Raw genomic sequence first — 115,343 nt, 5'->3', positions numbered from 1 at the left:
GAGCTAACTCTTCATTAACTCGAATTTTTAGTCCTGATTGTTGAGCACTTGGTGTTGATAGCAGGAATGATTCTCCATCAATAACAACAGAATTATCTTCCCCTAACACTAATCTAATCTGGTTTAATGTTCCAGAGGGAATTTCATAATCGTCAGCCAGAAGGACATTAACACCTCCTGTTAAATCTAATAAATCATAAACTCCTGTATTAATAGCTTCAAGACTTTGCCAGTTATCATCTTCTGAATCATTGTTAATCTTTACTCGCACGTCTATAATTTCAACATAAACATGTTCATAATCGCCTGGTTCATCAACAAGTTTAACCGTTAATTTTGATGTTCCTTGACTATTTGAAGATGCATCGTCATCATTACAATTATATAAACTAAATGAACAAATAATGAGTAAAAAAAAAGATTTCAATTTTAGGGAATTCATAACAGTATTTTTTGAGTTCGTATAAACTATATACGTTCAAATTTCACTTTAAGATGTCTTGTCTAATTAATTAAAACAACTCGAAACGTCTTAAAAGCGTACTCATTCTAGGGTTAAGATTGACAGTGCCTTCCGAAGAAAATTCGACAGAACGATCGATATCAAACTCAATTAAAAAATCATATAACACATTAGTTTTCAAATGTTTTCCAACAATATTTGTTGAAGCATTTTCGTGTTCAGGAGCAATTTCAAGTACATACTCGACACCATTCTTAACAACAGCATTTCTATCTCCTAAAACCAATTTGATATTGTAAACAAACCCAGCAGGTACTTCTTCAAAATCAACTAAAGTGACTACTTCATCGTCTGTTATATTTGCCAAATCATGAATTCCTGTATTAATCGTATTTAGACTCACCCATGCATTTGGGTTCGAATCCTCTTCCAAAACCTTAATTTGAACGTCAAGTATTTCAATATTCGCGCTATTCAATAGACTCTGAGTACCCTGAAGTTTTACACTAATTAAGCTGCTGTTATCAAAGGTTTCTGTTTCTATTTCTTTAGAACAGCTACTCACTATGAATAGAAAAAACACACTGTAGATTATTGTTTTGGAACGACTTAAAAATTTCATGACTTAGGTAGGTTAATTAATACTTAGCAAGTATACTTTCTTCATCTAGATTTGACTATTTTTATACGTGAATTGCAAAAAAATCCATATAAACAGAAAAAAAAGTGAAATATTCTCGATTAATAGCAGGTTGTATGACCTGGGGAGTTTGGGGAAAACAGCTTCTCAAAAAGGATATGATTAAACTTATGCATCAGTGCATAGAAGAAGATATTACAACGTTTGATCATGCAGACATTTATGGTGGCTATACTACGGAATCTGATTTTGGTAATGCATTTTCTGAAAGTGGCATTTCACGAGATACTATTCAATTAATTAGTAAGTGTGGTATTCAATACTTAAGCGACAATAGATCGAATACTGTGAAGCATTATGACTATAGTAAATCCTATATTATCTGGTCTGTTGAAACGTCTTTAAAACATTTAAAAACAGACTATCTAGATGTATTATTATTACATAGACCAAGTCCGTTAATGCATCCAGATGATATAGCTGAAGCCGTGTTAGAACTAAAACAAAGAGGTTTGATAAAAACATTTGGGCTCTCAAACTTTACGTCTTCTCAAATGGAACTTTTGTCAAAATCTGTTGACGTTTCGGTAAATCAAATTGAGTTTTCACTAACACATCATAACGCCATGCATAATGGATTATTGGACTACATGATGACCAATGAAATAACACCAATGGCTTGGTCGCCTTTAGGCAGTGTTTTTAGAGAAGACAACGAACAAACAAGACGCATTCATAGACAACTGGGTGATTTATTAGATAAATACAAAGCTACCGAAGATCAGTTGCTCTTAGCTTGGATTTTAAAACATCCCTCTCAAATTCATCCCGTAATTGGCACAACAAATACAAAACGAATTTCAGACGCAGCCAAAGCCGCAGCTATTGAACTCGAACTCGAAGATTGGTTTAAAATATTAGTAGCTTGTCAAGGTCATAAAGTCCCATAAATAATTAAAAACAGTAATGAATAAAATAGCATTAATCACTGGAGCGACCAGTGGAATTGGAAGAGCTACGGCACATGAATTCGCAAAAAACGGTATTCATTTAATTTTATGCGGAAGAAGACAAGAACGTCTCGATACTATTGAAAAAGCCCTAAGCAAACAAACCAAAGTTCATACACTCAATTTTGATGTAAGGGATAAAAATGCCACGTTTAAAGCTATTGACTCTCTTCCCGAAAACTTCAAAACGATAGATATTTTAATAAATAATGCTGGAAATGCTCATGGCCTAGACCCTATTCAAACTGGGAATCTTGAAGATTGGGACGCCATGATGGATATTAACGTAAAAGGGTTGCTCTATGTAAGTAAAGCCATTATTCCTCAAATGACAGAACGACAAAACGGACACATCATTAATATTGGATCTTCGGCTGGGAAAGAAGTTTATCCTAAGGGTAATGTTTATTGCGCAAGTAAACATGCCGTTTTGGCGATTACTGAAGGGATGCGAATTGATTTAAATCCCTTCGGAATAAAAGTAACGGCTATTAACCCTGGACTCGTAGAAACCGAATTTTCAAAAGTTCGTTTCAAAGGCGATCCCATTGCAGATCAAGCGTATAAAGGCTATAAAGCACTTCAGGCTGAAGATATAGCAGAAGTCATTCAATTTGCGGTATCGAGGCCTGCACATGTTAACATCGCAGACGTGCTCATGTTTTGTACAGCACAAGCCAATAATACTATTGTAAAAAAGCAACTATGATACTCTGGTTAAAAGATGCTTGGTTTCAATTAGCTTCAATACATACCGAGGATCAATTGCTAATTTCTAAGTGTTGGATGGACATTGAAAAGCAGTACACTTCAACAAAAAGACACTATCACAATTTAGATCACATCTACCACATGCTCAAGCAGGCAGAACATCTTAAACATGATATTGTAGATTATGACGCGTTCCTATTTGCCATTTGGTATCATGATATTATTTATAACGCCACAAAAAAGAACAATGAAATAAAAAGCGCAAAATTCGCTGAAAAGCGCCTAAAATTGTTCAAAATCGAAGAAAAAGACATCAAAAATGTATATTTTTTAATAAAATCAACACAAAATCACGATATTGTATTGCAAGAAAATAGTGACAATGCGTATCTTTTAGATATTGATTTATCTATCTTAGGAACATCTTGGGAACAGTATCAATTATATACTAAATACATAAGAATGGAATACGCTGTTTATCCTGATTTTCTATATAATAAGGGTCGAAAGAAAGCAATGACTCAATTCCTAAATCGTAAATCGATTTATTTTACCACATTATATCAAAACAAATTTGAAGAACAAGCACGACAAAATATTGAAAAAGAAATTAGATTATTGCAATCGTAAACTATATCATAATTTCTTTTTGATTCTTATGGTTTTAGCTTTATGTGTCTCATGTACATCTGGCGCTCAAACTATAGATGACCCTAGATTTATAAGCCATGTCGTTGATTTAAAAACCCAAACTTTAAAATTGTATTGGAAAGATTCTACCAATACCAATTATGGCAGCATTGAAAAGTTAAAAAAACACCTAAAAACCAATAGTAAAACACTGCGTTTTGCTATGAATGGAGGCATGTACCTTAAAGATAGTTCTCCTCAAGGTTTGTATATTGAAAAAGGAATAGTTAAAACAGCAATCGATACTACAAAAGAGACCTATGGCAATTTTTATTTACAACCCAACGGTATCTTTTGCATTACAAAGGACAATAAAGGCGTCGTTGTTGAAACCTCAGCTTTCAAATCTACTTCTAATATAAGATATGCAACCCAGTCAGGACCAATGTTAGTTATAAATGGAGCATTGCATTCAAAATTTGTTAAAGGTTCGAATAATTTACATATTAGAAACGGTGTTGGTATTTTGCCTAACGGAAACTTACTGTTTGCTATGTCTAAAGATCTTATCAACCTCTATGACTTTGCTGATTTTTTTAAAAGTGTAGGATGTAAAAATGCCTTATACCTTGATGGTTTTGTGTCTAGAACATATCTTCCAGAAAAAAACTGGGAACAATTAGATGGTAATTTTGGAGTTATAATTGCTGAGATTAAAGAATGATTAATAAACGACTGCTTATTAAAAACCTGTTGGCTCATAATGATGAGAACAGTTTTTATGATAAAAAACGTAAAGTCGATATTACGCATAAAGAAGGGAAAGCTAAGTTTTTAAAACACATTTGCGCGCTATCAAACAGTAATCCCAAAAACAACTCCTACATTGTTATTGGTGTTGAAGACGAGGATAACAATATTATTGGTGTTAATTTTTTTGATGATAGTAAAATTCAAAACCTGATTAATGCCTACCTTTCAAATCCGCCTATTGTACAATATGAAAATATTCCTTTTCCACACCTTCCTGATGATAAAGTGGTTGGTTTAGTCACTATTAGGCCAATTGATGACCTCACATCTCTACGTAAAAACATCTGGAAATACTATGGAGGCACCGTATTTTTTAGAGATGGGAGCATGAGTATGCCCAAGGTTTTCGACATCGAAATTAAAGATGTTAATTCTAAAATTGTTGAGGCCATAGAATCCCATGCACAAAATAATATTGAATACACCTTAGATGGTGTTTTTGATTTTATGAATAAGCGCAAAGATTACAATCCGCAATACAAAGTCTTTAAAGAGTACTTTGTTTTATGTTGGTCTGGACAAAAAAAAATTGTCAAAGATGAAGAGTTTTATTCACGTGTAGATATAGAATTAATTAATGAGCAGGTTAGACTGTTTTTTTCCACATTAGACGAAGTATCTATTTCATATGATAACAATACATTCAAAATTATAGAGTATGTGAGTTTAGGTCTTCACAATCAAAATAAATATTATCAATTAGAAGAAACCATTATTCATTTTGAAGACAACGCAAATTATACCATTGAAACTACGTTATTATTTAAACCTCCGCAGTTTGAAAAAAAACAACTCCATCATATCAATAATTCTAACAACGCCGTTTTAGAAAAATTGAAGAAAGGATTAGCTTTAAATAAAAATGAAGAGTTAGACCTAAAAAACCTTCCTGCCACATATCTTATTTGTTATTTAAATGATTTTCCAGATGCCATAAACAAGCTCAATGAAGCAAAACCATATTTAAAAAAACATAGTAAATACGCATATAACGCTTATCAAGAAGCCATTAGGATTTTAAGAAAGGTTAAATATAGTTAGCACTAATTTAGGGTATTAAACTACTGCTAACTATACTCTAAATATTAATTCGGCTTATCTTTTTTATAAGGACAAACAACAGCATGAGCTATAATATAGATTCCGCCTTCTACGTCATCAATTTTATAACTATCATCCGATGCTCCACCGGGAATGTCATTGCTATAAGGGTATTGTCCAGGAGCAACGGTGTACTGGCCATTTCGCTTTCTTGGATATTTTTCATCTCCTATATACAGATGAGTTTCATAAAAACCGTAGCCTTCATTAGCTACAAAGTCGACTAAAACATAATCGCTTTCATAAACAACATTTAAGGTCCCGATAACTTCTCCGTTATTTAAATTACAGCCACCAGCTCCTTGATAGATGAGATACGATTCGTAGTGATCTGCATATATAGGGCCAATAGACCAGCCCCAACGATTAGAGTCAAGCTCATCATCATCTATAAAGCAAATAGCTTCGTCATCTTTCCCATACGCAAAGGCGGTTTCGCAACCTTTTACAGGTTCCCGATTAAGGTCATTTTCGATTGTTACATCTTCCGTTTCACAAGAATAAAGTGAAACAAATAAGGTCAAAATAATTAACTTAAAAACTGTTTTCATAATTGAATTGGTATTGATTAATAGCACCCATAAGTTAATCAATATTTTAACATATCTGTATTTAATACACTGAAAATCTTATGTTTATACATATTTTTAAGCTGTTTTCTTACAATTTATATGAAAACCCTTACTTGTTTACATACTATTGAACTGTTCTATTATAAATTTAGAAACGTCGTTAATCTAAGAAATTATCAAAAAAATACCATTCATACAGTTTTTTTAACCACTCATAGTTTTTTTTCAAAACCAGCATTGATTTTTACGATTTTAGCCTTGCTATTAATCAATTACATATAACCTTATTTCAATGTTGACATGTCAATAACGAAATAAGGTTTTTGTTTTTTCATAGAATATAATGGCTCATTTTCTTCTTAAAAAAGTCAAATTCCTTTTTTTAAAATCTCATATTTACCATTCATACAGTTTTTTTGACCACTTATAGTTTTTTTTAGAAATCAACTTTAATTTTTACGATTTTTGCCTTGCTATTAATCAATTACATATAACCTTGTTTCAATGTCGACGTGTCGAATGTGAAACAGGGTTTTTGTTTTTTTAAGACTAAATGAAGTTTAATTTTGGGAAGGTCTTATTTAAAATGGTATGATCTTCGGCCGCTAACCATGTATTCAAAATAGTGGCATAAATTGATCTAAAGTCTATTGTATATTTCAAATCGCCATTACTATCCAAATCTCTTAAACTTGCTAAGTCATTATAGAATCCGGCAGTTTTTAATTGATCTCCTATAACAAAAACATTACTCGCCGCTCCATGGTCTGTTCCATTGGCTGCATTCTGTTTAACACGCCTTCCAAATTCTGAAAAAGTAACTATAAGTGTATCCTTAAATGTCCCTTGTTGCTTTAAATCTTTAATAAATGCTTCGATTCCTTCAGCATATACTTTTAATAATCTCGACTGACTATTAAGCTGTCCTGCGTGTGTATCAAACCCACCAAGAGATGCATAGAACACTTTTGTTTCGATGCCCGATTTTATTAACCTCGATGTCGTTCGTAATTGCTTGGCAAATTCATTATTAGGGTAATCTTGACTAGTTTCGGAGCCCTTATGCTTTTCAAAAATATATTTGGCTGAAGACTCTGCGGCAATCATAGTTTTATATAGATAGCCTAAATTATGTTCGCTTAAATGCTCATCTTCATAGTATTTAAGTACGTTTTTAAAATAAGGATCTTGAGAGGTTCTATATAAAATCTGAGGGTTTTTAGCCGCAATGCCATTAATTTGTTGCCCCTTTAAAGCAAGCGACAGACTATCATCTATTTCAATAGCGTTATAAGGTTTAGTTCCGAAATGATCTAAATAACGACCAATCCAACCCGTTTGTAAATATTGATTTGAATCACTCGCTGTTTGCCAAATATCTGTTGCTCTAAAATGGGAGCGGTTTGGGTTGGGATAGCCTACATTATTAATAATGGTTAAATGACCATCATCAAATAATTTTTTTAGAGGAAGTAGACTTTTATGAAACCCCAACTCGTCACTGGCTTTCAAAACATCATTTTTTGAAATTGAAATACTAGGCCTATTTCGATAGTAGATATCATTATTAAACGGAATGATTGTGTTTAAACCATCATTACCTCCCGACAGCTGAATCATTACTAAACGTTTATATCCTAAACTACTAGGCGCAATATTCTCAAATGCTTTTACAAAATTGGGCACGAAAAATAAGCTACTCGCTAAGGTTGACTGTTTTAAAAAATGTCTTCTATCCATAACTAACACATTTGATATTCGGGTAATGACATTAATTGGACGCACAATTCCATATGCGAGGATTTATTTAAGGTCTCTAAATAATTTTCTGTGCCTTTATTCAGTTTAGAAGCCATTAAAAATGTCTTTAATTCCTGCGATGAATATCCCGAAAATTGTTCCTCGAAATTGTTCCAATCAACGCTAACATTAGCAAATCTACTTGGTCTTTTTCTATAATTATAGATGTCAAATGAATCTTCAAACTCACCTTTTTCTTTAATAGATATATGCGCGTTTGCCAGTAAGATTGATGGTAGTTTTAAACGCAACATCAAGGTATTACTATCAATCCAGTTTTTACCACCTTTCCAGCCAGCAACATTTGGAGGGTTTAAAAGTATTTGTCCTAAAAGCTTTTGAATTTTTAACTGATCTTTTTCGTCATTAAACTTAATTGGCACTGTTTTGCCTATTCCTATTAAAAGTTCAATCGGAGATTTTATTTTTACACCAATATTTTCTTCAGAATAAAACCAATCAGACATAAAGAGATGTCGCATGAGGTTTTCAATATTATAATCTTTAAAAAAAACCGTTGCTAATTCTTCTAGCCTTTCAGTATTTATGGTTTCATTTACAAAATACTTATAGATACTTTGACAGATAAAACGAGCACACTGTTTTTGTTGTAAAATAATATCTATAATGTCGTCACCACTAAATCGTCCAGTATTCCGAAAAAAAGTCTTAATACCATAATCATGCTGACGCTTTCTAAGTACAAATTGTCCCTTAACTGTATGATTATAACCTGTAAATGCACGAGCGCTTTCTTTAATATCTCTTTCGGTGTAATGCCCTTCTCCAAGCATAAATAATTCCATCAATTCTCTTGCAAAATTTTCATTTGGTTTTAACTTTCTATTTTGTTTATTATTCAAATACTTAAGCATGGCAGCTTCCTTTGAAATGGCTTTTACAAAGTCTCCGAAATTACCTAAAGCATGGGCTCTAAGTGTATTGTTAAAGGTCTTTACAAATAGGATGTTATTGTCGCGGCACACAAAATGATTAGCCCAAAACAACGTCATTTTTTCCCTTAAGATTTGATTTGAAGTCTCGAGACGATTTAGCCAAAGCCTATTATAAGTTTTGAGTTTTTTAGTACTTATCTGTCTTATTAATTTTCGTTTAGCAGCATCTTTAGCTAGCGCCGGAGTTAAAAGCTCCTCAAAATCTGAGGTATCAATATCCAACATCGTCGTAATCTCCGATGCCTTGAAAAGCCCGTCAATAATGGTGTCCCGATTATCTTGAGTCTTTAAAGCGTACTGTTTTGGAGTTAATCCAAAACCAGCTCTCCAATATAAATGTTGAATATCCTGCTGTGTCATATGCAATAAGACTAAAAAACTAATGTTCGGTTTAATAGAAGTGTAAAAAAATGACACAAAAAAACCGTTTCATAAGTAAAACGGTTTTTAAATAATCTTTATTTTAGGTTGCTATATTTACTTGCCTCCATCTAATTCATCTTGCCATTTTAAAAGCTCGCTCCATAGACCTTCATAAGCCATTCTTGCTTGTTCTGGCCAAGTTCCAGGCTTATGAATAGCAAAACGTTCCCCGCCACTATCTAAGACACGTTGACATTTATCAACGCTACACTCTGATAAGCTCTTCCAAGTTTTAACATCATGGTTATGAAATAATTCCTGAATTTTAGGGCCTATTCCTTCAACAATCGTTAAATCATTTTCTTTAACTGTTTTCCCAAAGACAGCTTTAGCCGCTCCTGCGTCAAATGCAATAGCAGTAGCTCCTGCTGTGAATGAAGATACAATATTTGACTTGCTTGCTTCGCAAGCCTCTAAATCTGCTTCAAGTTTTGCAATTCTGTCATTGCAATTATCATGATTATTAGTACCTCCAAGAAGTCTCCCTAGTAAGTAGCCTAACAGTGCGCAAATAGCACCTACAAGTAATGGAATTAATATACACCAGTTCATAATTTTATATGTTTTTAAGTTTGTTAATTTAGTTTATGGTAATTACTGTACGTCTATTTTTAGTACGTCCTTCATCAGTGTTATTATCTGCTATAGGCTCCGTTTGCCCTTTAGATGTAGCATCGATATGGCTGCCTAGAATACCATTTCTAATGAGATAGCTTTTGGCAAAATCGGCACGCTGTTGCCCCAAAATGACATTAGTGCCCGCGTCTCCCGTATTATCCGTATGTCCAACAACTTGTACTTTAACACCAAGCTTGTCAACACATCTAGAAATATCTGCAAATTTTTGACGTTGCTCAGCGCTAAGACTAATTTGGGCCTGTCCTGTTTCAAAATAAAGTACTAATGGGCTTTTTCTTATGGCTTCACATGCAGCTTCTAAAGCTTCATCAATTATGCCTTCTTCCAACGTAACCATGCCAAACTTTAATGGTCCAAATAGCGTATTTGAATGATCTGGGTTAATACCATCATTAAGTATTCCTTGAGTATTTATTTGTTTAGACAAAACACCTTGAGTCACCAAATAATTCTTAACAGCATTTGCACGCGCTAAACCTAAATTAGGAAAAGCCGAATTATTAGTTTCATCACTTCTATAATATCCAACGATATTAACAGTTTTTAATGGATTAGTTATAAGATAGTCCTTAAGTTTTAGAACACCACCTGCAACATTTGGTGCAATTGGATCCAAAATTGAGAAGCTCGATGTTTTAAAGTTGAAATTATCATTCATTTCAATATTGAAATCGCCATCAGCATCATAAATTGTAAATGCATTTTTAGTAGTAGGCATTACTTTTTGCTGTTCTATTTCGATAGTTTCATCAGTAGTTGTTTCTGTCGTTTCTCCTCCCAAGGAACAGTGACAATCGTTACATAAATAACAATACAATAATGTACCAATGATAATCGTAAATAAAATACCAAGAAGATAAGTAGTCTTTTTACTCATGTGGTTAGTGTTTTAGTTAAGAATTATTGAGATGTAAAAAAAATTAACATCTTTTATCCTATATATGAAACACAAATCTTAAAAAAGTCACATTATCAAGCCATTACCTTGTGTTTTAAGCAAAAAAAAACCGCATCGAATGATGCGGCCTTTTTAGTATTAAAAATTTTATTTATAAATCAAACTTGATCCCTTGAGCTAAAGGTAACTCGGTCGTATAGTTAATCGTATTTGTTTGACGTCTCATGTAAATTTTCCAAGCATCAGAACCAGATTCTCGTCCTCCTCCAGTTTCTTTCTCACCACCAAAAGCACCGCCAATTTCAGCTCCAGAAGTACCAATATTTACATTTGCAATACCGCAATCAGAACCTTGAACAGATAAGAAACGTTCTGCTTCGCGTAAATTATTAGTCATTATTGCAGATGATAATCCTTGAGCAACTTCATTTTGAATATCGATTGCATTTTCTACATCACCAGAGTATTTTAATAAATATAATACAGGTGCAAATGTTTCATGTTGAACAATCTCATAGTGAGGTTGTGCTTCAGCGATTGCAGGTTTCACATAGCAGCCACTTTCATAACCTTCTCCTTCTAAAACACCGCCTTCAACAACAACGTTTCCACCTTCTTCAACAACCTTTTCTAAAGCATGCTGGTACATTTTTACTGCATCCTTGTCTATTAATGGCCCAACGTGATTATTTTCATCTAAAGGGTTACCAATTCGTAATTGTTTGTAAGCGTCTACAACGGCATCTTTAACCTTATCATAAATACTCTCATGAATAATTAAACGACGTGTTGATGTACAACGTTGACCACAAGTTCCAACAGCACCAAATACGGCTCCAATAACAGTCATTTTAACATCAGCGTCTGGTGTTACGATAATTGCATTATTTCCACCTAATTCTAGTAAAGACTTTCCTAATCGTGAAGCAACTTCTTGAGCTACAATTTTACCCATTCTTGTTGATCCAGTTGCAGAAACCAATGGAACTCGTTTGTCTTTAGTCATCATTTCTCCAACGCGATAATCACCATTAATCAGGCAAGAAATCCCTTCAGGCAAATTATTTTCTGCAAAAACTTCAGCTGCAATGTTTTGACAAGCCACACCGCAAACAGGTGCTTTTTCAGAAGGCTTCCATATACATACATCACCGCAAATCCATGCTAAAGCAGTATTCCAAGACCACACAGCCACAGGAAAATTAAAAGCTGAAATAATTCCAACAACACCTAAAGGATGATATTGTTCATACATTCTATGTCCTGGACGTTCAGAGTGCATTGTTAAACCATGAAGTTGACGTGATAATCCCACGGCAAAATCGCAGATATCAATCATTTCTTGAACTTCTCCAAGACCTTCCTGATATGATTTACCCATTTCGTAAGACACTAATTTACCAAGCGCTTCTTTCTTCTCTCTTAATTTCTCACCAAACTGACGTACAATTTCACCACGTTGTGGAGCAGGCATTGTTCTCCAAGTTTTAAAAGCTGTAGTAGCAGCAGTCATTGCTTTTTCATAATCGTCTTTCGTAGATGATTTCACTTTAGCAATTAACTGTCCGTCAACAGGTGAGTACGATTCAATAATTTCTCCATTAGAAAAATTATTAGAGCCTGTAGATGTTCCTTCATTAACGTCATGAACACCTAATTGTTCTAAGGCCTCTTTTATACCAAAATCGGTAGCAGTAGCTTCCATATATGTTTATATTTTAAGAATTATTAAATTTTGACGCGAAGTTACTAATAAAAAGTCATTTTTACTTGATGTAATTTGGTGAATGATGTAACTTTAATGCTCTTATATATAACACATAACCATGAAACATTCTATTGTATTATTTTTAGCACTCTTCATTTTTTTTGGCTGCGGTGAAAAAACCCAAAAAGTGGCCTCAGAACCTGAAACTGCACCAACAGATTCTTCCTATGATGCTAAAAACGAGAAACCAGAATTTGCCATTATTATACATGGAGGTGCAGGAACCATCTTGAAAAAAAACATGACTCCTGAGCGTGAAGCTGCTTATAAAGCAAAATTAGAAGAGGCAATTAAGGTAGGATACGACATATTAAAAAATGGAGGAACGAGCCTTGACGCAGTTCAAAAGACTATTAATGTCATGGAAGATTCTCCGTTATTCAATGCAGGAAAAGGTGCCGTATATACAAACGCTGAAACTAATGAGTTGGATGCATCCATCATGGATGGAAAGACATTAAATGCCGGAGCATCTGCAGGAACAACAACGGTTAGAAATCCGATTGATTTAGCACGAATTATTATGGACAAATCTCCACATGTAATGATGGCTGGACAGGGTGCCGAAACTTATGCTAAAGAGCAAGGTCTAACCATAGTAGAGCCTAGTTATTTTTATACAGAAAGACGACTAAACGGGGTTAAACGGGCAAAGGAAAAGGAAAACATTGAGTTAGATCATAATGATAAAACCGCTTTCTACGATGCCGAAATTCAAAATTATAAATTCGGAACTGTTGGCTGTGCGGCTTTAGACAAAGATGGAAACTTAGCTGCTGGAACGTCTACAGGTGGTATGACCAACAAACGTTATGGACGCGTTGGAGATGCACCAATTATTGGAGCAGGAACCTATGCAAACAATAACTCGTGCGCCGTGTCTAGCACAGGTTGGGGCGAATATTTTATTCGTGCTATGGTTGCTCATGATATTTCTGCATTAATGCAATACAAAGGGTTGTCCTTAAAAGAGGCGGCTCAAGAAGTTATTCAAAACAAAGTACCTCAACTTGGAGGTGATGGTGGAATTGTTGCGGTTGATAAAGAGGGCAACATGGTTGCCGAATTTAATACAGCAGGTATGTACAGAGCGTCAATGAATGACAAAGGAGAATTAACTGTTGGAATTTACAAAGAATAGACATACGCATATTTGGTGCTATTTCTTTATAGAAACGAATTCTATTCAATTCGTAACGAATACTACTTTGTCTGTAACAAATAACTAAAACCACATCATTAAGCCCTCTTAATCATGTAATTTTATAGTATTCAACTGTCAAACCGGTAGTTGAAAATTATAGTCTAAACCAATAATAACATGTCCATCGCCATGAAACCAAAACATCTGTTCGCCTTAATTTTATGTCTCGCCATCGTTTTTTCATGTAAGAAAAAAGAGCCTTCTACTCAAGAAACTGATAACCTCTTTAAATTTAGAGATTATATAAGTTATACATCTTCTGGTTTGCAATCTGTAGTTAATCCTATAACCATCAATCTATCTAATGATGTTGCTGATTGGGACATCAACAAAGAAATTACAGATGATCTTATTGGAATATCTCCTCATGTTGAAGGTACTTTAAAAGCTGTAAACAAACACACAATGGTTTTTACGCCAGATGAGCATTTAGAACCCGCAACAGAATATACTGTGGTTGTTAAGTTAGATAAGATTTATAAAGACATGCCTAAAAATTATAAGGACTATACTTTTCAGTTTAAAACCATAACACCAAATTTCAATATAGCTACGAATGCACTACAGTCGTATAGTAAAAAATGGCAATATCTAGAAGCATCTATTAAATCGGCAGATATAATTTCGCTAGAGGATGCAAAAAAATTGGTGAAAGCCACTCAAAACGGAAAGCAACTTAAGCTACATTTTAACGAACTCGAAAAGGATGCTAAATATTTTGATTTTAGAATAGATAGTATAAACCGTTTTGTTGATGATTCTGAAATTCTAATACAATGGAATGGAAAGGTCATAAACGCAGAAAATGAAGGTGAGAATACGATTCAAATTCCTGGTATTAACAATTTCAAAATAGTAAATGTTGAAGCCTACAAATCTCCAGAACAATTCTTATATATTAATTTTTCAGACCCGATAAAAACCCAACAAAATTTTGACGGTTTGGTAACAATTCAGAATGTTAAAGATCCAAAGTTTGTTGTCGTTGGGAATGTCTTAAAAGTCTATCCAGACACGAAACTCATTGGAAACATTCAAGTTGATGTATTCCAAGGCATAAAGAATACAGATGGTTACAAACTTAAAAGTCCGTTTTCAGAAGCCATCTCATTCGAAGAAATAAAACCCCAAGTTCGTTTAGTAAGTAACGGAACCATTTTACCAAACTCTAAGGAGTTAAAGTTCAATTTCGAAGCCGTAAACTTAAGTGCTGTTGATATTAGAATCATCAAAATATTCGAGGATAATGTATTACAATTTCTTCAAGATAATGTTATGAGTAGCAACAACGACAATGAAATAAAACGTGTTGGTCGTCGTATTGCTAAGCAAACAATTCAACTACAATCTGCTGCCGAAAACTCTGGAAAATGGAAAGCCTATAGCATTGATCTTTCTAAATATTTTAAAGCAGACCCTGGTGCTATCTATAGAGTTGAACTTAGCTATTCTAGGAAATACTCACTCTATGATTGTGAAGCTAATCCTGATAGTGCGCTCAATGAAAATGACGAATATGACGATTATTATTACGAAGAAGACTACTATTATGATGAGTATGCCGATTCTAATACCGAAGACGACGAATTAAGAGAGCAAGAATATTGGGATAACCGAACGTATAGATACAGAAATCACACCTATAATTGGAGACAACGCAATAATCCTTGTCATGACGCCTATTATGGTGACGGTAAAATTATCGCACAAAACCTATTGGCTTCTAATCTTGGTGTTATTGTAAAGCAAGGTGCTGGCAACAACTATTACTTTGCTGTAACTAATATTTTAAATACTAATCCGGAGGCAAATGCAACCATAAAATTGTACAATTTTCAGCAACAAGAAATAGGCACAGTTTCAACAAATAGTGAAGGATTAGCATCATATGATGCCAATAAGTTTGCATCATTTGCTATTGTTTCTAAGGGAAATAACACAAGCTATTTAAGACTTACAGATGGTAACTCTTTATCATTAAGCAAATTTGATGTTTCGGGAAATAGATTACAACGTGGGCTCAAAGGTTATATCTACGGTGAGCGTGGTGTATGGCGCCCTGGAGATTCGTTATTCTTAACATTTATGTTAAATGACAAAGCCAACGAATTGCCTAAAGGCCACCCTGTAAAAATGGAGGTTACCGATCCCAATGGAAAACTCATCTACAAACATGTGACATCCGATAATGTCAATAATTTCTATAAGTTTATTGTTCCTACAGTTTCAGAAGGAAAAACAGGAAACTACAATGCTAAAGTGTCTGTGGGAGGCGCACAATTTTATAAAGCATTAAAGGTAGAAACAGTAAAGCCCAACCGACTCAAAATTAAAGTCGATTTCAAACAAGATATACTATCTAGTGAAGTACCTCTAGACGGAACATTAGATGTAAAATGGCTACATGGTGCTCCTGCAAAACATATAAAGGCCGAAATAAAAGCTAAGTTTAGCAGCTCTTATACTAGTTTTAAAAATTTTAAAGGTTATGTGTTTAGCGATCCTACACGCCAGTTTAGTACTGAAGAATTAAATGTTTTTGAAGGAAATTTAAGCGAAGAAGGAAAAGCAACGATCGACACTAACCTTGATATTGGAAAAAATGCGCCAGGTATGCTTAATGCACAATTTTTGGTAAGAGCATTTGAGAATGGTGGGGACTTTTCTCTAGACGCCTTTACAAAAACGTATTCTCCATACGAATCCTACGTTGGTTTAAAATCTCCAAAAGGAAATTATTATGGTTCTTATTTTACAGATACTAATCAAACTTTCGATTTAGCCGTTGTTGATAAAGACGGAAAACCTGTAAAACGCGAAAACCTCGAAATTAAAGTTTATAAAATTGAATGGCGTTGGTGGTGGAACTCATCATATGATAACCTATCTAATTATGTATCGAGTAGTTACCATAGACCTATATTAACAAAAAAGGCTTCAACGGGAGCCAATGGTAAAACATCATTTACTATTAAAATTCCTGAAAACGATAGAGGTCGTTACCTTATTAGAGTATATGATCCTGTAAGTGGTCATGCTACTGGACGTACGGCATATTTCTATAGAAATTGGTCTGGAATGTCTACAGGAAACAATAAAGAAGCAGCTAAAATGTTAGTGTTTGCCTCTGATAAAAATAAATATATCGTTGGTGAAACGGCAAAAATAAAATTCCCATCTGGGAACGAAGGTCGTGCCTTGATTAGTATAGAAAATGGTTCTGACGTGATTGAACACAAATGGGTAAAAACTAAAAAAGGAGAAACAACGGTTAATATACCTATTACTTCGGAAATGGCGCCAAACGTGTTTGTTAATATCTCTTTATTGCAACCGCATGCTATTACAAGTAATGACTTACCTATTAGGTTATATGGTGTTATTCCAATCTTAGTTGAAGATCCAAAAACCATTCTAGAACCAGAATTACGCATGGCAAGTGTTTTAAGACCAGAGCAAGAATTTGAGGTCTATGTTTCTGAAAAGAATAAAAAGGCCATGACCTATACTATTGCAATGGTTGAAGAAGGACTGCTCGATTTAACCCGATTTAAAACGCCTAATGCGTGGAACACTTTCTATTCTCGCGAAGCACTGGGTGTAAAAACATGGGATATTTTTGATGATGTTATTGGTGCATATTCTGGCAGTATCGATCAGGTATTTGCAATTGGTGGTGACGGAAGTGCAGCTAAGGGTAAAAATAAAAAAGCCAATCGCTTTAAACCTGTTGTTACCTATTTAGGACCTTTTAAGCTAGAAGCTGGTGGAAGACAATCTCACAAAATTAAAATGCCAAATTATGTTGGAGCCGTTCGAACTATGGTTGTAGCAGGAAATAATCAAACAGAAGCCTATGGAAGCACAGACAAATCTGTTGAAGTAAAAAAACCATTAATGGTGTTGGCAACCTTACCAAGAAAATTAAGTCCGGGAGAAAAAGTAACCCTTCCTGTGACCGTGTTTGCGATGGAACCTAAAGTAAAAAATGTCAATTTAAGTTTAAAATTAAGTGATGGTATTTCTGTGGTAGGTAATAATTCTCAAAAATTGTCTTTTGCAAAACCAGATGAGCAAATGGCTTATTTCCAATTAGACGTTAGCAAGGCAAAAGGTATCAATACTGTTGAAGTGATTGCAACAGGAAATGGTGAGAAGTCAACATATAAAGTAGAACTAGATGTTGTGAATCCAAATCCGATAACTTCAAAATTTGAAAATGCGCAATTAGAAGCAAATGCATCGCAAAGTCTAGATTTTTCAACCTTTGGAGTTCCTGGAACAAATTCGGCAACTGTTGAGTTTTCAACATTACCTCCAATGGATTTCTCAAAACGATTGGAATATCTCATTCAATATCCACATGGATGTGTTGAGCAAACGACGTCGAGTGTGTTTCCGCAGTTATACTTAAGTGATATTTTCGATCTTAAATACGAAAAGCGCCAGCAAATTCAATCAAATATAGAAAATGGCATAAAACGTTTAGGGAATTTCCAAAGACCCAATGGAGGCATGAGTTATTGGATTGGTGAAAATACGGCCAACGACTGGGGAACAAGTTACGCCGGACATTTTATGATTGAAGCCGAAAAGAAAGGCTTTGTATTACCTCTAACCTTTAAAAGCAACTGGTTACGTTACCAAAAAGAAGCCGCTAGAGACTGGAGACCAAGCTATAGACGTTATAATTCGGATTTGGCTCAGGCCTACCGATTATACACTTTGGCCTTAGCTGGAAGCCCAGACCTTGCCTCTATGAATAGATTACGAGAATTCACCGAAATTTCAAACGAGGCCAAATGGCGATTAGCAGCAGCGTATGCTCTAGCTGGTCAAAAGGAAGCAAGCGAACAACTATCGAAAACAGCTAACATCGATTTCAAACCGCCTAAATATAATTATTATACTTATGGTTCAGTAGATCGAAATAGAGCTATGGCTTTAGAAACCATGATTATTACTAAAAACCCTAAAGCTCGAGAAATTGCAGAATACATCGCTAAAGATTTATCAAGTACGCAATGGATGAGTACACAAACAACAGCTTACAGTTTATTAGCTATGGCAAAAATGGTAGAAGCCAATGGTGGAAAGCATATGAATTTCAGTTATACCTTTAATGGAAAGACAGAAACAATAGACACCAAAAGCACTATTGCGCAGCGCAAACTTGCCGTTAAAGACGGTTCTAACACATTAACTTTAAAGAATGCTATTAGCAACTTGGTTTATGTACGTGTTTTAAATTCAGGAAAACTTCCTTTAGGACAAGAATTGGCAGAGCAACGTGGTTTAAGTGTTTCTGTTATCTACCAAGATTTAAAAGGAAATCGTCTTAACGTATCCGAATTGCAGCAAGGGCAAGATATTGTGGCAAGAATTAGTGTGAGTAACCTAAAAAATGAGTCGCTACGAGATGTGGCACTTACTCAGATTTTCCCTTCGGGATGGGAGATTGTAAATACACGTTTTACAGATTATGGTGATACAACAACAAGTAATGCCAGATATACAGATATTAGAGATGATCGTGTGAATTTTTATTTCGACTTACCTCGAAAAGGAAAGCGCGGCACTAGAGTGTTTACCGTAATGCTCAATGCAGCTTACCTAGGCACCTACTATTTACCAGGTACGCAAGTGGAGGCTATGTATGATAATGATTTCTTTGTGAGAAATAAAGGACGTTGGATTGAAGTTAAAAAATAGAACAGATGAAAAAGTATAGTATATTTTTACTGATGTTACCGCTATGCTATGCTTGTGGCATCGATGATTCAAAAACTAAATCGTTATATGAACATCAGGAAATTGATAGTTTCAAAATTGAAAACGACACCATTTTTAGAAACCAAATTCCTGTGGCTATTAAAGTATCCTCGATACAACGGTTTGATAACAGCCAAGTATTGATTATAAAAAAGATTGATAACAATAAAACTGGTAAGTACCATGCAAAATAACAAACCATATTACGCAGTAATTTTCACCTCAACACAATCTGATACTACAGATGGTTATGAAGAAATGGCTAACCAAATGGAAGCTCTAGCGAAACAACAAGAGGGTTTTATAGGTATTGAAAGTGCCAGAGACACCATAGGAATTACTGTTAGTTATTGGGAAAGTCTTGAGGCTATTAAAAACTGGAAACAGCAAACTGATCATTTAGTGGCACAACAAAAAGGGCGTCAAGACTGGTACCGTTGGTATAGAGTGAGAATTTGTAAAGTAGAACGTGATTATGAATTTGTAAAATAAATGAAACTAGTAAACTACATAAAAAAGCGTAAAAAGAGATTTGTCGTATTAGCGATAGGCCTTATTATTTATGCTTTTTGTTTACCTAGTGACTTATTTATAGATCCTACAGCGACTGTAATTACAAGTAAAAATAATGAGCTTTTGGGTGCTCAAATTGCTAAAGATGGCCAATGGCGATTTCCGCATAACGATAGCATTCCTGAAAAATTTAAAACCTGCATAGTTCAGTTTGAAGATGAATATTTTTACAATCATCCTGGTTTTAATCCCATCTCCATTTTTAAAGCCTTAAAAGACAATATAAGCGCTGGTGAAGTAAAGCGTGGTGGTAGTACTTTGACGCAGCAAGTGATTCGTTTATCTCGAAAAGGGCAATCTAGAACCTATATCGAAAAAATTAAAGAAATCATTCTGGCTACACGATTAGAACTTCGAGATTCTAAAGACGATATTCTTGCCTACTATAGTAGTAATGCTCCTTTTGGTGGAAATGTTGTTGGTTTGGATGCTGCTGCTTGGCGTTATTTTAATAGAGATGCACACCAACTCTCGTGGGCTGAAAGCGCTACTTTAGCCGTTTTACCTAATGCGCCTAGTTTAATTTATCCCGGAAAAAACCAAAAACGTTTACTAGAAAAGCGCAACCGCCTGTTACTAAAACTTCTTGAAAATACAATTATAGACTCCTTAACCTACGAATTATCTATTGCCGAAGACTTACCCCAGAAACCCTATGCCTTACCTCAAATTGCACCTCATCTTTTACAGAAAATAGTGCAGTCAAATCGAGGGGAACGTATTAAAACAACCATTGACACCAAACTTCAGGAGCGCGTCAATCTTATCGTAAAAAATCAGTACAATCTTTTAAAGCAAAATGAAATTCATAATGCATCTGTTTTGGTATTAGATGTCCATACACGTGAGGTTTTAGCGTATGTTGGGAATACACCAACAGATAGAGCGCATCAAAAAGATGTAGATATTATTGATAAACCACGAAGTACAGGTAGTATTCTAAAACCATTTTTATATGCCGCCATGTTAGATGCTGGGGATTTATTACCAAATACTTTGGTCGCAGATGTGCCATCTCAATTTGGGAGCTATAACCCAACCAATTTCAACAAAGAATTTGATGGTGTCATCCCAGCAAGTCGGGCGTTATCACGATCACTAAATATTCCTGCCGTAAGAATGTTACAAAGTTTTGGACTAGATCGATTTCATCAATATTTAAAACAATTACACCTTAAAGATTTAAAATACAACGCCAATCATTATGGGCTGTCACTTATTTTAGGTGGTGCCGAAAGCAACTTATGGGATTTGTGTAAAAGCTATGCTTCCATGTCATCTACACTAAATCATTTTTCTGAAACCTCAAGCGAATACTACACTAATGAATTTGTAGAGCCAACGTTTATGACTTCGGAAACTGTAAACTTTGGAAAAAAGTCTACTGAAAAAACACTATTTGATGCTGCTTCCATTTACCTTACCTATGAAAGTTTAAAAAAAGTAAATCGCCCTGAAGGCGACGAAAGTTGGGAGTTTTTTGATGATTCTAAACAGATTGCCTGGAAAACAGGAACAAGTTTTGGATTTCGCGATGCTTGGGCTATTGGCACGACAAAAGATTATGTAGTTGGTGTTTGGGTTGGAAATGCAGATGGTGAAGGTCGTCCAGGCTTGGTAGGTGTTCAAACGGCGGCTCCAATTTTATTTGATGTTTTTGATATATTACCACATAGCGACTGGTTTGCCAAACCATATGACGAAATGCAAGAAGTGAGTATTTGCTCAAAAAGCGGACATCGCGCGTCTCCAATTTGTGACGATACAGAAGATCGTTATATTCAGGCAAGCGGATTAAAAACATCGCCTTGTCCATATCATATTTTAGCGCACGTCGATGCCACCGAGACCTATCAAGTGAATTCATCTTGCGAAAATTTAAAGGATATCAAACACAAGCCATGGTTTGTTTTATCACCTTTAAAAGCCTATTACTACAAAACCAAAAACCCGTTTTACAAACCACTTCCGAAATTGAGAATGGACTGTATGGGCGAGTTACAACTAAGCATGGATTTTATTTATCCGAAAGCCAAAAACTCTGTATTCCTCCCAAAAGATTTCGATGGCAATACCAATGATCTTGTCTTGAAGATTGCCCATTCAAAACCTGAAGCTACGGTATATTGGTATCTTGATGAGACCTATGTTGGCACTACTAAAGACATTCATGAAATCGCCATTATTCCAGAAAAAGGAAAGCACCTCATTACTGTGGTTGACGAATTTGGCAATGAGGCGAAACGACATATTTCTATTTCGGAGTAAGCTCGCCATATTAAGATCCTTTTTAGTATTTTACAGTACTAAAACAATAGCATGATTGGTATTCTTAGTTTTGTTGGTTTTACTGCTTTAGTAGCAATCATTTCTTATGTCGCTACCCGAAAAACAGACGAGTCGTCATCTGATGGTTATTTTCTAGGAGGTAGAAGCCTTACCGCAGGAGTTATTGCAGGTTCTTTATTATTGACCAATCTATCCACTGAGCAATTAGTGGGTTTAAATGGCTCGGCATATACAGAAGGGATTCTCGTTATGGTCTGGGAAACTTTAGCAGCTATTGCCATGGTAGTGACTGCCTTGTACTTATTGCCGCGCTACCTAAAAAGTGGATTGATTACTATTCCGCAGTTTTTGGCAAATCGCTTTGATGTGACTACAAAAACATTAACCTCTGCTCTGTTTTTAACGGGATATGTTGTTGTGCTTTTACCTACAATTCTCTATTCAGGGTCTTTAGCCATAAGTGGTATGTTTGATGTTTCAAATGTACTCGGTGTTTCAGAAAATGCGGCACTATGGATTTGCATTTGGGGTATTGGAATTATTGGTTCTATTTATGCCATTTTTGGCGGACTTAAAGCTGTCGCTGTTTCCGATGCGATAAACGCTATTGGTTTACTTATTGGCGGTATTTTAATTCCTGTTTTCGGACTGCTAATTATTGGAGAGGGAAGCGTAACGGATGGCATATCTACACTTCAAACTAATATCCCCGAGAAGTTTAATGCTATCGGAAGCTCAACATCATCTGTTCCTTTTGCCACTATTTTTACCGGAATGATGCTAGTACAGCTATTTTATTGGGGTACTAATCAGCAAATCATTCAACGTGCTTTGGGTGCAAAAAACCTTAAGGAAGGTCAAAAGGGCTTACTACTAGGATCTTTTATTAAAATACTTGGACCTCTAATTGTTGTGTTGCCAGGTATTATTGCTTTTTACATGCATCAAAACGAGATGTTATCTGTATCTGAGCCCGACCAGGCTTATGGTGCATTGGTTAAAAAAGTACTTCCTCCTGAACTCTTAGGATTCTTTGCCGCTGTACTATTTGGCGCCATTTTGAGTTCCTTTAATAGTGTTCTAAATAGTGCCGTAACGTTGTTTGGTGTAGATATTTACAAAGAACATATAAATACTTCAGCAGATGAAAAAACCACCGTAAAATATGGAAAACGCTTTGGAATTGCCCTTGCTATTGGAGCTATGCTCATTGCACCTTTTCTATCAGAATTAGATAGTATTTTTGACTATTTACAGCGTGTAAACGGGATATATAGCATTCCTATTCTAACCATTATTTTTGTTGGTTTTATGACTAAAAGAGTGCCTGCCATCGCTGCAAAAATTGGATTATTATCAGGTTCCATATTATACATTATTAGCGAATTTGTGATAAGACCAATGCGTGTAAATGCAGCCTTGGAGGAGGCCTCTTTTATGAAAATAACATCACCATCAGATTTGAACATTATAGAGACTAATGCCTACCCCCATTTTTTACATATCATGGCTATTTTATTCGTGCTCAATGTTATAATAATGTTACTTATTGGACGCATTAAACCAAGAAAGGTAGCTTATGAACAAGTATTTACTAACGCCGTCAATATTACACCATGGAAATATGCAAAAGTAGTTGGTGTCATTATTATCATTATTGTCATAGGTGTCTACCTATATTACTCTTAATTAATACTTTAAAGTGCAGAACCAGAATTAACACATCAAATTGTATTAAATTCTTACCTTTGCTTTTGTAATTTTTAAACTATAACCGATGTACGATATTGTTAAAATGCTCCATTCTTATTGGGCTTACCTAGTACTTATTATGCTAGTATTAGCTACATTTAATGCCTTAATCAAGTTTTTTGGGAATAAAGAATTTCAAGCGGTAGATTTCAGAATTTCTCTATTTGCGCTCATCGTTACCCATATTCAATTATTAATAGGGTTGTTATTATATTTCACATCACCTTTCGGATTAAAAAACATACAAAACAATGGTATGGGTGGATTGGATCCATTTTCTAGACTTTTAGCTGTTGAGCATCCGTTTGTTGGAATTTTAGCCGTTGTCCTCATTACAATGGGGTACTCAAAACATAAAAAGAAATTAACGTCGAAACCAAAGTTTAAAATGTTAGCCATTTTTTACACATTGGGACTTCTTCTAGTCTTATCTAGAATACCTTGGACAAATTGGTTTTAATGAATTATCATAAAAAGAAAAATGCGCTATTATAATTTAATAGCGCATTTTTTTATTGTGATAAGTTATGTTTAATCTTCTACTTGTTTAATAAGGTATACATATACTGGGAAGTGATCACTAAATCCACCTGTAAATCCACCATCAGCAAAGCTTCTAAAAGGATATCCTTTATAACGGCCTCTTTTATTAGCGAGATACAACTTGTTGTAGATCCCTGCTTTGTAAAATCTGTAAGATGAATAATCGTCTTTCTCAATAAGTGGTTTGGTGAACATTATTTGGTCAAATAAACTCCATGCATCTCTCCATGCTGTTGTTCCATAGCCTTTTTCAGTAAACATATTTTCAAAAGGATTGTAAATACCTTTTAATTCTACATCCTTTTTATCTGCTTTCGCCTTTAGTACACCTTTTACACTTTCATTTGTAGGATCGTCATTTAAATCTCCCATCGTAAATATTTTAGCATAAGGATCTTTAGACTGTATCGAATCAATGATACGTTTATTTAACTTGGCCGCTCCAACACGTTTTGATCTACTTCTTGCCTCTCCTCCACTTCGTGATGGCCAGTGATTCACAATCACGTGAATAGGATCTCCGTCTAGTTCACCACTCACCAAAAGTTGGTCTCTTGTAATGACACGCTTTCTACTTACATCATCATAAATTAACAATTCAAAAGAGTCATGACTTGTTGGTTTAAACAATGACTTTTGATATAATAATGCTACATCAATTCCCCTAACGTCAGGAGATTCGTAATGTATAATACCATAATCTTTAGACAACAATAAAGGATGATTAACAAGGTCAACTAATACTTGTCTATTTTCAATTTCGCAAACACCAATTAAGGCAGGTGTATTTCCAGTAACATCAGCTCCAATATCGGCAATAACTCTTGCCATATTGTTCACTTTCTTTTTATAAATTCCTTCTCGGTCTGCTTTGATTTCCATAATTGGACTTCTCTCGTCAAACTTTGTGGTGTCGTTGATAGTGTCAAATAAATTCTCTAAATTGTAGAATGCTACAGTGTGAATTTTAAATCGTTTTTCTTTTTTCCCATCTTGAGAAAAGCCATTAAATGTCATTAAAAAACAAATAATTGCTAAAGAAAAATGTAGTGGTTTCATAGTTTATATATTATGTTATCGTTATGATGATTACAAATGTCGAGCCAAAAGTATGTATTTATTATAAATAATGTAAATTTGCACGCTTTAAATAACTTAAATTACTATTATTTAATGCATAAGAATTATTAATCTTAATATAAGGCATGAAAAAAAGTTTTTTTATTTTTTTATTCGGAATGTTTTCCATGTTGACATCCTTCGCTCAAGAGACTATTGTTAAAGGTAGTGTTTTAGATGGAACAACAGGTGAACCAATTCCTGATGTAACAATTACAATTGAAGAAACTTCGCAATCTGTTAAAACTGATGCGAACGGTGAATTTCAATTTCAAACCATTGTTCCTTTAGGCGAACAAGTTCTTAGAGTTGAAAAGGATGGTTATGTTACAAAACGTTACCCTATTGTTGTTAATGAAGGGCAAACCGTAGATATAAGCGGTATGACTCTTGACTTCGATAGTGACAAGACAGATTCTTTCGTTATTTCAATTTCTGATGACAATTTAAATAGTGAAGATGATGGTTTAACAGACAATATTTCTGGATTACTACAAGCATCTAGAGATCAATTCCTACGTGCAGCTGCGTTTGATTTTAGCGCCACGTTTTTTAGACCTAGAGGTTTAGATAATGCCAACGGAAAAGTACTTATTAATGGTGTTGAAATGAACAAGCAATTTAGTGGTAGACCGCAATGGGGAAATTGGGGTGGACTAAATGATGTTCAAAGAAATCAAGAATTTACTATTGGTATGTCTGCCAACGATTATACATTTAGTGATCTTGCAGGTACTAATAATATTGTAATGAGAGCCTCTAGATATAGAGAAGGTGGAAGAGTATCTTATGCTTCTGCAAACAGAAGTTATACTGGTCGTGTTATGGCTAGCTACAATTCTGGAATCCTTGAAGGCGGTTGGTCTTATTCTGTGTTGGCCTCAAGACGTTTTGGAAATGAGGGTTATGTAGATGGAACACTTTACGACTCTAACTCATTTTTTGCTGCTGTTGAAAAGAAAATCAACGATAAACACAGCATTAACTTTACAGGAATTTATGCCCAAAACAGACGTGGGCGTTCTACGGCTATAACCGATGAAATTCTTGCTTTAAAAGGAAGAAAATATAACCCATTCTGGGGCGAGCAAGATGGTGATATTAGAAACTCAAGAGTACGAGAAATAGAAGAACCTATTTTAATGTTAAATCACTTTTGGGATATTTCACCTAAAACAAAATTAAACACAAATGTTGCTTACCAATTTGGAAAAATAGGTAATACTAGAATTGATAATGGAGGAACACGACTAGTAACCTTTAACGGTCAAGCAAGTTATATTGGTGGTGCTAGAAATCCAGATCCTTCTTACTACCAAAATTTACCTAGCTACCATTTGAGAGATGTAAATCCAACAGCTTACGATTACGAACAAGCATTTTTGGCTGCTCAAAACTTCAGAAATAACGGTCAGTTAGATTGGAACGCATTATACAGTGCCAATGCTACGGTGAGAGCTCAAGGAGGAAATTCTATCTATGCTATTCAAGAAGATAGAAATGACGATTCACAATTTACGATTAACTCTATATTAGATACTGAGTTATCTGAGCGTGTGAGATTAAATGCCATGGTAAGTTATAGACGATTAAAAAGTGAAAACTTTGCTAACCTAAAAGACCTTTTAGGTGGAACAGGTTACTTAGATGTAGATTTCTTCGCAGAAGAAGATGCTAACGTTATCGAGTCTCTAGAAGATGTGGCGCAGAGTGATTTAAACAATCCTAATAGAATTGTTAGAGAAGGTGATCGTTACAAATACAATTACGAAATAGATGCAAACGTTGTTACTGGTTTTGCGCAGGCTCAATTTAAATACAACAAGATAGATTTCTACTTAGGAGCAAACATTTCTCAAACTACATACCAAAGAAATGGTTTGTTTGAAAATGGAAACTTTTCTGGTTCACGTTCTTTTGGGAAAAGTGAAAAATTAGATTTTTCTAACTACGGTGTTAAAGCTGGAGGTACTTATAAAGTTACTGGTCGTCATCTTATTGATTTCAATGCAAGTTACTTTACTAAAGCACCAACAATTAGAAATTCATTCAATAATGCAAGGCAAAACAATGATGTTGTTATTGGTTTAGAAAGTGAAAAAATTCAATCTGTTGATGTAAGTTATATTTTCAGATCTCCAACAATTAAAGCTAGACTTACAGGGTTCTATTCTGGATTTCAAGATGGAACAGATATCGGTTTCTTCTTTACTGAAGATTTAGCCGGGCTTGGTTTAGATACTGGAGATGCATTTGTACAAGAGGTCCTTACCAACGTTGAAAAAAGACATATTGGAGTAGAATTAGGGTTTGAAGCTCAAGTAACACCAACGATAAAATTAAAAGCAGCAGCTTCTGTTGGTCAATACACATTTGATAATAATCCAAACTTATATTTAACAAGTGATGATTTTGATGGTCCATTAACCTTTGGAGATGGTACTACAAATATTAAAGATTACCATGTAGCTGGAGGTCCAGAACGTGCTTATCAAATTGGATTTGAATACCGCGACCCAGATTTCTGGAATGTTGGTCTAACAACAAACTATTTCTCAAACGCATACATTGATGTAAGTAACCTTGCTAGATCTGCAAACTTTACTACAGATTTTGATGGTCAACCAATAGTTGGTTATGACGAAGATATCGCTAGAGATTTATTAAAACAAGAAGAGTTTGACGACTATGTTCTTGTTAACATTGTAGGTGGAAAATCATGGAGAGTTGGTGATTACTTTGTTGGATTCTTTGCAACAATTAATAACGTCTTCGATCAAGAATATAAAACAGGAGGATTTGAGCAATCAAGGTTACCAAAGTATACAAGGTTATTAGAAGATCAATCTAGATCTACAGGACCTGTATTTGGTTCTCGTTATTTCAACGGAAATGGAACAACTTATTACTTAAATGTATACCTTCGATTCTAAAACGCTAAAAAAACAAATTTCAAAATAATGTCCTTTGATAAGGATAAGATAAAAAAGAAAAAAATGAAAACAATTAATTTAAACAAAATCGTACTATTAGCTTTAGGCTTATTAGTATTTAGTGCTTGTGTTCAGGATGATGATTTTGACACACCTAATGTTGACGTTACAGACCCTGTAATTACTGGAAACATTATTGATATAGATGCTGTTATTGGTAACCTTACACAATCTGGTGAAGACATCATTACCTTTGAAGGAACAAACAACTTCATGGAAGGTTATGTGATTTCTAGTGATGAAGGAGGAAACTTCTTTGAAGAGTTAGTACTACAAGATAAAGCAGAAAACCCAACAGCAGGTATTGTTGTTCAAATAGATGTAAACCCTTTATTTACAATATACGATTTCGGAAGAAAAGTATACGTTAAATTAGATGGATTGTCTGTTGCTGTTGATAATGGTGTTGTACAAATAGGAAGAAGAGAAGGAAACGAATTGGCAAAAATTGCGTCGTCTGAAATGTCTGAAACAATTCTTCGTACATCTGAAGTAGCAACTATAGTACCTCTTGAGGTTAGTATTAGTGACTTTTCTAATGATTTGGAAAATTTATTCATCCGTTTAAGTGATGTTCAATTTAATAGAAATGACGTTTTAGGTGATGATTTAAAAACATTTGCTGCTGAAGACACAGACCAATTTGATGGAGAACGTCTTTTAGAGAGTTGTGCAAGTAGTTCTAATGTGATATTAAGTACAAGTACCTTTTCTGATTTTAAATCGCTTTTATTGCCTGCAAATAGAGGATCAATTGATGGGATTTTAACAAGAGATTTCTTTGATGATTTTTACACGTTAGTAATTAATTCTCCAGAAGATATCAATTTCACAAATGAAATGCGTTGTGATCCAATAGAATTATCTTGTGGATTAGCTGCAACAACTGGTAGTACCAACTTATTTGAAGATGATTTTGAAGGACAATCTACAAACTCTCCAATTTCTGGAAACGGCTGGACTAACTATATTGAAGCTGGTACTGAAGGATGGGAAGCTTACACTCAAGGTGGTGCTAATTCATCTCAAGGTGTTTCTGCTAGAGTAGGATCTTTTAATTCTGGTGATGCAAGCTCAGTAGCCTGGTTAATTACGCCTCAAATAGATTTAGATGCTAATCCTGATGTGACTTTAAATTTTGAAACATCTAATAGTTTCTCTGATGGTAGTACTTTAGAAATACTATTCTCAAACGATTGGGATGGTACTGAAGCTGGTATTACAACCGCTACTTGGGGAATCATCACAGATGCTTATGTAACACAAGACAGTGATTTCTTTGGAGATTGGTTCCCTTCAGGAAATGTTGATCTTTCTTGCGGATCTGGTCAAATCTACATCGCATTTAAATATGTAGGTAGTGGACAAGGTGATTTTGATGGAACATACGAATTAGATTTCGTGAGTATAGACGCTCAATAAAACAAAACTTATATAAAGAAAAGCCACATCAATATTGATGTGGCTTTTCTTTTATCAATACATTTGTATATGACCACTTTCGATTCTTTTTTCTTTACCGTATTCCAACATTACAAACCAACACATAAAAAGAAAGCCAACACTATAGCCTTATTTTATATTTCCACATTACAATGTAGTTTAATATTACTCTCAGGTATCTTGTTGTCTGCATTTTTAAATGAGATGAATTCAATTACAATTTCATCAGGTAAAGCATGGGCCTTCTTTATAATGATAAGTACTTTTATCTACTTTAAAAACTGGATTCAGTATAGTGGTAAAAAGAGAGCAGTAATAAACGTAAAAAGAAATAGTAAAAAAACACCTCAACAATATAATATATGGTTATTGTGGTTTTTATTATTCGGTTCTATTGGTTTATCCATTATTCTACTAAGCACTGTGTTTTAATCGTAAGATCAAATAAAAAAGCCTCCAACGTAAATATCGTTGGAGGCTTTTTTTATGTATTAAACTATTAGGCTTTAATTCAAACGTTGAATATAAACCCATGCACTTCTTCTCTTTGTACCATCTTCGTACTCCATAGTATAGAAATAAGTACCTACAGGCAATTCTTCACCATCGTTGGTTTGTCCATGCCATTCGTCAACATAGTTCGTTTTAGAATACACTAGTGTTCCTAACCTGTTGAATATTTCCAACTTGGTAACGCGGTAACTGCTTAAATCAAACGTATCGTTCATACCATCTCCATTTGGCGAAATTCCTTGAGGTATTACGCAACTCTCTAATTCAATAACAGTTTGACTTGTTATACTAGAACAACCAGTATCATTAAAGATGACTTCAATTTCGTAATCTCCAGCAAGTAATACTGGGAATGTCAATCCATTTTCACCAGCTTGTAATACACCATCTAAATACCAATTAATCGTCACTTCAGACGTGTTATAATTAACAGGTGTTGCCGTAATAATAATTGGCACAGTTGCATTAGGACACACTTCGTAATCGAAATCTTGTGTAAATGTAGTTTCAGGTTCTGTACCTAAGACTAAATCAAAACTTGTTGTGTTTGTACAACCTGTGGCATTATTGGTTACTTGAGCATAAACCGTTTGAGGGTTAGATAAACTCGTATAAGGACTCACTAACGGATTAACACCATCAATGGCGTCTTGCTCTGTTAAATGAATCGTTACTGTAAAATCATCAGGACTTTGCGTATCGCCTAAAATGGCTAAATCATTATCCGATAAATTAAATACTGCCGTATCATTTCCAATTGAACATCCAACTAAATCTGGTGGCATATTTGCAATTGGTAGAGGTAAGAACTCAACTAAAATCTCATCAGATATAATACATGATGGAGAGAAAATAATTTGAGTTGTATACGTACCATCTTCAGTAACAACTAAGGTGTTAGACGTTTCATTTTCAATAACAAACCCATCCTTAAACCATACATGGTCTACAGATAACGCTTGCGTTTCTAAAACGATCTGTTCTCCCACACAAGCTGCTGTTCCAGAAGCAATCGTAATGTCCTCACCTAGTTCTACTTCACCAATATCAAAACTTCCAGCTTTCAAGAATACTCCAGAATCTAAAGCAGCATCTGTTGCATCAGCAATAACAAGTTTAATGTGATAGTTCTCTCCAATATTTACTTCAGAGAATGCCGTAAATACTTCGGTTCTACCGTCAAATGAAATTGGAGGAAGGTTCTGAGGAACATAACCGCCAAAATATTCTTCATTTATTGCAGGACATCCTGGGTTTTCAGGGTGAATATTAGTGACCAAAATTGGTGTGTTTGTACCAGGCAATACTGCTAAGTTAGTTGTATTACCGTCTTCGTCTGTTAACAAGAATGCGAATGCATCTGAGAACGTACATTCAAATGTACCACCTGTACTTCCGTTGTATTCTTCGGAAGCCATTAAGAAATCAAAGCTGATTTCGTCAGATAATGGCACGAAATCAAATTCAATAATAGACGCATTATTAGAATTTATTCCTACTTCTGCATCCAGCTCAGGGTCTCCAGGCCATCCAAAACCACCATCACTCATGGCATTAAAGTTTGGTCCACCAGCTCTACTAGCATCTCCAGAAGTTAATATAATACCATCTTCAAAAGGGAAACTACCCTCATCTGATGTGAAGTATCCAATACCATTAACATCGCCGAAATCTGTACCTGTCGAGAATGTAATATTTGTAATTTGAGCACAAGGGCTATCAATTAATATGTCTACAACCAGTTCTTCTACAGTATATGTATCTTGATCAACCGATACATTTCCAGTACCTGGTCTTATACATAAATCAAATGTATAATCAACACCATCATCTCCTGCCGAGAACACTCTAATATAATACGTATTACCTATCGTTAATGCTGGTGTTAAACTTGCAGTATCAGGAGAACAGTATAATTCTACAGGTGCATCACAAGTACCTTCATAAACTGCATGATCTAAATCTTGGAAGAAACCTCCTCCAGTAATATTTAAAAATTGAATAATTTGAAATTCATCTACTGCTGTAAATTCAAACCAAACGTCATCATCTGGATCTCCAGCACAACTTCCGTCTGCAATACCCGATGGCGTTGCTTCTAATAAGGTTCCTGGAGTAATAATATCACAACTATCGTCAGCATTAACTCCTGCAACTGTAGCATCGCAAGGATTGTCGTTGTCTGGAGGACATGCTAATAATTGAATTGCATCACTATTGATAACACAGTTAGCATCTTGGTCATTGTTAATTGTAACAACAACATCTACACCAAATGGAAATGGTCCAACCTGGTAAACACCAGCTGCTGTTGCAGCCACTGTATTAGCATCAATATTATTAGAGATTGTCAATGACGTTGCATCACCTAAAGATGCTACATTAACGTCAATTAAGAATTGATCTCCGTTATCACAATCGTCAATAACTTGATAAGTTGCTGTAGGATTTACACAAGTTGCACATGTCACTGTATAATCTATCCCATCAGAACAACAGAAACTTCCAGATGAACAACTTACAGAACCGTCTGAAGTAATTTGGAAGAAAATCGTATCTCCTGTAGATTGGAATACCAATCCGTCAAGAACACCATCATTACCTTCTCCATTATACAATTCTGTTACACCATCAGTATCTAAAACAACTAAGAAATCAAAAGGATCTCCTTCAATTTCACCAGAGTTGATTGTAATTCTTACTGGTGAACCATCTGAACTTGTATAAGAGAATTGGTTTGCATCATTATTTTCATAACAATAGAAAGCATTTAAAGGTCCTGCTGAACAATCAACAATATTATCAATACAAAACTCTTGTGTTAGCGATTCACTCGTAAGCATACAGTTAGGATCGTCATCATTAGCCACAGAAATAACAACTGGAGTATTATTATCATAAGGTCCAAATGTTACAATACCAGTAGCACTAACTGTTTGGTCAGCACTTCCTTGATCGTCACTAAGTGTAATTGATGTCGCCGAACCTAAACTAGTTAAGTCTACATCGACAAAGAATTCTGGTCCAACTGTACAGTTAGATACCACGCTATAAGTTGCTTCAGGCTGCACACAAGTTGCACAAGCCACAGTAAAATCCCATTGAGTTGTACAACAGAAACTTCCTGAAGCACAACTTACAGATCCATCAGCATCAATTTCCATAAACATTGTATCTCCTGTCGAATCAAATTGTAATCCTGAAAGATCTCCGCCATTATTTCCTTGGTAAATTAATGGTGCTGTATTATCTGCTCCATCATATACTAATATATCGTCACAACAACTTTCAATTCCACCTGCATTAAACGTTAATCTAATTGGGCTTCCATCTGTGGACGTGAATGTCCAGTTAGTTGTGTCATTATTATCATAACAATAATTAATTTGTGTTGGTGGTTGCGTACAATCTATAGTATAATCTGATTGTACCGTTGTTGTAAATGTAACTGGACCAATCCAACTACTAAAGCCATCTGCATCACAATTACCTCTAACCCAAACTTCGTAGTCTGTTTGGAATGTTAATCCTGTTTCATTAACTGATGTCATTGCAACCGTTGTTCCTGGTCCTGACGGCATACCTGTTCCAAGAGGTTGTACTACGTACTCCCAACTTGTTTCAGCACCACCAGCTGTCCAGCTTATATCGGCTGTAGTTCCTCCAACATTAGCTACGGTTAAACCACTTGGTTCTTGACAAGATGGTATTAATCGAACTCTAAAGTTGTCTATAAAAACATCATTGTCTTCGGTATCATCAACAGTTCCTTCAGACCCTAATATTGCAAATTGCACAGTTTGTCCTGAATAAGCTGTTAAATCGGAAACCACTTGTGTTCCAGTAACAGGAACTACAGTAGTATTATCAAATGTTATTAAGTTGGTCCAACTTGTTCCATTATCTGTACTAATAAATAATTGAACGGTATCATCAGACCCTAAAGTTCCGGCAGTAGTGCTACTAGCAAATTGCATAATTCCAAAATCAAAGTCTACTTGAAATGGTCCTCCAGTTAAGTCAAACTGAGGTGATATTATCCAATCACTCTTAGCTGCTTGCCATAAATTAATCTTATAAGCACCATCAAATCCGTTATTTAGAAATCCATCTGGTCCCCAATCACCTCCTCCAAGGTTCATAGGTCCTGTTGTTGCATCTCCATCAGCTGCTTCATCCCAACAATTAGGTATAATTGTTGTAAAATCTTCTAGGTATTCTGGTACGAATACATCGCAAGCAGATTCAAAATTTCCAACACTAGACCAAATACTAAAACCATCAGCGCCACAATTGGCTCTTACAAAAACCTCATATTCTGTAATTGCTGATAAGCCTGTTGCCGTAAAAGGATTATCTGTTGTAGCCGTTCCTGAACCCGTTGGTTCTCCTGTACCTAACGGTTGAACTACAACTTCCCACTCTGTTTCTGTTCCTCCTGCTGTCCAGCTTATGTCGGCAGATGTAGAAGTAATATTTGTAACTGTAATTCCCGAAGGGAAGTTACAAGTAGAGTTGTAAACTTGAACGTTATCTACTAACCAGTACCAAGCCCATACATTACCGTCATTATAAATAAATCGGACTTGCATTGCAGCGTTAGAATACGCAGTAATATCAATATGTTGTTCATCAGGAGCATCAAACCCTCCGGCATCTGCCGTTTGATTAAGTACTTCAACCCAATTGGTTCCGTCAAAAACTTCAACAACAGCGGTATCATCACCTATATTGTTATAGAATTGATCAAAATCTAAAAACAAAGCTGTTGCACCAGTTGTATCAAATACTGGCGAGGTTAATGTTTCTACTAATTCTGTTCCATTTCCATTAGAGTCACTATCTACTATAGCACAGTTAGTCCCATTTAGGCTATTTCCGCCTCCTTGCTGACCAGAAATCCAAGAATCACCTGTTGCACCTCCTTCGTCGGTAACAGTCCATGTTGCAGGAATTTCCGTATCAAAATTTTCTTGTAAATACGTTTGCGCTTCAGCCCAAGAACAGGCAAATATGAGCGCAAAGAGAAAGATTATTTTTTTCATGTGTGTCGGTTGTTTTTTTAAACTTTTTCTTTTACATGTAGTTCATGTAGCAATTTTAGATATAAACAATAAAAGCCCTGTTTGATTAATTCAGGGCTTTATATTGGTTAGTTAGTCATTTTTATATTTGTTTTATATTATTGCGCTTGTGGACCTCCACTTACTATAATAAATTCGGATCTTCTATTCAGTTGATGTTCTTCATCTGTACAATTCGAGCCACAATTTACCTTAGGCTCACTTTCTCCTTTACCCATACCAGATATTCTGGCTTTGTCAATTCCTTTAGAAATAACATACTGAACTGTAGTTTTTGCTCTTCTATCTGATAACCTTTCATTATAAGGGGCAGAACCTCTGCTGTCTGTATGTGACGTTGCATTAATAACCATATCTGGATATTTATTCATGATCTGAACTAACTTATCAAGTTCAAAGGCCGCTTGAGCAGTAATATTTGATTTATCAAATTCGAAATAAATTGGATCAAGGTTAACAACTTCAGGGCCTACTATAACCTCAATAGGATCGAGTGCAATCGCTACTTCAACTTCTTCTTCGTCTGTAGCGCTAACTGTAACTTTTCTGCTTTCGTATCCATCCATAGTCACTTCCAACTCTGATCCTTGTCCGCATTCAACGATAAACTCTACTGTACCATCTGAATTGGTCACCTTAGATAATACACTATTTCCTTGATCATCATACATTGTGACAGATGCTGCATTAATAGGGTTTCCAGTTTTAGAGTCTGTAACAATACCTGTAATTAAAACATCACATAATGGTTGAAGTTTCTTTATCGCGTAAATGTCATCACCTCCTAAACCACCATCTCTGTTGGAAGAAACAAATCCTTCTTCTGTCTCTTCATCTAAGCTAAAGGCAAAATCATCTGCATTACTATTAATAGGGATTCCTATATTACGTATTGGAGCCAATTTCCCATCAACTTCCTTCGTATAGAAAACATCTAAATTTCCAAGTCCTAAATGACCATTAGATGAGAAGTATAATGTATTGTTACTACTAATATATGGGAACATTTCCTGTCCTTGAGTATTTACTTTTTGGCCCATATTTTCAGGCTCTCCTAAAGATCCATCATCATTTATAGACGCCTTGTAAATATCAAACAAACCATATCCTCCTGGCATATCAGAAGCAAAATAAAGTGTTTTTCCATCAGCACTAACAGAAGGATTCTTAACAGAGTAGTTCTCGCTATTCATTGGAAAGCCTTCAACATTCCCCCATTTTCCTCCAGACTTCGTTGCCTTGAAAAGGTGTAATAAACTGTATCTGTATTTTGTAATAGAATCTTTTTCGTATTCTTTCTCAAAGAAACTTTCTCTCGAAAAATACATCGTATTTCCATCTGGAGAGAACGAGACTAAACCTTCGTGATGTTTCGTATTTACTTTGTCCTCAACTAGAGCACCTGCTTGGTAAGTTCCATCATCATTTTTAGTCAACTCATAAATATCCAAAAATGGTTCTTCGTTCCATCCATAAGTTTTACGAGACGTATTTCTTGCTGAAGTAATGTAAAGTTTACCATCTTGAAGTGTTCCTCCAAAATCTGAATATTTTGTATTAAACCCTAAGTTTTGAATGTTGAATTTTTTACCTTTTTCTAAAATTTTAGGTAAGTAATCAGGGTTCTTATTAAATGCTATTGCTCGATCATCACTAGGACGCATTCCTGCAAATTTTCTCATTTGAGCATTTGATTCTTCGTATTTCCCATTGGCTTTTAACATTTGAGAGTATTTGAAAATCATCTCAGGGTTATCAGCACTTTCAAGAGCTTTTGCATACCAACGTTCTGCTTCTTGAGTGTTAAATACGTTATAATATGATTCTGCTAGTTGACTATAAACGTAAGGACTTCCTTTACCATCTTCAACTAATTTAGCGTAATCTTCAGCAGCTTCGACAAATTCAAATTTATTAAAATGCTTATCTGCTTTTTTAGTGTCTTTATTCTGAGCAATTAAGCTGAAACTACTTAATGCTGCTATTGTAAAAAGTGTCAATAATTTTTTCATGATTGTTTTAGCTTAACTGATTAGAAATATCTTGGTGAACGTGAAACTTTCTTCGGAAAGTTTAAATCGAATAATAACATAAATTCGTGAGATGCCGGAGCATACCTTCTAATATCAGAAGTTACATTATCATATGCATATCCAATTCTTAACGATGGTGTAATAGCAAAATTGACTAATCCAGAAAAAGAATCATCCAATCTATACGAAGCACCTATTTCAAACTTCTCATAAAATAATGCGTTTAGGTTAACATCAAATGATGTTGGTGCACTAAAAGCAGATTTCACTAAAAACGAAGGTTTTAACTTAGCGTTTGGAGATAACTGAAAAACATATCCACCAGTAAGAAAGTAATGTGCTTCTTCTGAACCTAATTTATTTCCATTTGCATCTAAATGAACAGAGTTTAGGATATTCGGAACAGAGAGTGCCAGATAATAATTATCTGTATAGTAAAAGGCTCCAGCTCCAATATTAGGAGTGGTTGTATTTATATTTTGAAAGAACGGATCGTTTGGATCTATTAAATCAATTCCTGCCAATCCAATATCGTGAAACGTAGCTCCTGCTTTAACACCAAAAGCTAATCTGTGTGCTCCACCTAGTTGCAATGTGTATGAGAAATCAGCATACGCATTCGTTTCTTTAATTGGCCCAACTTCATCAGCGATAATAGATAAACCTATCCCTACTTTCTCGCCTACTGGAAGGTGTCCGAAAAATGTTCCTGTTTTTGGAGCTCCATCAATTCCAGTCCATTGCGTACGGTAAAGTAATCCAAAAGATAAATTCTCTTTAGAACCTGCATATGCAGGATTGATTACATTCATATTATACATGTACTGTGTATATTGTGGATCTTGCTGTCCATACACTTGTGTTGCGATAAGCAATACAATAATGATATAAAATTTTTTCATTTGTTAGTTGTTTGTTTTAGTTTGGTTGAATTCTTAGAATTCTATTTAAGATTTTAATTGGTTACTAGTTAAGTCGTTGTATGTAAACCCAGGCACTTCTTTGCTTACCATTTTCATATTCCATCGTGTAGAAATAGGTACCTACAGGCAGTTCATCACCATCATTGGTTTGTCCATACCATTCGTTTGTATAGTTGTTTTTAGAATATACTAAAGTTCCATTACGATTAAATATTTCAAGTTTACTTACATCGTAGCTACTTAAATCAAAAGTATCATTCATACCATCTCCATTTGGAGAAATACCTTGAGGGATAACACAACTTTCTAATTCAATTATGTTCTGAGCTGTAATACTAGAACATTGTGTTGCATCGTTAAAGGTCACTTCAATCTCATAAAGTCCGGCCTCTAATACTGGTAAGGTTAATCCGTTCTCTCCTGCAATAACACCACCATCCTGATACCATACAATCGACACTTCAGATTCGGTATAGTTATTTGCCGTCGCCGTAATTAAAATAGGTACTGTTGCATTAGGACATACTTCATAATCAAAATCTGTTGCAAATGTTGTACTTGGCAACGGTTTAACTATTAAATCAAAAGGTGTTGTAGAGTAACAATCAAAAGCAACGTTACTTTCAACTCTTGCATAAATCGTTTGTGATGCACTACTGTATAAAACAGAAGTGTCAATAGCATTTGTTCCTGCTTCGGCATCTGCTTCAGTTTCGTAATAGGTCACAGTAAAGTCTGTTGCACTTTGTCCATTTAAAATATTTGCATCATGTCCTGCTAAGTCAAATAATGTTACACCATCTGTATCATCATCACACGCTTCAATCGGTACACTAGTAGCATCTGGAGTTGGTCCAGATATAATTAAATCGAACGTTGTTGTAGCAAAGCAGAATTCTGCATTGGCATCCTCTATTCGCACAAAGATAGTTTGTGGGTTAGAGGTGTTAGTATAATTTAAAGGTAACGGATTTACATCTGCTTGGGCATCTGCCAATGTTAAGTGATATGAAACATTGAAATCTGTAGCAGATTGTGTTCCTAGCACTCCAGCAGTTTGAATATCTAAATCGAAGTCTTCAATTTCATCTGCTGAAATATCATCACAAGTTACAATGTCTGCAACTGCATTTGCAACCGGTTCTAAACCAAATACAACAGTTACCGAATCTTGAGCCTGAGCATCACATTGTTCGTCATAAGCAATTACAGTATATGTACTAGATGTTGAAACTGTTAATGTTGGTCCTGTTTCTCCATTTATAATAAATCCATCTTCATACCACTCATAAGTATCTGCGAATGGTGAATCTGCGTTTAAGACGAAATCTGGGAAACCACAGAAGTTTTGATCTGCACCTAAATCTACTTCAATTTCTGCAGTGATATCACCATCACCATCTCCACCAGTATTTGTTTGGCTAATTGAGATTGTTCCAGGATCATCGGAGAAATTGGTAACTAATAATAAATAGATCTCTCCTGTTTGTGCATTGTCTATAGTCAAGTTTTCTGTTGAAATAAACGAATAACTACAATCTACAATGTTTCCGAAAGGATAGAAGTTTGGATCTGCCGTATTATTAGGGCAATCTCCACCAGGATTAGGACATCCTAAGTCTAAATTACCACAAGCATTTTCTACTGAATCGAAAGGTCCCCAAAGCACGAAATCAACATCTAATCCATTTCCATTATCATCAACTTGAGAAATTTCTATTTCGATTAAACCAGGATCTCCAATTTGAATGATATTCCAAGTTGGATTCGGTGCAGAGAATAAACAAGCAATATCTGTAGGATCAGGAATACCAATAATATTAGATGTAGTTAAAGCTCCACCTGGCTCAGCACAGAAGTTTTCTGCATTTTCACATATAATGTTTGTTGGTGCCTCTTTGATACATAAATCAAACGTCGTTGTTTCAGAATCATTTCCTCCAGAGAACACTCTTATATAATATGTATTTCCAACTACTAATTGCGGTGTTACACTAGCTGTTCCGTCTGTACATTCTATTTCTACTAGACCATCGCAAGTTCCTTCATAAAGGGCATGGTCTGTATTGAATCCGCCACCAGCAATGTTAACTAGAGATATTAATTGTACTTCATTTAATGCCACAAATTCGAACCACACATCATCATCAGGATTTCCAGCACATGATCCACTTGGCACACCAGATTCTGTCGCTTCAACTAATGTTCCAGGTGTAACTAAGTCACAAGATTCATCATTATTTACAACAGCTACAGTAGCGTTACAAGGGTTATCATTTTCTGGTGGACAAGCTAATAGTTGAATTGGGCTACTATTAATAACACAATTAACGTCTTGATCATTACTAACCGATACGACAACATCCACTAAAAATGGGAATGGTCCAATTTGATATGTACCAACTGCAGTTACAGGAACTGTTGTGGCATCAATATTATTAGAAATCGTAAGTGATGTAGCATCACCTAAACTTGTTATATTAACATCAATCAAAAATTGATCTCCATTATCACAATCGTCAACCACTTGATATGTTGCAACTGGATTTATACAAGTAGCACAAGCCACTGTGAAGTCGATGCCATCTAAACAACATCCACTACCAGATTGGCAACTTACTGATCCATCAGATAAAATTTGAATTGTAATAGTGTCTGTAATTGACTGAAAAGATAATCCGTCTAAAACACCGTCATTTCCTTCGTCATTATATAGTACAGTACCATTTCCATCTGTAACCAATAAGAAATCAAATGGTGCGCCTTCAATTTCTCCAACATTAATTGTTAAATTAAGCGGAGAACCATCAGAGCTTGTATAAGTAAATATTTCTGAATCATTATTTCCGTAACATAAGAAACTGTTAACAGGTCCTACGGCACAATCTACATCAAAGTTTGTTTGAATTGTTGTTGTAAATGTTACTGGTCCAGACCATATACTAAATTCACTACCACAATCGGCTCTTACCCAAACTTCGTATTCTGTTTCAAAATTTAAACCAGTTATATTAGCCGAAGGTGTTCCAACAGTAGTTCCGGGACCAGTTGGTTCTCCAGTACCAGATGGAACAACAACATATTCCCATGATGTTTCTCCATTATTAGGTGTCCAGCTTATATCTGCGGTTGTACCTGTAATATTAGCTACAGTTATTCCACTTGGAGGGATACAGAAGTTTCCACAAGATTCTACTCTAATAAAATCTATAGACATATCGCCCTCAAATCCAGTTCCGGCTCCACCGTAACTAAATTCTAAGTAAATAACTTGTCCTAAGTAGGCATCTAAGTTAATCCCCACAGGAACCCAAGCTTCATCATCAGTTATTTGTAAATCACCAACCCATGTAAATACATTAGTAAAAGGCCCGGCAGCGTCATTACCAATTCCAACATTTAGAGTACCCATATCGTCACCAAAAGCATGGAAAAAGAATGATAATTCGGCTCCATCAACAGCAGTTGTTAAATCAATACCTGGACTTATAGCCGATGCAATATCAGTTGCGTCTCCTGTTGCTTCATATTCTAAGTGATTTCCTGTACCACCATCAAAAGCATTTGCTGGACCCGTTCCGAACGAATTCGCACCAGCAGCAGTAATATCCCAATTTCCATTTGAACCGTCAAAACCAGTACCAGTCCAACCTGCCGGAGGATCTTGGTCAAAATTTTCAGTAAAAATAAATGAAGACGAACCTGATGCACAAGTTACGCCTACTGGAGGAGGAGGAGGAGTATTTAATGTTGTAAAGTCGATTGGACCAACCCAACTACTCAACCCGTCAACACCACAATCGCTTCTAACCCAAACCTCATATGCTGTACTTGGGTTTAATGGTGTTGCTGTATAAGGATTATTTGTTGTTGCAGTTCCTGCTCCAGAAGGAACTCCTGTTCCTTGTGGTTGAATTACAACTTCCCATGACGTTTCAGAACCTCCTGCTGTCCAACTTACGTCGGCCGACGTATCTGTAACATTATCTACAACTACACCTGTGAGTTCTTGACAAGAAGGAATTGCTCTAACTCTAAAGTTATCCACAAACACATCATTATCTTCAGCATCGTCAACTGTTCCCTCCGATCCAAGGATTCCAAACTGAACTATTTGCCCAGCATAAGCTGTTAGATCATAGACCACTTGAGTTCCTGTAACAGGAACAACTGTAGTATTATCAAAAGTTATTAAACTTGTCCAACTTCCGCCGTTATCTGTACTTATTAATAATTGTACGGTATCATCAGATCCTAATGTTCCTGCAGTTGTGCTACTAGCAAATTGCATGATTCCGAAATCAAAATCTACTTGAAATGGTCCACCAGTTAAATCAAACTGTGGTGATAATATCCAATCACTTTTGGCAGCCTGCCATAAATTAATCTTATAAGCACCATCAAAACCATTATTTAAAAATCCGTCTGCTCCCCAGTCTCCACCACCTAAGCCGGTTGGCCCTGTAGTAGCATCGCCGTCTGCTGCTTCATCCCAACAATTCGGGGTAATTGTAGCAAAACCTTCTAAATAATCTGGAACGAATACAGCACAACCAGATAAAAAGTTAACTGGACCTACCCAGTTACTAAAACCGTCTGTTGCGCAATCTGCTCTTACATATACTTCATAATCTGTTACGGCAGTTAAGCCTGGCGCAACATAAGGGTTATTTGTTGTCATTGCTCCAGGTCCTGAAGGAATTCCAGTTCCTATAGGCTGAACAGCGACTTCCCAGTTCGTCTCAGAACCACCTGCTGTCCAGTTAATATCTGCTGAAGTTGCTGTAATATTACTTACAGTAATTCCTGCTGGTTCAGGGCAACTAACGTCAAAAATAGAAACCGTATCAAAAGCGACACCTTCATCTTGAACAGATCCATCAGATCCAAAAGCAAATCTTAGAATCACATTGGCTTCTCCTGCTAGTCCTGTTAAGGCATGCCTAGCAACGACCCAGTTTCCAGAGCCTGTTGCTCCTCTTCCTGTCCATCCTACTTGCTGCCCACCAGGGTTTCCACCGATAGTTCCATCATTATACCAATTATTTGGATCTCCTTGAGCTCCTACATTTTGCCAAGAATTTCCATCATCTATAGATGATTGTAAAACCAGACCGTCCCAACTAAATTCTGAATTCCACCAAATGCTAAACTCAATAGAAGGTGCATTTAATGATGATAAATCAAAAACAGGACTTACAACAAATGAATCTTCATCAACGTTGTATTCTCCTGTTAGATTGGTAACCCAGGCATTGGTTCCTGAATCGGCTGTATTAATCACTGCTGCGGCTGGAGTTCCTAATGCCCATGTCCCTGCAGTAGTATTATCTGCTACCCAACCTCCATCGCCAGATTCAAAATCTTCGGCGTAAGGATATGACGTTATCTGTGCGCTGGCACTCCATAACGAAAAAGCAAATAAAAATGTTAACGAGAGTAAAACTTTTTTCATATCAATTTATAGCTATTAAATTATTTTATTTTATTGATAGTTAATGTCTTAAATTACCGTTCAAAGGGGAGAACAGATTCATTTAGACAATATAAGTCTCTCAACAAGACTCATATAAGTATCCGAAGATAAAAAAAATGGCAATTAACGAACTGTTAACATTGTTATAATAGATAAAAGGCATTTATCATCGACAAAAAGGAAAAGACGTTAAGAACTTATTTTTCGGAGACATTTAATTGTATATAAACTGGAAAGTGATCACTGTATCCACCCTTATATTTTTTACCTACATATGTTCTAAATGGTTGCCCTTTAAATTTACCTTTATATTCGGTTAGAAATTTTTCATCAAAGATATTGGCCTCATCAAATCTCAACTTATCTTTTTGGATTTCAAAAAAGTTGGTAGAAAACAAAATTTGGTCAAAGAGATTCCATTTGAATTTATGATTTAGACTCCCTCGACTATAGGACAACATGGTTTCCATAGGGTTGTATAAGGCTCCTTTTTCAGAAAGAAACTTTATACTTTCGTTACTCGGATTATCATTGAAATCTCCCATCACTAATAATTTAGCATTGGGATCTTCCTCTTTTATAGTGTCAATAACTTCAACAACCTTTTGAGCTGCCTTCAATCGTTTATGCATAGATTCCTTTTCTCCTTCTCGCCTAGAAGGCCAATGGTTTACAATGCAATGTACTTTTTCAGAATGAAGAACACCAGACACTAATAATATGTCTCTTGTATAATCTTGCTCTCCAAATTCATCTTCAATGTAAATAGAAAAGGTTTTGGAATTGACAACTGTGAATACCGTTTTATCATAGATCAAGGCGACATCAATACCACGTTCGTCCTGAGAATTATAGTGAACTATACCATAATCATATGACTCTAAGTCTTTACTATCTATTAAATCTCTAAGTACGTTTTTATTTTCGACCTCAGCTAAGCCTACAATAGAAGGAGGCTGTTGTGTATTCTCAAAACCAATTTTTGAAATAACCTGGCTTAGCTTAAAAAGTTTTCGATCATAACGCTTTTTAGTCCATCGCTTATCTGCTTTGGGCAAAAAATCGTCGTCATGCTTGGAATGATCATTATAAATATCGAAGAGGTTTTCGAGATTATAAAAAGCTACCGTATATGTTTTAGTTTTGTTTTCTTCGGAATTCACTTCACAAATTTAAGTTTTAAAATGCAATAGACGAACATTCAATTATGTAACTTTGCCTTTTATTTGAATTTATGATTGAAAAAAAAGATATAGCTCTAGAAAAGACCGTCCTTATTGGCGTAGTAACACGAGATCAAAACGAAGCTCAATCTAAAGAATACTTAGATGAGTTAGAGTTCTTGACTTATACAGCTGGAGGTGATGTTTTAAAACGCTTTACACAGAAGATGGACATGCCTAACCCGAAAACATTTATTGGGTCTGGAAAAATGAATGAAGTACAACAGTATATCGAAGACAATGAGGTTGGCACCGCTATTTTTGATGATGAGTTATCTGCGGCACAAGAACGTAATATTAGTAAAATTTTAGGCTGCAAAGTATTAGACAGAACGAATCTCATTCTCGACATTTTTGCTCAACGTGCTCAAACGAGTTATGCGCGAACACAGGTAGAATTGGCGCAATGCGAATATTTACTTCCGCGATTAAAAGGAATGTGGACACACCTTGAGCGTCAGAAAGGTGGTATTGGAATGCGTGGTCCTGGTGAAACCGAAATTGAAACAGACAGACGTATTGTACGTGATAAGATTGCCTTATTAAAGGCAAAAATTAAAACGATTGACAAGCAAATGGCTGTTCAACGAGGTAACCGAGGTAAAATGGTTCGAGTGGCTTTAGTTGGATATACCAATGTAGGGAAATCGACGCTTATGAATGTTGTTAGTAAAAGTGACGTCTTTGCTGAAAACAAGTTATTCGCAACCCTAGATACAACCGTTAGAAAAGTGGTTATACAAAACCTACCTTTTTTATTAACTGATACTGTAGGATTTATTAGAAAACTTCCAACGCAATTAGTTGAATCTTTTAAAAGTACACTTGATGAAGTACGAGAGGCTGATTTACTACTTCACGTTGTTGACATCTCTCATCAAAATTTCGAAGAACACATAGAATCTGTAAATAAGATCCTTGGTGAAATCGACAGTTCAAATAAGCCCACTATTATGGTATTTAATAAAATTGATGCTTATGAAGCTGTTCCTTTTGATGATGACGATTTAATTACCGAAAGAACTTCATCTCATTATTCATTAGAAGAATGGAAAAACACTTGGATGAATCGAGTAGGGAACAATGCTTTATTTATTTCGGCATTAAACAAAAAGAACTTAGATGCATTTAAAAAACGTGTTTATGACGAGGTTAGAGATATTCATATTACGCGATTTCCTTATAATCACTTCTTATATCCAGATTATACCGAGGAAACATAATAGCAGAGTATATACATAATAAAAAAAGCATCCTGAAATTCTCAGGATGCTTTTTTTATTATAGTCATTTTAAATCTTTAGAATTGGTACGTTAATCCTAAAGTATAATAACTCTGTAAGTCGTTATCAACATTGTCAAATGTTGGTTGAGCAGCTGTTCCCATTGGGTCATACTGACTTAAAGCAAAGTTTAAGGCTTCTTGTTTATTGTTTCTAAGACCAAAATCAAAACCTACACCAATGCTTTTCCATAGTGTGTAACTAAATGAGTTAGTCCATGTCCAGTTTGACAAGTCTCCACTTTTATAACTTTGAAACATTGATAAGTTAGATTTAAACGCTATCGCTCCAATTTGGCGTGTGTAATCTGCAACTATTTTTGCACCTAATGATGATTCAAAAACGGCATCATTTTCAGCAAAAACAAAGTTGTAGTTTAATGGATGAATTACAACAATTAAGTTTTCGATTGGTGTCCAAGTTGCACCAACACCTACATCTAAATATCCAGGATCGTTGAAGTTATTTAAAATTGTAGTTCTATACTCCATTAATCCAGAGATCGCAAACTTTTCGCTCAATTTTCTTCCATATAAAGAAGAAATATTAAATACATCTGTTGTTGGCTCAAAATCGTCGCTATCTGTTGGGTCGTCTTTGTTATCAAGTTTTGTCCAGTTTAAATTGGTGTTTAACGCATTTCTCCAGAAAAATTTATCCTGAATTAAATTGGCATAACCATTAACTGTAAACCCAATAGTTCCCGATGAATTATTAGGAGCACCTTGCGCATACCAATTATTAAAATTAGATAAGCTCCCTCCAATTACACCAAAAGCACCAACTCTCCAACCAGGAAGCGCATCTATTTGTGCTTGTAGCGCATTTGCTTCAGCTTGAGCAGCATCTGCCTCTGCTTGTTTTTCTGCTTTTTGTGCTTCTAATTCCTCCTTTGTTTGAGAGAAACCAAAAGATATTGATAACATCAATACTGTCGTAAAAAGTAATTTTTTAGTCATAGTTTTAGTTTTAATAGTTTTTAACTGATTGATTAAAGTACAAATATAAATCATTAGGTATTTGAACACCAATAAATTAGCGGAAAATGAAAATTCGCACATAAGCAATCCTAGTATAGGACTCTATTGTTTTAATAAAGTCACAGGAAAAGTTGCATTTATTTTCTTTTGAAAAGTGGCACTGAAGAACAGGCTTCGCCGTACATAATAGATTTAGCAACGGGCTTTAATTTGCTAGACAACATGAGGTAAGCATTTGTAGGCACTGGTTTGTTTGAACAACCTTTAATAATTAAAGGTTTATCTCGATATATTTCAACGTCCAATGCTCCTATAACATCTTGGTAAAGTGAGGTTTCCAATGTTTGCAAATCACCTACACACACTTTTTTAGCATAAGGTTGTAATTCTAGAGTCAACAACATATAGGACCATGCTGGTATTATGGCATCTGTAGAACAGTTTAATGCCACAAACTGGTCTTGATGTTGAGACCAATTGTAATCTTTTACAAATTGCCTAAATTCTCGTTCTCTTAATACAAAACCTTCGTGTAGCCAATCTTTAATATCAAAAACGAAACGCACACCTTCAGGATAATAGTCTTCTAAATCTATCACCTGTAATTTACTCTGTGCTACTCTATTTATGATTTCTTCGGCCATATTATAACATCCCTAATTCTAACTTAGCTTCTTCACTCATTAAATCTTGACTCCAAGGTGGATCAAAAGTAATTTCTACTTCGGCTGTTTTTACATCATTTAGTGATTTCACTTTTTCCTCAACTTCTAGTGGCAGTGTTTCGGCAACAGGGCAGTTTGGTGTTGTTAGTGTCATTAAAATCTTAACGTCGTAATCTTCATTTACAAATACGTCATAAATAAGTCCTAGTTCGTAAATATCGACAGGTATTTCTGGATCGAAAATGGTTTTTAAAACTCTAACTATTTTTTCACCTAATACGTTTGTATCTATTGTTGTCTCGCTCATATCCAACTAATTTAACTGGGTTTGATATGCAATTGCATACATTTTAATTTGTTTAATCATACTTACCAATCCGTTTGCACGTGTTGGCGACAAATGTTCTTTAAGACCAATTTTGTCGATAAAATCGGTATTACTTTCAATGATATCTTTTGGATGTTGATTTGAAAACACTCGGATTAAAATAGCTATAATGCCTTTTGTAATAATAGCGTCACTATCTGCTGTAAATTTCACCTTATCTGTATCCATTTCAGCATGAACCCAAACCTTACTTTGACAGCCTTTAATAATGTGTTGGTCTGTTTTATATTGCTCATCTATTAGAGGAAGTGTTTTTCCAAGATCTATCATATATTGATAACGCTCCTCCCAATCTTCAAACATTGAAAATTCATCGATAATATCTTCTTGTATCTCAGCAATTGTCATCAGCATCTTTTTTCGTTTTGATATTCATTTTAATGACACAAAGATACGTCATCTTATTGTTTCTCAAACATTGTTTTAAGTGCTAATATTTTCTCAATAAGACCATCGAGTGCTTTAGGTGGTTTACCATGATCAAAACTTTGAGTCATATAGACTTCATCGCCTTTGGTCACCTTTAAAAAAGCAGCTGGAGCCGCATCATACTGATGGGTTTTGGATGGGGCTTCTATATCTGCAAGTTTAGATACGTCTAACTCGCTTATTAGTTTTGAGACAGCCTCTTTTTCTTCTTGTGGAAGCGCATATTTGTTAACATCCTTTAAATTATAATCATAGGTGATCATAATAGAATCTCCTTCAATTTCTATGAGTTGAAAAAAACCTCTTGTAGAGGCACGATAGGCCACTTTAACCTGCTCTTGCATTCTCATTTCTGCAAGTTCTGAAGTTGTTTCAGGCGCCATATTATCTGACATTTGTGTTTTATTTTTATCGCATTCTTTTGCTGAAATAAGCATAAATGCAAAGCATATAATTAGTTTCATAACGCTGTGTTTTTAGTTGTTTATAGTAATATTACAAAAAAGAAGCCAAAGTTTAGGATTCAAAGAACTTTTCGGATTTAATTTAAAAAAAAACAATACTTTTAATACAATTCATTAACCTTATACATTAACTATGAAAACATTAATATCTCTTTTTCTTCTTATCTCTTTTACTGCATCGGCACAAAAACTAGATCGAAAACAAATGTATTCTTATTCTGACGACGTAGAATTTAGAATTTATGCCATACAAAAAAGTAGGACTGCCGATAGAAATCAAGAAGTTTTCGTTGCAGAAAAGGGACAACGATTTTTTACTATAGTATTTGAATTTAAAAACAAAAGCTCTGAAGCGCAGGTTATAGACTTCGAGAAGATATTTATTAAAGATAAAGACGGAAATCTACATGAAGTAGATTTAGTCGTAATGTCAATGAAACTTACCACCTCAATAAAGAAGTTTCAGCAAAAATTAAAAGCTAATAAAAAACGAAAAATTATAGCTCAATTTATCCCGCCACTTCCAAAAAAAGAGCTTATAAAAACACTCGTCATTGATGGTACTGAGATAGAATTAAAATACAATTAATAAAAAAAGGATGCCTAAAAAGACACCCTTTTATTTCTATAAAAACTGAAAATTAGTTTGCCATTGCTGCTCTAGGTCCTCCAGATGCGAAAAGCGTTCTCATGCGCGTTTTTTGTCCTTCAGAAAACATATACATACATGCATCATCAACATAATCCATATAGTTCATTGTCATATCGTTAGATCTACAGTTTACGGTAGGATATGATGGACAACCATAGTTTGGTGCATCAGACTTAGGTGTATCAGCCACAAAATCATCTCTATTACATCTTCCGTCTCCCCAAATATGACGTAAATTTAGGTAATGGCCTACTTCGTGAGTTGTTGTTCTACCTCCATCAAAAGGTGCAGATACAAATCCAGTATTTCCAAAGTATTGCGGAGACACTACAACACCATCTGTAGATGTAGGTCCTCCTGGGAATTGTGCATATCCTAAGATTCCTCCCCCAATATTACATACCCAAATATTTAAATGTGTTTCAGGTGTTACAGGTGGATACGCAGCTTTCATTGCATCATTAGTTCCCCAAGAGCTTCTTGAATCTGCATGTCTAAACGTTCCTGCTAGTGTAAACTCAATTTCACTATCCGCTACCAATCCAGAAAATTCTCCTGGAACTTGATTAGCATCACCATTTGTTGCTCTAAAATCTTCATTTAAAACATCAATTTGAGATTGAATCTGTCCTGCGCTAATATTTTGTTGTGAGTTACTATAAATAACATGAACATAAACAGGGATATTGATAACACCTAAGTTATCATCACCACCTCCATCGCCACCGCCGTCACCGCCGCCGCCGTTATTACCATTTCCATTTCCATTCCCTGGTCTTAATAAGATATTGGCTCTGGTTTGGTATTCGATGTCGTACATTTTTTTGTAAAGCTGTGGGTCCTCACTTAAAAGTCGGTTTAAGTTGGTCATCGAATAACACTGTGTTTTACCATTTCTTGCTTTTCCACCATTAGTCTCAGATTCTGTGTGTACAAAAAAGTCGCTCATATCAACTTTGTTTTGTTCTTCAGAAATTTCATTTTTGTCATTTTCACATGAAGTAAAAATTAGGGCTAGAGCTGCGAGGCTCAGAAACATTTTTTTCATTTTTTATGTGTTTTTGGTTAAAAATTTTGCTGAATATATAATTTTTAACACATAAAACTGAATAATTCTTTAAGAAAATATTAAGATATTAACAAAAACTGTTTTTAATTGAAAAAATTACGGAAAACCCGTAATTTAAAGTCAGGTAATTCTTTCTTGAAAAGATTTAAGGTAAAGATAAAGTGATTGTTACGAATTAGCTTAACATCATTTTTGCTTTATTAACACCATTAACCAACGCGTCGATTTCTGCTTTTGTATTATAAAATGCAAATGATGCTCTTACAGTTCCAGGGATTTTGAAAAAATCCATAATGGGTTGTGCACAATGATGTCCTGTTCTAACCGCTATACCCATTTTATCGAGTATAGTTCCAATGTCGTATGGATGAATCCCTTCAATATTAAAAGAAATAACCGATGTTTTCTCTTTAGCTGTCCCATAAATTCTTAAGCCCTCTATTTCTGATAATGCGTTTGTTGCATATTCTAAAAGTTCATGCTCGTAGGTCGCAATAGCGTCAAATCCAATGGCATTCATATAATCTACAGCTGCGCCAAAAGCAATACCCCCACAAATGTTTGGTGTTCCAGCTTCAAATTTATGTGGTAATCCAGCATAGGTTGTTTGCTCAAAAGTAACCTCGTCTATCATCTCTCCTCCGCCTTGATAAGGTGGTAATTTGTTTAGCCACTCCTCTTTTCCGTAGAGCAATCCAACGCCAGTAGGACCACACATTTTGTGAGCCGAAGCCACATAAAAGTCAACATCTAAAGCCTGAACATCTGGTTGTACATGCGGGCAAGATTGAGCTCCATCTACTAAAACTGCAGCACCAACTGCATGAGCTTTCGAAATGATTTCAGCAATTGGGTTTATGGTTCCTAAAGCATTTGAAATATGATTGACAAAGACCAATTTTGTGTTTTTAGAGAGTAAGTCATTATAATCGCTCATAATAAGTTCACCCTTCTCATTCATAGGAATAACTTTTAAAGTTGCTCCTGTACGTTCGCACAGCATTTGCCATGGGACAATATTACTATGATGTTCTAGGGCTGAGACTAAGACCTCATCATTTGAATTGAGTAAGCTAGAGAATCCGTTTGCAACCAAGTTAATGCCATGAGTTGTACCAGAAGTTAATATAATCTCATGGCTATGTTTTGCATTAAAATGCTTCTGGATTTTTGCTCGAGCTTGCTCATACAGGTCTGTTGCTTCTTGACTCAGTGTATGTACACCTCTATGAATATTAGCGTTATAATTCGTGTAATAATCAACAATTACGTCAATCACTTGTCTTGGTGTTTGAGAGGTCGCTGCATTATCAAAATATATTAGTGGTTTTCCATTTATCATTCGATTCAAAATTGGAAAATCTTCTCTGATTTTATTGACGTTTATCATAAGTGCAAATTTACGAGATGTTTGATTAAAATGATATTCAGAAAAAGAAACTTATAAAATTTTTAATATTTTATTCAAATACATTTAAATAAAATGTATATTTGTCATATGTATAGTAAAGAACTCACAAAAGGAACATTACAACCTATTATTCTGAAACTAATTAGTAGCAACGGAAAAATGTACGGTTACGAAATCACACAACAAGCAAAAAAAATAACTTCCGGAAAAATAGATATTTCGGAAGGCGCTTTATATCCCATACTTCATAAACTTGAGGCCAAAGGTGTACTAACGACCGAAAAAGTATTTATTGGCAAACGCGTTAGAAAATACTATAAGGTAACTAAGGAAGGCAAAGAAATGGTTTCTGAGGTCACACGAGAGATACATGATTTTATAGACACGCTAGGTATTATTTTTAATTCTGAAACTCAAAACACATGATATTATCTGACCAACAAATCGAATTTATAGAAAACAGTTTAAAATTGTATGGTGTTAAATCGCAAGGGCTACGTGAAGATTTACTTGATCATATGTGTTCATATATAGAAAGTAAAACTAGTGGTGATTTTGAATCTCTATACCAAGAAGCGTTGCAGAAATTTGGTGGTTACGCCAATTTTCAACGCTTACAATTAGAAACAAACTATCAGAAATATGAAAAAAACATCATGGTCTTCAACCGATTGAAGTTTTCTGTTGGAAGCATTGCAAGCCTTCTTTTAGTGGTAAGCTTGCTATTTAAAATGATGCATTGGCCATATGCCAATGTTATGATGATTTCGGCTGTGCTTATTTTCGCCTTCATCATGATTCCTATTCATTTTTATGTTCGCTTTAAAAAATCTATTCACAAATTTTCTTAAATCACACGTTATGACGAAATCATTTTATGTATTAGGCTTCCTAACCTTTTTTGTACTAGGCATAGGAATTATGTTCGAATTCTTATCTTGGCCTTATCGAGGTATCATTGTTTTTATTGGACTTCTACTCCTGAATTTTGGTTTAATTCCAGCCTATTTTTATCAAAAATATAGACAGGCTAAATTAAAGGTCAAAGCCAATACTAACGCCTAATTTATTTGCGATTAATTTTGTAATGCGTCGTTTAATCTCAGGTATTTTTACTGAATCTAACACGTTATTACTAAATGCAAACATTAATAAGGCTTTAGCTTCTTTTTCGGGAATTCCGCGTGATCGCATATAAAACATAGCGCTATCATCTAATTGTCCAATGGTACAACCATGAGAGCATTTCACATCGTCGGCAAAAATTTCCAACTGAGGTTTTGTATTAATGCTCGCCTTGTCACTCAACAATATATTATTGTTGGCTTGGAAGGCATTCGTTTTTTGAGCAATTTTATCAACGATTACTTTTCCGTTAAAAACACCTGTAGATTTATCGCCAAAAATGCCTTTATAGTCTTGGTGACTTTCACAGTTAGGCTCAATATGATGCACTAATGTATTATGGTCTACATGCTGCTTATCACCAATTATAGTTACCCCTTTTAAAGTGGAATCTATACGCTCTCCGTTTTGATAAAAGTTAAGGTTATTTCGTGTTAACTGACCTCCAAACGAAAAGGTATGAACAGATGCATGGCTTTCTCGTTTTTGCTTAATAAACGTATTATCAATTAGAGACGCACTTTGCCTATCATTCTGAATTTTATAGTAATCTACAATAGCTCTCTTATTTGTAAATACTTCGGTAACGCTATTGGTTAACACTGGGTTTTGAGTAAGACTTTGATGACGTTCTATAATTTGAACATGTGAGTTTTCGTCTACCACAATTAAATTACGAGGCTGCAACATAAGTGCAGATTCATTTCCGGTAGAAAAATGTATAATCTGAATTGGCTTTTCAACCACTTTATTTTTAGGTATATGGATATAAGCTCCTTCTTGAGAAAAAGCTGTGTTTAAAGAAGATAAGCTATTTTTATCGGCTGCTTTATTAAAATAGTTCTCAATAATCAATCGATATTTAGGTTTTGCTAAAGCCGAAGACATCAAACAAACATCCATACTATCATGAGTAGTTTGTGACAAATGTGATGAATACTTCCCATCTATAAACACAATCTTATACGTATCTATATCATGGATAAAGTACTTTTTAACATCACTATATTCTATGGCATTTTCTTGCTTTGGAAACACGCTATAATCGTGTTTTAGCACACTGTTTAAGGACGTGTATTTCCAATCTTCATCACGTTTTGAAGGAAAACCTTCATCTTCAAATGTTTTAATAGCTTCGCTACGAACATCATGAACGGCTGATTCCACGTCCACCATGTTTTCAAATGCTATAAATGATGATACTAATTTATCTTTTAAATCCATTTCTCAATCTTCAATCTTTAGTTATAAGTAGTTCATATTTGCTTTTTTTTAGCAATAATCAACCTATCTTAAACCTGTTTAAGCGTTCACTTCTTCTTTAATCCAATCGTAACCTTTTTCCTCCAACTCATGAGCCAATTCTTTGGTTCCCGATTTTACAATACGTCCATTATATAATACATGTACAAAATCTGGAACAATATGATCCAGTAAACGCTGGTAATGTGTGATTACAATAACGGCATTATCTTTACTTTTTAACTTATTGACACCGTTGGCAACAATACGTAAAGCATCAATATCTAAACCAGAATCTGTCTCATCTAAAATGGCCAATTTTGGTTCTAGCATTGCCATTTGGAAAATTTCATTTCTTTTTTTCTCACCACCTGAAAATCCTTCATTTAAAGAACGCGATAAAAACTTCCTATCTATTTCTAAAAGTTCTGATTTTTCACGAATCATTTTCAGCATTTCATTTGCTGGCATATCGTCCAAGCCTTTAGCTTTTCTTGTTTCGTTAATCGCCGTTTTCATAAAGTTAGTCACGCTAACTCCTGGTATTTCAACTGGATATTGAAAAGATAAAAAGACACCTTTATGAGCACGCTCTTCTGCGGCTAATTCTTCGATATCTTCACCTTCCAACAGAATTTCACCTTTCTCAACTTCATACTCTTCTTTACCAGCTATAACAGAAGCTAGTGTGCTTTTTCCAGAACCGTTTGGTCCCATAATAGCATGAACTTCACCTGCTTTGACTTCTAAATTAATACCTCTTAAAATGGCTTTATTTTCAACACTTGCGTGTAAATCATTTATCTTTAACATAATTACTTACTTCCTAATTTTATAACATCATTATCTTCTGGACTTGGTTTTGACACCTTCAAAATTTCTTTAATTTCAATTTTCTGTTTCCATTCGTTTTTAACATCATTCTCAATCAAACGAACTCTTAAAGTTACAGGAACCATAGTATATTGATCTGCTTTATGTGATGCAACCAAAGTCTTTAATTCATTCATTTTATCATCAACTACGACACCATACATTTGTGTAGGTGTTTTAAAAACAGCTGCATTATCTGATTCCACATAAAGAAAATCACCTTGAATGGCAATTAACCCATCACTTTGCTTTAATGTTTTACCTGGTTCGGCAACAATAGGTTGTTCTTCTGAAATCGCATCAACCTCCATTTTCTTTTCATCTTTACAGCCTGTTAGAGCTAAAAGTATTGTTAATAGTAAGACTACTCTTTTCATGATTTAAATCTTGATTTTTTATTATCCGACTGACCCTTCTAAACTAATTTCTAATAATTTTTGAGCTTCTACTGCAAATTCCATTGGCAGTTTATTTAGGACTTCTTTACTAAATCCGTTGACAATAAGTGCAATTGCTTTTTCGGTATCAATACCACGTTGGTTGCAATAGAAAATTTGATCTTCACCAATTTTACTAGTTGTTGCTTCGTGCTCTATTTGAGCCGATTTATTTTTAGCTTCTATATAAGGAAAAGTGTGAGCACCACACTCATTACCCATTAATAAGCTGTCGCATTGAGAGAAGTTACGTGCGTTATCTGCCCTTGAGCTTATTTGTACTAAACCTCTATAAGAATTTTGAGATTTTCCTGCCGAAATTCCTTTCGAAATAATGGTTGACTTAGTGTTTTTACCTAAGTGAATCATTTTTGTTCCAGTATCGGCCTGCTGATAATTATTGGTCACGGCAATCGAGTAAAATTCTCCAACAGAATTATCGCCTTTTAATATACAAGATGGGTATTTCCATGTTACAGCACTACCTGTTTCTACTTGTGTCCAAGATATTTTAGCGCTGGTTTCACATAAACCTCTTTTGGTAACGAAGTTATAAACACCACCTTTCCCTTCTGCATTTCCTGGATACCAATTTTGAACTGTAGAGTATTTAATTTCTGCATCATCTAGAGCAATCAATTCTACAACGGCCGCGTGTAATTGGTTTTCATCTCTACTAGGTGCTGTACAACCTTCAAGATAACTTACATAACTACCTTCATCTGCAATCACTAAAGTACGTTCAAATTGACCAGTTCCTGCTTGATTAATTCTAAAGTATGTTGATAATTCCATCGGGCAACGAACCCCTTTTGGTATATAGCAAAAACTACCATCGCTAAATACAGCACTGTTTAATGCCGCATAGAAATTATCTTTTTGAGGAACAACAGTTCCTATATGTTTTCTAACTAATTCTGGATGTTCTTTAATTGCTTCAGAGATGCTCATAAAGATAATCCCCTTTTCAGCTAAAGTCTTTTTAAAAGTTGTTGCGACAGATACAGAATCGACAACAACATCCATAGCCACACCAGCTAATTTTTTTTGCTCATCTAAAGAAATTCCTAATTTCTCAAATGTTGCTAAAAGCTCTGGATCTACTTCATCTAAGCTATCATATTTTGGCTTGCTGTTTGGAGCAGAATAGTAAGAGATGCCTTGGAAATTTGGTTTTTCATAATGCACATTAGCCCATTCAGGTTCTGTCATTTCTTTCCAAACCTTAAAGGCCTCAAGTCGCCATTCAGTCATCCATTCTGGCTCTTCCTTCTTTTTTGAAATAGCTCTTACAATATCTTCATTTAAACCTACTGGAAAGGTTTCCGATTCTATGTCTGTATAAAATCCGTACTCGTATTCTTTCGTCTTCAGTTCTTCACGAAGATCATCTTCTGTATATTTATTGCTCATACCTCTTTTTTAAAGTGAGAATGACTCACCACAACCACAAGTTCTATTGGCGTTAGGATTATTAAATACAAACCCAGCTCCATTTAAACCTCCCGAATATTCTAAGGTTGTTCCTATTAAATATAAAAAACTCTTTTTGTCGACAATAATTTTAACACCATTGTCTTCAAACACTTTATCATCTTCCTTCTGTTCCTTATCAAATTTCAAGTCGTATGACAAACCAGAGCAACCGCCACTTTTTACACCAACGCGTATAAAATCGGTAGTAGCATTGAAGCCATCATCAGTCATTAATTCGATGACTTTATTTTTTGCTGTTTCTGATACTTTAATCATGTCTTAATTATAGATTTAATCTGTTTTTAATTTTAGTTTTTAAATGTCAGATTGAACATCTATCTAAATACTTCATATTCCGAACAAAAAATCTTGATCTGAATGTTTTATCTAAATAGATTGCAAATATACGATATAAGTCCATTTTTTCCATAGAACCTAACATTATATTAGCAAATGACTACATAGGTAGATGCAATAGAAAGATCTAGCGTTTATGGCGCGATATAAACTAGGAAAGTGAATTTTTTACTATGCCGAAATTTTACGGCGAAAATATTGGTTTTTTAAAAGAAATAACTGCCTTAGAGCAGTATTGATATCACGATTTTTATACGGAAGTGTTCTAAACTCACCTTGATCATTAACAGCAACTTTAGAATGGCATGTTTTACAAGTAAGTTCATTGCGATAAGCCGATGGTTCAGTTGAGCGCTCTAAATTGTGTCCAAATACTGAACACGATAAATCGTTAGTCGTAGTGGTTTGCATAGTAGGTTAATAAGATTTGGGGAGACTAACTTAAAGGTTTTAATTTATTTAACCGATGAAACACTAATTTTTTCGATGAAATGCATTGTTTTTGTTTTTTAAAGATGATAAAAATGCATCTATTGGTCGTGTTCTTCAAAAAAAGCTACTTATTTTTGCAGCATGATAGAAGATAAAAACCCACAACGCACCTCTTTAGAGCAACTTGGAGAATTTGGTCTTATTGAACATTTGACTAAAAATTTTGATGTAACACAGCGTTCTACTGTAAAAGGTATTGGAGACGATGCGGCTGTTTTAGATCATACATCCAGCCAAATTGTTGTTACCACAGATTTACTGGTTGAAAATGTTCATTTCGACTTGAGTTATGTGCCTTTAAAGCATTTGGGCTATAAGGCAGTAATTGTAAACTTGAGTGATGTTTATGCAATGAACGCCATGGCAACTCAGGTTACTATTTCTATCGCTGTATCTAATCGATTTCCATTAGAAGCTCTAGAAGCATTATACGAAGGTATTGAAACTGCTGCGAAACTTTACAATGTTGATGTTATTGGTGGTGATACGACGTCATCAACTACAGGGCTCATTATTTCGGTCACAGCCATTGGAGAAGTACATAAGGATGATGTAGTACTTAGAGCTGGCGCTAAACCAAACGACTTACTGGTTGTTACTGGCGACATTGGTGCAGCTTATATGGGACTCCAGGTTCTGGAGCGGGAAAAAGAAGTATTCAAAGTAAATCCGCAAAATCAACCTGATCTCGATCCTTACACTTATATTATTGAACGCCAACTAAAACCAGAAGCTCGAAAAGACATTGTTGAATTACTTAAACAATTAGAAGTTAAACCTACGTCTATGATTGACATTAGCGATGGGTTATCTTCAGAAATCATGCATATCTGTAAGCAAAGTGATGTTGGTGTAGAAATTTATGAAAACAAAATTCCGTTAGACCCTCAAGTTATTTCTACATGTGAAGAATTTAACATAGACAGTACAACAATTGCTTTAAATGGTGGTGAAGATTACGAGTTGTTAATGACAGTTTCGCAGGAAGACTTCCCAAAGATAAAGGGCAATCCAAATTTAACTGTAATTGGCTATATTACTGAAAAAGCAAGGGGTATGCTCTTAATCACACGAGGTGAACAAGCTGTTCCTATTATTGCAAAAGGTTGGAATGCTATGAAAAATGAGGCGTAAAGTCTAAGAATGTATTTTCTTCAGCCTTTACTTCTGTTTTTTGCTTTATCCGAGAAATTCTTCTATTATGGATACGTTCTAAAACTGAATTGATTTCTTTGTACTTAGGTGTTAATAATGTTAATCCACCTTTTCCATTTGTCGTTACTTGAGTATTGCAATGACAACATTTATATTCTTTCACGTGATATGTGATGTTTTTGGAAACTTCGTATTGGTGTCCAAAGAGAGAGCAGTAGAGACTTTTCACCGTATTGCGATATTTAGTTATTAATTTAGAGGATGACTAAATATATGAAAACCACGCAATAACGTGAGATTTTACGCTAATATATCGATGAACTGAGTGTTTTCTTCTTTAAACGCATCATTCGGCGGGTGTAAATTTGCTCTAAAATGGCATTTATTTCTTTATACTTCGGTGTGAGCTCTGTGAGTTTGCCATTACCGTTAGTCGTTAATTGGCGCTTACAGCATTTGCAAGTATATTCTTTAACATGAGAGGTGACCTTTTTCGTCATCTCATAATTATGACCAAATATATCACAGTAGATTCTTAACGGACTTGAAGTCTTGGTAGATGTAGTTTTTTTCATGGCTGTTAGATTTGGGGACAGTAAACTTAGAAAAAAAAGTTATTAAATGCGTCAAAAAGTATTTTTATTCGATAAAATGCTTTAAAATGTAGGTTAATTCTGATTTATTTTCAATATGACTCATATGTCCATTTGACAATTCTCTACAAACGATATCTGAACCTATGGTCTCTTTCAATATACGTTGGCGATGTATAACTGGATCTTTTGCACCAATAATTATTAATTTTTTAGCATCCAAAGCCTTAAAAAAACTATACATGTCACTTCTAACCATCATTCCCTCCTGCGCAGCGATATATCCTTGTAATGGAATTTGCAGTGCCTCATTTAGGGCCTCCTCGAGTTCGATCTTAAATGTACTTCTGCTTTCAGGCGAAAATAAATTAACAAATGACATTCGTACTACAGCCTCATAGTTAGATTGCACCATAATGTTGGCTCTTTTTCTAATTTGTTTTCGTTGGGCGTCATCGGCATGATAGGTGGAGTTCATTAAACACAAACCAAGTACACGTTCTGGAAAACGTTGAGCAATTACCAACGCCACATAACCACCCATTGAGTGACCAATTAAACTATAGTTGCTTAATTTCAAATCATTTACAACTGCCAATACAGCATCTGCCATATCTTGCATGGTATGTATATACCCAAGACATCCCGTTTGGCCATGACCCAACAAATCGACACTCACGACCCTATGATTTTGTAAAAGTTCGGCTTTGACTGCATGCCACATTGTTGAGTTTTCAAGAAAACCATGAAGCAAAATGACAGGAGATCCATGACCTTCATCTTCATAAAATACCGGAACATTTTTATACCTTAAAACCATAGATTGCAAAGATACTATTTGAATATATTTTGCATGTAAGTATTTACTATATTTGAGCATAATCAAATAAAAATTAATCTCATGCGCCTTAAAAGCCTTGCACTATTAGTTAGTTGTGTTTTTTGTTTTTCGTCCTATGCACAAATTGAAGAGGAAAAACTTGACGCTCTTATAAAAGAAACATTAACAACATTTGACGTTCCAGGAATTTCTGTAGGCATTTTAAAAGACGGTGTGATTACTTATTCTAAAGGTCATGGTGTAAGATCACTAACCAGCGAAAAAGACATGAATTCTAATACTTTAGTTGGTGTGGCATCAAACAGTAAAGGGTTTACTTGCTTTGCCTTGGCCATGTTAGTTGATGAAGGAAAACTTAACTGGGATGACAAAGTTCGCCAACATATTCCAGAGTTTCAACTGCACGATCCTTGGGTTACAGAAGCCTTTACAGTAAGGGATTTAGTAACACATAGAAGTGGTTTAGGGCTCGGTGCTGGTGATTTGATGTTTTTTCCAGAAGGCAATGATTTTGACGTTAATGACGTGATTGCTAATGTAAAGTATTTAAAGCCTGAAAGCTCTTTTAGAAGCACGTTTCAGTATAATAATAACATGTACATCATTGCAGGCGAAGTTCTAAAACGAGTAAGTGGGTTGTCTTGGGAAGAATTTATTGAAACCAAAATCATGAAACCTGTTGGGATGACACACAGCAAAGCATCCTATAATCGTGTTACTGACAAATCAAATATTATAGATGCTCATACCAGAGCTGACGGAAAAGTTGTTCAAATCCCACATGATTGGAGCGCTACCGCTAATCCAGCCGGAGGTATTATGAGTAATGTGCCAGATATGTTAATCTGGGCAAAATTTTTAATGAACGATGGTGTTACTGCAAATGGCAAGCGCCTTATTAGTGAACGACAAATGCATGAACTTTGGCAATTACAAACGCCTTTACGAGTTAGGAAAGGTGATGCTTACGATTCTAATTTTAGAGGTTACGGATTAGGTTGGTTTTTAACCGATGTTAAAGGAGGTCACAAACAAGTTTATCATACTGGAGGCCTAATTGGTACAGTAACTCAATTTACAATGATTCCTGATTTAGATTTGGCTATTGTTGTCTTAACCAATCAGATGGTTGGCTCTGCATTTAATACCATTACAAATACGATAAAAGATAGCTATTTAGGTTATGACAATAGAAACTGGCTTCAACGTTATGGTACGAGAAACTCAGACTATATTAAATACAATGACAGTATCAAAACTGCAGTATATAATAAAGTAGCGCTTGCGAAACAAAACCAAAACTTACCTCAACCATCGCAAATAACAGGAACCTATACCGATGATTGGTTTGGAAATGTACTTATAGCTCACGATGGAAAACGTTATACAATCACTTGTGAACGTTCTCCATATTTGTCTGGAGAATTATTGCCTTATAATGCGACCACATATGTAGCCAAATGGGACAATAGGAGTTATGACGCTGATGTTTATGTGCATTTTTCTTTTGATGAATCTAGCAATGCCACAGGAGCGACGATGTCTTATATTGCACCAATTACAGATTTTAGTTTTGATTTTCACGACCTTAACCTTAAAAAGACTAACTAATTGAATTCTCGAAAAGAACTTTTTATTACAGGCTTTGGATTATTCTCCTTGTTTTTTGGAGCTGGTAATTTGTTACTGCCGCCTTTATTAGGATATAATGCGGGCGAAAAATGGCTTTGGGTAGCAGTCGGTTTTATGATTACTGCTGTTGTCATTCCAATTATTGGGATATTGGCGCATGCAAAATTGCAAGGCACTTTATATGACTTTGGGAAAAAGGTTTCTCCTCAATTTAGTCTTATTTATTGTGTTCTAGTTTATATCATTTCTATTGCTATACCTTCTCCCAGAACAGCGGCAGCAACGCACGAAATAGCTATTCATCCAACATTTGGCACTAGTCCTTTACTTACCAGCGCCATTTATTTCGCCTTAGTTTTAGTGTTTGTACTTAACCGTTCTAAAATATTGAGTTTTATAGGAAAGTTTTTAACTCCATTAATCGTTATTATGTTGTTAATGGTTATTGGCATAGGTTTGTTTTCTTCTGAAATGACCACAAGCGCCGCCCAGTTTGAAACTCCAATAGTAAGTGGTATTCTTGAAGGATACCAAACTTTTGACGCCATTGGTGCTGTTGTTGTAGGCGCTGTTGTTATTATCTCTGTTAACTTTAGAAATAAAGGAAACTTTGAAGAGAAAAGATCTCTTATTGCAAAATCTGGTTGGATTGCAGGATTAGGTTTGTTTGTTATTTATGCAGGTTTAATTTCGGTTGGTGCCTATTATGGCTCTGAGATTATTATTAATTCTGAATTGAGCAGTGATATGCAACGTGCCAATTTGTTAAGGGGAATTAGTATTGACGCGTTAGGAAGTTTTGGAAACACTGTATTAAGTATTTTACTAGCATTGGCTTGTTTTACAACTGCTGTTGGTATTGTTGCAGGAACTGCAGATTATTTTAAAGGCTTGCTGGGTAACTCGCAATTGGTATATATTATGACAGCAATTATTAGTTGCGTGTTTGGTGTTATTGTTGGTCAGTTAGATTTTCATTCTATAATCGTTATCGCTTATCCTGTATTACTGTTTATTTATCCCATAACTATTGTCTTGATTATTCTGAATATACTGCCTAAACGCTTTGCAACACCACTAGTATTTAGAGCCGTTGTTTTAATCACTTTTATATTTAGTATTCCAGACGTATTAGGACAAGTAAGTCCGTCAGATGGTTTATCAAATGTCACTCCATATATTCCGTTTGCAAAACACCAATTGGGCTGGGTTTTACCTGCTATTGTGACTTGCTTAGGTGTAGGCTTGTTGTCTAAAAACAATAAAGCCGTATAAATCATTATACGGCTTTTAAAAATGCTTAAAGTTTCCTTTTAAAAATATAACGTGTTATAAAGATGCCTTGGCCATCTTCTCCTCCCGCGTCACTTTCTACTGCGCTCGTGACAAAAACCAGATCCCAACCTTCTGCAATCATAGAGGTTAGTTTTGATGAAATCACGGCGTCATTGGCAGCAATATTTTGAAAACGAATACCACCAAGGTTATAAAAATTTAACAATTTGGTTTCTTCAAAATCTTTAACTCGAATGTCTTTCCGTTTCGATTTATTCCTCCCATTATCATCTTCCGTTTGCGTTGATGTGAATTTTTTATAATCTCTGTTTTCATTTGCAGAAATCAATCTTGATCTACCAAGGCCATTTGGTACTATAGACTCTACACTTGTTATTACCTTTACTTCCCATTTTGGGGTGGTTTTTGTTGCTGTATCCTGCTCTTGAGCATCTAAACTAAAGATTGAGGCTAATACAAATACGCTTAATACAATTATCTTTTTCATGTGTTTTACCTTTTTTAAGGATTTGTTTTTATAGTTAAACTTGTTTCTTAATTTATAAATTTTGTGGCTACTTTCCTCTTTTTAATCTCATTATCACTCATCCAATGTATGTCATCAAAACTAGCAGAATCTAAGGTATAGAAATAAAATTCTGGACCATCTTCCTTACCCATACACATTGTGAAAAACTCTATTTGATATTGATGGGCAGGATGATCTTTTGGAATATCTGTTGCTGTATATGCTCCAGCTCCCCAAGAATGTACACCAATTTTTGCACCTTTATTAACAATACGTTCTTTACCTGCACAAAATAAGTCGACACCACCAGAAGCAATAACACTATTGCTCAATACTTTTGTAGTGAAGCCATGTTCTCTAACCAAACGTCCAGTATGCATATTAACCTCATCATTTACTGAACCCGAGATATTTCCTAAAACTAAAGTTTTGATATTAGGGTGATTCTTGATGACGTCTTTTAGCTGTATAAAAGTAAGCGTCCCTAAAGTTCCATTTATATGTGCTTCATTATCCTTAATCTCTATGGTGCTATCACCTGCTCCCATAATGGCTTCGTTTGTGGTAAAGGAAATATCATATGTCGAATCTGAAGTTACATCGTTAAGATTCCCCTTAAATGATACATCTAATTCTTCTATGTCATTTACGATTACATTAATGTTTCCAATGGCTTTTGGATTATTGTACAAATCTTCTAAAATTGGACTCTCCTCTTCAGATAGTTTAACAAGGTTTCCATTAAATATTAAACCATGCGTTTCGAAGTTTTTATCATTAAATATAGACACATTTTCTGCAATCTGTAATAGCGTTTTTTCGTTATCTCCTTCTTTAAATACTGTAATTAAAAAGAGTTCATTTCCGTCTTCCTCTGGCATAAAAAAGATTATAGGATAGTTCTTCTCATTGATTTTTATCTTTGTGTTTTTTATCAGCTTAAATTGCTCTTTTGCAACGCCATCTATGTCTTTTTTTGATATGCCTTCATCTTCAAAGTTTGCCCAACATTTATTGTTATACCAATAACCGTTGTTATTATCACATTCCTTTTTTGTTATTACGTTATAGGTTTTTGATAGTTCCTTTACATTCAATTGCCCGCTACAGGACAAAGATGTTACTACTAAAAACATGGTAATTAATACATTCTTCATTTTTCTTTTATTTTAAATTATACAATAGCTTTTTAAACAAAAAAAATGCACATACCTCTTCTTAAAAAAGAGGTATGTGCATTTTACTACACAAATTTTAACGATGTCATTTTTCCTATTTCTTCCTCATGCTGAAAAACGACTGTTACAAGATGTTATATATTTAAGACGCTAAGGTGAAGAAAATGTTACAACTGATATGTAAACTATTTTTATGGCCTAATCATTTTGAGTTGTGTTTCTACGTTTAAGATTCATACATTGCTAAATAATCGCAAACATAACACGAGCATCAATATATCTCCATATTTTAATTCATAAGTTCCTCTATCTCATCGGCTTCAATTGGAATATTCCTCATAAGATTAAATGGTTCTCCAGAATCTTGAATCACAACATCGTCTTCTAAACGAATACCAAACCCTTCGTCGGGAAGGTAAATTCCAGGTTCTACAGTAAATACCATATTGGCTTGCATTGGTTCTGTTAAAATTCCATAATCATGTGTATCTAATCCCATATGATGAGACGTACCATGCATAAAATACTTTTTATAGGCAGGCCAATCTTTATTTTCATTTTGAACATCGGCCTTATCCAATAAACCTAATCCTAATAGTTCTGAAGTCATTAACTTCCCAACCTCAACATGGTAATCTGCCCATATTGTTCCTGGGACCAACAACTTCGTGGCATCATTTTTCACACGATTTACTGCATTATATACGGCTTTCTGTCTATCTGTAAAACGACCTGAAACTGGTATTGTACGAGACATATCACTAGCATAATTAGCGTATTCAGCTCCAACATCCATTAGGATTAAATCGCCTGCTTTACATTGCTGATTGTTTTCAATATAGTGTAAGACATTGGCATTATTTCCTGAAGCAATTATCGGTGTATATGCAAATTTCTTAGAGCGATTACTTAGAAATTCATGCATGAATTCAGCTTCAATTTCAAACTCCCAAACGTCAGGCTTAACAAAATTTAAAACGCGACGAAATCCTTTTTCGGTGATATTACAGGCCTGTTGTAATAAGTCTAATTCTATAGTGTCTTTAACAGAACGTAGTCGTTGTAATATTGGGTTGCTCTTTGCTACGCTATGTGCAGGATATTTTTCTCGTAACCATTTTGTATAGCGATCTTCTCTTGTTTCTGTTTCAACTGAAGCTCTATAATGTTCATTAGTATTAATATAAACAGTATCGCACTGTGTCATAAGTTCAAACATGATTTTCTCCATATCTTGAAGCCAATACACCGTTTTTATCCCGCTTGTTTCTAAGGCTGCCTCTTTGGTTAATTTTTCACCTTCCCAAACTGCTATATGCTCGTTAGTTTCTTTTAAAAATAAAACTTCTCTATGTTGTTCTTTTGGGCAATCTGGAAACAAAACCAAAATACTTTCCTCTTGATCCACTCCGCTTAAATAAAATATATCACGATGCTGTTCAAATGGCATTGTACTATCTGCACTTATCGGATAAATATCATTAGAGTTAAAAACCGCTAAGCTATTTGGCTTCATTTTTGACATGAAGTTTTTTCGGTTTTTAATAAAAAGGTTACGATCAATTTTGTGATATTTCATGAGGTTATGAATTTATATTCCCAACAAAGCAGGAATCAATGAATACTTATTTCTTCAAAAATAATTAAAGAAAAATGTATTTAACCAGCCAAATGGCGTTAATTTATATTTTTCCGAATTCTACTCATATGTCGGTCTGAAATCCCTAAAAAAGACGCCAAATAGTGTAAAGGAACTTGTTGTAGTAATTTGGAGTCATTACTCAATAACTTCTTATATCGTTCTTCTGGAGAAAGTGTCAACAAATCAATTCGATAATCATCTATAAGGTAAATTTGATTTTCAATTAGATTGTAATAAAACTTATAAAACCCAGTGTTATTTTCTAATAAATAGTTGAATCCATCAAGATTAATTACCCAAAGTTCGCACGCACTAATCGCTTTTATACTTTTTCTTGAAGCCTCATTGTTGATAAAACTTTTTAATGCCGATGTACAAGAGTTCGTCATCGCTAAATACGTTGTCTTTTCTTCGCCTGACACTAAAATAGAATGTTGTAGAACACCTGCTTCTATAAAACAGAAATAAGGGCAGACCTCGCCTTCTTTAACGAAAAAATCATTTCGTTTTAAACTTATCTTTTGAAAAACCCCAGATATTTCAGAAACCCCGTCTTCTAACCGATTGTCGTTTATAACAAGTCTTAAATAATTTTCGAAATTGGCTTTTGACATTTTTATTCCAATATATTGATAGGATGAAACCTAAAGTGACGTAAAGATAAATAGATTAACTAATTCTTTTATTTTGTCGTTAAAATGTTATATTTGTTCGTTGAAATGCAAATTTCGATTACTAACCCTAAATTTACGACATGAAAAAAACTACACTAACCACTGTGTTATTAGCAGTATGCTTATCCCTATTAGTAGTAAACACATCCAATGCTCAAGAACTTTTATATGAGGTTCCATTGCAGACACAAGTACAATCTTCTTCAAAAATTATAGAAGGAAAAGTAATCTCGAAGGCTTCTTTTTGGGATAATGACCATCACAATATATATACTGTGAATACTGTAGAGGTCTATAAAATTTTTAAAGGTCAATCTATAACTGAAACCATCGAAATTATTACTCCAGGAGGTACAGTTGGGTCAGAATCTGAGATCGTAACTCCTAGTTTAACATTAAATATTGGAGATCTTGGTGTTTTTATGCTTCACAATAACGATGTGTCTTTAACTAATAATAGTACCCAAGCCACGTTTAAACCATTTGCATCATCGCAAGGGTTTTATAAGTATAATCTAAATAACAATACCGTTCATAATCCTTTTCAAGCTAAAGAAGGTATTACAAGTACTTTTTATAATCAAATTAGAACCCTAACGAATCATACAGCTATTCTCGAGGTTTCTGATTTTGATGTGGATGCTATTTTCGAAAGTAATAATGCCAACAGAAATGGAAATGGTACGACTTCAATAACAAGTTTCGCTCCTACAACTTTAAATGGAGGTGTAAAAGATCAATTAACAATTACTGGAGCTGGTTTTGGAGCTACAGAAGGTACAGTAGAATTTAGAGATGCCAATGCTGGTGGAGAAGACAATATGGGAACTCCTGTTTATTATGCTGCCCTTTCTACTCAAATTGTAAGCTGGTCAAATACTGAAATCATCGTAGAAGTTCCTTCTAGAGCTGGAACTGGTGACATTAGAGTAACTACTAATGGTGGTGGGTCTTCTGACGTATCAAGTCAAACATTAACAGTCTTTTATTCTCAAATCAACCCTTCTAATGGGACTAACGCTTTTTCTTCTCAACATTTTGACACTAATGGAAATGGCGGATACACATGGCAAATGTTTACAGATTTTGATGCCAATGCGAGTGCTAAGGCTTCGTTCTTAAGAGCTTTTGATACATGGGTTTGTACCACAGGTATTAATTGGGAAATTGGCGCAGTTACAACAACAGATGTTATTGCATCAGATGGAATAAACATTATTCGTTTTGATAATGGTACAGAATTACCTCAAGGTGTTCTTGGACGTTGTACATCAAGATTTGGTTCTTGTGGTGGACTCGAAGCGGTTGTTACCGAATTGGATATTGTGTTTAACGATACATTTACTGGAAGTTTATCTGCTCTCTCTTGGGAGTATGGTCCTGGTACTGCTACTGGTTTTGAAGTAGATTTTGAAAGTGTTGCCGTACACGAATTAGGACATGGTCACCAATTAGCCCATATTATTGATTCTGGAGAAGTAATGCATTACTCCATTGCAAATGGTCAAAACAGTAGAGATCTTGGTGCAAGCGACTTAGCAGGAGGAACTAATGTTATGAATACTAACATCAATACTTCGGTATGTTCTCAACCTCAAATGACCTATTCGGCATGTTCTACACTTGGCGTAGACGAAAGTGTTTTAATCGAAAATATATCTGTTTTTCCTAATCCCGCTAAAAACAGTTTAAATATTCGTAATGCGTCTAGTATTTCGATAGAAAATATGAGTATTTATGATGTTAGAGGAAGACATATATTTACTGAAAGTGGAGATACATCGAATAACTTAAACACTATTAATGTAAGTCAGTTAAATTCGGGAGTTTATTTTATTAAAATACAAATGGACCATTTAACGATAAGCAAAAAATTCATTGTAGAATAAATTAAATAATGCTAAAGCACAAAAAAGGCGTTCAAATTACATGTTGAACGCCTTTTTATAGTATTACTATAGAGTTATTTACTACCCATAGCATTCTTTATCATTCCCACGATTGCCATGAGAACGCCACCTCCAACACCACCTCCAGCAACACTACCAAGTATGCTTGATAAATCCATGCTAGTTGAAGCTGCGGCTGCTTCTGCGCCTCCTAATCCTAACATTCCTAAAAGTTGACCGCCAAGCCCTCCTCCAAGGAGTCCTAAAATTGAGTTACCAAGTGTTCCTAAAGAAAACTTCTTCATTAGTGATCCTGCCAGATTTCCACCAACAGCACCGCTGACTAATTGGATAATTAAAGGTAAATACTCTTCCATTTTTAATAAAGTTATTAGTTAATATTTTGAAAAATAGTGATTTTTTTAGTTAAAAAAATAAAAACCATTCAATTTAATTAACATTTTTATTACAAATTCAAAAACAATGACCCATTTAATTCTATTGTTTTCAATGGACTTAATTTGATCTATTTGGTACTGGATCTTCATCTACAGGCAATAAAAGCTGAAAATCATAACCATATATGAGATTTTTCAATTTATGATAATCTCCTGTTTTAGGTAGCTGAATTTCATTGTTCTCTAGTGCCTCTCTTATTGCTTTCAAATTAATAATACCCCAAGAATCTTGTTTTGCCAATGGCATAAATACCTTATAGCGCTTATACCCTCTTTTATACCTTTCAAAATTGTCGATGATTTTTCCGTCACTTCCAATTTCATATGGTTTCCATGAGTTAATGGTTGTTGCAACGGTTCCGTTTTTCTGTGCTAAAGATTCTACAAGTTCACCTATGTCATATGCACCATTTGAAAATGTTTTTTTAGCATGTAGACTCCCTATCTTCGTAAAAACCTTTGGTTGTCTTTCTTTTTTTGTCGCTTGATTATAATGGCTCATAAAATTATTACGCATGTAGCTAATTCGATCTACATGAGAGTCATTTCTCCAATTAATATAAATATCCCAACTAATAATTAAATCTTTAATAAGAGCTTGTGCCTTTTCATTAGACTTATCAAATGCATCAAAATAGTCCCTAACTACCTTTTCTTTTTTAATGCGACTATAGGCGCCATCGATTTCGTTCTTAAATTCGGCTAAAAAGTGCTTAAACATAATTGCTTTAGCTTGGTTTTGAAGCGATACTATGTTGCTGTAATTTGGATGCTCTTTTGCCGTTTTTGTTAGCTCATCCATTAAGAAAAAAGCCGAGAAATAAAATTCTTGATCTAATCCCCAAAGTTGCATATTTCGAACACGTGCTTCTTTTAGAAATTCGGCATCTGAGATGCTCGTAAAAAATGGAATGGGCTCGGCAACCTCTTCGCCTTGAACTACCGTATACTTTGAATAAAAGGAGTTTAAGTTTTCAACCGTTTTGGACGCTGGTGTAGACAATTCGGCGAGTTTAGTTGCAGAATGTGGTCCAACCTCAATGGCAAAATACTTAAATCCAGCATCAGAAAGTAAAGGAATAAATGCTTTATTAAAAATTGAAGTTTGATTTGAACCATGCATTTCACCGTAAACCACAAATTGTGATTGATTAGCAATAGCTTCTATAACCGATTTACCTTCTCCAGAAATTGTATTGTCTTTAATGGAGAAATAATGAGTGTATGATCTTAAAATCTCTGTATCTAAATTGGGTGGTTCGTTTTGAGCTTCTACAGTGTGACATACAATAATAGCAAGCAATAATATAAAAGTATTTTTCATGTGATAAAAAGTTTATGTTAAACGCTATTGTAATATTAGTACGTTATGTTTTGAGGATTTTCAAAATATGATATACGCATATGTAGATTATGTCAATGCCTTGTTTTATTCTATTTTTGAAGTGATCCCATAAATATCGGTATTGGTGTAAAAAAACAACCTGTTCGTATAATTAAACAAACAACTCTATAGAATGGTATTAAATTCGTTGCATGCGGTTATCTAAAGAACTTAAATACAATATTATTTTTGGGTTATTACTCATTTTAATAGGGCAAACCTGGGAATATTCTAACGACTTAATTTTTAATCAAGGAAGAACAACTTGGTTTAAACCAGGATCAGTTATACTCTTTTTTACCTATAACATTGCCTATTTTACTGTTTACATTTTAAATTATCTGATTTTCGCTCCGCGATTTCTAAAGCCTAATAAAATTGTGCAATACCTGTTTTCATTTGTTATAATGACCTTATGTTTTGCTGTTGTTAGGTTTCTTTTAGAAGAGGTTTTAATTTTAGAGTTGTTTAATTTCCATAATTATAACCTAGAAAGACAAAATATCGTAGCCATTTATCTCACAGATAGCGCTTTGTACGCCTTAAGGCCCTGTCTATTTAGTAGTCTAATGTTTTTGTTCTTTAGATTCGCAGAAAATAAATCTAGAATGCATCAATTAGAATTACAGCATCAAGAAGCTCAAATGGCAATGCTAAAATCTCAAATAAGCCCACACTTCCTTTTCAACACTTTAAATAGTTTTTACTCAGAATTATATGAAACACAAACCGAAACCGCAGATGATATTCTAAAACTGTCTAAATTATTACGATATGTCACGTATGACTCTAAAGATAATTTTATGCCATTAGCTAAAGAAGTCAATTTCATTCAAGATTATCTTTACTTTTATAAACGGAGATATGAAGACGAATTTTATGTGGATTTATCAATAAAAGGAAACGTAAGCACCCAAAAAGTCCCATCACTCATGCTTATTCATTTTGTCGAAAACCTATGTAAGCATGGCATCATAAACGATTCAAAACACCCAGCATCTATTAAAATTAATGTGGAAGATCAATTTTTGGAAATTCAAACCACAAATGAAGTAAATGCTTCTGAAAATTATATGGACAAGGGAATTGGATCTCATAATATTAAAAAACGTTTAGAGCTTTTATTTGATAAAAACTACACATTGAATACCGAAAACGAAAACAATATGTACTTCGCTTATTTAAAAATACCGCTTTAATGCAACAATTAAAATGTATTATTATAGATGACGAACCAGCAGCTGTACGGTTGCTAGAGCGCTATGTGTCTAATGTAGCCTTTTTAAGGTTACAAGAGACATTTACCAAACCTTTGGAAGCACTAGCTTTTTTAGAGTCTAATACAATAGATTTAGTGTTTTTAGATGTTCAGATGCCACAAATCACAGGCATTCAATTGTCAAAAATAATTACACCAAACACCCAAATTATATTCACTACGGCATATTCAGAGTTTGCCTTAGATAGCTATGACGTAGCCACTACAGATTACCTATTAAAACCGTTCGCCTTTGAACGTTTTTACAAAGCAGTTCTAAAAGCGCAAAAACATGCTTTGCATCCTTCTAAAACTGAAGACAATGAAGAGGGTTACATCTTTATAAAAACGGATGGCAAGCATAATTTTAATCGGGTTTTTATTGAAGATATTCTGTTTATTGAAGGCTTAAAAAATTATGTTTCAGTGCAGTTAAGTGGTCAACAAATTATAACCTATTCTACCTTAAAGCATCTATCAGATAGATTGCCTAAAACCCAATTTATTCAAATTCATAAGTCATATATTATTGCTTTTTCTCATATAGATAAGATTGATAATGATAGTGTATGGATTGGTGCAAAACAACTACCAATAGGCAACACTTATCGGAAAAAATTCTTTGAAGCTATTAACAAAAGACAGCTTTAAAGTGTTCTAAATATTTATAATGCATAAGCGTTAAATACAGTCCAAAATCATAGTTGTTATTTAAAAAATTGGTAATTTCATGCCAATAAAATTCTAACCAATATGTTCTATTCAAGATTTCTTTCATTTGCGCTTATTCTTAGTACTACTACAGTAATTGCTCAACAACCTGCAACCTCATCACAAACCATTGAGAATGCTATTGCCCAAAAGGAACAACTCTCAAAAACGTCTTTAGTTAAAAATGTTATGCTCGAAAATATCGGACCAACAATTATGAGCGGTAGAGTAACAGATTTAGATGTTAATCCAGAAGACCCAACAGAGTTCTATGTTGGCTATGCCTCTGGAGGTGTTTGGCACACAACCAATAATGGTACAACATTTAAGCCTATTCTAGATTCATCAAACACCCAAAATGTAGGTGATATCGCAGTAGACTGGAACAATGGAACTATTTGGGTTGGAACAGGAGAGAACAATTCATCCCGATCAAGTTATGCTGGAATTGGAATTTTAAAGTCTTCTGATAACGGAAAGACATGGCAAAATATGGGACTTAGAGACTCTCATCACATTGGTCGAATTTTAATAAACCCTAACAATCCAAATGAAGTTGTAGTTGGTGCTACCGGTCATTTATATTCTCCAAATCAAGAGCGAGGTATTTATAAAACTACAGATGGCGGAAAAACGTGGTCTCAAAAATTATTTGTTGACGACATGAGCGGCATTATAGATGTACAGCGCGACCCAAATAATTACAATCTTATGTTCGCGTCGTCTTGGACAAAAGATCGTAAAGCATGGAATTTCGACGGAAGTGGTAATAATTCTGCGATTTACAAAAGTACCAATGGTGGAGATACTTGGGCAAAAGTTTCTGTCGAAAAAAGTGGTTTCCCAACAGGTAAAGGTGTAGGCCGAATTGGTCTAGCAGTTTTTGATAATGACATTATTTATGCTATTCATGATAGTCAATTTCGACGCGCTTCCGAAGACAAAAAAGAGACTCCTAATAGTTTAACTAAGGAAGATTTCAAAACCATGTCTACCGAAACATTTTTAACATTAGATAATAAAAAGCTAAACGCGTACTTAAAAAGAAACGGTTTCCAAGAAAAGTATAGAGCAGACAATGTTAAACACATGGTTCGTAGTGGAAATGTGAAACCTATTGACCTTGCAAAATATTTGGAAAACGCCAATTCATTATTGTTTGACACCCCTGTTATTGGAACAGAAGTGTATAAAAGTACCGATGGGGGAATAACTTGGAAGAAAACCCATGATGGTTACCTAGATGATATTTATTACAGTTATGGCTATTACTTTGGGCATATTTATGTGGCGCCAAATGACGCGAACAATATCTACATTTACGGCGTACCTATTGTAAAATCTAAAGACGGAGGAAAAACGTTCAAATCTATTAGTGCTGAAAACGTTCATGCAGATCACCACGCACTTTGGATTAATCCTAAAAACCCTAATCACCTCATTAATGGTAATGATGGTGGGGTAAATATCACCTATGATGATGGTGAGAACTGGATTAAAAATAATTCACCCTCTGTAGGGCAATTTTATGCAATTAATGTTGACAACGCAAAGCCTTATAACGTGTATGGCGGACTTCAAGATAATGGGGTTTGGGTTGGTGCTAATAATGCCCGAGAAAATAAAAGATGGCATCAAAGCGGACAGTATCCTTGGGAAAGTATAATGGGAGGTGATGGTATGCAAATTCAAATAGATAATAGAGATCACAATGTTGTGTACACTGGTTTTCAATTTGGAAATTATTTTAGATTAAACCTAGAAACTGATGAACAGAGCTACATACAACCGAAACATGAACTGGGAGAAAATCCATATCGTTTTAATTGGCAAACACCTATATTATTGTCTCCCCATAATCAAGACATTCTTTATTTAGGAGGGAATAAACTCATGCGTTCTATGAATCAAGGTTCAGACTGGACAGCAATAAGTGATGATTTAACTAATGGAGGAAAAAAAGGGAACGTTGCCTATGGTACTTTAACAACACTAAGCGAATCTCCTTTTCAATTTGGTTTAATTTATACAGGAAGTGACGATGGCCTGGTCTATATTAGCAAAGATGCTGGAGGAAGCTGGGAAAACATTTCTAGTACATTACCTAAAGATCTTTGGGTGAGTCGTGTTGTCGCTTCTGAACATAAAAAAGAACGTGTTTATGTTACACTTAATGGCTATCGCTGGGACGATTTTAAAGTTTATACTTATATGAGCGATGACTATGGAAAAACATGGAAAGACGTTAGTTCAAACATTCCTGCTTCTCCTGTTAATGTTATAAGGGAGGATTCTGAAAATGAAAACATTTTATACCTAGGAACAGATAATGGTGCTTATGTCTCTTTTAATCAGGGACAACACTGGGAAGCGTTTAGTAACGGACTTCCAAACGTTGCTGTGCACGATATTGTAGTACAACCCGATGCAAAACATTTGCTAATAGGAACCCATGGAAGAAGTATTTACAAAGTTGATATTGCTCCTCTTCAACAAATGGACACTAAAATGATGTCTCAACCAATCACGCTGTTTAAGGTTAATGACACTAGGTATTCATCACGATGGGGAGATTCATTTAGTCAATGGTCTAGCCCTTTTGAACCGGAAATAGAAATATCGTTCTTTTCTAATGTTTCAGGAGAAAAAACAATGAAAGTACTTTCAGAAAAAGGTGCAGTATTAAACGAAATAAAAATGACAGCAGATAAAGGGTTTAACTATACTAGTTACGACTTGTCTCTCAATCAAAAAGGTCGAAAAGCACTTCTAAAAGAAAATTCTGGAATCATAATAAATAAAGCAAAAAATGGTAAGTATTACCTTCCAAAAGGGCTATACACCATTCAAGTTGACGGCGAAAAAACAAGATTCGAAATAAAATAAAGCTTGGGCTTAGGAGTTATACTAGAAACTCTAACAGAAATATATGAATACATCAAGATTAATTTGTGCCTTGGTATTTCTTTTAGTCTTTTCATGTAGTGAAGACCAAGATGACACCGCACAAGTTACTGGCCCAAACCTCATCATTAAACTAGAATTTAACCCTAATCAAGAACGCTTAGGTAATCTTGGTCAACCAGTATCTGTAGCAGATGGCAATGCGGCACAATCACCTACAATTAATAGAATGAGTGCTAATTATATTGAGTTTGCTCCTTTAGCAACAACCGCATTAGGAACTGGCGAAATTATTTTTGAAGGTAATGAAACAAATGCCGGAGGTGATCAAGCCATTGATTTTCAAAATGCCGTTTTTGCTGGTCATAATGAAACATTTCTAACCCTTCCATTAAGTACTGTTTCTGCAGGAAATTATAAATGGGTAAGGGTGTCTTTAGCCTACCAAGAAGGCACTATCAATGTCTTAGTAGACAATCAAGATATTTCTGGAACATTAGCAAGTTTTGTAGGATACAATTCATACATCACATCATTTGATCTCAATGGAAATACTATCGCTGTAAATGAAAATAAAGCTCAAGGGTTTTGGGTCTTTGAAGCCTTAGGGTTTACCTCGCAAGGTCAAGCTCCAGAAGGCGCAACAACAGTACCTAATCCTTTGTTTAATTCATCTCCAATACCACAAGGATCTTGTGTAGTTACAGGTGAATTTCAAAATGGATTAAGCATTTCTGGAGCAGAAACCGAAGATGTTGTAGTAACACTATCATTCTCTATAAACAATAGTTTTGAATGGATTGAAGTAAATTCAGACGGAAAATACGAACCCCAAGCTGGAGAACAGGTAGTAGATATGGGACTAAGAGGATTAATCCCTAGTATTTCAAATTAAGCCCATTATTAAAACTCCAAAACAACATCTAAGTAGATTATAGACACGTTTTAAAATAATTGACATTTCTTTTGCAGTTTTTTGACATTTATTAAATCACACCTACTTAGTTTTACACGGAACAAATTATCACTTTTAAAAAAAAATTAAAATACTACAACACTAATACATTTATATAACTAATATTTGCAACCTAACTATAATAAATTATGCTAAAGTCCGCCTTTCTACTCCTAGCATTATTTCTCTCTTCTATTGCCTTTGCGCAAGATGAGACAAGTAATGATCTTAAAATATTTCTTGATTGTAACGTCTGTGACAACACCTATATGAGGCAAAATCTAGGTAACGTACAATTTGTGAGAGACCAAGGCCTTAGCGATGTTCATTTGTTCTTTGTTACTCAAAGAAATGGTAGTGGAGGACGTTCCTACGAAATCGATTTTATTGGAAAAAACGAGTTTGAAGACATCAACTACAAATTAGAATTTTCAACAGATTCTAATATGACAAGAGATGATGAAAGAAAACGTACTTTAGAATATATCAAACTTGGTTTAGTACGATTTTGGATCGCCAATGGTACCATGACAAACGTCACAGTATCTGTTCCTAGCCCAGAAACCGAAACCGACAGTAAACCAGAAAAAGACCCATGGAATTACTGGGTGTTTCGTATTGGAGCAGGCGGTTATTTTAACGGACAAGAATCTAATAAATCCAGTAATTTAAACGTTAATGTCTCTGCCAGACGTGTGACAGAGAAAAATAAATTCTCTCTCAGACTTAATTTTGGTGAAAACAAATCAACTTTTACTTTTGATGGCGACGATATTGTAGCCATAAATAATAACAAATCTTTAAATGTAAGTGATGTTTTAAGCATCAATGATCACTGGTCTTATGGGTTCTTCGGAAATATTGGAACATCCACCTATAGCAACTACGAGTTGTTTTGGAGATTTAGACCTGCCATTGAGTACAACTTTTTTAACTATGCCGAATCGGCCAAAAAACAACTCATATTATCGTATAGAAATGGCCTTGTTTTCAACGACTATATTGAACGCTCTATTTTTGGTGAGGAAAAGGAACTTTTATTCGAACACTCTGTTCTTTTAGGCGGAAGTATTCGTCAGGAATGGGGAAATATTAATGGTGAAGCCTCTTTCAGTCAATACTTACATGATACCGATTTACATTCCTTTGGGTTTTATTTAGGCGCCAATGTTCGAGTTTTTAAAGGGTTTAATTTCAATGTTGGTGGTAACTATAGAATTACACGAAACCAGATTAACCTTCCTGCTGGAGATGTGTCGCTTGAAGAATTATTACTACAACAACAACAACTTCAGTCGGGTTATAACTACTGGGTTAACATAGGTTTTAGCTATCAATTTGGATCTATATACAACTCTATTGTGAACCCTAGATTTAACTTTTAATTAAACCCATTCTAAATAACTAAAATAGAAGCTAAAATTTGTAGCGCATACCTATGAACCTTATCTTTGTAGTACAAATAATTAACTACAATTATAATGAGCGGAATTTTAAATTCGTCGATAGGAAGAAAGTTTGCTATGGCACTTTCAGCACTCTTCCTAATGATTTTCTTACTTCAACATTTTGCAATTAATATTCTTTCTGTCTTTAGTCCAGATACTTTTAACGATGTTTCTCACTTTATGGGCACGTTTTGGGTCATTCAATATGTATTGCAGCCTGTATTAATTCTTGGTGTAATTTTCCATTTCGTTATGGGTTTTGCATTAGAACTTAAAAACAAAAAGGCTAGAAACATCAGCTATGCAAAAAATAATGGTGCTGCAAATTCTTCATGGATGAGTAGAAATATGATCTGGAGTGGATTGGCAATATTGGCTTTTATTGGATTGCACTTTTACGATTTTTGGTTTCCAGAAATCAACACAAAATTCATTCAAGGCGATATGTCTGGCCTAATCAATCCAGATGTTGCCGATAGTGGGTTTAGATATTACGAAGAATTACAACATAAATTTCACAGTCATGTAAGAACTATTCTATATGTTATTGCTTTTGTGTTTTTAGCGCTACACCTTTTACATGGTTTTAGCTCTGCGTTTCAATCGGTTGGAGCAAATAATAAATATACTAAAGGACTAAAAGGTTTTGGAAAAGCATACGCTATTCTAATCCCACTAGGCTTTGTTTTTATTGCGCTTTATCATCATCTTAAATATGTATTATCATAATTATGGCTTTAGATTCTAAAATACCTAAAGGTCCTATTGCAGACAAATGGACTAACTATAAAAATCACATCGACCTTGTAAATCCTGCAAATAAACGTAACATTGATGTTATTGTCGTTGGAACAGGTTTAGCTGGTGGATCTGCAGCCGCAACTTTAGCAGAACTTGGTTATAATGTAAAAGCATTTTGCTTTCAAGATTCTCCGAGACGCGCGCACTCGATTGCCGCTCAAGGTGGTATTAATGCCGCAAAAAATTACCAAGGTGATGGAGACTCCACTTACAGGTTGTTTTACGATACTGTTAAAGGAGGTGATTATAGATCAAGAGAAGCTAACGTTTATCGTTTAGCAGAAGTTTCGGCAAATATTATTGACCAATGTGTTGCTCAAGGCGTTCCTTTTGCACGCGAATATGGTGGTTTATTAGATAATCGTTCATTTGGTGGAGTATTAGTCTCAAGAACATTTTACGCTGCTGGACAAACAGGACAGCAATTGTTACTTGGTGCCTATTCAGCAATGAATCGCCAAATTGGTCGTGGTAAAATCAAAATGTATAACCGTCACGAAATGCTTGATGTTGTTGTTGTAGATGGAAAAGCTCGTGGTATTATAACGCGTAACTTAATTACAGGTGAAATTGAAAGACATTCGGCGCATGCAGTTGTTTTAGGAACTGGTGGTTATGGTAATGTATTTTTCCTATCAACAAATGCTATGGGAAGCAATGTAACAGCTGCTTGGAAAGCCCACAAACGTGGTGCTTACTTTGCAAATCCTTGTTATACTCAAATTCACCCAACATGTATTCCTGTTTCTGGAGATCATCAATCTAAACTAACCTTGATGTCTGAGTCTTTAAGAAATGATGGACGTATTTGGGTTCCTAAGAAAAAAGAAGATGTTGAAGCTATTAAAGCCGGAACATTAAAACCAAAGGATCTAGCTGAAGACGATCGTGATTACTACTTAGAACGTCGTTATCCTGCTTTTGGTAATTTAGTGCCTCGTGATGTAGCCTCTCGTGCGGCTAAAGAACGTTGTGATGCTGGTTATGGTGTAAATGCAACCGGTGAAGCCGTATTTTTAGATTTCGCTTCTGCAATTGAACGTTACGGGAAAGAACAAGCTCACGTTAAAGGTTTAGACGAGAATGATGCGGCTCTAGTAAAGTCTTTAGGGCAAGAAGTTGTTAAAAACAAATACGGAAACCTATTTCAAATGTATGAGAAGATCGTAGATCAAGATCCATACAATACACCAATGATGATTTATCCTGCAGTTCACTATACTATGGGAGGCGTTTGGGTAGACTATAATTTAATGACTACAGTTCCTGGACTCTATTGTATTGGAGAAGCGAACTTTTCTGATCATGGAGCTAACCGCTTAGGCGCTTCTGCCTTAATGCAAGGTTTAGCAGATGGCTATTTTGTGTTACCATATACTATAGGAGATTATTTATCTGATGATATTCGTACTGGTCCTATTTCAACAGATACGAAAGAATTTGAAGATGCCGAAAAAGAAGTTAAAGACAAACTAAATTTCTTTGTCACGAACGAAGGACAACATTCTGTAGATTATTTCCATAAGAAATTAGGTAAAATCATGTGGAATAAAGTTGGTATGTCTCGTAATGTGAAAGGTTTAACTGAAGCGATTTCGGAAATAAAAGAATTACGTGAGCAATTCTGGAAAGAAGTTAAAGTGCCCGGAACAAATGATGAGTATAATGAAGAACTAGCTAAAGCTGGTCGTGTTGCAGATTTCTTAGAACTAGGAGAATTATTCGCTAAAGACGCACTTAACAGGGAAGAATCTTGTGGAGGACACTTTAGAGAAGATTCAGTAGAACTGGATGGAGAACAAAAAGGTGAAGCAAAACGTGATGACGATAACTTTGCATATGTAGCAGCATGGGAATATAAGGGAGAACCTAGCGATGCCGTTTTACATAAGGAAGAATTAGAATTTAAAGATATTGAACTAAAGCAAAGAAGTTATAAATAAAAAAAGTACCAACTAACTATGAATACTTTAACACTTAAATTAAAGAAGGTTGATCCAGTTAAATATGCGATTATTGCAACATTAACCTATCTAGCAATTATGCTAATACTAATTGTCCCTATAATGTTAATTGGTTCAGCAGTTGGCGCGTCTCAAGATTTAGCAGGAGGCTTTGCCATGTTAGGTGGTGGTCTTTTTGCTATTGTATTTGGTTTAATTTTTTATGGCATTATTATATTTATTGTAACGTTAGTAGCTGCATTAGTTTTAAATTTCATTCTAAAGAAAACTGGAGGTTTACCAATGGACTTCGAAAAAAATGGATTGGATGTTGGTCAAATAGGGCAAGACTTTTTAAACGAAAAAAATTAGAAAATAAATTCATTATCATATGAATCTTACACTTAAAATATGGCGTCAAAAAAACGCTAACGATAAAGGAAAAATGGTAGACTATAAGGTCAATGATATTTCTCCTGATATGTCTTTCCTTGAAATGTTAGATGTTTTAAATGAACAATTAATAAATAAAGATGAAGAACCTATTGCCTTTGATCATGACTGTCGTGAAGGTATTTGCGGTATGTGTTCTTTATATATCAATGGAGAAGCTCATGGTCCAGATCGTGGCATAACAACCTGTCAGTTACATATGCGTATGTTTAAAGATGGTGACACTATTTATATAGAGCCATTTAGAGCAGCCGCTTTCCCTGTAATTAAAGATTTAATCGTAGATAGAAGTGCTTTTGATCGTATTCAGCATGCAGGAGGGTTTATCTCTGTAAATACTTCAGGAAATACAATAGATGCTAATGCTATTCCAATTAATAAACATGATGCAGACGATGCCTTTAGTGCAGCAACTTGTATTGGTTGTGGCGCTTGTGTGGCTTCGTGCAAAAACTCTAGCGCAATGTTATTTGTTGGAGCTAAAGTATCGCAATTCGCATTGCTACCTCAAGGACAAGTAGAAGCCACAGATCGTGTCTTGAACATGGTGAAACAAATGGATGAAGAAGGCTTTGGAAATTGTACAAATACTGGCGCATGTGAAGTAGAATGTCCTAAAGGGATTTCTTTAGAAAACATCGCTCGTATGAACCAAGAATATTTAAAGGCCTCACTTAAAGGATAAACTAACCAACCATATTCTAAATATATTTTAACCCAAGTTGTAATGACTTGGGTTTTTTGTTTTGTAACGCACGTCGATTTCAATCGTCTTTTATACAGAACTAAACCAGCATCCATCAAAAAATGAAACGACTAATCATCTTATTTGTTATCGCAATATTCTTCTATTCTTGTTCAAAAGATTCTGATAATACTATTGACTATACCATATCGCCAATAACTAAAAATGGTGAGGAACTTCTAAAAGTTAAAATGGCCTTTAAGGTTAAAAGTAACGAAACATCAACTTTGCTTTTTCAAGATACAGCTTGGGGACAAGACAGTTTACATAATGTTATAAGAGATATTAAAGTCCTTTCAGAACAAAGTAGTATCCATTCAAATAGAGATAGTGGATGGTATCAAATAACCCATCCTAAAGACATAAAACACGTTGAGCTAGAATACACTATAAAGCAAGATAGCGAAGGTGAATTAACCACATGGGATACGTATAGACCAATCATTCAATCTGACTATTTCCACCTGTTTTCCCACAATTTCCTAATGCTTCCTAAAGCCATCATAGACGCCTCAAACAACAACTTTAATGTTGTTATTAAATGGGAAAATTTTCCAGAAGATTATGCCATTGTAAATAGCTTTGGAAGTAATGAACGTGTTCAACACATAGAACATATTTCAGAAGAAAAATTCCATACCGCAATTTTCACTGGAGGTGACTTTCGAATCTATGATATAAATATAAAAGGTAATAATGTCGCTTTTGCTATTAGAGGAGATTGGAAGGTTTTTCAAGACTCAACAATGGTAAATATTTTGAAAAAAACGATTGTTAAACAGCGTGATTTCTGGCAAGATCATACCCAAGACTATTTTGCTGTTACCTTAATCCCAACAATTCAAGAAAGAGGAAGTAGTTTTCAAGGCTCCGGACTAACCAATTCATTTGCCACTAATGCATCTAACAATGAGTACCTAGAAACGCAAGGCCTAGTCTATTTATTTAATCACGAATTACAACATAACTGGACAGGACATATTATTAAAAATGATAATGAAGAAGAACAATACTGGTTTAGTGAAGGGTTTACAGATTATTACACTATTAAAAATATTGCAAAAGGGAACATATTTAATCTAGACGAAAGCTATTTCATAAATGAGTTTAACAACTTTATTAAATCACTTTATACGTCTCCTGTTAAAGACGTTCCAAATAGTGAAATGACTTACGAAAATTTCTGGAGTGGTAAAGAAGGAATGCAAAAGTTACCCTATCGTCGCGGCGCTATTCTAGCCTTTTATTTAGATCAAAAAATAAAGCAAGACAGTAAAGGTAAATATTGTTTAGATAACGTTTTATTAGATTTTAAAAATGATGCCCTTAAAAACAAACAGAAAATCACACACGCCTATTTCATTCAAACCGTAAACAACTATGTCAACGACGATTTTAAACCTTTTTTTGACGCACATATTGAAAACGGACAACTCTATAATTTAGAACACATATTCAAGAGTTTTGGTTTTGAATATACTCCAACGTCAGAAGTCTTTGATCTAGGTTTTATCTTTTCTGAAGACAAGAAAAGTATTGTTTCAATAGACGAAAATTCTGCAGCATATAAGGTTGGATTGCGCGCTGGAGACCGAATAATTAGCAGAAGCTATTACCTTGATTCTATTGAGCACGAAGCCGAATTTACTGTTGTAAGAAACGGAAACGAAATAGCATTCGCTTATTTACCTGTGCGTAATGCTAAAATCCCTCTATTAAAAAATAACCAACATAATAAAAACCTTTTAAACCTATAAAAGCCTAATTATTCGTTCAAAAACTCAAGTATAATCATGGGTTTTTTTGTTTCTTTATACCTCAAATTAAAATATGAGCAATCCCATATCATTCTATAAATCTGAGTTATCAAAGAACCAAAATGAAGTAACGTCTTTACAGAAACGTATACTATTACTTAGTACTTTACGTCTTATTACCTTTCTTCTTACAGCAAGCGCCATTTATATCGCATTTCCAAACTGGCAAATGGCCACAGCTTTTGGAGTTATTGGATTAACAGTTTTTATCGTCTTCCTTTCGAGGTATACCGATACAAAAGCAAAACGCAAACTTCATAAGGCACTTGTACATATTAATGAAGAAGAATTAAAAATTGCTTCGGGAGCGTATTACCATAGAGATCCAGGTGTACAATTTCAAGATCCAAAACACTATTACAGTTTAGATATTGACCTCTTTGGGAAAGGTTCTTTTTTTCAATATATAAATAGAACCATTTCAACTGAAGGGAAAACCCAATTGGCCAATGCATTAAAGGCCAACAATACCAATGCTATCAAACAACGCCAAGAAGCTATTAAAGAATTATCTCATAAAACCGAATGGACTCAACTTTATGCTGCGACAGCAAGTTTAATAACAACCGAAACACCAGCACCAACCATTATCAAATGGTTAAAAAATCACAAGAGTTATATTCCAAAACATATGAAATGGGTGCCTTGGGCTTTCGCCATAGTTTCTATAACATTGTTGGTTTTAGCCATTTTCGAGATTCTTAATATAGGTGTTTTCGGTTACTGGATTTTCGCAGGTTTAGGGCTAACAGGTATCTATTTAAAAAGCATCAATACATTAGCTTCTAATTCAGATAAAACAAAGGATACGTTTAAGCAATACGCATCGCTTTTAAATCAAATTGAAAATGAAAATTTTAGTTCAACATTTCTTCAGGAAAAACAAAAGAAAATTCAATCTGAAGGCAAGAAAGCATCAACCATTTTTTCTGAATTCTCAAAACATTTAGACGCATTAGACAATAGAAATAATCTCATTTCTGCCCTCTTCGGAAATGGTTATCTTTTATCTGATATTAAAAATGCATTTAAAGTTGAACAATGGATTTCTAATTATGCACATAAGGTTGAAGATTGGTTTGAAGTAGTTTCGTTTTTTGATGCTTATAACAGCTTAGGCATTTATGCCTTTAACCATCAAGACTATACCTATCCTGAAATCTCAATAGATCATTCTGTAATTCAGGCAGAAAATTTAGGCCATCCGTTATTAGATAAAACAAAACGTGTTACGAGTAATGTTGCTATTAAAAATCAAGAGTTTTTTATAGTTACTGGGGCAAATATGGCTGGCAAAAGCACCTTTTTAAGAACCATCTCCTTACACATTGTTATGGCTAATACAGGCTTACCTGTTTGTGCAACTTCTAGTACCTACGCACCAGTAAAGCTCATTACAAGTATGCGTACCAGTGATTCTTTAACAGATGATAGTAGTTATTTCTTTTCAGAATTAACACGTTTAAAATTTATTGTTGATGAAATTGAAAAAGAACCTCACTTTATTATTCTTGACGAAATTTTAAAAGGCACTAATAGTACAGACAAAGCTATAGGTTCGCGAAAATTTGTGGAGAAATTAGTGGCAGGCAGTGCAACAGGTATTATTGCAACACACGATTTGAGTCTTTGTGACATTTCAGAAGAACTCAACGAAGTTAAAAACTATTATTTTGATGCCGAAATCGTCAATGATGAACTCTATTTTGATTACAAACTAAAAACAGGTGTTTGTCAAAATATGAATGCTAGCTTTCTTTTAAAGAAAATGGAAATTGTAGATTAATTTTTACTAGACCTTAGAAATTAGTACTTACTACAACAAACCTTATAAACAAAAAACCCATTCTCAATGAGAATGGGTTTTATATTATTGGGTAAAATTCAGTTTAAGCTTCAAACGGCTCAATAGAAACAAAAGATTTACCATCTTTCTTCTTTGTGAATTTTACAACACCATCAACTTTAGCATGTAAAGTGTGGTCTTTTCCTCCATACACATTTTCACCTGGGTGATGTGTATTACCTCTTTGTCTTACGATAATGTTTCCTGCAATTGCAGCTTGTCCACCAAATATCTTAACACCTAAGCGTTTCGATTCTGATTCTCTACCGTTTTTAGAACTACCTACTCCTTTTTTATGAGCCATTGTCTTAAGGTTTTATATTGTTATACTTAAGTGGAATGCCTTAGGCTTTACCACCATCTAATTCATCTTGCCATTTCTTCAATTCATCCCACTTCCCATCAGCAGCTAATTTAGCTTGCTCTGGCCAAGTATCTGTCACGTGGTTTCCACGAACATCTGCAATGATTTCAGAAATTTTTGCTGGTTTTGCTTTTGCTAAATCAGCAAAAGTTACAATTCCTGCTTCAACTAAAGTTGATGCAATCTTTGGTCCAATACCTTCGATTTTCTTTAAATCGTCTGCCTTTCCAGTTGCTTTTTTAGGAGCAGCTTTTTTAGCTTCTGCCTTTGGAGCAGTAGCCTTTTTTGGTTCGGCTTCTTTAGTTTCTTTCTTCGGAGCAGCTTTCTTAGCTGGCTTAGCTCCTGAAGAAACGATAGATTCGATTACGATTTCAGATAAAGATTGTCTGTGTCCATTTTTTACACGGTAACCTTTTCTTCTTTTCTTTTTGAAAACTATCACTTTATCACCTTTAAGGTGCTTTAAGACTTTAGCACTTACTTGTGCTCCGTCTATAGCTGGGGCGCCTAAAGTTACATTGTTACCATCTCCAATTAAAAGAACGTTATCGAAAGAAACTTTCTTACCTTCTTCTGTTGCTAAACGGTTAACAAAAACTTTTTGGTCTTTTTCAACTTTAAATTGATGCCCTGCTATCTCTACAATTGCGTACATAGCGTAACGTTTTTATTAATTAATTTGTTCAAAAAATGAGTGCAAATATACGCCTAAATTATTAATCTACAAACGTTTTAAGGATTTTGAGGGATATTATAACTTTTTTTGAAGACTTGCATAAACGCAAGAGATAAAACAACCGTAGAAGCTAAACCTTCAATAAGAATAATAAAAACAAGGATTCCTGCTCCTGTTCCATAGCTTGTAAACCACTCACCTAATATTTTTTCGGTAAATGCTGGGTCGAGATGAAACATATAAACAGACATAAAAGCTGTAAATAAAAACGTGGCCATAAATCCTGTTATTAAGGCTGTTTTTATGCCATTGATATAAGAGAAATTACCGCCAGACCTCAGCTTGTAGTTTTTTATTGCAAAATAAATTCCCGCACACATAACTACTCCATTGAGTAGACGTAACCAAGGGTTTTCATGCAAGTCAAACAATTTTAATATTAGAAAATAAGCGATTAAACTTATGGTAATAAACAGTCCGTATTTTAATGCAACCGAAAATGAAGTATTCATAACTGTCTGGTTTTTAAATCGAAAGATTACTAAAGTTCGTGAAAAATTTGATCAAAATTGCCATTTTTAAGATTTTTTTAGTCCTAAAACCTCGAAAAAAGCGATGCTATTCGCTATTTTTGTGAGAAATATGTAACATTTTATAAAAATGGTACACTTATGACACATGTTGAAAAATTTAAAACAAACTCACAATTAATTTAAAACGAACTCACAATGAAAAAATGCCTATTATTTTTAGCTTCTTTGATGCTTGTTGGCTTTTCTGCCAACGCTCAAAAAGTTGAATTTGAAGAATTTGACTTAGATAATGGACTTCACGTTATCTTACATCAAGACAATACTGCTCCTGTGGTTACGATTGGTGTAATGTATGATGTTGGAGGAAAAGATTTAGGAGGAAAGCCTGAAGCACCTCGTACAGGATTTGCTCACTTTTTTGAACACCTACTATTTGAAGGAACAAAAAATATCGACAGAGGAGAATGGTTTACAATCGTTTCTTCTAATGGAGGAAGCAATAATGCAAACACCTCACTTGATAGAACATATTATTATGAAGTATTCCCTTCAAACAATTTAGAATTAGGACTTTGGATGGAATCAGAACGTATGTTACATCCTGTAATTGACCAAGTTGGTGTAGATACGCAAAATGAAGTTGTAAAAGAGGAAAAACGTTTACGTTATGATAACTCTCCTTATGGACAGTTTTTATTTGCTGTTAGCGAAAACCTATTTAAAGTACACCCATATAAAAACAAGAACATTGGTGAAATGGCCGATTTGGACGCTTCTACCTTAGAGGAGTTTCAAAACTATTTCAAAAAATGGTATGGGCCTAATAATGCAGCATTAGTTGTTGCTGGTGATATAGATTCTGACGAAGCTAAAAAATTAATCAAAAAATACTTCAAAGATATTCCAAGAGGAACAGACCCAGTTAGAGCATTCCCTAAAGAAGAACCAATTACAGAAACAATTGAAGCAAAGTTCTATGACCCAAATATTCAAATTCCTGGTATCATCGCAGCTTACAGAACACCTGGTTTTAAAAGCAGAGATGCTTATGTATTGAGCATGGTTTCTGCATATTTGAGTGATGGAAAAACCTCAAAATTATATAAGAAAATAGTAGACGAGAAAAAAATGGCGCTTCAAGTTGGTGCTATCAACATTGACCAAATGGATTACAGCATCTATGCTGTATATGGACTTCCACTTGGAGACACATCTCTAGACACTTTACTTACTGAAATAGACGAGGAAATAGCAAAAATGCAAAACGAATTGATTTCTGAAAAAGACTTCCAAAAACTTCAGAATAAATTTGAAAACAGATTTGTAAATTCTAATTCTAGTATTCAAGGTATTGCCAATTCTCTAGTAAGATATTACATGCTATATGACGACATCAATCTTATCAACAACCAAATTGATATTTATAGATCAATTACGAGACAAGAAATTCAAGATGTTGTAAAAAAATACTTGAACCCTAACCAACGTGTTGAGTTAGAATACTTACCAAAAGAGAAAACTGACAACTAAAAAATAAGATGAAAATGAAATTTAAAATATCAATATTTATAGTCGCATTTTTAATGTCTGTTGGTGTATTTGCACAAGTTGACAGATCTAAAATGCCAGAGCCAGGACCTGCTCCAAAAATTTCTTTGGACAAACCTGAAGAATTCAAATTAAAAAATGGACTAACAGTTTTAGTTGTTGAAAACCATAAATTACCTCGAGTTTCTTATTCTTTAACCATAGATAATAAACCAATGACTGTTGGAGATAAAGCAGGTGTTGAAAGTTTAATTGGCGCCATGATGGGGAATGGGACAACTAACATCTCTAAAGATGAATTTAACGAAGAAGTTGATTTCTTAGGAGCAAGTATTAATTTTGGTTTTAGTGGTGCTTTTGCAAGGTCATTATCTAAGTATTCTGATCGAATTTTAGAATTAATGGCAGATGCAGCTATCAATCCATTATTAACCGAAGAAGAGTTCGAAAAAGAGAAGGAAAAACTTATCGAAGGATTAAAAACTAGTGAAAAAAGTGTTGATGCCGTTGCAAATCGTGTTGGTGGTGCACTTTCTTATGGTAAAAAACACCCTTATGGAGAGTTTACTACAAAAGAAACAGCGGGTAATGTTACTTTTGGTGATGTTGCGTCATTCTATGAACAGTACTTTAATCCAAATAACGCCTATCTAGTTGTTGTTGGTGATGTTGATTACGACACTGTAAAAAAACAAATTACTGAGCACTTCGGAAAGTGGAAAAAATCAGTAGACATTGCTTATAATGTTCCTGAAGAAGCGCCTAATGCCCAATACACACAAATCAACTTTGTTGATATGCCAAACGCTGTACAATCTAATATTTCATTAACAAACAATGTTGATTTAGAAATGAAGGATGACGATTATCATTCAACACTAATCGCAAATAAAATTTTAGGTGGTGGATTTAACAGTTACCTCAACATGAATCTTCGTGAAGAACATGGTTATACTTATGGTGCACGTTCTAGTGTTGGTGTGGACGAGTACGCATCTCGTTTTACAGCAGGTGCTGCAGTTAGAAATATGGTAACAGATAGTGCTGTTGTACAAACTTTAAAAGAGATTAATCGTATAAAAACCGAACCTGTAGCTCAAGATGCTCTTAAAAACGCAAAGGCTAAATATGTTGGTGACTTTGTATTGGCTCTAGAAAATCCACAAACCATTGCACGTTATGCTTTAAACATTAAATTGAATGATCTTCCTGAAGATTTCTATACAACATACTTGCAAAAAATAAACGCTGTTACTGCAGATGATGTAAACCGTGTAGCTAACAAATATTTTAAAACTGAAAATGCTCGTTTTATCGTTGTTGGAAAAGGAAGTGAAGTTTTAGAAAACCTTGAAAAAACAGGAATTCCTATTAAATATTATGACGCTTATGCCAATGCCGTTGATAAACCAAACTACGATGTTGAGATGCCTGAAGGCATGAATGCTAATACTGTTTTAGCTAATTACATTGAAGCTATTGGTGGTAAAGAAAAGGTTGGTAGAATCACATCTGTAGTCTTAAAATATGAAGCAACTGCAATGGGAGCAACTGTTTTAGTTGAAGAAAAAAGAACTGCCGATAAATTTGCGACAGTAACGTCTATGAATGGAGCTCCTATGATGTCTGTAGTTGCAAAAGACACTGAAATGTACATGAAGCAAGGCGGACAAAAAATACCAATGCCTCAAGCCATGTTAGATGATTTAAAGCCATCTATAGGTGTATTCCCTGAGCTAGGATTTATGGCTTCAGGAAAAGCAAAACTTTCTGGTATTGAAAAAGTAAATGGAAAAGATGCTTATAAAGTAGAAATCCCTGGAAGTTCTGTTTCAATCACATCGTTTTATGATGTAGAATCTGGACTGAAAGTTAAAGAGGTTTCTGTCATCAATTTCCAAGGACAAACACAAAATCAAGAAGCTGAATTTTCAAACTACAAAGAAGTTGAAGGTATCAAATTCCCTCACACAAAACGTGGAGCTTTAGGTCCACAAGTAGTTGAGTCTACTCTCGTTGAAGCAATTCTAAATACAGGAGTTACAGATGCAGATTTTGAAGATTAAATCTTAGATACTAATTGAAAAAACTCGAAGTCCCATAGGCTTCGGGTTTTTTTATGCCTTTTTTTTATTTGCCAAATAAACACCAAGTAAGATAATAGTACTTGCAATAATTTGCATTATACCAAACGATTCACCATCTAATAATCCCCAAATCAAAGCAACAACTGGCATCAAATAGGTTACCGAAGAGGCGAAAACAGGTGTGGAAATCTGAACCAATGTATTAAACAATACTTTTGCCAAAGCCGTTCCAAAGAGAGATAAAATCACGACATATATCATTGCCGATTTAAAATGCACATTACTATAAGTCTCTTCCGAAAAGAAATCTGTAAAGAGTAAAATAATAATAGCTGGTATAATGATAGCCACATAATTACCAGTGGCAATACTCAATGGTTTTACGTTTTGTAAATATTTTTTAATAATATTCACATTAAGGGCGTACATCACAGTTGAGGCAATTACAAACCCTGCATACAAATAATTTTGATTGGGGTTTAAGTCTGCTCCTTTTAAAATCAAAATGCTGGTACCTATAAAACCAATAATCACGCCTAGCAATTGCCGCTTTGTAAACCCTATCTTAAAGATTGCAAAGCCCAATAAAATGGCATTTAAAGGCACCAAGGAATTTAAAACAGATGTTATAGCACTATCTATTTCGGTTTCAGCAATAGCAAATAAAAACGCTGGAATAAATGAACCTAAAAGTCCTGAGATCACAACCCATTTCCATTCAGATTTTTTAATAGACTTAATACTTTTCAGCCCTACAGCAAACAAAAAGACACCAGTAATAATTGTGCGCAAAGCACCTAATTGAAAAGGTGTTAATCCTAAGAGAGATTTTTTAATTAAAATAAATGAACTTCCCCATATTAACGATAAAATCAGTAGATACAGCCATTTAATGTTAGTGTTTTGCATAGGTTTTCTTAACTAATTCACAAAATTCGTTAATTTTCATGCAAGGAACATCAATATTTATTAAGTTTGTTCGAAATACTATTAAATTTAACTATGAAAACATTAAGAAATATTTTAGCTATCGCATTCATTTCGGCATCAATGATTGCTTGTAAGAGTGAAACGACTCCAGAAGTAAAAACGGTAGAATCTAAAACAGAGATTAATACGAATGCGGCAAAGAAGTTAGATCCAAACGCAACATATGCTAAGGCAGAATTCGGTATTGAAGGAATGACTTGTGCTATGGGTTGCGCAAAAACGATTGAAAAGAAAATAGCAAAGATGGATGGTGTTAAATCTGCGAAAGTAGATTTTGACAAAAAATTGGCTATGGTTGAATATGACGAAGCTATGGTAACTCCTAATACTTTAGAAGAAGCTGTTGCCAGAGCAGGAGGAACTTATAAAGTAAAAGACATGAAAACTGTTGATACGTTCTCTTCTGAAAAAAAGCACGAATGTACTGCAGCAGAAAAAGCCGCTTGTGCTAATAAAAGTGCTAAAGAAAAAATGGCATGTGCAGATGACTGCAAAAAAGGATGTTGTGCAGAAAAGAAAGCATAATTAAACTTATAACATACTTAAAAACCCACTCAATAGAGTGGGTTTTTTGTTATCGTAAAGGGAAACCTTTTGCCGCCCACCAAGGATGAATTTCTATCTCTAAACGACCCGCTTTTACCATAGGATCTGCATTTGCCAAACTATCTGCCATAGTTTGAGTTGGTACATTATAAATAGTAATCCCTCTTATATCTCCATTATCTCCAAACGGACCAGAAATATCAGCATAACCCATATCATACATTTTGCCCAAATGTGCTAAGTGTAATTTTTGTAGGCTATCCGTTTCTCCTTTAGATTGCGATCTATTTTTACCACGTTTTAAGAAGGCGATAAAATATTGTTGCATGACAATAGTATCTTTTGTTTTTTCATCTATATAATCAAAGGTTTGATATCCTTTAGCTTGTAGTTCTTCTTTGAGAGTTTTGATAGATTTCTTTTTACTTACGACGTCTTCTGTAATGTTCTCAGTATCTACTTCAGCCTGTACTGTTTTGTCATTGCAAGACATTAACATTAATGCAACAGCAAAAAATAAAATTCTTGTATTCATAATATTCTAATTTATGATGCCCAATTTTTAAATGGTTTTTTACTTAATTGAGAGTTATAATAACGCGGGTCTCCAGTGACTTCTTTTCCCAGCCATTCAGGCTTTTCAAATGCTTCTTCCTTGTTGTTTAACTCAACCTCTGCAACGATCAGCCCCTCATTATCGCCATGAAATTCATCAACTTCAAAAACATGCTTACCTACAATAATTTCGAATCTTATCTTACTAATTACGCTGTGTTCACAAAGTTTTAATAGTGCTTCAGCATCGGTTCTAGAAATATCTTTTTCCCATTCAAAACGTGATAAGCCGTCACTACTAGACTTACCCTTTACCGTTAAAACCCCTTTGTCATCTTTAAGCCTAACCCTAACCGTACGCTCTGGATGCGTATTTAAAAACCCCTGAACAATATGAGTTTGTTTATCTGCTTGATTTTTAAAGACGTCTGAGCTTACTAAAAATTTACGTTCTATCTCTATCATGAAAAAAGACATTTAATGTCTAAATTTACATGATGTCAAACGATTTACCAATACGAAAGATTATTCATGTTGATATGGACGCCTTTTATGCTTCTGTTGCTCAAATGGACAACCCTGAGTTAAAAGGTAAACCCATTGCCGTTGGAGGAGGCGGTAAGAGAGGTGTAATTAGTGCTGCAAGTTATGAAGCACGTAAGTTTGGTGTTAAAAGTGCCATGTCTGGTAGATTAGCAATTAAACTTTGTCCAGAACTCATTTTTGTTCGAACCGATTTTGCTCGCTATAACGAAATTTCTCAAAAAGTGCGTCAGGTTTTTTATGATTATACAGATTTGGTAGAACCTTTATCTCTTGATGAAGCATATCTAGATGTTACTGAAAATAAAAAAGGTAATCCCAGTGCCTCATTAATTGCACAGGAGATTAGAACACGTATTTATAATGAAGTAGGATTAACAGCTTCGGCAGGTATTTCTATTAATAAATTTATAGCCAAAGTAGCGAGCGATTATAATAAACCTAACGGTCAAAAAACTGTTAATCCCGAAGAAGTGCTTCAGTTTTTAGAAGATCTTGATATTCGTAAATTTTATGGTGTTGGTAAAGTTACGGCGGAGAAAATGTATCAAAAAGGCATTTTTACTGGTAAGGATTTAAAATCGAAATCGTTAGAATACCTCAATGAAAATTTCGGAAAATCTGGTCAGTACTACTATTATGTTGTTCGTGGGATTCATCACAGTGAAGTAAAGCCAAATCGTATTAGAAAATCGCTGGCAGCAGAGCGTACTTTTAATGAGAATTTATCTTCTGAAATTTTTATGCTCGAAAAACTGAATCATATAGCAGAAGAAGTAGCCAAACGTCTCGACAAAAGTAATGTTGCTGGAAAAACGGTAACCCTTAAAATAAAATACAGCGACTTTACACTTCAAACTCGAAGCAAAACTTTACCTTATTTTATAAGTGATAAAAGCATCATTTTGGAAACCGCAAAAGATTTGCTCTATCAAGATAAATTGAAAAACTCCGTAAGATTACTTGGTATTTCTTTATCCAATTTAAATACAGAAACGTCAAAAACAAAAGTGTCTAAGGTAAAAGAAAAGCCTGTTAGTGTTCAATTAAAGTTTGATTTTTAGTACCTATAAATGCTAAATAGTGTTAATATCTGGGTATTAGATAAGATAGTTTTTAAATTGTAAAGTAAAATCAATCCACATGAAATCAACACTAACATTAGCGCTTTGCGTGTTGTTATTTAATTGCAATACCAAACCAGAACAGCCTGAAGTAATTTCCTCTGAAAAAGAAGACGCCTTTGATATAGCATATAAAGAAGGTGCTGTGACACCCTTTGCTCCAGAGATTTTTTCTCAGTTTATCAACGTACGTGATTTCACAGTTAATTCCGAAGAAGATGAGGCTTATTTCACCTTGTTAAGTCCGGCTAGGGAACTCTCGGTTATTATGTATATTCAGAAAGAAGATGCTATTTGGAGTAGTCCTAAAATAGCAGATTTTTCTGGTAGATATACCGATCTCGAACCCTTTTTATCGCCCGACGGCTTAAGACTTTATTTTGCCTCTAACAGACCTGTGTCAAAAGATAGTACTAATGTTAAGGATTTTGACATTTGGTATGTTGAGCGTGATAAAGTTGATGCCAAATGGTCGCAACCAATTAATGCAGGAACTCCAGTAAATTCCTCTTTTGATGAGTTTTATCCATCTGTTGCCTCGAATAAAAATCTCTATTTCACTGCGATTAAAGAAAATATGAATGGGCAAGACGACATTTTTATGAGCACATGGAATGGCACTACCTACGAAACACCAGTTGCTCTAAGTGCTGGTGTAAATACTGAAGGCGCCGAATTTAATGCCTTTGTTGCTCCAGATGAGTCTTTTATTTTATTTAGTGGCTGGCGCAGACCAGATGGTATTGGTAGTGGAGATTTGTATATAAGTAAACGTGTAAATGGTGAATGGCAAACGGCTACGAACCTTGGTGAAACAATTAATTCTAAACAAACTGACTATTGCCCTTTTGTAAACCTAGAAACTGAAACATTGTATTTTACAAGTAGAAGAACTCATGTTGAAAAAAAGGATTCTGGATATACAGATACAGATGAACTTTTAAAACAAATCAACAGATACGATAATGGTGCCAGTAGAATTTATAAGGCTAGCTATAGCGATATACATTGAAAATAAATAAAATTAACACTACTTAGACACATCATCTATTTGTCGATGGGTATATTTATACGGAGACTCTTGTATGCTTCGAACTAGTTGAAGGATATAAGGTTTCCCTCGATTAATAAGGTTTTGAATTTCCTCAGGATTAAGTGAAATTTTAATGTCATAAATACCAATACTTCCGCAAACAACGGTCAATATATAAGACTTAGAGTTTGTTCGCTCTAAAGTATAAGACCACTCCTCTTTGAAAACAATCATTGAATAAAAACGTTAGTTGCGTTAGCGATTGCAACGGCATCCTTTTTACATCAGTTCGAATGATGCGACCCAAAATGGGGAAGCATTGTATTGAGAACTGATGTAAAAAGATATAGTGAAAAGCGCGACCCTTGTGGTAACGCCCAAAATTTAAAAACTACAACTTGCAATCTCGGTTACTCTCAATGTATTTACCATTCCTTTATCTTGAATTGGCATAGCCGCTAAACTGATAAGCATGTCACCCACTTCAAGATAGCCTTTTTTACAGGCAATAGCATTAACGTCTTCTATGGTTTCATCTGTACTTACAAATTTGTCATAAAAGAATGCTTCCACGCCCCAAAGTAAGCTAAGTTGTGTTAAGATACGTTTGTTAGAAGTAAATACTAAAATATGTGCTTTTGGTCTCCAAGCTGAAATTTGAAACGCTGTATATCCACTATTGGTTAACGTAGAAATGGCTTTAGCACTAATCTCATTGGCCATATGTGCGGCATGATAACAAATAGACTTCGTGATATAACGTTTTGTTTTTATGTGCGGTGGTGATTGAGGTACCTGAATTAAATCGGAATCTTCCACGCTTCTAATGATTCCAGCCATTTGCTTGATTACTTGTACAGGGTAATTTCCAACCGATGTTTCTCCAGATAGCATTACGGCATCTGCGCCATCCATAACAGAATTAGCGACATCATTAACCTCAGCACGCGTTGGCGTAAGGCTTGTAATCATTGTTTCCATCATCTGAGTAGCAATAATTACAGGAATTCTAGCGCGCTTAGCACGTAACACCAGTTTTTTCTGAATAAGTGGGACTTCCTCTGCAGGTATCTCTACACCTAAATCACCTCTGGCTACCATCAACCCATCACAATAGGCCACAATTTTATCAATATTTTCTACTGCTTCAGGTTTTTCAATCTTTGCTATGATAGGAATTTTGTGATCGCTATGTGCTTTGATAAGCTCTTCTAGTTGCATCAAATCTTCGGCATGTCGCACAAAAGATAAGGCCATCCAATCTACTTTTAATCCGCAAGCAAAAATGGCATCTTTCACATCTTTCTCGGTTAAAGCTGGTTGTGAAATATTTGTATTTGGAAGGTTAACTCCTTTTTTAGAACGTAATGGACCACCTTGAATTACTTTTGCTTTGACCTCAGATTTTTTATCGGTTGACACGACTTCAAAAATCAACTTTCCATCATCTAAAAGAATGCGCTCTCCTGGTTTGGCATCTTGTGGAAACTTATCATAAGTCATGTAAACCCGTTCTTTAGTCCCTTCAAAACGTTCTCCTGTAGCAAAGATAATTTCGTCTCCTTCATTAACAATAACCTCTCCTTTCATAACACCTACTCTAAGTTTTGGTCCTTGAAGATCAGCCAAAATTGCGGCATTAAAACCAAATTCTTCATTAAGGTCTCTTATCATCTTTACACGTTCCTCAACATCTTTATAATCGGCATGTGAAAAATTGATACGGAACACATTAGCACCTTCTTCAAGCATTTGTTTAAGTGTATCCTTAGTACTTGTGGCAGGACCTAATGTGGCTACTATTTTGGTTTTCTTTGTTCTTAACATTAGTCAAAAATTAAGTGGTCTTTAGATTTTATTTGGTCGACATCCACACTATATGCTGTAATCACTTGTGGTATCGTTTGAATTTTATTCAGAATATGTTTTTCATTAAAGTGTCTATGTTCATTAGAAACTTTAATAAGATAATCTACCGTTTTTAATTCTGGCAGAAGGTTAAATGTTCTTGTTACGGTTGTTGAATTTTCAAACAACGAACCAGAACTTTGAAGCGCTGCTTCTTCCTTTTTACAAATATTTGAAACGAGATTCCAAACCGTATCAAACTTTTTGTTTTCCCATTCATAAATAGAAAAAGCTGCATCAAAATAATTGTAGTCCAAATCTTGTGGCTTGCGTTCTAAATTAAGCTCTAAGTGTTTATTAAGAAGGTAAGCCAATCGATAATCTTCTAATCTACAATGAATAGCTAGAAGCGAAAAAGAAGCATCATAAAAATCGTCTACGAGTAACTTGTGAAATGCCATAATTAATCAACTACAAGTTGTAAATATAACACATAAAAGCTATACATATGTGAAGTTTTGGTTAATCTTGCGTCAGGTATCACAACGAAAACGTTGTAGTTAGGAAGTTTTAAAATTGAATCTATTTTTTATTTAAAAGGCTCGGCTTATTTCTTTTTGAAATGCGAAAAATGCACGCTTGGAAGCCTTTTCTTCTGCCTTCTTTTTTGATGTAGCTCGTGCCTTAGCGATAACTTTTTCATCTATAGATAGCTTAACAGAAAAATGTTTTAGGTCGTCGTTTCCAGTATCCTCATACACATTATAATCGAAAGTTTTCTTTTCCTTTTGACACCATTCGATGAGCAAACTTTTATAACTTATCACACGACCTTCGAGTGTTTCAATATCAACATGAGGTTTGATCACACGCTTATAGATGAATTTTTCGCAATATTTATATCCTTTATCGAGATATATGGCGCCAACCAGGGCTTCAAAAAGGTTACCATGAATATTGTTGCCAAAATTTGATTTAGGAATTTTACTTTCTACCAAATCAATTAAATTGAGTTCTTTTCCAAGTTCATTAAGATGCTCTCTACTTACAATTTTAGAGCGCATTTTAGTTAAATAACCTTCATCTCCATGAGGTACTTCTTCAAATAGATACGATGCAATAACAGCACCAAGCATAGCATCTCCAACAAACTCTAAACGTTCATAATTAATTGCGTTTCCATCATTGTCCTTGATATTCATTGAACGATGTGTGAAGGCTTTTACATACAAGGATTTTTTCTTGACTTTATAACCTAGAATAGCGTTAAGTAGTAAAAAAAAATTCCCGTCCTTATGGAAACGGGAATTTTTTAGTATGTTACGAATGAAGCTCATTCGGGATTTAGTCTATTTTTTTGAATAATACACAAGCGTTGTGACCGCCAAATCCAAAGGTATTACTCATAGCAACTTTAATATCTCTTTTCTGAGCTTTATTGAGTGTTAAGTTTAATTCTGAATCTATGTTTTCGTCAACCGTTTCGTGGTTGATTGTTGGAGGAATTATTCCATGCTCGATAGCCATTATAGAAGCGATAGCTTCAATAGCACCAGCAGCACCCAACAAATGTCCTGTCATAGATTTAGTAGAATTTATATTAATATTCTTAGCGTGGCCGCCAAATACTTCAGATATAGCTTTTAATTCGGCAACATCTCCTAAAGGTGTTGATGTTCCGTGTGTATTAATATGATCTACATCTTCGGGATTTAAACCAGCATTTTGTAAACAATTTCTCATAACCGCTACAACACCTATACCATCTGGATGTGGTGCTGTCATATGGTAAGCGTCAGATGATAATCCGCCACCTACAACTTCAGCATAGATTTTAGCGCCTCTAGCTTTCGCATGGTCATACTCTTCTAAAACAATAGCTCCTGCTCCTTCACCTAACACAAAACCATCTCGGTTTGCGTCAAATGGTCTAGAAGCCGATTCTGGATTATCATTTCGAGTAGACATAGCGTGCATAGCATTAAAACCTCCCATACCAGCAATGGTAACTGCAGCTTCACTTCCACCAGTAATTACAACATCACAATGACCTAAACGTATATTGTTTAAAGCATCAATCATTGAATTCGCAGAAGAAGCACAAGCAGAAACCGTTGTGTAATTAGGACCCATAAAACCATATTTTATAGATATGTTTCCTGGTGCAATATCAGCAATCATTTTTGGAATAAAGAATGGGTTAAAACGAGGAGTACCGTCACCAGCAGCATAGTTTAACACTTCTTGTTGAAATGTTTCTAAACCACCAATACCTGCTCCCCAAATTACACCTACTCTTAGTTTGTTCAACGCGTCTAAATCTAGTTTCGAGTCTGCAATTGCTTCATCTGAAGCTACCATTGCATACTGCGAAAATTTATCCATTCGCTTTGCTAATTTTCTATCAATAAAGTCAGTAACTTCAAAGTTTTTTACTTCACAAGCGAATTGTGTTTTGAACTTTTCAGCATCAAAATGTGTTATAGGCGCGGCACCACTTTTTCCACTAACAAGGGCATTCCAATATTCATCTTTGGTATTGCCTATTGGTGTAAGTGCTCCTAAACCGGTAACTACTACTCGCTTTAATTCCATAAAATAAAGTTCTTATTTTGCTTCTTCTATATAAGATACAGCTTGACCAACTGTTGCGATATTTTCAGCTTGATCGTCTGGGATTTGGATATCGAATTCTTTTTCGAACTCCATGATTAACTCAACAGTGTCTAATGAATCTGCTCCTAAATCGTTAGTGAAGCTTGCTTCAGTTACAACTTCGTTTTCATCAACTCCTAATTTGTCTACGATAATCGCTTTTACTCTTGATGCAATGTCTGACATAATTTTTTAATTTTAAGTTTTAATTAGGTCGCAAAAATAAAAAAACTTTATTTCAATACACACCTTTACATTAAAAATGTGTCTGTAATTTACTAAAATTACTTTGAAGAATTTATCTTTTACGGTCTAATTGTTAATTATTATTCTTTTTTTTGTTTTGAATAACACTAACTGTTTGTCTGTAAATGAAACGTATTGTAATCTTTGCGTCCGGAGGTGGCACTAATGCTGAAAATTTAATTAAGTTTTTTCACAACAGAGAAAATGCTTCTGTCATTCAGGTACTCACTAACAATCCTCATGCCAAAGTTTTGGATCGTGCTAAAAAATTGAAAATAAGTGCATTATCATTCAATAGAGTCGCTTTAACCAGAACTAATGATGTACTTAATATATTGAAATCTTCTCAACCAGATCTCATTATATTGGCTGGTTTTCTTTGGAAATTCCCAGAGCATATACTACGAGAATTCCCCAATAAAGTGATTAATATTCATCCTGCTTTGTTACCAAAATATGGAGGAAAAGGAATGTACGGAATGCATGTTCATGAAGCTGTAGTTGCCAATAAAGAAAAAGAAACTGGCATCACTATTCACTATGTTAATGAGCATTATGACGAAGGCGCTATCATTTTTCAAGCAAAATGTGACGTTAATACGTCAGATTCTGCTCTCGATGTGGCTAAAAAAATCCATGAATTAGAAATGATTCACTTCCCAAAAGTCGTTGAAAAGTTATTAATTCCAGAATAGTAATGACTGAAATTATAGATTTAAGCCAAGAGATTTATGAAGGCATGCCTGTTTATAAAGATTTACCTCAAGTAAAAATGTCTATTCATAATACACATGAAGAGTGGGATAGAGAGCACAACACCTCTACAAAGACGCCCGCTGTACATAAGTTAGAACTTGGTGAGCATACAGGTACTCATGTAGATGCTATAAATCATATGGCTAAACAATATGCCGGACAGTCCATTGACAAGATGCCTTTATCTATGTTCTATACTGAAGGTATATGCATAGACCTATCTTATAAAAACTTGGGAGAACTCATTGAAATTGAAGACATTCAAAATGCCTGCAAAAAAGAAAATTTAACCATTTTAGAAAATGATACTGTTTTAATTTACACAGATCACTATAGAAAAACCTATGGTACAAAAGATTGGAGTAATGGTCCAGGGCTAAGCACTAGCGCTACTAGATGGCTGGGTCAAAAGAACATTGCTGCGTTTGGAGTTGAAACAATGTCTCCTGGAGTTTCGGGAGTTTCTAATAAAGAGGTTCATCACATTTGCGGAGAACTTGGGTTCACGCATTATGAAAACATGATAAATCTTTATCAATTAATTGGTAGGCCAAGATTTAGATTTATTGCCTTACCGCTTAAAATTAGAGGTGGTACGGGATCACCCGTTAGAGCTGTTGCTGTTTTTGAAAATTAGTTATTAAATTAAAATGTCAAAAAAGAAAAAAAAATATTATACCGTTTGGAAAGGGCATCATACTGGTGTTTTTGAATCTTGGGACGACTGCAAAGCTCAAATCAAAGACTTTCAAGGTGCACAATATAAATCGTTTAAAACGTTTGATGCCGCTAAAAAAGCATTAAAAGGTGATTATAAAGATTATATCGGAAAGCATAAAAAATTTACTAGTGAACTTTCTGAAACTCAACTCAAAAAAATTGGTAAACCCAATTATAAATCTATCTCTGTTGATGCAGCATCTTCTGGAAATCCAGGAAAAATGGAATACCGAGGCGTTGATACTAAAACAAAAAAGCAATTATTTATACAAGGTCCTTTTGAGCAAGGAACTAATAATATTGGCGAGTTTTTAGCTATTGTTCATGGCCTAGCTCTTTTAAAGAAAAAAAACAGCAATCTTCTTATTTACACCGATTCTAAAACAGCAATGAGCTGGGTTAGAAAAAAAACTTGTAACACAAAACTAGAGCGTAATGCAAAAAATAAAGCGCTATTTGAACTTGTTGATCGTGCCGTAAATTGGTTAAAAGAGAACACCTATACAACTACCATCGTAAAATGGGAAACTAAAGCATGGGGAGAAATTCCAGCAGATTTTGGTAGAAAATAACCTTAAATTTTAAAGACTTCTGTAATGCAATGCATTTTTTAACTACTAAGGTTGAAATTGATATTGCCATGAAAAAAAGCATAATAGCCTTTCTTTTCTGTCTTCCCACTTTGATGTTTTCTCAAAATGAATGGACATTAAAAAAAGATGATGATAACATAAAAATATATACGCGTGATGCCGCAAATTCAAATATAAAAGAATTCAAAGCAGTCACCACAATAGACACAGGGTCTAAACATATTTTGGATGAGCTTTTAACCGCTCCAGACTATTATGAAAACTGCGAACCAAATACGAGTTACTATGTAAAAAAACTCAACGAAAATCAGCACGTATTTTATGCACACAAAGATTTACCTTGGCCAATAAAAGATAGAGATATTATTACTTTACTTACCGTAAATAAAATTAATTCAAAAACGATAAAACTAACTTTAGAAAGTTTACCTGAAGAACTTCCAAAAAAAGACAAAACCATTCGTGTAAAGAAACTAATGGGACATTGGTTGCTAGAAGAAGTTGAAGGAAAAACTAAAGTGACGCAGCAGTTATTTTTAAATCCAGAAGGAAGTTTACCTTCATTTGTAGTAAACAGCTTACTTATTAAAGGGCCATATAAAACCTTTAAAGATTTACATAAAACAACTACGCATAGTAAATAAAACTATTACTAATAAAAATAATTGAGTTTGAAATTAATCGCTGTATATTTGCAGCAAATTTTAAAACGCTTTATGAGCAAATTAGTTATAGTTGGAACAGTAGCTTTTGATGCTATTGAAACACCTTTCGGTAAAACAGATAAAATTCTTGGTGGTGCTGCGACCTTTATTGGTTTAGCCGCGTCGCACTTTAACGTTGATGCAGCAGCTGTATCTGTAGTTGGGGGTGACTTTCCTCAAGATTATTTAGATTTATTGTCTAACAAAAACATCAATATAGATGGTGTTGAAATTGTTAAAGACGGAAAAACATTCTTTTGGAGTGGACGTTATCATAACGATATGAATTCTCGAGATACTTTGGCTACAGAACTTAACGTCCTAGCCGATTTCAATCCTGTAGTTCCAGATGCATATAAAGATTCAGAAGTTGTAATGTTAGGAAATTTGCACCCAATGGTACAAATGAGTGTTTTAGAACAAATGACATCAAAACCTAAATTGGTTATTTTAGATACCATGAATTTTTGGATGGATTGTGCTCTTGAAGACTTACACAACGTCATAAAGAAAATTGATGTCATAACCATTAACGATGAAGAAGCACGACAATTAACAGGAGAGTATTCTTTAGTTGTTGCAGCGCGTAAAATTCATGAGATGGGTCCAAAATATGTGGTTATTAAAAAAGGGGAACATGGTGCATTGTTATTTCACGATGATCATATGTTTTATGCACCTGCTTTACCATTAGAAGAGGTTTTCGATCCTACTGGAGCAGGAGACACATTTGCAGGTGGTTTTGCTGGTTATTTGGCAAAAACTGAAGATTACTCTTTTGAAAACATGAAAAATGCGGTGATTTACGGATCAACATTAGCCTCATTCTGTGTAGAGAAATTTGGAACCGAACGCATGGTTAATTTAGAAAATAGCGAAGTGCATAAACGCATGCAACAATTTAAACAACTCACGCAATTTAATATTGAATTATCATAAACCAACGCGCTCAAAATTGAGCGCGTTTTTTATTTAAAACTAAATCCAAAATTTTTAATTTTGGTTCACTCAAAAACAACAACACAACAATGAGCGATGCTTTAAAACATGAGTGCGGAATTGCACTCATTAGACTTAAAAAACCATTAGAGTATTACAAAGAAAAATATGGAAGTGCATTTTATGGTGTAAATAAAATGTACCTCATGATGGAAAAACAGCATAATCGAGGACAAGATGGAGCTGGATTTGCAAGCATTAAGCTAGATACCAAACCTGGAGAACGATACATTAGTCGTGTGCGCTCTATCGCTCAACAACCTATCCAAGATATTTTTGCGCAAATTAACGAGCGTATTAATGAAGAATTAATGGAGCATCCAGAATATCAAAATGATGTTGCGCTTCAAAAAAGACACATTCCTTATGTAGGGGAATTACTTTTAGGTCACGTTCGCTATGGTACTTTTGGTAAAAATAGTGTGGAAAGTGTTCATCCGTTTTTAAGACAAAACAACTGGATGCACAGAAATCTTATAGTTGCTGGAAACTTTAATATGACCAACGTTAACCAATTATTTGATGGGTTGGTAAAGTTAGGTCAGCACCCAAAAGAAAAGGCAGATACCATAACTATTATGGAAAAAATTGGTCATTTCTTAGATGATGCTGTTGCCAAAATTTATAAGAAACTAAAAAAAGAAGGGTATAATAAAAATGAATGTTCTCCATTAATTGCCGAACGCCTTAATGTTGCTAAGATCTTAAAGAAAGCATCCAAAAACTGGGATGGAGGCTATGCTATGGCTGGACTTTTAGGTCATGGAGATGCCTTTGTTTTAAGAGATCCTGCAGGAATTCGTCCTGCTTATTATTTTGAAGATGATGAGATTGTTGTTGTAGCCTCAGAGCGTCCAGTAATCCAAACCGTGTTCAATGTAGATTTTGATGACGTCAAAGAATTAGCTCCTGGTCATGCTATTATCACCAAAAAATCTGGAGAGGTTTCTATTCAGGAAATTATTAAACCCCTCGAGCGTAAAGCCTGTTCTTTTGAACGTATCTACTTTTCTCGAGGAAGTGACGCTGAAATCTATCAAGAACGTAAAAACTTAGGAAAACTTTTAATGCCTAAAGTGCTTAAAGCTATTGATAATGACACAAAAAACTCGGTGTTTTCTTATATTCCAAATACAGCCGAAACATCGTTCTTTGGAATGATAGAAACTGTTGAGCAATACCTCAACGAAAGAAAAACTAAGGCTATATTAGATGGCAACGGAAAACTTTCAAAAGCAAGTGTTATTGACATCCTTTCTGAAAGACCTCGCATTGAGAAAATTGCTATTAAAGATGTAAAACTTCGAACCTTTATAACTGAGGATAGTAGCCGTGATGATTTAGTGGCCCATGTTTACGATGTTACATACGGTGTTATTAAACCAACGGATAACTTGGTTATAATTGACGACAGTATTGTTAGAGGAACTACACTTAAGAAGAGTATTATTAAGATGATGGATCGTTTACATCCTAAGCAAATTATTGTAGTTTCTTCTGCGCCTCAAATTAGATATCCAGATTGTTATGGTATAGATATGGCAAATTTAGAAAGCCTTATTGCCTTTAGAGCAATGCTCGAACTGCTAAAAGAAAACGATAAATATCATATGGTTGAAGAAGTTTATAAGAAGTGTAAAGCACAATTAGACTTAAAAGATACGGAGGTTAAAAATTTCGTAAAAGATCTATACGACGAATTCACATCAGATGAGATATCAGATAAGATTGCCGAACTCATTTCTGATGATACAGTGAAAGCTAAAGTAAAAACGATCTTTCAGCCTATAGAAAATCTACATGAGGCTTGTCCTAAAAATTTAGGAGATTGGTATTTTACAGGAAATTATCCTACCGCTGGAGGTAATCGAGTGGTTAACAGAGCTTTTGTTAATTTTTATGAAGGAACTAAAGAAAGAGCCTATTAGATAAATTGTTGAATTTTTTACACTTTATCCTAAAAAAAGTGCTTTTTACCAGAAAAAAATGCATTTCGTCTAATATTTAATCAACCTTTTCCAATAAACACATACATTGGTATCACCATAACATAAGTAGGTTAAGTTCATGGTAGATTTGGGGCAAAAAAAGGTGAACTTCTGTTCACCTTTTTTTATTTACATAACTATTAGTATTTCAATAAGTTAATCCTCAAAACCTTCAAATTTTAAAAGATCTAATAAACAGCTGTTAATCAATCTATTTGTATACTTATCTAAAGTTGAAGTTCATTTAAGGTTCTTAAACTATCAGAAACAGTGATTTTTCCGTTTAAGCCAATTTATTCGTCGTTGGTCTAAAAAATTAAAATATTAAATAAAAGTGCCGTTATATTTGTTTCACCATAACATAAGTAGGTTAAGTTTATGGTAGATTTGGGGCAAAAAAGGTGAACTCTCGTTCACCTTTTTTCATTTTCACCTCGTTCCTTTCCTAATAATATTCGTTTTTATTTCAGACTCATAAAAAAAAGCAAACCCAATTGAGTTTGCTTTTCTAATTTATTATTGAGAAGTCAATTACTTTGCCTCAGCATAACGTCTCTCAACTTCATTCCAGTTAATAACTTTAAAGAATGCTTCAATATAATCTGGTCTTCTATTTTGGTAGTTTAAGTAATACGCATGTTCCCAAACATCCAATCCTAAAATTGGAGTTCCGCCACATGTTACTCCTGGCATTAAAGGATTATCCTGATTTGGTGTAGAACATACTTCAACCTTTCCTCCTTTGTGAACACATAACCATGCCCATCCAGAACCAAACTGTGTCGCCGCGGCCTTACTAAAGGCTTCAATAAAAGCATCTTTAGAACCAAAAGCAGCATCAATAGCATCTTTTAAATCTCCAGAAAGATAGCCTCTATCTTCTGGGTTCATTACCTCCCAAAATAGTGAATGGTTATAAAAACCACCACCATTATTTCTCACACCTTTATTAGTCATGTCTAGATTATCTAAGATATCCTCAATGGATTTTCCTTCTAAATCTGTACCTGCGATGGCCGCATTTAATTTCGTAGTATATCCATTATGATGTTTTGAATGATGTATCTCCATAGTACGCGCATCAATATGTGGTTCTAATGCGTCATATGCATATTTTAATTTCGGTAATTCGAAAGCCATAATATTATTGGTTTTATTGTTAATATTTAATTCCTTCAAATTTACATATAAAACAGCGCAATTAAAAATATTAAATACCTATGAACTCATAGATAGTTTTTATAATTTTAAGCGTGAAAAATCAAACAAATTTTACGATTTATAATGCTTCAGCTGGGAGCGGAAAAACCTTTACCTTAGTTAAAGATTACCTTAAAATTTTGTTTCAATCTAATAGCAAATTAGCCTTTAGAAATATTCTGGCACTTACCTTTACCAATAAAGCCGTTAGTGAAATGAAGGAGCGTGTTATTGACATGCTTAAGGCGTTTTCTGAAGATCATATTTTAGAAGCTCCAAACAGTATGTCTAAAGTTTTAATAGACGAGCTTGATATTGATTTGCAAGAACTACATGACAAGTCAAAAATATTATTAAAGCGTATTGTACATAACTATGCCGCTTTTGACATTTCTACTATTGATAAGTTTAACCACAAGTTAATTAGAACATTTGCCTATGATCTTAAACTACCTGTAAACTTTGAGGTAGAATTAGACACTGCAACAATGCTAGGCAAGGCTGTTGATAAACTTATAGACAAAGCAGGAAGTGACGCTCAGCTTACCAAAGTATTAGTCGATTTTGCAATAGAAAAAACCGATGACGACAGGAGTTGGGACATTAGTTATGATTTTAATGCTATTGCTCAATTATTGGTTAATGAAAACGAAATCTATTACTTAAACGCATTAAAAGACAAAACTTTAGCAGATTTCAAAGCGCTTAAAATTGAGCTTCAAAAACAACAAAGTTCCATAGAACAACAAATCATCAGTTTAGCCGAAGCAGCGCTTCACCTTATAACAGATAACGGTTTGGAGGATGAGGATTTTACGCGTAAAACTCTGCCCAATCACTTTAAAAAAGTTAAGACCTTAAATTTTAATGGGCTTTACAGTAATAAATTGCAAGAAAACATAGCTTCCAATACATCAATTTATAATAAAACAATTGAGGCTCAAAAAGCGACATTAATTGATAGTTTATTACCAGAAATAGAAACGTATTATCTAGCCATCAAACGACTAGTTTACACCTCTAAATTTTTAAAAAATGCTCTAAAAAACATAACGCCTTTATCGGTTTTGAGTGCTATCGGTCAAACGCTTAAAGAGATTAAAGACGAGGATGACATTTTGCTTATTTCCGAATTTAACAACCTCATCAATAGTGAAATTAAGGAACAACCTGCGCCTTTTATCTATGAACGTATAGGTGAAAAATTCAAGCATTATTTTATAGATGAGTTTCAAGATACTTCGGGTTTACAATGGCAAAATTTAATCCCGTTGGTAAACAATGCCATATCAGCAGAAAACCTTAGAGGCGAAACAGGAACAGCCATGTTAGTTGGAGATGCTAAACAAGCTATTTATCGTTGGCGAGGAGGTCGTGCCGAGCAATTTATTGACTTGTATTCTAAAAAAGACAAACCTCTTGCTTTAAATCAGGTGGTGAAAGATTTAGATTTCAATTTTCGAAGTCATCAAACTATAGTAGAATTTAACAATTCCTTTTTTGATCATATTGCAAATTTCGCGTTCTCCAATCCAGATCACCAACAGCTTTATAAAAATGCCAAACAAGACATCTCTATTGAATCTGGTGGTTACGTCGACATGTCATTTTTAAATATCAAAGACAATGACAAAAACGACCTGTATTGCGAAGCCGTTTTAGGTACTATAAAAAAAGCTAAAAGTCAAGGTTTTAAACCAAAAGACATTTGCATTATTGTTAGAAAAACCAAGGAAGGCATTGCTATAGCAGAGTATTTAAGCGATTTAGATATTGATATTATCTCTTCCGAAACTTTATTGCTCAAAAATGCTCCTGAAGTACAATTTATAAATCAACTTATCACCTTAAGTCTGCAAACACAAAACGATGAAGTGAAAATCAAACTTCTCGATTTTATTGCAGAAGAAAAATTAAACCTTACAAACAAGCATGAGTTTTTCAGTCGTTTAATTCACCTGAAACCAAGTGCCTTATTTGAAACTCTAAATACTTATGGGTTTACGTTTAATTACAATACCTTTTTGCAGTTACCCATATATGAAGCTATTGAAAGCGTCATAAGAGGATTTTGTTTGAATGAAACATCCAATGCGTACATCCAGTTTTATTTAGACGAAGTGTTTGATTACTCCCAAAAATACAATGCCAGTTTTTCTGGGTTTTTAGATTATTGGGATCGCAAAAAAGACAAATTAAGTATTGTATCTCCCGAAAGCGAGCATGCAATTCAAATTATGACCATTCATAAATCTAAAGGTTTAGAGTTTCCAGTCGTGATATTTCCATATGCAAATCAGGATATCTACTTTGATATGAGTCCGAAAGTGTGGTTCCCTGTAAACGAAAATCAATTTAGTGGTTTCTCTCATTTATATATCAACTTAAATAAAGATTTAGAGGCGTTTAACGAATTGGGCTCCAAAATTTATAATGATTATCGTTCTCAATTAGAACTAGACAGCCTTAATTTGCTTTATGTTGTATTAACAAGAGCAATGTCTCAGTTATATATTATTTCAGAATATGATGTAGATAAAGCAAAGCAAGAAAAACTAACGCTCTATTCTGGTTTATTTATCAATTATTTGAAGTCTATAGGTCTCTGGAATGACCAACAAATGACTTATAGTTTTGGAGCTTGCGAAGCACCTGCCTTCATTGAAGAAGACCAACTCCAAACCGTTGAGCAGCAAGAATTTATTTCAACCCGAAAAGAAGATCTTAACCTCAACATTATTACCAGTTCAGGTAGCTTATGGGACACGGTTCAAGAACAAGCCATAGAGCGGGGAAATCTGGTTCATCAATTAATGTCGTTGATAAAAACAAAGGCCGATGTTAATTTCGCATTAGATCATTTTTTGAGCACAGGAATTATTAATTCTAAACAATCAAAACTCCTAGAAAATATCATTAATAAACTCATAAACCATAACGACTTAAAGTCACTTTTTGAAAGCCATTATACGGTTTACAATGAACGAGATATTATATCCAAAAACGGACAACTATTGCGCCCAGATAGAGTTGTTGTTAACGCTCAAAACCAAGCCATCATTATAGACTATAAAACAGGATTGCAAGATTCTAGTCATAAAGAACAGCTTTTCGATTATCAGTATGTTTTGGAAGAAATGAACTTCGAAGTGATAAAAAAAATACTAATTTATATTAATGATGATATTACCATAAAAGAATTTTAAATTTGTAAAAAATCAATCAATCATGTACGGAAAAATACAAGAACACTTACAAAACGAAATCTCAACTATAAAAAATGATGGTCTCTTTAAAGAAGAGCGTATTATAACCTCTCCTCAAGGTGCTGAGATCACATTAAATACAGGACAGACCGTTTTGAATTTTTGTGCCAATAATTACCTTGGTCTATCATCACATCCAGATGTGATTCAAGCCGCAAAAGATGCAATGGATACTCACGGTTTTGGGATGTCATCTGTGCGTTTTATCTGTGGAACCCAAGACATACACAAAACATTAGAGCAAAAAATTGCTGATTTCTATGGAACCGAAGATACTATATTATATGCCGCTGCTTTTGATGCTAATGGCGGTGTATTTGAACCATTGCTAGGAAAAGAAGATGCTATAATTTCAGATTCTTTAAACCACGCCTCTATTATTGATGGTGTACGTTTATGTAAAGCAGCTCGATATCGCTATGCCAATAATAATATGGCAGATTTAGAACAGCAACTCATTGCGGCTAATGACAATGGAGCTCGATTCAAAATTATAGTTACAGACGGTGTGTTTTCAATGGATGGATTGGTAGCGCCTTTAGATGAAATATGTGATTTAGCCGACAAATATGACGCGCTTGTTATGATTGATGAGTGTCATGCCACTGGATTTATTGGTGAAACAGGTCGAGGAACTCTAGAAGAAAAAGGTGTTTTAGGTCGTATAGACATTATTACAGGAACACTCGGAAAAGCTATGGGAGGTGCTATGGGTGGTTATACTACTGCAAAAAAAGAAGTTATTGAAATTTTACGTCAACGCTCTAGACCATATCTTTTTTCTAACTCTCTGGCCCCAGCCATTGTGGGTGCTTCTATAAAAGTATTTGATATGTTAGCCAATGATACGACTTTAAGAGATACTTTAGAAAGCAATACCAATTATTTCAAAGCAGGAATGAAAGCGGCTGGTTTCGATATTATTGATGGAGATTCGGCTATTGTACCAGTCATGCTCTATGATGCCAAGCTATCGCAAACCATGGCTAAAATGCTTTTAGACGAAGGCATTTATGTTATTGGCTTCTTTTTCCCAGTGGTACCAAGAGAAAAAGCAAGAATACGCGTACAACTTTCGGCAGCTCATACAAAAGCACATTTAGATAAGGCTATTGAGGCATTTACTAAGGTTGGCGAAACACTTGAAATTATTTAAAATCAGTCCAAACTCCTTATTTTTAGTACGTATAATCAATATTTTTATATATTTGTCTTTGTTAATAAAATTTAACAACTTACTTTTGCCTTTAATTAACACTTAAAATTAAAATTATTTAGAATATGAAAAATCTTAGCAGATTATTATTCGTTTTGTTATTATCATTAAGCTTCAGTGCTAATGCACAAGACCAAAACAACCCGTGGAAATTTGATATCGGTGTCAATGCTGTTGACCTTTATCCAGTTGGAGAAGATGCGCCATTAGGCGAATACTTTGACGAATTTTTTAACGCAAACGATCACTACAACTTTTTACCTTCTTTATCTAGATTTTCTGTATCGAGATATTTAAGTGATGGGTTTAGTATTTCTGTTGCTGGTTCTCTTAACCAAATTAAGAAAGTAGGAGATTCTAGAGCTGATGAGTTATCTTACTATGCTGCTGATGGAACTATTTCTTACAGCTTTGCTGACCTTATTAAGTCTAATACTGTTGACCCTTACTTAGGTGTTGGTGGTGGTTACACTTGGATTGATGAAATCGGAGCTGGTACTTTAAATGGTACTTTAGGTCTTAATGTATGGTTTAACGATAACTTAGGTTTTAACGTTCAAACTTCATATAAGCACGCTTTCGAAGATTACTTACCTAAGCACTGGCAACATTCTGCTGGTATTTCTATCAGATTTGGTGGAAAAGACACAGATGGTGATGGTATCTACGACAAAGATGATGCTTGTCCAGACGTTCCTGGTTTAGAAGCATTCAACGGATGTCCAGATTCTGATAACGATGGTATCGAAGATTCTAAAGATGATTGTCCAAACGAAGCTGGTTTAGCTGAGTTTAACGGATGTCCAGATTCTGATTCTGATGGTGTTGCTGATAAAGATGACGACTGTCCTACAGTTGCTGGTTTAAAAGCTTTAAACGGTTGCCCAGATGCTGATTCTGATGGTGTTGCTGATAATGCTGATGACTGTCCAAACGAAAAAGGTCCTTCTGCTAACAAAGGATGTCCTTGGCCTGATACAGATGGTGATGGTATCTTAGATAAAGATGATCAATGTCCTAACGAAGCTGGTACTGTTGCTAACAACGGTTGCCCAGAAGTTAAGCCTACTGAAGAAGTAATGAAAACTTTAAATAGCTACGCTGAAGATATTTTATTTGATACAGGAAAAGCATCTTTCAAAAAAGAAACTGACAATGTATTACAAGCAATGGTAGCAATCTTTAAAGAGTATCCTAAAGCTGATTTCTCTATCGAAGGTCATACTGATAGTGTAGGTTCTAAATCTACAAACCAAGCGTTATCTGAAAGAAGAGCTAACGCAGTTAGAAATTACTTAATTGCTAACGGAATTAGCGGAGACAGATTAACTGCTGCTGGTTTTGGTGAAGACTATCCTAAAGCTACTAACAAAACTAGAGCTGGTAGAAAAGAAAACAGACGTGTAGAAGTAAAACTTAAATAATAAGTTTCACTCCAAACATAAATAATAAAAAAACGCTCCGAAATTCGGAGCGTTTTTTATTTTTATAGAATGAGAACATTCATAGACGAGGTTATTTTAAATTTAATAGAAACTAATCATAATATTTCTCAACTTACTTTTGTCTTGCCTAGTAAACGTGCAGGTACTTTTCTTAAACAAGCCATCTCTAATCATGTCAATAAAACACTATTTTCTCCCGAAATTATATCTATTGAGGAGTTTGTAGAAACGCTTTCAGATTTTCAATATGCGACTAATGCGGAGCTTTTATTTGAGTTTTATGATGTCTACCTTAAAAATACACCCAAACAAAATATAGAGCCTTTTGATAAGTTTTCTAAATGGGCTCAACTGCTATTACAAGATTTTAACGAAATAGATCGTTACCTCATCAAACCAAATCATGTATTTGATTATTTATTGGCCATAAAGGAAATTGAACATCATCATTGGTCTTTAGATGAAGAACCCACCCAGTACATAAAAAATTATATCCTGTTTTGGAATCGTCTGAAAATATACTACTCAAAGTTTCAGAAACAGCTAAAACAAAAGAAAAAGGCATATCAAGGTCTGGTATATCGTGAAGCCGTTAATAATATTGAACAATATATTGCTCTAAATTCTAATAAATCATTCGTCTTTGTAGGTTTTAATGCACTTAACAAAGCCGAAGAAATTATCATCCAAGAACTCTTGCAACAAGATATGGCCCAAATCTACTGGGACATAGACAAAGCCTTTATAGACGATCCTATTCACGACGCAGGGCTTTTTACGCGATCCCATAGAAAACATTGGAAATACTTTAATAAACACAAGTTCAACTGGGTTGGTGAGTCCTATTCTCAAGAAAAGGACATTCACATT

General features: G+C 34.7%; 98 protein-coding genes (2 of these 98 running past the window's edge). 50 read left to right on the top strand and 48 right to left on the bottom strand.

The genetic code is table 11. The features are described from left to right. Both Q0787_RS06230 and Q0787_RS06225 read right to left on the bottom strand, forming a co-directional pair. A protein-coding gene (locus Q0787_RS06230; RefSeq protein WP_298901380.1) for a DUF4382 domain-containing protein crosses the window boundary here: on the bottom strand, positions 1–442 show its 5' portion. It extends 365 nt beyond the left edge of the window; only the first 442 of its 807 coding nucleotides appear in the window; it begins with the start codon at positions 440–442; its stop codon lies beyond the left edge, outside the window. A gap of 70 nt (positions 443–512) precedes the next feature. After that, a complete protein-coding gene (locus tag Q0787_RS06225; protein WP_298901378.1) occupies positions 513–1,085 on the bottom strand; it encodes a DUF4382 domain-containing protein in 573 nt (190 codons plus the stop codon). Positions 1,086–1,189: 104 nt separating this feature from the next. On the opposite strand from Q0787_RS06225, the gene Q0787_RS06220 reads away from it, so the two are divergent. Genes Q0787_RS06220 through Q0787_RS06200 form a run of 5 tightly spaced genes read left to right on the top strand, consistent with a single transcriptional unit; the run spans position 1,190 to position 5,308 of the window. Beyond that, positions 1,190–2,053 (top strand): aldo/keto reductase family oxidoreductase, encoded by an 864-nt coding sequence (locus tag Q0787_RS06220; RefSeq protein WP_298901377.1) that lies wholly within the window; start codon positions 1,190–1,192, stop codon positions 2,051–2,053. Positions 2,054–2,069: 16 nt separating this feature from the next. Beyond that, complete coding sequence (locus Q0787_RS06215) at positions 2,070–2,822, top strand: SDR family NAD(P)-dependent oxidoreductase (protein ID WP_298901376.1); 753 nt, start codon at positions 2,070–2,072, stop codon at positions 2,820–2,822. After that, on the top strand, positions 2,819–3,454 hold the full coding sequence (locus Q0787_RS06210) for a hypothetical protein (protein WP_298901375.1): 636 nt from the start codon (positions 2,819–2,821) through the stop codon (positions 3,452–3,454). The genes Q0787_RS06215 and Q0787_RS06210 overlap by 4 nt, the downstream gene beginning before the upstream one ends. After that, positions 3,423–4,178, top strand: coding sequence for a phosphodiester glycosidase family protein (locus Q0787_RS06205; protein WP_298901374.1), 756 nt, complete (start codon positions 3,423–3,425; stop codon positions 4,176–4,178). Before Q0787_RS06210 ends, Q0787_RS06205 begins: the two co-directional genes overlap by 32 nt. Continuing rightward, positions 4,175–5,308: an ATP-binding protein gene (locus Q0787_RS06200; protein WP_298901373.1), complete on the top strand. Its 1,134-nt coding sequence runs from the start codon at positions 4,175–4,177 to the stop codon at positions 5,306–5,308. Before Q0787_RS06205 ends, Q0787_RS06200 begins: the two co-directional genes overlap by 4 nt. Before the next feature lie 44 nt (positions 5,309–5,352). Here the strand turns inward: Q0787_RS06200 and Q0787_RS06195 are convergent, their stop codons facing one another. From Q0787_RS06195 to Q0787_RS06170, 6 genes are all read right to left on the bottom strand, one after another. Next, the gene (locus tag Q0787_RS06195) at positions 5,353–5,919 is read right to left on the bottom strand and encodes a hypothetical protein (RefSeq protein ID WP_298901372.1); all 567 of its coding nucleotides are present in this window, start codon (positions 5,917–5,919) and stop codon (positions 5,353–5,355) included. Between the two features lie 570 nt (positions 5,920–6,489). After that, positions 6,490–7,680 (bottom strand): DUF1501 domain-containing protein, encoded by a 1,191-nt coding sequence (locus Q0787_RS06190; RefSeq protein ID WP_298901371.1) that lies wholly within the window; start codon positions 7,678–7,680, stop codon positions 6,490–6,492. A 2-nt stretch (positions 7,681–7,682) separates the two neighbouring features. Beyond that, a complete protein-coding gene (locus tag Q0787_RS06185) occupies positions 7,683–9,056 on the bottom strand; it encodes a DUF1800 domain-containing protein (RefSeq protein WP_298901370.1) in 1,374 nt (457 codons plus the stop codon). Between the two features lie 117 nt (positions 9,057–9,173). Continuing rightward, positions 9,174–9,671, bottom strand: coding sequence for a hypothetical protein (locus Q0787_RS06180; RefSeq protein WP_298901369.1), 498 nt, complete (start codon positions 9,669–9,671; stop codon positions 9,174–9,176). Between the two features lie 28 nt (positions 9,672–9,699). Further along, entirely contained in the window at positions 9,700–10,635 is a 936-nt protein-coding gene (locus tag Q0787_RS06175) for an OmpA family protein (protein WP_298901368.1), read from the bottom strand. Positions 10,636–10,807: 172 nt separating this feature from the next. Continuing rightward, entirely contained in the window at positions 10,808–12,361 is a 1,554-nt protein-coding gene (locus Q0787_RS06170) for an aldehyde dehydrogenase family protein (RefSeq protein ID WP_298901367.1), read from the bottom strand. 121 nt (positions 12,362–12,482) lie between these two features. On the opposite strand from Q0787_RS06170, the gene Q0787_RS06165 reads away from it, so the two are divergent. From Q0787_RS06165 to Q0787_RS06135, 7 genes are all read left to right on the top strand, one after another. After that, entirely contained in the window at positions 12,483–13,565 is a 1,083-nt protein-coding gene (locus tag Q0787_RS06165) for an isoaspartyl peptidase/L-asparaginase family protein (RefSeq protein ID WP_298901366.1), read from the top strand. 192 nt (positions 13,566–13,757) lie between these two features. Next, complete coding sequence (locus tag Q0787_RS06160) at positions 13,758–19,340, top strand: MG2 domain-containing protein (RefSeq protein WP_298901365.1); 5,583 nt, start codon at positions 13,758–13,760, stop codon at positions 19,338–19,340. Positions 19,341–19,345: 5 nt separating this feature from the next. Next, entirely contained in the window at positions 19,346–19,594 is a 249-nt protein-coding gene (locus tag Q0787_RS06155) for a hypothetical protein (protein ID WP_298901364.1), read from the top strand. Beyond that, entirely contained in the window at positions 19,584–19,892 is a 309-nt protein-coding gene (locus Q0787_RS06150; RefSeq protein ID WP_298901363.1) for an antibiotic biosynthesis monooxygenase, read from the top strand. Before Q0787_RS06155 ends, Q0787_RS06150 begins: the two co-directional genes overlap by 11 nt. Beyond that, a complete protein-coding gene (pbpC, locus tag Q0787_RS06145) occupies positions 19,893–22,241 on the top strand; it encodes a penicillin-binding protein 1C (RefSeq protein WP_298901361.1) in 2,349 nt (782 codons plus the stop codon). Between the two features lie 51 nt (positions 22,242–22,292). Further along, entirely contained in the window at positions 22,293–23,951 is a 1,659-nt protein-coding gene (locus Q0787_RS06140; protein WP_298901360.1) for a solute:sodium symporter family transporter, read from the top strand. Positions 23,952–24,039: 88 nt separating this feature from the next. Continuing rightward, positions 24,040–24,474, top strand: a complete 435-nt coding sequence (locus Q0787_RS06135; protein ID WP_298901359.1) for a hypothetical protein — start codon at positions 24,040–24,042, stop codon at positions 24,472–24,474. A 71-nt stretch (positions 24,475–24,545) separates the two neighbouring features. Here the strand turns inward: Q0787_RS06135 and Q0787_RS06130 are convergent, their stop codons facing one another. Beyond that, positions 24,546–25,616: an endonuclease/exonuclease/phosphatase family protein gene (locus tag Q0787_RS06130; RefSeq protein ID WP_298901358.1), complete on the bottom strand. Its 1,071-nt coding sequence runs from the start codon at positions 25,614–25,616 to the stop codon at positions 24,546–24,548. Positions 25,617–25,762: 146 nt separating this feature from the next. On the opposite strand from Q0787_RS06130, the gene Q0787_RS06125 reads away from it, so the two are divergent. From Q0787_RS06125 to Q0787_RS06115, 3 genes are all read left to right on the top strand, one after another. Continuing rightward, a complete protein-coding gene (locus Q0787_RS06125) occupies positions 25,763–28,609 on the top strand; it encodes a TonB-dependent receptor (RefSeq protein ID WP_298901357.1) in 2,847 nt (948 codons plus the stop codon). 63 nt (positions 28,610–28,672) lie between these two features. After that, positions 28,673–30,091 carry a DUF5689 domain-containing protein gene (locus tag Q0787_RS06120; RefSeq protein WP_298901356.1) on the top strand — a complete coding sequence of 473 codons (1,419 nt, stop codon included), beginning with the start codon at positions 28,673–28,675 and terminating at the stop codon, positions 30,089–30,091. Positions 30,092–30,160: 69 nt separating this feature from the next. Continuing rightward, positions 30,161–30,544, top strand: coding sequence for a hypothetical protein (locus tag Q0787_RS06115; RefSeq protein WP_298901355.1), 384 nt, complete (start codon positions 30,161–30,163; stop codon positions 30,542–30,544). A 74-nt stretch (positions 30,545–30,618) separates the two neighbouring features. Here the strand turns inward: Q0787_RS06115 and Q0787_RS06110 are convergent, their stop codons facing one another. The 5 genes from Q0787_RS06110 to Q0787_RS06090 form a co-directional block, all read right to left on the bottom strand. Continuing rightward, complete coding sequence (locus Q0787_RS06110; protein ID WP_298901354.1) at positions 30,619–35,670, bottom strand: choice-of-anchor L domain-containing protein; 5,052 nt, start codon at positions 35,668–35,670, stop codon at positions 30,619–30,621. Positions 35,671–35,807: 137 nt separating this feature from the next. Beyond that, the gene (locus tag Q0787_RS06105; protein WP_298901353.1) at positions 35,808–37,721 is read right to left on the bottom strand and encodes an OmpA family protein; all 1,914 of its coding nucleotides are present in this window, start codon (positions 37,719–37,721) and stop codon (positions 35,808–35,810) included. Between the two features lie 20 nt (positions 37,722–37,741). Next, a complete protein-coding gene (locus Q0787_RS06100; protein WP_298901352.1) occupies positions 37,742–38,644 on the bottom strand; it encodes a type IX secretion system membrane protein PorP/SprF in 903 nt (300 codons plus the stop codon). A 64-nt stretch (positions 38,645–38,708) separates the two neighbouring features. Further along, complete coding sequence (locus Q0787_RS06095) at positions 38,709–44,120, bottom strand: gliding motility-associated C-terminal domain-containing protein (protein WP_298901351.1); 5,412 nt, start codon at positions 44,118–44,120, stop codon at positions 38,709–38,711. A gap of 218 nt (positions 44,121–44,338) precedes the next feature. Then, positions 44,339–45,304 (bottom strand): endonuclease/exonuclease/phosphatase family protein, encoded by a 966-nt coding sequence (locus Q0787_RS06090; protein WP_298901350.1) that lies wholly within the window; start codon positions 45,302–45,304, stop codon positions 44,339–44,341. A gap of 71 nt (positions 45,305–45,375) precedes the next feature. Here Q0787_RS06090 and hflX point away from each other — a divergent pair, with 71 nt between their 5' ends. Further along, positions 45,376–46,587: a GTPase HflX gene (gene hflX / locus Q0787_RS06085; RefSeq protein ID WP_298901349.1), complete on the top strand. Its 1,212-nt coding sequence runs from the start codon at positions 45,376–45,378 to the stop codon at positions 46,585–46,587. A gap of 77 nt (positions 46,588–46,664) precedes the next feature. Here the strand turns inward: hflX and Q0787_RS06080 are convergent, their stop codons facing one another. The 5 genes from Q0787_RS06080 to Q0787_RS06060 form a co-directional block, all read right to left on the bottom strand. Further along, on the bottom strand, positions 46,665–47,606 hold the full coding sequence (locus Q0787_RS06080) for a DUF3078 domain-containing protein (RefSeq protein ID WP_298901348.1): 942 nt from the start codon (positions 47,604–47,606) through the stop codon (positions 46,665–46,667). Between the two features lie 158 nt (positions 47,607–47,764). After that, positions 47,765–48,271: a DUF2480 family protein gene (locus Q0787_RS06075; protein ID WP_298901347.1), complete on the bottom strand. Its 507-nt coding sequence runs from the start codon at positions 48,269–48,271 to the stop codon at positions 47,765–47,767. A 1-nt stretch (position 48,272) separates the two neighbouring features. Then, the gene (locus tag Q0787_RS06070) at positions 48,273–48,599 is read right to left on the bottom strand and encodes a DUF59 domain-containing protein (RefSeq protein ID WP_298901346.1); all 327 of its coding nucleotides are present in this window, start codon (positions 48,597–48,599) and stop codon (positions 48,273–48,275) included. A 6-nt stretch (positions 48,600–48,605) separates the two neighbouring features. Continuing rightward, the gene (locus Q0787_RS06065) at positions 48,606–49,028 is read right to left on the bottom strand and encodes a SufE family protein (RefSeq protein ID WP_298901535.1); all 423 of its coding nucleotides are present in this window, start codon (positions 49,026–49,028) and stop codon (positions 48,606–48,608) included. A 53-nt stretch (positions 49,029–49,081) separates the two neighbouring features. Then, positions 49,082–49,573, bottom strand: a complete 492-nt coding sequence (locus Q0787_RS06060; RefSeq protein WP_298901345.1) for a hypothetical protein — start codon at positions 49,571–49,573, stop codon at positions 49,082–49,084. Positions 49,574–49,706: 133 nt separating this feature from the next. Here Q0787_RS06060 and Q0787_RS06055 point away from each other — a divergent pair, with 133 nt between their 5' ends. Then, positions 49,707–50,162, top strand: coding sequence for a hypothetical protein (locus Q0787_RS06055; RefSeq protein ID WP_298901344.1), 456 nt, complete (start codon positions 49,707–49,709; stop codon positions 50,160–50,162). 52 nt (positions 50,163–50,214) lie between these two features. On the opposite strand, the gene Q0787_RS06050 is transcribed toward Q0787_RS06055, so the two are convergent. Together Q0787_RS06050 and Q0787_RS06045 are read right to left on the bottom strand one after the other, a co-directional pair. Further along, positions 50,215–51,273 carry a zinc metalloprotease gene (locus Q0787_RS06050; protein WP_298901343.1) on the bottom strand — a complete coding sequence of 353 codons (1,059 nt, stop codon included), beginning with the start codon at positions 51,271–51,273 and terminating at the stop codon, positions 50,215–50,217. 196 nt (positions 51,274–51,469) lie between these two features. Next, a complete protein-coding gene (locus Q0787_RS06045) occupies positions 51,470–52,684 on the bottom strand; it encodes an aminotransferase class V-fold PLP-dependent enzyme (RefSeq protein ID WP_298901342.1) in 1,215 nt (404 codons plus the stop codon). 108 nt (positions 52,685–52,792) lie between these two features. Here Q0787_RS06045 and Q0787_RS06040 point away from each other — a divergent pair, with 108 nt between their 5' ends. Genes Q0787_RS06040 through Q0787_RS06030 form a run of 3 tightly spaced genes read left to right on the top strand, consistent with a single transcriptional unit; the run spans position 52,793 to position 53,770 of the window. Further along, on the top strand, positions 52,793–53,131 hold the full coding sequence (locus Q0787_RS06040) for a PadR family transcriptional regulator (protein ID WP_298901341.1): 339 nt from the start codon (positions 52,793–52,795) through the stop codon (positions 53,129–53,131). Beyond that, positions 53,128–53,556, top strand: coding sequence for a hypothetical protein (locus Q0787_RS06035; protein ID WP_298901340.1), 429 nt, complete (start codon positions 53,128–53,130; stop codon positions 53,554–53,556). The genes Q0787_RS06040 and Q0787_RS06035 overlap by 4 nt, the downstream gene beginning before the upstream one ends. 10 nt (positions 53,557–53,566) lie before the next feature. Beyond that, complete coding sequence (locus Q0787_RS06030) at positions 53,567–53,770, top strand: hypothetical protein (RefSeq protein WP_298901339.1); 204 nt, start codon at positions 53,567–53,569, stop codon at positions 53,768–53,770. Here Q0787_RS06030 and sufD read toward each other — a convergent pair. The 6 genes from sufD to Q0787_RS06000 form a co-directional block, all read right to left on the bottom strand. Continuing rightward, complete coding sequence (sufD, locus tag Q0787_RS06025) at positions 53,741–55,054, bottom strand: Fe-S cluster assembly protein SufD (RefSeq protein ID WP_298901337.1); 1,314 nt, start codon at positions 55,052–55,054, stop codon at positions 53,741–53,743. The two genes, Q0787_RS06030 and sufD, sit on opposite strands and share 30 nt — an antisense overlap. Positions 55,055–55,132: 78 nt before the next feature. Continuing rightward, positions 55,133–55,885 carry a Fe-S cluster assembly ATPase SufC gene (gene sufC, locus Q0787_RS06020; RefSeq protein WP_298901336.1) on the bottom strand — a complete coding sequence of 251 codons (753 nt, stop codon included), beginning with the start codon at positions 55,883–55,885 and terminating at the stop codon, positions 55,133–55,135. A gap of 2 nt (positions 55,886–55,887) precedes the next feature. After that, a complete protein-coding gene (locus tag Q0787_RS06015; RefSeq protein ID WP_298901334.1) occupies positions 55,888–56,322 on the bottom strand; it encodes a hypothetical protein in 435 nt (144 codons plus the stop codon). A gap of 21 nt (positions 56,323–56,343) precedes the next feature. Next, on the bottom strand, positions 56,344–57,795 hold the full coding sequence (sufB, locus tag Q0787_RS06010; protein ID WP_298901333.1) for a Fe-S cluster assembly protein SufB: 1,452 nt from the start codon (positions 57,793–57,795) through the stop codon (positions 56,344–56,346). A gap of 9 nt (positions 57,796–57,804) precedes the next feature. Continuing rightward, a complete protein-coding gene (locus tag Q0787_RS06005; RefSeq protein WP_298901332.1) occupies positions 57,805–58,134 on the bottom strand; it encodes an iron-sulfur cluster assembly accessory protein in 330 nt (109 codons plus the stop codon). A 252-nt stretch (positions 58,135–58,386) separates the two neighbouring features. Next, the gene (locus Q0787_RS06000; protein WP_298901331.1) at positions 58,387–58,626 is read right to left on the bottom strand and encodes a hypothetical protein; all 240 of its coding nucleotides are present in this window, start codon (positions 58,624–58,626) and stop codon (positions 58,387–58,389) included. 162 nt (positions 58,627–58,788) lie between these two features. On the opposite strand from Q0787_RS06000, the gene thiL reads away from it, so the two are divergent. Then, positions 58,789–59,841, top strand: coding sequence for a thiamine-phosphate kinase (gene thiL / locus Q0787_RS05995; RefSeq protein ID WP_298901330.1), 1,053 nt, complete (start codon positions 58,789–58,791; stop codon positions 59,839–59,841). Here the strand turns inward: thiL and Q0787_RS05990 are convergent. After that, on the bottom strand, positions 59,822–60,091 hold the full coding sequence (locus Q0787_RS05990; protein WP_298901329.1) for a hypothetical protein: 270 nt from the start codon (positions 60,089–60,091) through the stop codon (positions 59,822–59,824). The genes thiL and Q0787_RS05990 overlap by 20 nt on opposite strands. A gap of 410 nt (positions 60,092–60,501) precedes the next feature. Further along, the gene (locus Q0787_RS05980) at positions 60,502–61,335 is read right to left on the bottom strand and encodes an alpha/beta hydrolase (RefSeq protein WP_298901326.1); all 834 of its coding nucleotides are present in this window, start codon (positions 61,333–61,335) and stop codon (positions 60,502–60,504) included. A 21-nt stretch (positions 61,336–61,356) separates the two neighbouring features. Here Q0787_RS05980 and Q0787_RS05975 point away from each other — a divergent pair, with 21 nt between their 5' ends. Beyond that, complete coding sequence (locus Q0787_RS05975; RefSeq protein WP_298901324.1) at positions 61,357–62,907, top strand: serine hydrolase; 1,551 nt, start codon at positions 61,357–61,359, stop codon at positions 62,905–62,907. Next, on the top strand, positions 62,908–64,203 hold the full coding sequence (brnQ, locus tag Q0787_RS05970; RefSeq protein WP_298901323.1) for a branched-chain amino acid transport system II carrier protein: 1,296 nt from the start codon (positions 62,908–62,910) through the stop codon (positions 64,201–64,203). 25 nt (positions 64,204–64,228) lie between these two features. Here brnQ and Q0787_RS05965 read toward each other — a convergent pair whose 3' ends face one another. The 4 genes from Q0787_RS05965 to Q0787_RS05950 form a co-directional block, all read right to left on the bottom strand. After that, the gene (locus tag Q0787_RS05965) at positions 64,229–64,711 is read right to left on the bottom strand and encodes a hypothetical protein (RefSeq protein WP_298901322.1); all 483 of its coding nucleotides are present in this window, start codon (positions 64,709–64,711) and stop codon (positions 64,229–64,231) included. 47 nt (positions 64,712–64,758) lie between these two features. Further along, positions 64,759–65,889 (bottom strand): hypothetical protein, encoded by a 1,131-nt coding sequence (locus Q0787_RS05960; RefSeq protein WP_298901321.1) that lies wholly within the window; start codon positions 65,887–65,889, stop codon positions 64,759–64,761. A gap of 310 nt (positions 65,890–66,199) precedes the next feature. After that, the gene (locus tag Q0787_RS05955) at positions 66,200–67,489 is read right to left on the bottom strand and encodes an aminopeptidase P family protein (RefSeq protein ID WP_298901320.1); all 1,290 of its coding nucleotides are present in this window, start codon (positions 67,487–67,489) and stop codon (positions 66,200–66,202) included. 98 nt (positions 67,490–67,587) lie between these two features. Then, positions 67,588–68,166, bottom strand: coding sequence for a Crp/Fnr family transcriptional regulator (locus Q0787_RS05950; RefSeq protein WP_298901319.1), 579 nt, complete (start codon positions 68,164–68,166; stop codon positions 67,588–67,590). 140 nt (positions 68,167–68,306) lie between these two features. Here Q0787_RS05950 and Q0787_RS05945 point away from each other — a divergent pair, with 140 nt between their 5' ends. After that, positions 68,307–70,115 (top strand): T9SS type A sorting domain-containing protein, encoded by a 1,809-nt coding sequence (locus Q0787_RS05945; RefSeq protein WP_298901318.1) that lies wholly within the window; start codon positions 68,307–68,309, stop codon positions 70,113–70,115. 74 nt (positions 70,116–70,189) lie between these two features. On the opposite strand, the gene Q0787_RS05940 is transcribed toward Q0787_RS05945, so the two are convergent. Together Q0787_RS05940 and Q0787_RS05935 are read right to left on the bottom strand one after the other, a co-directional pair. Beyond that, positions 70,190–70,492, bottom strand: a complete 303-nt coding sequence (locus tag Q0787_RS05940; RefSeq protein WP_298901317.1) for a hypothetical protein — start codon at positions 70,490–70,492, stop codon at positions 70,190–70,192. A 139-nt stretch (positions 70,493–70,631) separates the two neighbouring features. Further along, positions 70,632–71,897, bottom strand: a complete 1,266-nt coding sequence (locus Q0787_RS05935; protein WP_298901316.1) for a hypothetical protein — start codon at positions 71,895–71,897, stop codon at positions 70,632–70,634. A 212-nt stretch (positions 71,898–72,109) separates the two neighbouring features. Here Q0787_RS05935 and Q0787_RS05930 point away from each other — a divergent pair, with 212 nt between their 5' ends. The 11 genes from Q0787_RS05930 to Q0787_RS05880 all read left to right on the top strand — a co-directional run bounded on the left by Q0787_RS05930 (position 72,110) and on the right by Q0787_RS05880 (position 86,778). Then, positions 72,110–73,156: a sensor histidine kinase gene (locus tag Q0787_RS05930; RefSeq protein WP_298901315.1), complete on the top strand. Its 1,047-nt coding sequence runs from the start codon at positions 72,110–72,112 to the stop codon at positions 73,154–73,156. Further along, positions 73,156–73,866, top strand: coding sequence for a LytTR family DNA-binding domain-containing protein (locus Q0787_RS05925; RefSeq protein WP_298901314.1), 711 nt, complete (start codon positions 73,156–73,158; stop codon positions 73,864–73,866). Before Q0787_RS05930 ends, Q0787_RS05925 begins: the two co-directional genes overlap by 1 nt. 102 nt (positions 73,867–73,968) lie before the next feature. Beyond that, a complete protein-coding gene (locus Q0787_RS05920; RefSeq protein ID WP_298901313.1) occupies positions 73,969–76,812 on the top strand; it encodes a sialidase family protein in 2,844 nt (947 codons plus the stop codon). A 43-nt stretch (positions 76,813–76,855) separates the two neighbouring features. Continuing rightward, positions 76,856–77,725 carry a hypothetical protein gene (locus Q0787_RS05915; protein ID WP_298901312.1) on the top strand — a complete coding sequence of 290 codons (870 nt, stop codon included), beginning with the start codon at positions 76,856–76,858 and terminating at the stop codon, positions 77,723–77,725. 209 nt (positions 77,726–77,934) lie between these two features. Continuing rightward, positions 77,935–79,170, top strand: a complete 1,236-nt coding sequence (locus Q0787_RS05910) for a hypothetical protein (protein WP_298901311.1) — start codon at positions 77,935–77,937, stop codon at positions 79,168–79,170. A 96-nt stretch (positions 79,171–79,266) separates the two neighbouring features. Next, positions 79,267–79,962 carry a succinate dehydrogenase cytochrome b subunit gene (locus tag Q0787_RS05905; protein ID WP_298901309.1) on the top strand — a complete coding sequence of 232 codons (696 nt, stop codon included), beginning with the start codon at positions 79,267–79,269 and terminating at the stop codon, positions 79,960–79,962. A gap of 2 nt (positions 79,963–79,964) precedes the next feature. After that, positions 79,965–81,977 carry a fumarate reductase/succinate dehydrogenase flavoprotein subunit gene (locus Q0787_RS05900; protein ID WP_298901308.1) on the top strand — a complete coding sequence of 671 codons (2,013 nt, stop codon included), beginning with the start codon at positions 79,965–79,967 and terminating at the stop codon, positions 81,975–81,977. Positions 81,978–81,995: 18 nt separating this feature from the next. Then, positions 81,996–82,349, top strand: a complete 354-nt coding sequence (locus Q0787_RS05895) for a hypothetical protein (RefSeq protein WP_298901307.1) — start codon at positions 81,996–81,998, stop codon at positions 82,347–82,349. 19 nt (positions 82,350–82,368) lie between these two features. Further along, entirely contained in the window at positions 82,369–83,115 is a 747-nt protein-coding gene (locus Q0787_RS05890) for a succinate dehydrogenase/fumarate reductase iron-sulfur subunit (RefSeq protein ID WP_298901305.1), read from the top strand. A gap of 122 nt (positions 83,116–83,237) precedes the next feature. After that, complete coding sequence (locus Q0787_RS05885) at positions 83,238–84,932, top strand: M1 family aminopeptidase (protein WP_298901304.1); 1,695 nt, start codon at positions 83,238–83,240, stop codon at positions 84,930–84,932. Positions 84,933–85,005: 73 nt separating this feature from the next. Continuing rightward, complete coding sequence (locus Q0787_RS05880) at positions 85,006–86,778, top strand: DNA mismatch repair protein MutS (protein WP_298901303.1); 1,773 nt, start codon at positions 85,006–85,008, stop codon at positions 86,776–86,778. Positions 86,779–86,881: 103 nt separating this feature from the next. On the opposite strand, the gene rpmA is transcribed toward Q0787_RS05880, so the two are convergent. From rpmA to Q0787_RS05865, 3 genes are all read right to left on the bottom strand, one after another. Further along, positions 86,882–87,142 (bottom strand): 50S ribosomal protein L27, encoded by a 261-nt coding sequence (rpmA, locus tag Q0787_RS05875; RefSeq protein WP_204344633.1) that lies wholly within the window; start codon positions 87,140–87,142, stop codon positions 86,882–86,884. A 40-nt stretch (positions 87,143–87,182) separates the two neighbouring features. After that, entirely contained in the window at positions 87,183–87,857 is a 675-nt protein-coding gene (gene rplU / locus Q0787_RS05870; RefSeq protein WP_298901302.1) for a 50S ribosomal protein L21, read from the bottom strand. A gap of 77 nt (positions 87,858–87,934) precedes the next feature. After that, positions 87,935–88,390: a DUF4199 family protein gene (locus tag Q0787_RS05865; protein ID WP_298901300.1), complete on the bottom strand. Its 456-nt coding sequence runs from the start codon at positions 88,388–88,390 to the stop codon at positions 87,935–87,937. Positions 88,391–88,606: 216 nt separating this feature from the next. Here Q0787_RS05865 and Q0787_RS05860 point away from each other — a divergent pair, with 216 nt between their 5' ends. Both Q0787_RS05860 and Q0787_RS05855 read left to right on the top strand, forming a co-directional pair. Next, positions 88,607–89,941: a pitrilysin family protein gene (locus Q0787_RS05860; RefSeq protein ID WP_298901299.1), complete on the top strand. Its 1,335-nt coding sequence runs from the start codon at positions 88,607–88,609 to the stop codon at positions 89,939–89,941. Positions 89,942–89,955: 14 nt separating this feature from the next. Next, positions 89,956–92,025: an insulinase family protein gene (locus Q0787_RS05855; protein ID WP_298901298.1), complete on the top strand. Its 2,070-nt coding sequence runs from the start codon at positions 89,956–89,958 to the stop codon at positions 92,023–92,025. A 51-nt stretch (positions 92,026–92,076) separates the two neighbouring features. Here Q0787_RS05855 and Q0787_RS05850 read toward each other — a convergent pair whose 3' ends face one another. Continuing rightward, a complete protein-coding gene (locus Q0787_RS05850) occupies positions 92,077–92,955 on the bottom strand; it encodes a DMT family transporter (protein WP_298901297.1) in 879 nt (292 codons plus the stop codon). 93 nt (positions 92,956–93,048) lie between these two features. On the opposite strand from Q0787_RS05850, the gene Q0787_RS05845 reads away from it, so the two are divergent. Then, positions 93,049–93,561 (top strand): heavy metal-associated domain-containing protein, encoded by a 513-nt coding sequence (locus Q0787_RS05845; protein ID WP_298901296.1) that lies wholly within the window; start codon positions 93,049–93,051, stop codon positions 93,559–93,561. 49 nt (positions 93,562–93,610) lie between these two features. Here Q0787_RS05845 and Q0787_RS05840 read toward each other — a convergent pair whose 3' ends face one another. Together Q0787_RS05840 and Q0787_RS05835 are read right to left on the bottom strand one after the other, a co-directional pair. Next, positions 93,611–94,117: a hypothetical protein gene (locus Q0787_RS05840; protein WP_298901295.1), complete on the bottom strand. Its 507-nt coding sequence runs from the start codon at positions 94,115–94,117 to the stop codon at positions 93,611–93,613. Between the two features lie 11 nt (positions 94,118–94,128). After that, positions 94,129–94,602 (bottom strand): CYTH domain-containing protein, encoded by a 474-nt coding sequence (locus Q0787_RS05835; RefSeq protein WP_298901294.1) that lies wholly within the window; start codon positions 94,600–94,602, stop codon positions 94,129–94,131. A 32-nt stretch (positions 94,603–94,634) separates the two neighbouring features. Here Q0787_RS05835 and dinB point away from each other — a divergent pair, with 32 nt between their 5' ends. Together dinB and Q0787_RS05825 are read left to right on the top strand one after the other, a co-directional pair. Further along, positions 94,635–95,744, top strand: a complete 1,110-nt coding sequence (gene dinB / locus Q0787_RS05830; RefSeq protein WP_298901534.1) for a DNA polymerase IV — start codon at positions 94,635–94,637, stop codon at positions 95,742–95,744. A 79-nt stretch (positions 95,745–95,823) separates the two neighbouring features. Next, entirely contained in the window at positions 95,824–96,816 is a 993-nt protein-coding gene (locus tag Q0787_RS05825; RefSeq protein ID WP_298901293.1) for a hypothetical protein, read from the top strand. 18 nt (positions 96,817–96,834) lie between these two features. On the opposite strand, the gene Q0787_RS05820 is transcribed toward Q0787_RS05825, so the two are convergent. The 6 genes from Q0787_RS05820 to Q0787_RS05795 form a co-directional block, all read right to left on the bottom strand. After that, positions 96,835–97,071 (bottom strand): hypothetical protein, encoded by a 237-nt coding sequence (locus Q0787_RS05820; protein WP_298901292.1) that lies wholly within the window; start codon positions 97,069–97,071, stop codon positions 96,835–96,837. 150 nt (positions 97,072–97,221) lie between these two features. Beyond that, positions 97,222–98,664 carry a pyruvate kinase gene (pyk, locus tag Q0787_RS05815; protein WP_298901291.1) on the bottom strand — a complete coding sequence of 481 codons (1,443 nt, stop codon included), beginning with the start codon at positions 98,662–98,664 and terminating at the stop codon, positions 97,222–97,224. Further along, positions 98,664–99,146 carry an IPExxxVDY family protein gene (locus Q0787_RS05810; RefSeq protein WP_298901290.1) on the bottom strand — a complete coding sequence of 161 codons (483 nt, stop codon included), beginning with the start codon at positions 99,144–99,146 and terminating at the stop codon, positions 98,664–98,666. The genes pyk and Q0787_RS05810 overlap by 1 nt, the downstream gene beginning before the upstream one ends. Positions 99,147–99,278: 132 nt before the next feature. Further along, positions 99,279–100,022: a ribonuclease III gene (gene rnc, locus Q0787_RS05805; RefSeq protein ID WP_298901289.1), complete on the bottom strand. Its 744-nt coding sequence runs from the start codon at positions 100,020–100,022 to the stop codon at positions 99,279–99,281. Between the two features lie 7 nt (positions 100,023–100,029). Then, positions 100,030–101,280: a beta-ketoacyl-ACP synthase II gene (gene fabF / locus Q0787_RS05800; protein WP_298901288.1), complete on the bottom strand. Its 1,251-nt coding sequence runs from the start codon at positions 101,278–101,280 to the stop codon at positions 100,030–100,032. 12 nt (positions 101,281–101,292) lie between these two features. Beyond that, positions 101,293–101,526 carry an acyl carrier protein gene (locus tag Q0787_RS05795; protein WP_013750595.1) on the bottom strand — a complete coding sequence of 78 codons (234 nt, stop codon included), beginning with the start codon at positions 101,524–101,526 and terminating at the stop codon, positions 101,293–101,295. A gap of 185 nt (positions 101,527–101,711) precedes the next feature. On the opposite strand from Q0787_RS05795, the gene Q0787_RS05790 reads away from it, so the two are divergent. From Q0787_RS05790 to Q0787_RS05765, 6 genes are all read left to right on the top strand, one after another. After that, complete coding sequence (locus tag Q0787_RS05790; protein WP_298901287.1) at positions 101,712–102,281, top strand: phosphoribosylglycinamide formyltransferase; 570 nt, start codon at positions 101,712–101,714, stop codon at positions 102,279–102,281. A 2-nt stretch (positions 102,282–102,283) separates the two neighbouring features. Next, on the top strand, positions 102,284–102,979 hold the full coding sequence (locus tag Q0787_RS05785; RefSeq protein WP_298901285.1) for a cyclase family protein: 696 nt from the start codon (positions 102,284–102,286) through the stop codon (positions 102,977–102,979). A gap of 13 nt (positions 102,980–102,992) precedes the next feature. Beyond that, entirely contained in the window at positions 102,993–103,634 is a 642-nt protein-coding gene (locus tag Q0787_RS05780) for a ribonuclease H family protein (RefSeq protein ID WP_298901283.1), read from the top strand. A 68-nt stretch (positions 103,635–103,702) separates the two neighbouring features. Further along, the gene (locus Q0787_RS05775; RefSeq protein ID WP_298901282.1) at positions 103,703–104,299 is read left to right on the top strand and encodes an START domain-containing protein; all 597 of its coding nucleotides are present in this window, start codon (positions 103,703–103,705) and stop codon (positions 104,297–104,299) included. Positions 104,300–104,371: 72 nt separating this feature from the next. Next, the gene (locus Q0787_RS05770; RefSeq protein ID WP_298901281.1) at positions 104,372–105,298 is read left to right on the top strand and encodes a PfkB family carbohydrate kinase; all 927 of its coding nucleotides are present in this window, start codon (positions 104,372–104,374) and stop codon (positions 105,296–105,298) included. A gap of 89 nt (positions 105,299–105,387) precedes the next feature. Further along, the gene (locus tag Q0787_RS05765; RefSeq protein WP_298901280.1) at positions 105,388–107,286 is read left to right on the top strand and encodes an amidophosphoribosyltransferase; all 1,899 of its coding nucleotides are present in this window, start codon (positions 105,388–105,390) and stop codon (positions 107,284–107,286) included. A gap of 591 nt (positions 107,287–107,877) precedes the next feature. On the opposite strand, the gene Q0787_RS05760 is transcribed toward Q0787_RS05765, so the two are convergent. Then, positions 107,878–108,486, bottom strand: coding sequence for a superoxide dismutase (locus tag Q0787_RS05760; protein WP_298901279.1), 609 nt, complete (start codon positions 108,484–108,486; stop codon positions 107,878–107,880). 113 nt (positions 108,487–108,599) lie between these two features. On the opposite strand from Q0787_RS05760, the gene Q0787_RS05755 reads away from it, so the two are divergent. The 4 genes from Q0787_RS05755 to Q0787_RS05740 all read left to right on the top strand — a co-directional run. Further along, complete coding sequence (locus Q0787_RS05755; protein ID WP_298901278.1) at positions 108,600–111,752, top strand: exodeoxyribonuclease V subunit beta; 3,153 nt, start codon at positions 108,600–108,602, stop codon at positions 111,750–111,752. A gap of 22 nt (positions 111,753–111,774) precedes the next feature. Beyond that, positions 111,775–112,968: a glycine C-acetyltransferase gene (gene kbl / locus Q0787_RS05750; RefSeq protein ID WP_298901277.1), complete on the top strand. Its 1,194-nt coding sequence runs from the start codon at positions 111,775–111,777 to the stop codon at positions 112,966–112,968. Between the two features lie 125 nt (positions 112,969–113,093). Next, positions 113,094–114,452, top strand: coding sequence for an OmpA family protein (locus Q0787_RS05745; RefSeq protein ID WP_298901276.1), 1,359 nt, complete (start codon positions 113,094–113,096; stop codon positions 114,450–114,452). Between the two features lie 69 nt (positions 114,453–114,521). Further along, on the top strand, positions 114,522–115,343 hold the start of the coding sequence (locus Q0787_RS05740; RefSeq protein WP_298901275.1) for a PD-(D/E)XK nuclease family protein. It continues 1,944 nt past the right edge of the window; 822 of the gene's 2,766 nt are visible here — the first part of the coding sequence; it begins with the start codon at positions 114,522–114,524; its stop codon lies off the right edge, out of view.

Origin of the sequence: uncultured Psychroserpens sp. (assembly GCF_947492715.1) — a bacterium.
In the GTDB taxonomy this organism is placed as follows: domain Bacteria; phylum Bacteroidota; class Bacteroidia; order Flavobacteriales; family Flavobacteriaceae; genus Psychroserpens.
This window is presented reverse-complemented; position numbering and strand designations above follow the sequence as displayed.

Bases quoted from the DNA above. Each gene is read 5' to 3' on its own strand.
- Q0787_RS06225 (WP_298901378.1), bottom strand. From the start codon at position 1,085: ATGAAATTTTTAAGTCGTTCCAAAACAATAATCTACAGTGTGTTTTTT.
- Q0787_RS06215 (WP_298901376.1), top strand. From the start codon at position 2,070: ATGAATAAAATAGCATTAATCACTGGAGCGACCAGTGGAATTGGAAGA.
- Q0787_RS06210 (WP_298901375.1), top strand. From the start codon at position 2,819: ATGATACTCTGGTTAAAAGATGCTTGGTTTCAATTAGCTTCAATACAT.
- Q0787_RS06200 (WP_298901373.1), top strand. From the start codon at position 4,175: ATGATTAATAAACGACTGCTTATTAAAAACCTGTTGGCTCATAATGAT.
- Q0787_RS06195 (WP_298901372.1), bottom strand. From the start codon at position 5,919: ATGAAAACAGTTTTTAAGTTAATTATTTTGACCTTATTTGTTTCACTT.
- Q0787_RS06190 (WP_298901371.1), bottom strand. From the start codon at position 7,680: ATGGATAGAAGACATTTTTTAAAACAGTCAACCTTAGCGAGTAGCTTA.
- Q0787_RS06185 (WP_298901370.1), bottom strand. From the start codon at position 9,056: ATGACACAGCAGGATATTCAACATTTATATTGGAGAGCTGGTTTTGGA.
- Q0787_RS06180 (WP_298901369.1), bottom strand. From the start codon at position 9,671: ATGAACTGGTGTATATTAATTCCATTACTTGTAGGTGCTATTTGCGCA.
- Q0787_RS06175 (WP_298901368.1), bottom strand. From the start codon at position 10,635: ATGAGTAAAAAGACTACTTATCTTCTTGGTATTTTATTTACGATTATC.
- Q0787_RS06170 (WP_298901367.1), bottom strand. From the start codon at position 12,361: ATGGAAGCTACTGCTACCGATTTTGGTATAAAAGAGGCCTTAGAACAA.
- Q0787_RS06165 (WP_298901366.1), top strand. From the start codon at position 12,483: ATGAAACATTCTATTGTATTATTTTTAGCACTCTTCATTTTTTTTGGC.
- Q0787_RS06160 (WP_298901365.1), top strand. From the start codon at position 13,758: ATGAAACCAAAACATCTGTTCGCCTTAATTTTATGTCTCGCCATCGTT.
- Q0787_RS06155 (WP_298901364.1), top strand. From the start codon at position 19,346: ATGAAAAAGTATAGTATATTTTTACTGATGTTACCGCTATGCTATGCT.
- Q0787_RS06150 (WP_298901363.1), top strand. From the start codon at position 19,584: ATGCAAAATAACAAACCATATTACGCAGTAATTTTCACCTCAACACAA.
- pbpC (WP_298901361.1), top strand. From the start codon at position 19,893: ATGAAACTAGTAAACTACATAAAAAAGCGTAAAAAGAGATTTGTCGTA.
- Q0787_RS06140 (WP_298901360.1), top strand. From the start codon at position 22,293: ATGATTGGTATTCTTAGTTTTGTTGGTTTTACTGCTTTAGTAGCAATC.
- Q0787_RS06135 (WP_298901359.1), top strand. From the start codon at position 24,040: ATGTACGATATTGTTAAAATGCTCCATTCTTATTGGGCTTACCTAGTA.
- Q0787_RS06130 (WP_298901358.1), bottom strand. From the start codon at position 25,616: ATGAAACCACTACATTTTTCTTTAGCAATTATTTGTTTTTTAATGACA.
- Q0787_RS06125 (WP_298901357.1), top strand. From the start codon at position 25,763: ATGAAAAAAAGTTTTTTTATTTTTTTATTCGGAATGTTTTCCATGTTG.
- Q0787_RS06120 (WP_298901356.1), top strand. From the start codon at position 28,673: ATGAAAACAATTAATTTAAACAAAATCGTACTATTAGCTTTAGGCTTA.
- Q0787_RS06115 (WP_298901355.1), top strand. From the start codon at position 30,161: ATGACCACTTTCGATTCTTTTTTCTTTACCGTATTCCAACATTACAAA.
- Q0787_RS06110 (WP_298901354.1), bottom strand. From the start codon at position 35,670: ATGAAAAAAATAATCTTTCTCTTTGCGCTCATATTTGCCTGTTCTTGG.
- Q0787_RS06105 (WP_298901353.1), bottom strand. From the start codon at position 37,721: ATGAAAAAATTATTGACACTTTTTACAATAGCAGCATTAAGTAGTTTC.
- Q0787_RS06100 (WP_298901352.1), bottom strand. From the start codon at position 38,644: ATGAAAAAATTTTATATCATTATTGTATTGCTTATCGCAACACAAGTG.
- Q0787_RS06095 (WP_298901351.1), bottom strand. From the start codon at position 44,120: ATGAAAAAAGTTTTACTCTCGTTAACATTTTTATTTGCTTTTTCGTTA.
- hflX (WP_298901349.1), top strand. From the start codon at position 45,376: ATGATTGAAAAAAAAGATATAGCTCTAGAAAAGACCGTCCTTATTGGC.
- Q0787_RS06080 (WP_298901348.1), bottom strand. From the start codon at position 47,606: ATGACTAAAAAATTACTTTTTACGACAGTATTGATGTTATCAATATCT.
- Q0787_RS06075 (WP_298901347.1), bottom strand. From the start codon at position 48,271: ATGGCCGAAGAAATCATAAATAGAGTAGCACAGAGTAAATTACAGGTG.
- Q0787_RS06070 (WP_298901346.1), bottom strand. From the start codon at position 48,599: ATGAGCGAGACAACAATAGATACAAACGTATTAGGTGAAAAAATAGTT.
- Q0787_RS06065 (WP_298901535.1), bottom strand. From the start codon at position 49,028: ATGACAATTGCTGAGATACAAGAAGATATTATCGATGAATTTTCAATG.
- Q0787_RS06060 (WP_298901345.1), bottom strand. From the start codon at position 49,573: ATGAAACTAATTATATGCTTTGCATTTATGCTTATTTCAGCAAAAGAA.
- Q0787_RS06055 (WP_298901344.1), top strand. From the start codon at position 49,707: ATGAAAACATTAATATCTCTTTTTCTTCTTATCTCTTTTACTGCATCG.
- Q0787_RS06050 (WP_298901343.1), bottom strand. From the start codon at position 51,273: ATGAAAAAAATGTTTCTGAGCCTCGCAGCTCTAGCCCTAATTTTTACT.
- Q0787_RS06045 (WP_298901342.1), bottom strand. From the start codon at position 52,684: ATGATAAACGTCAATAAAATCAGAGAAGATTTTCCAATTTTGAATCGA.
- Q0787_RS06040 (WP_298901341.1), top strand. From the start codon at position 52,793: ATGTATAGTAAAGAACTCACAAAAGGAACATTACAACCTATTATTCTG.
- Q0787_RS06035 (WP_298901340.1), top strand. From the start codon at position 53,128: ATGATATTATCTGACCAACAAATCGAATTTATAGAAAACAGTTTAAAA.
- Q0787_RS06030 (WP_298901339.1), top strand. From the start codon at position 53,567: ATGACGAAATCATTTTATGTATTAGGCTTCCTAACCTTTTTTGTACTA.
- sufD (WP_298901337.1), bottom strand. From the start codon at position 55,054: ATGGATTTAAAAGATAAATTAGTATCATCATTTATAGCATTTGAAAAC.
- sufC (WP_298901336.1), bottom strand. From the start codon at position 55,885: ATGTTAAAGATAAATGATTTACACGCAAGTGTTGAAAATAAAGCCATT.
- Q0787_RS06015 (WP_298901334.1), bottom strand. From the start codon at position 56,322: ATGAAAAGAGTAGTCTTACTATTAACAATACTTTTAGCTCTAACAGGC.
- sufB (WP_298901333.1), bottom strand. From the start codon at position 57,795: ATGAGCAATAAATATACAGAAGATGATCTTCGTGAAGAACTGAAGACG.
- Q0787_RS06005 (WP_298901332.1), bottom strand. From the start codon at position 58,134: ATGATTAAAGTATCAGAAACAGCAAAAAATAAAGTCATCGAATTAATG.
- Q0787_RS06000 (WP_298901331.1), bottom strand. From the start codon at position 58,626: ATGCAAACCACTACGACTAACGATTTATCGTGTTCAGTATTTGGACAC.
- thiL (WP_298901330.1), top strand. From the start codon at position 58,789: ATGATAGAAGATAAAAACCCACAACGCACCTCTTTAGAGCAACTTGGA.
- Q0787_RS05980 (WP_298901326.1), bottom strand. From the start codon at position 61,335: ATGCTCAAATATAGTAAATACTTACATGCAAAATATATTCAAATAGTA.
- Q0787_RS05975 (WP_298901324.1), top strand. From the start codon at position 61,357: ATGCGCCTTAAAAGCCTTGCACTATTAGTTAGTTGTGTTTTTTGTTTT.
- Q0787_RS05965 (WP_298901322.1), bottom strand. From the start codon at position 64,711: ATGAAAAAGATAATTGTATTAAGCGTATTTGTATTAGCCTCAATCTTT.
- Q0787_RS05960 (WP_298901321.1), bottom strand. From the start codon at position 65,889: ATGAAGAATGTATTAATTACCATGTTTTTAGTAGTAACATCTTTGTCC.
- Q0787_RS05955 (WP_298901320.1), bottom strand. From the start codon at position 67,489: ATGAAATATCACAAAATTGATCGTAACCTTTTTATTAAAAACCGAAAA.
- Q0787_RS05950 (WP_298901319.1), bottom strand. From the start codon at position 68,166: ATGTCAAAAGCCAATTTCGAAAATTATTTAAGACTTGTTATAAACGAC.
- Q0787_RS05945 (WP_298901318.1), top strand. From the start codon at position 68,307: ATGAAAAAAACTACACTAACCACTGTGTTATTAGCAGTATGCTTATCC.
- Q0787_RS05940 (WP_298901317.1), bottom strand. From the start codon at position 70,492: ATGGAAGAGTATTTACCTTTAATTATCCAATTAGTCAGCGGTGCTGTT.
- Q0787_RS05935 (WP_298901316.1), bottom strand. From the start codon at position 71,897: ATGAAAAATACTTTTATATTATTGCTTGCTATTATTGTATGTCACACT.
- Q0787_RS05930 (WP_298901315.1), top strand. From the start codon at position 72,110: ATGCGGTTATCTAAAGAACTTAAATACAATATTATTTTTGGGTTATTA.
- Q0787_RS05925 (WP_298901314.1), top strand. From the start codon at position 73,156: ATGCAACAATTAAAATGTATTATTATAGATGACGAACCAGCAGCTGTA.
- Q0787_RS05920 (WP_298901313.1), top strand. From the start codon at position 73,969: ATGTTCTATTCAAGATTTCTTTCATTTGCGCTTATTCTTAGTACTACT.
- Q0787_RS05915 (WP_298901312.1), top strand. From the start codon at position 76,856: ATGAATACATCAAGATTAATTTGTGCCTTGGTATTTCTTTTAGTCTTT.
- Q0787_RS05910 (WP_298901311.1), top strand. From the start codon at position 77,935: ATGCTAAAGTCCGCCTTTCTACTCCTAGCATTATTTCTCTCTTCTATT.
- Q0787_RS05905 (WP_298901309.1), top strand. From the start codon at position 79,267: ATGAGCGGAATTTTAAATTCGTCGATAGGAAGAAAGTTTGCTATGGCA.
- Q0787_RS05900 (WP_298901308.1), top strand. From the start codon at position 79,965: ATGGCTTTAGATTCTAAAATACCTAAAGGTCCTATTGCAGACAAATGG.
- Q0787_RS05895 (WP_298901307.1), top strand. From the start codon at position 81,996: ATGAATACTTTAACACTTAAATTAAAGAAGGTTGATCCAGTTAAATAT.
- Q0787_RS05890 (WP_298901305.1), top strand. From the start codon at position 82,369: ATGAATCTTACACTTAAAATATGGCGTCAAAAAAACGCTAACGATAAA.
- Q0787_RS05885 (WP_298901304.1), top strand. From the start codon at position 83,238: ATGAAACGACTAATCATCTTATTTGTTATCGCAATATTCTTCTATTCT.
- Q0787_RS05880 (WP_298901303.1), top strand. From the start codon at position 85,006: ATGAGCAATCCCATATCATTCTATAAATCTGAGTTATCAAAGAACCAA.
- rpmA (WP_204344633.1), bottom strand. From the start codon at position 87,142: ATGGCTCATAAAAAAGGAGTAGGTAGTTCTAAAAACGGTAGAGAATCA.
- rplU (WP_298901302.1), bottom strand. From the start codon at position 87,857: ATGTACGCAATTGTAGAGATAGCAGGGCATCAATTTAAAGTTGAAAAA.
- Q0787_RS05865 (WP_298901300.1), bottom strand. From the start codon at position 88,390: ATGAATACTTCATTTTCGGTTGCATTAAAATACGGACTGTTTATTACC.
- Q0787_RS05860 (WP_298901299.1), top strand. From the start codon at position 88,607: ATGAAAAAATGCCTATTATTTTTAGCTTCTTTGATGCTTGTTGGCTTT.
- Q0787_RS05855 (WP_298901298.1), top strand. From the start codon at position 89,956: ATGAAATTTAAAATATCAATATTTATAGTCGCATTTTTAATGTCTGTT.
- Q0787_RS05850 (WP_298901297.1), bottom strand. From the start codon at position 92,955: ATGCAAAACACTAACATTAAATGGCTGTATCTACTGATTTTATCGTTA.
- Q0787_RS05845 (WP_298901296.1), top strand. From the start codon at position 93,049: ATGAAAACATTAAGAAATATTTTAGCTATCGCATTCATTTCGGCATCA.
- Q0787_RS05840 (WP_298901295.1), bottom strand. From the start codon at position 94,117: ATGAATACAAGAATTTTATTTTTTGCTGTTGCATTAATGTTAATGTCT.
- Q0787_RS05835 (WP_298901294.1), bottom strand. From the start codon at position 94,602: ATGATAGAGATAGAACGTAAATTTTTAGTAAGCTCAGACGTCTTTAAA.
- dinB (WP_298901534.1), top strand. From the start codon at position 94,635: ATGTCAAACGATTTACCAATACGAAAGATTATTCATGTTGATATGGAC.
- Q0787_RS05825 (WP_298901293.1), top strand. From the start codon at position 95,824: ATGAAATCAACACTAACATTAGCGCTTTGCGTGTTGTTATTTAATTGC.
- Q0787_RS05820 (WP_298901292.1), bottom strand. From the start codon at position 97,071: ATGATTGTTTTCAAAGAGGAGTGGTCTTATACTTTAGAGCGAACAAAC.
- pyk (WP_298901291.1), bottom strand. From the start codon at position 98,664: ATGTTAAGAACAAAGAAAACCAAAATAGTAGCCACATTAGGTCCTGCC.
- Q0787_RS05810 (WP_298901290.1), bottom strand. From the start codon at position 99,146: ATGGCATTTCACAAGTTACTCGTAGACGATTTTTATGATGCTTCTTTT.
- rnc (WP_298901289.1), bottom strand. From the start codon at position 100,022: ATGAGCTTCATTCGTAACATACTAAAAAATTCCCGTTTCCATAAGGAC.
- fabF (WP_298901288.1), bottom strand. From the start codon at position 101,280: ATGGAATTAAAGCGAGTAGTAGTTACCGGTTTAGGAGCACTTACACCA.
- Q0787_RS05795 (WP_013750595.1), bottom strand. From the start codon at position 101,526: ATGTCAGACATTGCATCAAGAGTAAAAGCGATTATCGTAGACAAATTA.
- Q0787_RS05790 (WP_298901287.1), top strand. From the start codon at position 101,712: ATGAAACGTATTGTAATCTTTGCGTCCGGAGGTGGCACTAATGCTGAA.
- Q0787_RS05785 (WP_298901285.1), top strand. From the start codon at position 102,284: ATGACTGAAATTATAGATTTAAGCCAAGAGATTTATGAAGGCATGCCT.
- Q0787_RS05780 (WP_298901283.1), top strand. From the start codon at position 102,993: ATGTCAAAAAAGAAAAAAAAATATTATACCGTTTGGAAAGGGCATCAT.
- Q0787_RS05775 (WP_298901282.1), top strand. From the start codon at position 103,703: ATGAAAAAAAGCATAATAGCCTTTCTTTTCTGTCTTCCCACTTTGATG.
- Q0787_RS05770 (WP_298901281.1), top strand. From the start codon at position 104,372: ATGAGCAAATTAGTTATAGTTGGAACAGTAGCTTTTGATGCTATTGAA.
- Q0787_RS05765 (WP_298901280.1), top strand. From the start codon at position 105,388: ATGAGCGATGCTTTAAAACATGAGTGCGGAATTGCACTCATTAGACTT.
- Q0787_RS05760 (WP_298901279.1), bottom strand. From the start codon at position 108,486: ATGGCTTTCGAATTACCGAAATTAAAATATGCATATGACGCATTAGAA.
- kbl (WP_298901277.1), top strand. From the start codon at position 111,775: ATGTACGGAAAAATACAAGAACACTTACAAAACGAAATCTCAACTATA.
- Q0787_RS05745 (WP_298901276.1), top strand. From the start codon at position 113,094: ATGAAAAATCTTAGCAGATTATTATTCGTTTTGTTATTATCATTAAGC.